This window comes from Hyphomicrobiales bacterium (assembly GCA_039989895.1).
Classification (GTDB): domain Bacteria; phylum Pseudomonadota; class Alphaproteobacteria; order Rhizobiales; family JACESI01; genus JACESI01.
The window spans coordinates 1-115,343 of record JBDXGY010000002.1 but is presented as its reverse complement, the minus strand read 5'-3'; the positions used below and the strand labels follow the sequence as shown (position 1 = coordinate 115,343).

The following is a 115,343-nucleotide window of genomic DNA, read 5'->3' as shown; positions in this document are numbered from 1 at the left end:
AACTGGAAAATCCAACAAGGTTGATGGAATTATCAAAAAGGCCGGTAAAGAAGCTATAAGGACAGTCTTCCATCCAGACCTTCAAAATAGTGACTTTTTTGGTTGCCTTAAACCTCATATGGATGGGGACAATGTTCTTTATGAATTCGCCCCTGGTCCTTTCATGGAAGCATTGGCCGAAGCCTATCAAACTCCAAGCGAACCCGCCTATCTTGTCATCGAAGAACTAAACCGCGCGACAGCGGCGGCTGTTTTTGGAGATTTATTTCTACTATTGGACCGAGATGAAAATGGAATTGGCGATTATACTGTTAGCTTTCCTTCACCGGAAAGTCGCAATTGGTTCGGAACGAAGATAAATAACGTGCATGAGCATATCAGTCTCCCTTCCAATCTTTTCATTTACGCAACAATGAACAGTGCCGACCAAGGTGTCTTCCCGATTGATACGGCATTTAGAAGAAGGTGGCGGCAAGAATACCTGCCGTTAGATTATACGTCTGGTCCCGAAGGCAATATCGCTTATGTTGATGCTGCTGATAAAAAACAAACCCTTGAATGGCGAATATTTGTCAAGGTTTTGAATAATCACCTAATCAGTAATCACGCCTTAGCGATCTCAGAAGATCGCTTGTTGGGACAATGGTTCGTTAAAAAAAATGAACTGGATGGGGCCACTATTCCTGAAAAGGTCCTGCTTTATCTTTGGGATGACTTATTGCGACACGAAGGTAGAGACAGAATTTTCGATACTAATAGAATCAAAACATATGGGGCTTTGGCCAAGATAACCGCAGATGGAAGCAGGTTCTTGTCGGACAGTTTTCTCAACACATTGAATGTCGCCTCGATAGAGGTTTCTGACGAAGCAGGCACCGATAAAAATGTCGGAAACTAATTTACCACTTTTCCTTTCAGATCGCGACCCTATTGCTGCACTCGATAAACAAGCCCGCCCAGTAATTGAGGCGATGCGCGACTGGCGCTTAGGCCGTTTAGACGAAAAGGATACTGTCCATTTTTGCGGATTAGTCCATCACCCTGAAAATGGGGCGGTTGTTTTCCTACCGAGAGAAGCACGAACAGGCGTTTTAGGTGAAGACCTGCAGACAGCTTCAATGACCATGCGCGCGCTCGCAAGATTCGGCAACGAAACCTCAAAACGTGAATTTGATGATGATGGTGAAGCTGGGAATCCAAGCGCACTATCTGTTATCAAGCGGCTAGCAGATGACTTTCGAGATCACGGACTGTTTTCAGAACGGACACGCCAGCACACCAAAAACTCAGGTAAACCAGATTGGGTCAGAACGATTAAGCGTGAGATTGCCATGCCAAACCGCAAGGATCAGCCAATCTTTACAGAAATCTGTTCCAGCCGAGCCACCAACACTTCAAAAACGCTTCTTGCCCAAATACAAGCAGCTGTGCTTCGAGAAATTCTCGCAACTCATGGGTGGTGGCTACTGGGAATAAAAGCTAAGAAAAATGAGCTGATATCATGCCAAACCCCTTCTTTTCCTAAATCCATTTGGGTGCGAAAACTGGATGCATTACTTCCCTCTTTATATTCATCTCGATCCGTTTTTCTGGCAGAATATTTAAGGTTTTATTTGAGTGAAACGCGCTCTTCAACGAATGGTTCTTTTGTTTTTGGGGTAAGCGACTTTCATACAGTTTGGGAAACGATTCTCCAAAAAGTCATTGTCCGTTCCTCCCATGACCAACGACGTAATTGGAACAGTGAGCTGCCTAAACCCGTTTATATACATAAAAATGATGGTGCACACGACGCACGCAGCCGAGGCATGCAGACGGATTTAATTCTTGAAGACCCCTCCGGTTATACAATAGTTGACGCTAAATACTATGCAGCAAAGAATGCCAGCTCAGCACCTGGTTGGCCTGACATTTCAAAGCAATTATTTTATGAAAAGGCCCTTAGAATTCTTGTAGATACAGATGCTAATTCTCCAACTAAAATTAGAAACGTATTTGCTTTTCCAGGGGAAAAAAGCGCCGGACCACTTCATCGCGTTGAGATGCAAACTTCAACCGGTAGCTCTACAAAAATTTCTGATTTTCAGCGGATCGATTGTGTCTATATTTCTATGCGAGATGCCTTGCACCAATATGCCACTATGACGCAAAAAATAATTATACCTAATTCTGATTTATGAGCCAGTACTGAGTTTTCTAGGCTGCGTTAGGATAACAATATGATCCTAGTTCAACTGCAATCCGGCAAACTTTGTGCGACGAGACTTGCGACCTAATTGAACTATGTGTTGCGACCGCTAAACAAAACTGGGCGCTGGCTGGCTTACCCATGCACCGCCCCTTGGAAGACCACATAAACGAAAGCCCCCTTCTTTGCCTTGGTCGAGTTTCACTTATGTACAGCCAAGCGAGCCGTTCAGTATTTAATTGAGATCTCAGGAGACGATAGAACGCCCAGCATTGCTCACGCCATCCAAGGTTATGGGATTAACGCCGCGATGGTTTGGGAGATTAATTGATGCGGCTTAGGTTAGGAAAAACTTCAGCTAAGGGGGGATTGCGGACATTGGCGGCAGTACAAAAGTTTACCTTGTAATGTTCCATAGCTGACATTCAAAGTTCTCGTCTGCAAGGTGGCTACAATTTCTGCTTAGAGCCCTAAGTTAAAATTTGGCTTAAGAACACTAACGGCAGCTGTGTGCCAGATGCAGACATATTGAGGTGAATGAACTATGTGTTATAGGTTATAAAAAATTACAGGGTTGTAATAGTATGTCCTTTCCGTTGACAATTGCAATATGCACCGTTGTGGTGGTCATTGTTTGGTTTTGGATGGCGGTTCGCAAAAAAGCACAACGTCAAATGTATATTTCAGAAATGTATGCAAATTCAAGCCCCGAAGATTGTTACAATGAATTCAAGAGATATCGCGAAATCGCGATTGATCAGCTTTCTTCAACAAAAATGAATACCCAGAACGGCAAAGATTTCGATGAACCGATTGAACGATGTGTCATTTTGGCAGACCGCATGGCGATGTTGAAGGGTCATGAGCATGGCCCGGAACATCGTGTTAAACTTAGATTTCACTTATTGAATAAATTCAAATCAGAAGCCGATTCCAATCTTCGCAGTGTTGAGGAAACAATACTTGAGAGAAAAAAGCCGCCTCCCAAATCTAAAAAATCCCAGAAATTCACTAAAGAACTCGAACAGGTAACTGAGTTAACCAAACGAATTGGCTGCACATTAACCCCATATGGTGCTGGTGTTGCGCTTCTTAGCTTACAAAGCGATTACAGCCCAGCAGAAACAACTTCACTGATTGCGGTCGTAACGATTGCGCACGCTGCACAAAATAATGATGTAGAGGATTTGGTGGAGCTTGCGACTAAAGGATACTCGGTCTTGGAACATCTAAAAGAGTGGAAAGACAAGGGGCTAATGCGCAAAGACATTTGGAAGAATGATTCCACAGCTATCGGCAAGATTATTTTTGTAAACTCTGACACCCAAGAATGGATAGATAGGGTTTTGAGTGATCCAATAAATACAGAAGATGATTTGGCTATCATGTGACCAGAACGCTGACAAAAATAGACACACAAACTTCCGCTATGGGTCAGGTGCAGCCATTTGGCGTTTATTCAGCTTCAGTTGCTAAGTCCGCATAGCTGAAGTTTGGTGTCGTTGTCTATTCATGAAAGCAAATGGCAGCTTTTGAGAAATCCCACCGCAACAACTGATCTAAGTTCGAACGTCTGCAATGGGCCGATTGCCGCATACTAGATTGCTTCCATCTTTTCCGATTGCCAATCATTCACCCCATCATTCCTATTCCTGCACCCCCATCAGGAATAATTTCCTTGACTCAGTAATCCATATGTTCTTTTTTTGTTCTCTTTTATATTGAGAGCAATTCTGCATGCGTAAACCTGATACAATTGAACGCCTATACTTAGACTTTGATGGTTTTTTTGCATCCGTTGAACAGCAAGCCCAGCCTGCCTTGCGTGGAAGGCCGATTGGCATTGTTCCTTTTGATGGCACGCACCACACATGCGTTATAGCTTGTTCCAAGGAGGCTAAAAGACGCGGTTGTAGCAATGTCATGAGTGTGCAGGATGCAAAGGCTAGATGCCCTGAACTCTTGCTTGTTCCCCAAAAGCCAGACCTTTATCGCCGAGCACACAATACGCTTATTGCAGAGATAAACGCGGTTATTCCCGTGGAGGCTGTTAAGTCTATTGATGAACTCACATGCACTTTATCCAGCAATGACATTTGCAACCCAGAAAGCTTGTCCCAGAAAATTAAAACCCGTATCCGAGACAATGTTGGTGCTTATATAACCTGCTCTATTGGTTTTGCCGCAAACAGACAGCTTGCCAAGATTGCGGGAAAAATCAACAAGCCAGATGGCACCACAATTTGGCATCCGCATATGTTGCCGGACCCCCTGTTTAATGTTCCGTTTTCCGATATTCCCGGTATTGGCAAACGAATGGAGCGCCGATTAATCCATGCTGGTATTTATGATATGCGCGATTATTGGCACAGCCATCCAAAACATATGCGCAAACTATGGCACAGCGTTACTGGAGAAAAACTCTGGTATGCTCTGCATGGTTATGACGTTCAGGCCCTTAAAACCCAGCGTGGGATGATTGGACATGGCCGTGTTTTGCCGCCAGACCTACGTAGTCTTGAAAAAGCACGTGCTGTGGCGCGCTTACTCTTGGTGAAAGCTGCAAGACGATTGCGACGCGCGGGATATTATGCATCCCGCTTAGCTGTATGGCTGAGCACAAATCACGATAGCTGGTCACGTGGCATTCCCATGCCCATCATCAATGATGATCAGGCCTGTTTGTCCGCACTCAATCTCATCTGGAGCATGGCCACAGAAGAACTACCAAGACGAACGACCGTTTTTCGTGTTGGCGTCACCCTTATGGAGATATCCCCTGCCACGCATAGACAACTCGACTTCCTTTTAAATGATGATACAGGGCGCCAAAAATGGGAACGGATTAGTACTGCAATTGATAGTCTCAATACTCGTTACGGGCGCACATTGGTCAGCATGGGAGAATGGTCCCCACCTGCTGGAGGGAATGTCGGCGGAAAGATTTCTTATACACGGATACCTAAAGCGGAGGACTTTTGGTGAGTTGGTTGAGCGATATTCAATTGCGAGATTTAGACGCGGAACAACGCCTTGAAGTCACATGTCGCAAATGTGGTCTAACACGATACGAAAACCCGCATGAGCTTCTCTTGTCAGAGATTATGCAGTTTGCCTATCTGGATGAAGTTCAAGACGCCCTCACATGTAAAGCATGGGGGTGCAATGGTAGTATGCGCTTGGCATTGTCCAGTGAAGTTGAAACAGAAGGCTTTGTAGGCGGACTGGCTTAATCAGATGCTTTTCCCTAGTTAGAGGCAAGAAGTCTTCTTTTCAGGCTTTCTAAAAATACCAAATCCATCGCAAGAAATACAGCACAGACGAAGCCATACACTCCATCGCGCCCACGCAAAAAACATGCCTTTCATAGGCATCAATTCATTGATCGCTGGCAAATAAATAACGGGGCCTATTGGCTAATCAGTGTTTTTTTATGGTATTGCTAAATAGGGCGTAATCAGCTTGATGAATTTATTCGCCGTATAATTTCGGTGGGTTATGATCGGTCACTATAATAACGATAATATAATTCTCTTATTTAACATACAAATAAGTCATAGGCATTAACAATGATAGAAGCAGAAAATAAAAAAGAAGGTTGGCTATCCAGAACAATAAGACACCCCTTCACTCTGTCTTTATATTATTTTTCCATTGTTGGCTTTGCGGTAGTAGCTGACAGGTATTCCGACTTAGTATCTCGTGAAGCAATCCTATTTTCAGCCGCAGCAGCACTTATTCTTTTTGTATTAGTTTTCAGCCTAACCGCATTATCGTTTAGGTTTGTAAGAGCAGAAGAGATTAATGATCGCGTCAATGATTTAAAGACATTTTTTGCCGCACAACAAATGGGATGGATCGTAAATGATAAGTACATACGAGTTATGGAACTCGGAAGCCCCGAAACTTGGGTCTTTAGCCGCACTTTAATCAACGACTTAGATGATACAGGCGAAATTTTTCAATCTGTTAAAGCTAATTTGGAAGAAAACCATAAATACACGTATTTTATACCTGACACTCCAACCTCATATCAAGCTGTAAGCAAATACTTTAAACTTCATACTTTCTCAAAAAAACAAGTCCAGTTCTACCTGATACCAGAAGAAAATTTCTTATTTTACACTGAGATTGTTGCATATAATGTTCACTCTGAATCACAATCCGCAATAGAATGGCTCCCTCTTACACAAGAAAGTGGAAATGCCTCACAATTTTATATAAAAATGGACACATCCCATTCTAACTATGTGGTAGGTATTGGTGAGATGTACAAACAAAAATACTCCCCTTCTTCGGTGGGACGATAGATGCTTTCTAATGCAATTGGTCTATTGGGTGTTGTTTTAGTTTTAGTGGCTTATTTTTTACTACAAACCTCGCGGCTTAGCTTTGATGATAGATCATACCTCGCGCTCAATGCGCTTGGGTCATCTTTAATTCTAGTTTCATTATTCGTCGATTTTAATCTTCCATCACTTGTTATTGAGTCCGCATGGGTGCTCATCAGTCTGGCCGGATTAGTTAAATCATATAGGCGATAAACTTCCCTCCCTTTAATTAAATAGCCCCATCTCAGCCATCTGCCTTTTCATATCTTTCAAAACCTCCCTCTTCTCCTCTTTGGGTGAAAGAAGCCCATCAATATCGAGCCTGCCTTCATCAATATATTCAAGCAGCTTAGAGACCATGGGATTGGGCTTCCTAGAACTCACACCGTTCAATTGTTCAAACTGTTGAATATTGCGAACCGACACCCCCGCAATAAACGCCAAACGTTCTTGGGTAAGGTCATTTTTAAGTCTCAGCTCTTTAAATCGTTCCGGCGTCATTATCAGCCTGCCCTCTTGGATGGCTCTTACAATCCATCTTGAATTTAAAAATATGCGTCCATATAGGGTGTCATTTGCCACCTTATTCACCACACCATCACAGCAAGAAAAAACTTATTTATATATAATATAAATAACATCCTCACCACACAAAACACCCTTGCCAAGGCCACCCCTTAAAACACGAACATTCGCTTTTAATAATTGTATAAAAAGTACAACAACCATAATGGCTTACGAAATAAACTTAATCAGCCATCCAAGGGTTAAATTACGATATTTAGCCGCTCAGCGTGGCAAGACCCGCACACAATACCCTAAATACCCATTTAAACGCCCTCAGAGAGTCATACAGCGGCATTCTCCACCCATCCAAGGGCAATACACCACAATGATAAGTTTGCCGCTGTATGACTCTTATTTCGCTTCTTCCGAACTAAACACACCACCATGGGGGGCTGCGCCATACACAATATTTTTTGGCAACTGATCGGACGCTGTTTTAAACACAACTGTACAACCCTGTGTGTAAGCGAACCCCTGATCAGGCACATCGGTAAAACTACCAGCAGCTGTTGTTATTGAAACAACATCCGGTGGATCCAAAGAAGCTAAAAATTCATTTGCTTTGTTCTCATTCTCACACGCTTGGCTCATAGCCCCACCGAAAAGTTTTACATGTAAAACTTCACTCATAAAAATTCTCCGTAAATATCTCTGCCCTACAAAAAAATGAAATCAAAACGGGCAGAATAAATTTTGATTTCAATCTTAAATCTCAATCCATCTCAACTTGCGCCACTTAATTATTGCGCCAATTAAATCTTCACCTATATTCCCCGCCCCACAAACGTGCTCCACTTGCTCCACTACCCTACCCCCCTAAAGGGGGGTTTAGGGAATGGAGCTCAAGTAGCGCAGATGTTTGCTTTGTGTGCTGCTCCACTGCGCAACTCTGCTCCGCTCCACTTGTTTTGAGTGGCGCAACCCAAATAATTCATCCTTCACAAAGCTCTCCCACACGAACAAATTTGGTGGGTTTTCGGCCATCCGTTTGACCTTCTTCAATTACAAACGCACCGTTCTTAATCCATGCGTTAAGACAGCCTGAAACCTTTTTGCGGCCATGAATTTGAGTAGTCGTCATTTGGTCTTTCTTGAGACCTTTACCCGTCTCAATTCCCAAAGCTTCGCCAATCGCGTAACCCACCCAATCTTTGGATTGAATGCTTTCTCGATAGTCACCATCGCCAACTACGATTTGCGCTTTCTTGAGGTCTTGAACTATCATGTCATCAAATGGTTTGGGCTGCTTCCAAGGGACGACAACACCAACGTCTTCACCATTAGGTAAAATCACGCTCTCGATTTTGTACCAATCACCCCCACTGGAGGGCGGTGCATTGTTGCCCTTGTCAGAATGAACGCGGAAATAAGAACGATGGTTTTCAACGCCATATCTATCCCCCTCGTCCTTTGTCATCTTATTAAAAACCCGAGTATCACGCGAGGCGTCGACCAATGCTTTTGCGCCACGACTACTATCTGCAGTCAGCGCCTCATGAGGTGTCCCTTTGCGGGAATGATGCACCAAATGAATTGCGCAGCTGCCCTCCCCAGCAATCTTGCCCCACATCTTCGCCACAGCATCAATTGCATTGTTGTCATTTTCAGAAACCGAATGAGACGAAACAAAAGGGTCAATGACTAAGACATCAATTTTATCTGCTTTAATTTTAGCGATGATGTTATCGACAACAGGCTTATATATTTTCGTGCCCGTTCTTTCCGTAACTGCCATGCATAAGCTCTGATCACGGCCACTATTGACAAATAGCCGCCCACCAAGGTCTGTAGGCTCAATTCCATAATGTTGGCAGGTAGCTTGAATGCGGAGCTGCAATTCTTCCATTGGGTCTTCCAGATTGATGTACCAAACCCGCAGCCTCCCCCTAACAAACTTATTGAGCAATTGCCGACCAGTTACCATCGCAAGAGTTTGCGCAATAACCTCCGTCGACTTTCCAACACCACCTGGCGCAACCGTAACACTCAGATACTTGCGGATTAAACTTCTGCCATAAAGCCACGCCCGCCTTGGGAGGTTTTCTGGCTCCACCCATTGATAGGGTACGGGGGAAATCTCCCCACCATTTTCTACAATCGCAGCAGACGCAGCTTTAGCAGCAATATTGCCCTGCTCTGCTTCATTTGCACAAAGCCCCGCCCCACCAGCATTAGCCATCAAATTAGCCGAAATCTCAGCAGACAGCGCTGCTTCCTCATTACTGGCACCACCAACATCATTGTGTTTGAGTGCAATCGCTTGGAGGTCCGCACCATAGTCACGAGCAATGGCGGCAAGCGAACTCGAATTAATGCCGGTCCCTTTGAACGAAGCCCACTTCTTTCGTAGAGCTTGCGAACCATCATACTTCTTGCCACCGCCAGCCGACCACTGATCAACCAGATTAAAGCCAGCCTCAGAGCCGCCAGTGGCAGCGTGGACGGCCATCAAGCACTTATACCACTCATCATAGCCGCAGTCTGGTGGAACGTGGTTTAAAAGTTCTTCAGCCTCGCCAAGACCCGCACCATCCAATTGCTCGTCACCTGAAATGATAGGCACTGGCTGGCTTTCTACCGCACTGGCTGGCTCAGGCATATCAACAGCCTTGCTTGCCGTGATAATTGACCAAAGCCAATCAGGGACAACAGGTGCTTTTTGAATATCGCCTGCCAGTTCGTAGTCGCGATCATCTGCCATAATAGTCTCAGGCGCAATCACATAGCCACCAGACCCGCGCACATCTATTCCAGCAGGCAGGTCGCCAGTTGCGTTACCGTGGTCTTTGCCGTCAGGCAGTTTGAAATAATAATGAAGCCCATCGTTTGGCGTTGCGACAATTGGGCAATCATCTGGATTAAAGCCATGCTCATCCATCAAGTCGCCAAAAGCTCTTACACCATCTGTCTCATTATCATGGCGGTCACAGTCAATAACCAGCAAGCGAGACTTGCTAAGATCAAGACCGATAGCTGCCTTTGTTGATTTCGACCACCAGTCTTTAATTTTTTCAAAGTCAGTAGTTGAGGCTTCACGCCACTTAATACCACCGCAAGGAGATTTCGCCTTTCCACCTTTGCCGTCTCTGCTTCGACACGGGAAGACGTGAAAGCCTTGGTTGGCGAGTTTAAGCGCAACTTGCTTATTATGGCCTGCTTGCTTTTCATCAGGCGAATGACTAGGATCGGTCATGAAAATACCTTGCCCCATTGCGTTCTAGCGCGTGGGGCTTTTCTTTGCCTATCGGCCCTTGCCCTATGAGAGCGAAGGCGCAATGGGACTATTAAAAATTTGGAGTGTTTGAAATGTGATCCGCATTGGGAGCGGTATCGCTGTTGCTGATCGTTTCTAAATTAGCCAACCAATTTTGGGCATCAACCATCGCGATCAAAGTTCGCTTACCAACCTTGCGGATGGGGATGCGCCCATTGTTTACTTCTTTATAAAATGTTGTTCTGGATATACGCGCCCATTCAAGAAAATCCCGAACAGTCATTGCGCCTCTTTTTTGGGCTTGCATCACTATCGTCCTTTGTTATTTGCGATAGCTAATCGTTGCCCTTTCTTGCCCCTAGTTATCTAGGGAATAAATAAGGGCCTATTTATTCCCCAACCGTTCCAAATGACTTTAGTCAATATCTAGAGAGGGTTATCTTCTATTCTATTCACTATTAAACATGCTGTTAATTTCTTGAACTTTCTCGTAATCCAGCCGCATTCGTTTAACTGTTGACTGATCATCCTTATCTCCAGCACCAAATTCATCAGCTAAAATCTTATCGATCTCACCAGGCCTCTTACCTTCTGAACTTAACTGATCAGCGCGGAGACCTAATTCAACTATACAGATTGAGCTCCCTTTCGGACCAGGCTTAGGAAATGCATAATCTTCGATTAATTCTGCAATTGCTTCGCGCAAGTCCTTACCTACAGGCCTATCATCTCTTAAATATTCAATAGCCCAGCCTAGCTTTTTTTTCAGTTCCTTTTTTCGGGCTTTAGGATTTCCAATATTTTCATGATCACGATAAGTGAGATTAAGATGTCTTATATCAAACAATATCCAATCCTTTCAGGTTTAGAATCTCAACTGCCCACCACTCTGCCATTTTTACCCGCTCATCCCAATAGGTAGCGCGATGGTAGGCTTTGCGGACTTCATCGGCTCCAACGTGCGCTAACTCTGCTTCAATAGCATCTGGGTTCCATTTTCCCGATTCATTCAAGAGTGACGATGCTGACGCTCTAAAGCCGTGGGCTGTCACTTGGGTTTTGTCGTATCCCATGCGGCGTAAGGCATGGTTGAGGGTGTTTTCACTCATGGGGCGACGTGGGGATTGGTAGGATGGGAAAACTAGATCGCGATGGCCTGTTAGTGTGTGAAGCTCTTGCAACACCTCCACCGCTGCATCTGGCAAAGGCTTTTTATGAGGTCTACGCATTTTCATACGCTCCACTGGGATGCTCCACGTTTTGGCCTCTAAGTCGAATTCTTTCCATTCGGCTTGGCGCAATTCGCCGGGGCGCGGATAGAGGTAAGCCATTAGCTTTAAGCCTGCGATGGTTTCGGGCATGCCTTCGTATTGCCAGACTGATTTTAATAAGCTTGCAAAGTCGCCTCGTTCCGTGAAAGCGGCGCGTTGGGATACAACTGGGGTTATCAGTGCGCCACGCAAGCCGAAAGTCGGATCATTTTCAGCACGGGCGGTTGCGATGGCATAACGGAAGACTTGACCAATCTCAGCACGTAACCTGCGAGCGCTTTCGTAATTGCCTTTAGCTTCCACCTCACGAAGCGGAACAAGAATTTCAGCGGCTGTAATTTCTGCAACAGGGCGATGGAATAAACTGCTTTGAACTTGACCTAATAACCATCGCTTCTTTTTGAGCGTTTTCTCAGATTTTCCTTCGTTCGAACATTTTGCCAGAAATTCATCAGCGATAGCCCCAAAGGTATTTTCTGCTTTCAGTCGTCTTTGAACTTTAGCCTTGCGAATATCATCGGATGGATCAATATCGTTTGCCAATTTTCGTTTAGCAGCTTCACGCCTCAAACGAGCGTCTGATAAGCTGATAGCCGGATAAGCACCAATATAGAGCGTTTTTTGTTTGCCAGCATATCGATACGCCATGCGCCAAAGCTTTGCACCCTTCTTAGTGACTTCCAGATATAGCCCGCCGCCATCGCTATATTTCATCGCTTTGTCTGCAGGCTTCAAATTGCGAATTTTCGTGTCTGTCAGTGGCATTTGTTGATATCCTTTTCAAAACCACCAACAACCTATGTTGGTTTTTTTGAAAAAGCCAACACAACCACCAACAAAAATTATCGGCTGGAGGCGAACGAGAAAAGACGATAAAACACGAAGAAAGACGCTATATCACTGTAATTACAATGATATTTCGGACTATAGCGAACAATAAAGGATTGTGGAAAACGTCCAAATGGTGCCCCCCGCCGGAATCGAACCGGCACTCCTTGCGGAACGGGATTTTGAATCCCGCGCGTCTACCAATTCCGCCAGGGGGGCGTGCAAGTCAAAGGATCGAGAAGAGATCGTGGACCTATTGGAAGTCGCGCGATAATAGGTTTTCCCGCTGTCGCGTCAAGATACTTTCTCACACTAATTTCAATAAACTCATGCAATCCTCATCTCAAGCCCTTAAACTTTGCTCTTGAGTCTGATACGCAGCTCAATATCATTGCAAATATCAGTAGGCCAGCAGATGACGACCAACAATACAGATCCGGTTTTAGAGACCAACAAACCAACCTTACTGCGTCGGCTCTATGACTGGCTGCTCGCACTCGCTGGCACCAAGCACGCAACGCCAACCCTTGCCGGTGTGTCCTTTATTGAAAGCTCTTTTTTTCCAATCCCGCCTGATGTCCTGCTCATCCCTATGGTCTTAGCCAAAAAACATCGTTGGGCGTTTTTTGCTTTCATTTGTACGATCGCCTCGGTCTTTGGTGCTTTTCTTGGCTATGCCATTGGGGCGTTTTTATATGATGTGATCGCTGAGCCGATTTTAAATTTCTACGGCAAGGCTGATAAATTTGATCAAGTCAGCAGCTGGTACAATGAATATGGCGGTTGGGGCGTCTTTTTTGCGGCTGTCACCCCCTTCCCTTATAAGGTTTTGACAATTTTCTCTGGCGCAACCGGTCTTGATTTTCTCACCTTCACGATTGTAAGCATCATTGGTCGAGGCTTGCGGTTTTTTCTGGTGGCCGGCCTTGTGCGAAAGTTTGGCCCACCCATACAAGCTTTCATCGAAAAGCGCCTAGGTCTTGCTCTCACGGTGTCAATGGTGCTGTTGATCGGCGGCTTTGCGCTCATTAAACTGATCTGATTGAGAAACCCCATGACACAACGTCTTTATGCAGCTCTAATTTTTTTGGTCGCTTTAAGTGTCATATCAAGCGCTTGGGCGTTTGAACTAATCGGCGGCTTCCAACCTTGTGGTCTGTGCCTACAGCAACGCATTCCCTATTATATCGGTGTACCGGTTGCAGCCATCGCTCTTTTCTTTGCGGTCAAACCCATGCCACAAAAATGGACGAGCATGGCGCTTTGGTTATTAGCGCTTATATTTGCTGTCAGTGTTTTTCTAGCCATTCGTCACGCGGGCGTGGAATGGCAATGGTGGCTTGGTCCAGCAAATTGCGCTGCTGGCGACCTAAGCAATTTTGGCAATGGTGGCTCACTCTTAGACGCCTTAAAAGACGTGAAGATCGCTTATTGTGATGAAGCTGCGGCGCGATTCCTTGGGCTTTCATTTGCAGGCTGGAATGCCATCGCATCCCTCATCCTCACACTGCTCGCCCTCAAAGGCGCGCTGGCTAAGTCCTAGGCCAAGCTCTAGGATCAGCCGTCGGCATAAGTTTCAAAGACAAGATCCGGTTCCGCTCTTTCTTTAAGACAAGAAACCGCAAGCCGTGAAATGTGAATTGCTGGCTCTGGTCCGGTATGGCCCGCGCTTCATGGATAACAAGACCTGCAATCGTGGTCGCCTCGTCATCAGGCAAAGACCACTCCATCGCACGATTAATATCGCGGATCGGTACGCCACCATCAACAATCAATGATCCGTCCGGTTGCGGTTCAACGCCTTTAAGGTCGATATCATGCTCATCGGCAATATCGCCAACGATCTCCTCCAAAATATCTTCCAAAGTCACAATTCCTTCCAATTCACCATACTCATCCACCACGATGGCAAGATGCGATTGACGGCGCAAAAATTGGTTCAGCTGGACCTGAAGAGATGTTGTATCTGGAACAAACCATGCATTTTGAGCAACGGTCTTGAAATCAATTTTTTCAAGATCATTCTCTACATCGACCAAAGCCCGGAAAAGTGATTTTACGTGTAGTATGCCTACAATGTTGTCGGGTTCATCCTCATAGAGAGGATGACGCGTGAAGGGGCTGGATAATATTTCCGGCACGAGGTCAACGGCAGGTTTATTAATATCAAAACTCACCATCTCGGTTCGATGCACCATGACATCGGCAACTTCTAGTTCGTGCAAATCAAGAACACCGCCCACGCGGTCGCGGTCTGACTTCACCACGGCGCCTTCTTCGTGCATCAAATCAAGCGTACCACGCAACTCGTCAGCAGCAGATAAAACGCTTTGGTCTTCCATAATATTAACGCCAAATCGCGCCAGCAGCCAGCGCACAAAAGCAGCTATGACGCGCGTAATGGGCGCAAAAATAGCAACAATAAACCGAACGGCAGGCGCCACCGCAAGGGCAAACCGTTCAGGGTTGGATATAGCCCAAGTCTTTGGAAGAACTTCAGCAAAAATGACAACAACAAGCGTCATCACCACGGTTGCAATGGCAACTCCTGCTTCGCCGAAAATACTCAAGAATAAGCTTGTCGCTAAGGCGGAAGCTAAAATATTGACAAGATTATTGCCCAAAAGAAGAGCGCCGATGAGCCGCTCTTTCGCACGGATCAAGGTGCCAACAATGCCTGCTTTTGCCGCTTGTGCTTCTTTCGATTTTTCAAGCTGAAACATCCGCGCGCGCGAGGTCGCTGTCAGTGCGGTTTCTGAACCGGAAAAAAAGCCAGAAATAATAATCAGCACCAAAATTGCAAGGATATGTAGCCATTGATCAACACTCAGACTTGTCACAGCTCAGCCTCCTGACTTTCATTAAGAAAGCTATGCACCTCTGCTGGAGGTACATCATTGGCGATAAATGCTTTGCCGATGCCGTGCGTCAAAATGAACGTGAGCGCACCGCGTGTCACTTTCTTATCTTGAGCTATATGTTCCATAAGCTCATCTACATTCAATGGATCACCTGGAATATCAGAAAGCTCCGTCGGCAAACCAACGTCTTTAAAATGCGCTTCCACGCGCTTTGCATCATCTTGTGAGGCCAAATTCATCCGAGTTGAAAAACGGTGTGCCATCACCATACCAATCGAAATTGCTTCTCCATGCACAAGACGCTTGCGATAGCCGGTTGCGCGTTCAAGTGCATGCCCGAATGTATGCCCAAGATTTAACAGCGCGCGCTCGCCCGCTTCTTTTTCATCAGCAGCAACCACCGCCGCTTTCGCTCGACAAGAGGTCGCAACAGCATGCATACGTTCCTTGCCACCTTTCATAATACCTTGCCAGTTTTCTTCCAACCACTTGAAAAAATCCTCATCATTGATGAGACCATATTTGGCCACTTCAGCATAACCTGCCCGCATATGGCGTCCGCTCAATGTGTCGAGAGCAGCCGTATCCGCAATCACAAGACCGGGTTGATGGAATGCTCCAATCAGGTTTTTGCCTTGAGGGGCGTTGATACCAGTTTTCCCGCCAACAGACGAATCCACCTGTGCCAATAGGCTTGTGGGAATTTGCACGAAAGGCATACCCCGACGAACAATGCTCGCAGAAAAACCCGCCAGATCACCAATAACACCACCCCCAAGCGCCACGACAATATCGCGTCGTTCAAGTTTGGCAGACAAAATCTTATTATTAACGTGTTCAAGAACTGGCCAGCTTTTAGAGCCTTCACCAGGTTCCACAATAACATCATTCGTCTCGATACCTACGCCATTGAGTGATTCTTTCAAGTTATCCAAGTGATGGAAACCAACCGTCTCATCGGTCACAATAGCCGCGCGAGCCTCACCAAACCGCGTTATAATAGCCGCGCCCGCCTCATTAATAAGCCCCTCACCAATCATTATCTCATAGGAGCGATCACCCAGAGAAACGGGCACAACTTCACGGCTTGAAGCGTCATATTTTTCTAATGTCGGATCCTGCACGGATATTTTTCCTGAAGTTCAGCTAAATGTCAGCGAACTTTATTCAAGATCAATCGATTTCGCCAGTGCTGGTTTGTCACAATTACGAGTTTAGTAAAGCCTTTCTCGCATGGCAGCCATTTAACAAGACTAATTATGGCGATTGAAAGATAATTTGTCAGCGCTTATGTTCTCGCGCAAATGATGATAAGAGCAAACTCAAATAAAAATTGGTCAAAACCTTTTTTAGAAGTGGGTAAAGATGCAAATTGAAACAATAAAGACAACCCCGTTTGACGACCAATTGCCGGGCACATCTGGTTTGCGAAAAAAGACCAAGATTTTTATGGGCTCCGGTTATCTAGAAAATTTTGTGCAGTCGATTTTCAGCGCAATTGGTGGCGCCAAGGGAAAAAGCTTCATTGTCGGGGGCGATGGGCGCTATTTCAACCAGCAAGCCATACAGATCATTTTGAAAATCGCCGTAGCCAACGGTGCCGCCAAGGTTATTGTCGGCCGTGATGGATTGCTCTCCACACCTGCCGCATCACATCTCATCCGAAACTTTAAAGCAGACGGGGGCTTGATCCTTTCTGCTAGCCATAATCCCGGGGGCTTGGACGAAGATTTCGGGTTAAAATTTAATATATCAAATGGCGGGCCAGCGCCTGAAAAAGTAACCGCCGCTATGTATGAGGCAACGAAATCTATTTCGCAGTATTTGATTGCAAAAACCGATGACCTTGATCTTTCTAAATCAGGGAAAATTCACATGGGAGAGATGGAGGTCGAGATTATTGACCCTGTGGCCCATTACGCCGAATTGATGCAAACGCTCTTTGACTTTGATAAGATCCGTCGCTTGTTTGCATCAGGATTTACGATGCGATTTGATGCCATGCACGCGGTAACCGGCCCCTATGCCACAACCCTTTTAGAAGATATCCTTGGCGCACCAAAAGGTACGGTTGTGAACGGCACACCGCTTGAAGACTTCGGCAAGGGCCACCCTGATCCTAATCCGGTCTGGGCGAAGCCACTCTATGATTTGATGATGTCCGCTGATGCCCCCGATTTTGGCGCAGCCTCTGATGGAGACGGCGACCGCAATATGATTGTCGGCAAAGGCATCTATGTGACACCCTCCGATAGTTTAGCCGTGCTCGCTGCCAATGCGCACTTAGCACCAGGTTATAAAGACGGCATTAAAGGTATTGCACGCTCCATGCCAACAAGTGCGGCCAGTGACCGAGTGGCTGAAAAACTCGGCATTGCCTCCTATGAAACCCCGACAGGCTGGAAATTTTTCGGCAATCTCTTGGATGATGGCAAGGTCAGTATATGCGGTGAAGAAAGTGCCGGAACAGGATCAGACCATGTGCGCGAAAAGGACGGCTTATGGGCTGTCTTGCTATGGCTAAATATTCTAGCTGAACGGCAGCAAACCATAGCTGATATTCTCGCAGACCATTGGAGAACTTTTGGACGCAACTATTATTCACGCCATGATTATGAAGCCGTTGAAAGCGATAAGGCTAATGCGCTGATGGAGGCATTGCGCAAAAAAATAGACACGCTTTCAGGAAAGACCTTCGCCAATCTTGTTGTTACATCAGCCGATGAATTCTCTTACCATGATCCAGTAGATGGTTCACTCAGCAAAAACCAAGGCTTGAGGATAAATTTTGCAGGCGGCGGTCGGGGTGTGTTGCGTCTTTCTGGAACAGGGACACAAGGCGCAACGCTCAGAATTTATCTCGAACAATATGTCGCTTCTGAAGCTGGCAACGAAGACGCGCTTTTCCAAGAGACTCACACGACAATTACAGGTGTTGAAAATGCCGTGAAAGAAATTGCCAATATCGCAATGGTGGGTCGTGAGAGACCAGACATGATAACTTAAATAAGGTCAGGCTATGGATTTTATTTTCGGATAACTGTCACAAAACGCCTGATATGACTCGTCAAACAAGGGCGCCATCTCCTTCACTGGCTCTATAGTGTCACCCACATCAGGTTCAAACATAAATGTCTCCGGAGCCGCGCCACTGGTTGCGGCAATCCCCAGTCGAGCGGCACCAAGGGCCGCACCAAATTCGCCGCCTTTTGGTAGATGCAAAGGGGTGCCGAGAACTGTCGCAATCAATTCAATCCAATAGCGTGAACCGGTTCCTCCTCCAATCGCGATGAGACGATCAAAATGAGCGCCCGTTGATGTGAGTGCTTCCTTTGAGTCGCGTAAACCAAAAGCAACACCTTCCAGCACTGCTCGGGTTAAATCATCACGCGTGGTATCAATTGATATGCCAGTGAAGCACCCTCTTATATCAGCGTCATTATGAGGTGTGCGCTCGCCTGACAAATATGGCAAAAACCTCACCCGCCCCGGCACTTGTAGGTCCACCCCTATTGATTTTGTGAGTTGTGATGGTGATGATCCCGTCACCCCCGCCAACCAGTTGAGGCTATCGGTTGCCGCAAGCATGACGCCCATTTGATACCAACGATCAGGGATGGCATGGCAAAATGTATGGACAGCAGTTTCCGGTGCGGGCGCATAGCCCTCCCGCGCCGCTAGCAACACACCTGAGGTGCCCAACGACACAAAGCCTTGCCCTTTGTTTAAAGCGCCAATACCGCAAGCCGCCGCCGCATTATCACCGGCACCACCCGCGACCATAACCGGCTTTGAAAGTCCCCATTTCTTTGCCAAGTCTGTGCGCAATTGCCCCGCTATATCGCTTCCCTCGACAAGTCTTGGCATTTGATCACGCCGCATATCCCCTATTTCAAGTAAAACGTCGGACCAGTCGCGTGCGCCCGTATCAAACCAAGACGTGCCAGCGCTATCGGACATGTCCGCCACAAAGTCGCCAGTCAAATAATAATTTATAAACGCCGCAGGCAGTAGAACCTTATCCACCTTGTCAAAAGTTTCCGGTTCATTGTTTTTGACCCATGTAAGCTTTGGAGCCGTGAAGCCAGGGAAAACAATATTACCTGATAAGTCGCGCACCCGCTCTATTTGGTCCAGTATCGCAGCCTCTTCATGTGAGCGCGTATCGTTCCATAGGATACAAGGGCGCAACACACAGCCCGCAGCATCCAACAATGTAGCGCCGTGCATGTGCCCCGCAACGCCTATGCCTTTCAGGTCCGTAAATTGCGAAAACTTTTCACGCAGCTCAACAAGCGCGCCCTCAAGCGCAGTGATCCAATCGCTCGGGTCTTGCTCAGACCATCCTGAGTGCGGGTGGGATATTTCATAATGTCGTTCAGCAGCACCAATTGGCACCCCATGGTCATCAACGAGCAACGCCCGTAAGCCCGATGTACCAAGATCAATACCCAGATAACTCATATTTTATGAGCCTTCTACATACACTTTAAGTGCCGCTTCCATACCCTCACTCCAAATCAGCGAGAGCCACTTTTCAAATGCTTCAGCAAAAGGCGCAGCGTCTTTCAGGTCACCATAGATATTCGTCATTTCCAACCATGCGAGAGGTCGCTCTCGTGCCTGTTTTGCGTGAACGTTTAAATCATCCCAAAAAGGATCATTGGGCTCAATAATTGTTCCATCTTCGCGCGTACCAGCACACATGCGTGCCCATGCCGCTTCCGCCAATGCCAAACCACTAACTGACTGCTTTGAGCTTATCCCGTCACGAATCGATGGCAAAACAAAGCCTGTATGCCGCGATGATCCATCAAAAGCCACACGGCGTGTTGTGTCTATTATCCTGAAATTAGAAAACCGCTCAATGATGAGCTTTAAATATAACTCCGGCGTCATATCGCCCACTGGCATGACATGAGGAGCGATTTCTTCGCCCACAACCTTGCTCAAAAAATGACTTATAGGCTCATGGGCTATTGCATCTGAAATGGTTTGAATACCCAATATTTCAGCCGCATTCGCAATCAACTGATGCCCTCCGTTGAGGAGGCGAAGTTTCATTTTTTCATGATCATGCACATCATCGGTAAAGGTAGCGCCAACCTTGTCCCAATCAGGCCGGCCCGCACAAAAATCATCTTCAATCACCCATTGACGAAAATTTTCATGACTAACAGGCACCAAATCTTCAATGCCAAGTTCTTTGGCTAATTCCAATTCGTGTTCGCCTGTGGCAGGTACAATACAATCCACCATAGAGTTCGGGAAAGTGGAATGCGTTTCAATCCACTTTGCTAGATCAGGATCGCTTAATTCAGCCAGACAGACGACCGCTTGTTTTAAAATTGCCCCATTGCCTTGCAAATTATCACAGCTAAGACATGTAAATGGCAAAGCGCCAGACTCACGACGTATCTTTAAGGCCGCCACAATGGCACCAAAGGCTGTGCATGGCTTATCAGGATATTCCACGTCGTGACGAATATCCGCATGGCACTCATCAAAACCTTTTGTTACTGGGTTGAGATAATAGCCGCCCTCGGTAACAGTCATTGCAACAATACGAATTGCAGGATCTGCCATCTGTGCGATCAATGATGTATTACCTTCGGTGATTGGGACATAATCAATCATAGAACCAATAACTTCAGCTGATGTTTTATCTGGGTCCAGCTCAAGCAATGTCGTCAAATAATCTTGTTGCTTCAGTTTTAATCGTTGCTTTTCATCATAGGGGCGCACACCAGCGCCCACAATTGCCCAGTCCAAAGCTTCACCTTCTTGCATAAGGCGGTGCAAATACCACGCCTGATGGGCACGGTGGAAATTCCCTAACCCTATATGCACAATACCAGGCTTCAGCTTTGACCGCTCATAAGATGGGCTGAGAACAAATGCTGGCAATTCAGGCAATGTGGCGTTTGATAGTCTAATCATATTATATGCTTTCCGGCTGTCATCTTGAGAAAACTACGTGCACTACGTTTGCGCCGCCAGCTAAGTCACAAGTAAAACAGTGGGCTCGATAATTTTAATATTGCTTGCATTTGTAACAAAAAACAAACAGTTGCAATACTAAAATTTCTACCTTCTATTTTATGGATAATTTGAATTTGAATTGATAAAATCAATGCACCTTTATTTGGCTTTGTATCGATCAAAAGGTCTTGCTTCAAGATTTTTCTTTGCTCATTAAGACCGAAAATACATGGTGTGCATTAGCCCACCCACAATACGTAGGAACAACCAGACCATGTAGATCAAAAACCCTATCGCCTCCTGTGGATATCTTGTAATTAATTATATTAAAATAAATCAAAATCGAACCCTATGTTTAAGCCGTCATAAACTGGCTTAAAATGTGTCACGCCGTGAAAAGGAAAATAAAATGATCGTTTGTATTGGGGAAGCACTCGTGGATATGATCCCTAGAACACTGCCAAGTGGTGACGAAAGCTATCTTCCCATTTCTGGCGGCGCCGTTTTCAATACATCCATTGCTTTAAGTCGGCTTGGCAGCAAAGCGGCCCTTCTGACAGGATTATCGAATGATCTATTTGGACAACAAATCCGCGCATCTTTGCTTCAATCCGGTGTCGAGACCGATTTAATCGTCACCTCAGACCGCCCAACAACTTTGGCATTTGTAAAACTAATCAATGGATCAGCTCAATATTCTTTCTTCGACGAGAATTCTGCCATGCGCATGCTGGCGCTATCTGATCTGGGAGTCTTTCCCAAGAGCGCCAAAGCACTCTTCATGGGTGGAATTAGTCTCGCAATCGAACCATTCGGTGTGGCCTGTAAGGAATATCTAGGCACCCTCAATGATGACATTCCAGTGATGGTGGACCCAAACATCAGACCTACTTTCATCTCCGATGAGAAAGCCTATCGCGAAAGATTGCAAACAATCATCGCCCGCAGCGACATCATCAAAGTATCTGATGAAGATCTTGAATTGATGGAGCCAGGGTCAAACTTCGAGGAAATAGCAAAAGACTGGATTGAACAAGGTGCTTCTCTTGTGCTGCGAACCCTTGGCGGCGATGGAGCCGAGGCCGTAACGGCAACGCAGACAATCAAGGTCGATGGAGTATCGGTCAAAGTGGTCGACACTGTTGGTGCGGGTGACACATTCAATGCAGGACTTCTTCATAGTTTAGATACAGCTGGAAAGCTCAACCGCAGTAGCTTGAAAAATCTTGATGACCAGGATATTTCAACAGCACTTTCTTTCGCTTGTCGGTGCGCTGCCCATACAGTGGGACAAGCAGGCGCAAATCCTCCTTGGCAAAAAGATTTATGATTGATGCACCAAAATAACTAAAGTGATTATCTAGCTAAACACCATAGCCCGCAAATAGACGAATTGCATCGTTGATTTGTTCTTCTGTTAGCAGAACAGGCTCACCTAGTTGTAATGCCAATTGATATTGACGGGCGAGCGTTTCAAGTTCCACTGCTCGCCACATTGCCTGCTCCAGCCCCTTACCTGTTGCGACCATGCCATGGTTCGCCATTATACAGGCCGTTCTGCCTTCCAATGCTGTCATCACATTTTCTGCAAGTTCAGGTGTCCCAAAAGTTGCATAGTCAGCACAGCGAACATCCATGCCGCCAAAAGCTGCGACCATATAGTGACAGGCAGGTATCGTCTTATGCAGCATCGAAAGAGCCGTGCAATATGTCGCATGCGTATGCACCACAGCCGTAATGTCATCTCGACGCTTCATGCAAAGCCAATGAAAGCGCCACTCAGTTGATGGCTTACATGGACCATCCCATGATGTCGGCATATCGCCCGTATAATCCCCCGTCAAATCTATTGACGCGATCATGTCAGGCGTAAGCTTTTTATAGGGAACAGCCGACGGCGAGATCAACATCCGGTCTTCATATTGCACTGAAATATTGCCTGATGTGCCTTGATTCAGGCCACTCGCATTCATCTCAAGACATGCATCAATAATATCTCTACGGGCATCGACTTCGCTCGCCATTTCAATTCTTCTCCACCATAGGCATCACAAGCACCATTTATGCTCAACACCAGAACATAAACTGATCTGGTTTTACAGTGAAGGCTTAGCTTGCTAGCGCAACCGCTTCGCGGGCCAATTTTTCAATTCCGTCCCAATCACCATTATCGATCATTGCTTTAGGCGCCATCCAGCTGCCACCAGCACAAACCACATTTGGAAGGGCCAAATAATCTTTGGCGTTAGCTGTATTCACCCCACCTGTGGGACAAAAACTTGCACTTGGCAAAGGTGAGGCAAGAGACTTCAATGCGCTCACACCACCATTGGCTTCTGCTGGGAAAAACTTCAGCATATCAAAACCCGCTTCCAACAAAGACATCACTTCACTTGCAGTCGACGCGCCCGGAAGCAAGGGCATTTTTACGCTCTTAGCCACATCAATAAGTGTATCCGTTATACCAGGGGATACGCCAAATTGGGCGCCAGCTTCTTTGGCAGCATGAAAATCTTCAGGAGATAACAAGGTGCCTGCGCCAACGATTGCACCCTCGCAGGCCGCCATTTCACGAATGACGTCAAGAGCAGCATCTGTACGAAGAGTAACCTCAAGAACCGGCAAACCACCAGCAATCAATGCTTTGGCAAGTGGCACGGCATCGGCAGCATTTTCAACAACAAGCACCGGTATAATTGGCGCTTTCAGGCAAATCTGCCGCGCCGCTTTACTAATATCTAAAATCAATGTTCATCACTCCAAAAAACACTCGCGCCGCTATCAGCCGAGGTAACATGTCGCCGGAAAGGGGCGAATAAATCGCGACCTCCGCCTTTTTCATTGGCACTTAAATCAATCACAGCAGCTTGTCTGTCGACCACACCATCAGTCAAAATTATGAGGTCGCCTGTTACAGCATCAACCCGCACGCGATCGCCATCCTCAAGTTTAGCAATATTGCCACCATCGAGAGCTTCTGGCGAAACGTGAATAGCGGCCGGCACCTTACCTGATGCGCCCGACATACGCCCGTCGGTCACCAATGCCACTTTGATACCCTTGCTTTGCAGACCCGATAGAATTGGCGTGAGAGAATGGAGCTCAGGCATACCATTGGCTTTTGGCCCTTGGAAACGAACAACAACCACAACGTCTTCAGTGAGCTTTCCAGCTTTGAAAGCTTCCTTGACTTCTTCTTGGTCATTGAACACCTGAACCGGCGCTTCTACCACACGGTGCTCTTCAGCCACGGCAGAAACTTTCATCACGGCAGTGCCGAGATTGCCACTAAGCCGCTTTATACCACCTGTTTTTTGGAAAGGGTCCGCAACGGTTTTAATGATCTTATCGTTGATGCCGTGTACCTCATCCCCTTGCCAAGAAATTTCACCATCAATAAGTTTCGGCTCTTTTGTATAATGCTCCATACCCTCACCCATGATCGTACTCACATCAGGATGCAGGAGTTGATTTTTCAAGAGATCACCAATGACTGCGGCAAGGCCGCCTGCTGCATGGAAATGGTTCACATCAGCAAGACCATTTGGATAAACACGAGTCACAAGTGGCACTATTTCCGAGATTTCCTCGAAATCTTGCCAATCGAGTATAATCCCACCAGCGCGCGCCATAGCAATCAAATGGATCAAATGATTGGTCGACCCGCCGGTTGCATTAAGACCAACAATCCCATTAACATAGGCGCGCTCATCTAAAATGGTGCACACAGGTGTGTAGTGGTTACCCAAAGCGCTTAATTGTAGCGCACGCTGCGCACCCGCTTTTGTCAAAGCATCGCGCAAAGGCGTATTGGGATTTACAAAGCTAGAACCCGGCAAATGCATACCCATAAATTCCATCAGCATTTGATTGGTATTTGCAGTGCCATAAAAAGTGCATGTACCTGGACCATGATAGGATGCAATTTCTGCAGCCATAAGTTCATCTCGCCCAACTTCACCTGCCGCAAATTGCTGGCGGACTTTTGCTTTTTCATCATTGGGCAAGCCAGAGGTCATGGGACCGGCTGGCAGAAAAACAGTGGGAACATGGCCAAAACTCTGCGCCGCAATAACCAGGCCTGGAACGATCTTGTCACATACGCCTAAATAAACAGCGGCATCAAATGTATTGTGGCTCATGGCCACATTAGCAGCCAGCGCTATCACATCGCGAGAAAATAGACTGAGCTCCATGCCCGCTGTTCCTTGCGTGACGCCATCACACATCGCAGGCACACCGCCGGCAACTTGAGCCGTGCCGCCAATTTCGCGGGCAGCCTCACGAAGAAGTTCTGGGTAGCGTTCAAAGGGCTGGTGGGCCGACAGCATGTCATTGTAAGCCGTCACAATTCCTAGATTACCAGCATCGCGCTTTAAAAGGCTCTCTTGGTCTTCGCCAGCCCCAGCAAAAGCATGAGCCTGATTACTGCATGTGTGATGGGAACGCGCAGGCCCATCTGGCTTTGCTGTCGCCATATCAGATAAATAGATGGACCGCGTTTTAGAGCTGCGCTCAATAATCCGGTCAGTCACTCGTGCAATACGATCATCAATAGCCATCATTAAACTACCTTTTCTGCGTAATGTATCTGAAGCATTTTATGCATTAGAACCGATTTCACTGGTGCTTTGATAATAGATTGTATTGTTTCAGACTGGTTCAAGGCATCAAGTTTATCTGACCCAACGATCAAAATATGAAGATTTTTCGCATTCATTAAAACGGGTAATGTCAATGTCAGGCGTACTTCGTCTGCAGTTGGTGGCGTCATCGGTAAAACCAGATGAGGACAATCTGCAGATATTGCCTCTTCTAGACCTGGGGTATCAGGAAATAAACTGGCAATATGCATATCCGCACCCATACCAAGCACGCAAACATCCACAGGCAATAACTTACCTATCTTCGATGAAGCATCTTTGGCACAAAGATCTGGTGTTGCCTCGCCATCGCAAAGCGCGAGAAAGGTGGCCTCAGCCGCTTCATTAATCAAAAGATTTTCTGCCACCAAACGCGCATTAGAACGCGGGGAGTCTTTTGGCACAAAGCGTTCATCTGTCGTTGTGATAACCACTTTAGTCCAGTCCAGCTGGCAGCGCGATAGATGCTCGAAAAACATGGCAGGCGTTTGCCCACCAGCAACCGCAAGAATTGCGCTATCTTTTGACTCGATTGTCTCTATCAGTTGAGATGCAACACTTATGGCCAGCGCTTCTGCTTGTTGAATTGGGGAAGCATACTTAGAAATATTATTCAACATAATCACACACTACGCCAACGTCGTCCGTCCTGATGCATCATAATCATTGCTTCTTCTGGTCCCGAACCACCACTATCATAAGCAAGAGGTTTATCTTGTGCCTCTTCCCACTGCTTCATAATTGGGTCGATCCATTCCCATGCCGCCTCAACCTCATCATCCCTCATAAAGAGCGTTTGGTCCCCGCGCACGACATCCATAATCAGGCGTTCATAAGCATCTGGCGCCTGATCTACCTGACCCAAAGTTTCAGCAAAGGTCATATCCATAGGCACCTCAGCAAGGCGCATTCCACCAGGCCCAGGCTCTTTGATCGTCATCTTTAAAGTAATGCCTTCATCCGGCTGCAAACGAATGATCAAATCATTGCCTTGCAGGTCTTTCTTTTGATCAAAGATTGAATGAGGGGGATTACGAAAGACGACCGCTATTTCGGATTTGCGATTCCTCATTTTTTTACCTGTTCGCAGATAAAACGGTGTGCCCGCCCAGCGCCAATTGGAAATATGCGCCTTGATGGCAATAAAACACTCAGTGCGACTTTCAGGATTTTCCGAGTGCTCCAAGTAGCCTATGCCTGTATCTGAATCACGGTATTGCCCACGAACAACGTTCTCTGGTTGCACCGGGTCAAGTGCCCTAATGATTTTTAGTTTTTCATCCCGCACCGCATCTGATTCAAATTTCGAAGGCGGCTCCATCGCGATCAAACACAATAACTGCATCAGGTGATTTTGAACCATATCTCGCATTGCGCCAGATTGATCATAATAACCACCGCGACCTTCAACACCAAGATCCTCAGCAACTGTAATTTGTACGTGATCGATGTTTGTTGAATTCCAAGAGCGTTCAAACAAGGCATTTGCAAATCGCAGCGCCATCAGATTTTGCACAGTCTCTTTCCCGAGATAGTGATCAATCCGGTATATTTGTTTTTCTTCAAAATAGTTGCGAAGCTCTTGATTAAGTTCCCGCGCCGTTGGCAAGCTGTTACCAAATGGCTTTTCTGCGACAATCCTCGAATCAGGTGTAGAAATACCGCTATCATGAAGTTGTTTGGCTATTGGTTTGTAGAGTGAGGGCGCTACCGACAAATAAAACACTCTGATCACATCATCACGCAGCGTTTTTTTAAGGGCGCTCATGCCATCACCAGAAACAGCATCAACTTTTACGTATGACAGAAGGTCCAAAAACGCATCAACAACATCTTTGTCTTTGCAACAATCGGCACAAAATTCTACCAAGGCGTCTTTCATATATTTGCGAAATACTTTCGCATTCATCTCGCTGCGTGCTGCACCAATAACACGAGATTCATTTGTCATTTGTCCCGCAACAAAACGACGAAAGAGGCTTGGAAATATTTTGCGTTTAGCAAGATCACCCGTTGCTCCAAATATAATCAGATCAAACGAATTCACAGGTATTACTTTCGAGACCATATACTTATTTCTTTCTAATAAATGAGGTCACAAAAACTCTGACTTTAATGTGCCGTCAGTCATTACATTTATGGAAAAATGAGATCACGTCTTATACGTAAGACGTAAATCGACATACTCAGAAATCATTATCACGCTTATCTATCCCCCATAAATGGTATGCCCTTACGGGAGATAGTTTAAAATCTGCCTGTTTCATTAACATTCAAAAAGGCGCCAATGAAGCAAACCGTAATATTAAGACCACTTAAATTCTATAGCGACGAGTCCAGAACCTTCAAGGTTTGCTCTTTATAAATATCGTTCGAAATGAGGCCTTGATCCCGCAATTTTTTTAATTTCGCCAAGCGTTGTTCGACCGATAATTGCGAACGGGCTGGCGCGGCTTGTTGAACTTGCCCGCCACCACTACGTTGCTGTTGCGCTTGTGAGCTCACTGACCTAGCAATTTCTGAAAGAGATACCACTTGAACCCAGTCTTCACGCTTCTTGCCGTTAAAAGTAGAAAGCGCAATGCCATTGCCCGTTGCAATATCAACACCGAGTCTGGATTCTGTACGTCGCGAACCTGGAGTTGCTTGCTCAAAGATCTTACCGCCTATCAAGCCAAATCGCCGCGCGTCCCTATCAAGCGCGCCAGTTTTGAGAGCTGCATCATTCAAAGCTGTACCAAAAATAATATTAAGCCTGTTTCCAGCAAAAAACACTCGGCCTGATGTAACAACGTCAGCTGATGACAAAAGGGCGCCACCAATATTACCGCGTGACTGTCTTAAAGAAAAAGAGACGTCCTGGTTGCTATTTGCTTGTCTGAAGCCTTCTAAAATATGTGTCGTTAAAGTTCTTGCTTCGCTATCAGTAAACAAAGAAGCCGTCCTATTATTGTTGCCAACTCTGCGAGCTTTTTCCAAAACACCTAGGGTCAAACCACTCAATACGCCGCTTTTTTTGCGGACTTTTATTGCGCGCAAAGCAAAATATATATCACGTGGACCAAAGACTTTAGGGTGCTGATTCACGGCGCCCTTATCCGTCTTAATAAGGATAACCGCTCCATTTTTCGTGCGCCAAATATCTTTCGCCTCGGCAATGTCAGTAGAGACGCTCGTCATAATAAAAACCATGAAGACCATCACAATTGCTGACAATAGTGAAGGCTTGATAAGTGTTGGGTGCTTTTCGGTTCGGTTAGACATCACTGCGTTAATCCATCCAATTTTGTTGCTCAATAAAAAAGTAAGGGTGAGGCGGTTACCCGCCTCACCCTCAATTATACACGGTTTTATAAGAACCGAAAGACTAGAAGCGTACTGAAAGCTCAGAAACGATACCGTCAAAACCACCGGTCTGACCAGCAGAGTTTGCATCTTCGTCTTGGTTTACATATTCAACTTTGAAAAGCGTACGCTCATCAATGAAGTAACCTGCACCAATTTGGAAACGCTCTAGTGAATCTTCAGAACCTGCGTCCTGATTACCAGCTACAGCAAAGTTGGTGTCATCACTTGTGTTGATAACTTGTGTGTAACGACCAGCTACGTAGAACTTGTCTTTAACCAAGAACTGCTGAATGCCAACACCAAAGAAGCTAATGCTACTTTCCTGCTCAACAACACCGATTGCTGTACCGTTTTCACCAACTGTTTGCTGACCAGCTGCGTCAACGAAACTGAAGTCAGACTGAGCGAAACCACCCCAAGCACGAAGCAATGTGCCAGGACCGAAGTCAGCGCGGTATGATGCGTTGAACTGAAGGATCCAGCCGTCAAAGCCTGGAAGCAAGTTCTGGTGGAAGATCCGTGAAGAACGGCCATCACCATTATCGCCATTAGCGCCAAAACGGTTGTTTGAAGCTAGGAAGTAGTTGTCGCCGTCACCAGCAAACAAGCCATCGCCCTGAACACCATCAAGCGTGTAAAGCGTTTCATTTGTGTTGTTAAGGTCGCCATCATCATTCACAACGCCGCCTGCTGCGATAGCGTTAGAACTACCACCTTCGTTTGCGTTACCCAGCTGATCACCACCTTGACCGATGAAGAAGCGAGTAGACAAACCAATGCCGTTATTTGTGTTGATGCCAAGACCGAAGAGACCGTTGAAGTCTTTACCTGGGTTGGAATCGCCACCAAATGTTGGAACAGTAATAGCAGCATCAAAGCTGTATGACTTAATGAAACCGTCTAGGTTGTCAGAAATGATGATTTGAGCACCAGATTGAGCAGTACCAAAACTTGTTGGTGCGTTACCAATAAGTTCGTTACCTTGTACAGAACCACCATCAGAAAACGCATGGTTGCCATCAAATGTACCAACACCGATGTTACCAGTTTTCAAGTGAACTTCAGGACCTTCAGTAATTCCTGCTAGACCAGTTAGGTTCAAGTCGATGTGACCGAAATCCTGGTTAAGAGAGAATGGGTCAAGACCTTGGAAGTCGTTTGGCTCTTCAGCAATATCAACAAAACCGAAAACATTATCAGTAATGTGGAATGTTAGCTCAAGGTTGAAACGAAGACGCTGGAAGCTTGCATCTGTTTCTTCGTCAATCTGGAAGAACGCACCACTATCAGCTTGAAGAGCGTTAAAGTGTTGCGCAGCAAGCAAACCAATCTGCAAACGTCCGCAGAAAAGGTGGTTATGCTTGTTTTCACATTCGTCAACTACTGGAACTGGGTCCAGATCAGCTGCATATGAGTTAGTTGCACCAAGTGAGAAAACAACAGCCGTTGAGGCAAGCAAGCCTACAAGGGTGCCCATTTTCTTCTTGGGAGTGTTATTTTGTGGATACATTAAAGTTCCTCCGGAGTTATTAATTTAGGCGTTCTGACAACAGGTTGCCCGCATTGTCATAATTGCGTCACACACTACTAATTATTTTCAATCGCACGCAAACGTCAATAATTTTTATCAGGCAATGAATTAAATACCCTCACGAAATCAAACATTATGGCGATTTTTAAGCTATTATGCCGCTTTTGACCCCTATTTTCGCAAAATAAGGCGTCCCTTAACTACTAATACTATTGGCCTATCGAGAATTACTATAATTGTTTAAAATCAATCATTTGTGCATCTTGATCCACCACTAATTATCGAGAAAGTATCAGGATATTTTATCTGTCCGACGCTGAGAGTCACATAAATGCAACGATGTTGAATTAAGTTGCAGTTTTGCCGTAGTTGTGGAGTATTTGCGCCATGATTTAATCAACTGAAGAAATTTTTGACTAAAAATCGGGCAATTCAGAGCCTGGCCTTGCTCATGATTCTTTCATTGAATGACATCTCTCACCCTATAATTAAGCCACATTTGGATTGCGAGCATCGCAGCTCAAGGCTATGTTGGCTCTCCCAAAATCTATCGTGACAACGACCATCGCCAATGTTACGTCATTGTTCGAAAACATCTAATGGAATCACGCATATGCACTTCGTATTTTATGGCAAAGATAAAGCAGATAGCCTTCAACTGCGCCTCGACAATCGTGCGGCCCATATAGAATGGCTCAAATCAAACCCGATTCCAATTGCCGGGCCACTGCTCGATGAGAATGGTGACATGGTTGGCTCCATGGTGGTTTGCGAGGCAAAAGATCATGCAGCCGCAAGTACAATGTTTGCAAATGACCCTTACGCCAAAGCCGGCCTCTTTGCTTCTAGCGAAATAACACCATGGAAATGGATCATTGGCGCATCTGAATAGACGTATATTATAAGGAGAGAAAGAGTAATGGCATATTGGTTATTCAAGTCCGAGCCTTTTAAGTGGTCATGGGACATGCAGAAAGCCAAAGGTGATGCTGGTGAAGAGTGGGACGGAATCCGTAATTATCAAGCCCGCAACTTCATGCGCACCATGAAAATCGGCGATAAAGCCTTCTTCTATCACTCTAATGAAGGCCTAGAAATCGTAGGTATTGCAGAGGTTTGCGCTGAAATACACCCCGATTCCACGACCGATGATGAGCGCTGGGAATGCGTTGATATAAAAGCCATTTGCGACATGCCAACACCCGTTACATTAAAACAGGTGAAAGCAACTGAAAGCCTCGCAGATATGTCACTGGTCACTTCAATGCGCTTATCTGTCCAGCCCGTAAAACCAGAAGAATGGGCGATTGTGTGCAAAATGGGTGGTCTAGACCCTGATAGCCTCAAGCCGCTCTAGCGATTAGCGGCATTATGCTATCATCCACTAAATAAACCGCTGAAAGCTCTCGACCACTTTTTGATAAACATCCCGCTTAAACGGTACCACAAGGTCTGGAGCCTCTTCTAAAGCAGCCCATCGCCACTGTGAAAACTCTGCCGAATGTTCTCCGCCGCCCGGCGTTACAACATTAATCTCGCTATCATCGCCTTCAAAACGAAAAGCAAACCAGCGCTGAGTCTGTCCGCGGTATTTACCTTTCAGGCCAATACCAAGCATTTCTTTTTGCAAATCGTAACTTAACCAGTCTGGCACATCCCCAAGCAACGAAATGGATGAAACATTTGTCTCTTCAAATAGTTCACGTTTCGCGGCCTCAAGCGGATCTTCGCCCTCATCGATGCCACCTTGAGGCCATTGCCATTGGTGCTCATCATCGCGATGCTCCGGTACATGCGACCATTGTCGCTTACCCAGCCAAACTTGTCCGGCCTTATTAAACAACACCACACCAACGCAAGGTCGATATGGCAAATCGTCGTGAGTGAGGGTCTTCGTCATTTTTGAGAATATTACCTAAAAACTAGACTTATTCAGTGTCGCAGAAATTGGAATGAGTTTAATGCCACGCCGTTCAGCACCTTCTGCCCAGCGCTTCAAACGCTTGACGGTAATAGGGAAAGCTGAGGCGACACCAATAGCAATACCTTTTTCACGCGCAAGGCTTTCAAGCTCGAGAAGCTGAGCATCAATATCCTCAGCGGTGAGCAATGTATCCAGCACGAGCGAACTTTGCGCAAATGGAACGTTTAACTCATCCGCCACTTCAGACGAACGACTGAGTGGTGTTGAGCCATCATCAACATAAAGCAAACCACGCGAACGAAGTTCATTAAACAGAGGCCTCAAAGCCTCTGGCGAGGCTGAGTATCTGGCACCCAAATAATTCACAACACCCACATAATTGGTCATCCGGCTCAAAAGCCAGTGCAGGCGATCAACATTGGCATCCCAAATATCATCTACCAATAAAGTTTTAGGGCCCGGATCATTGTTTGGATAATCAAACGGCTCCAAGGGTAATTGAATTAAAAGTTCATGCCCACGCCCGCGCGCCTGTGCCATCCAGTCAAACAAGCCATTAGCATAGGGGGCAAAAGCAAGCGTTGTCTCAGCTGGCAAATCAGTCAGCACGCTTTGCGTGGTTGTTTCATTAAGCCCCAGCCCGCCTATAATAATAGCAATTTGATTTTTACGCCCGCTCACAATCCCCGCAGGTCGGCTATAGGCCCTAACAGATTTCTCACCGTTAACACCTATTTTTGGAAGAAACCCGTATCGGGATTTCTCAATCAGGTTGTTCTCAGCCACGGTTGAAAGACTGATCCGCCCAGTAGATTTAGGCGCCGCAGTGGGATCATAGATCAATATCTCATTAGGATCGATCGCTGTTGGTTGTTCATCAGCAACCAATTCGCTCAATTGAGCTTGATCTTCTATATCCAAAGCCTCTAGCACAGGCCCATTTTGGACGGCAACAATACCAACATCACGGTCTTTACTGTCGAATTTTGGTTCAAGTATGCGTGCATTCACAATAGGCTCGCCGCCTTTAGGGTCATCAACAGCGGCAACCCAAATAATCATGCCCAACAAGACTGCTGACACGATTCCCACAGACATACCAAAAAAGGGTATATTACCCCACAAGGAGCTAATCCCGCCCTTAATTTCAAAGGGTGCTTTCTTGCCATGAACACCGAGAGGTTTCGTGAGGTTTTTCAATGCGTCTCCTGCCTTCACAAAATCCGAATCACATAACAAGGAGTATACAATTAAATTCTCTTAATCATTTCTTACCAAAAGAGAAAGAAACGTCCTTTACGGGAGAAATTCGACGATTGTTGGTTCAAAATGATACGTAAAAATAAAATTACCTCACGGGCGCGCGCCAACCGTTCTCTATCTAATTATATTTAAAAGTATGCATCACACAGATCAGCCTTATACTCGATCCCTCAATACGCTAAACGCCCAAGCAGTAACTATCCATTAAAAAACCCCGCCATCAGCGGGGTTTTAATAAGCTACTCTTAATTGGGTACACCGCTTGCTGGGTCCGGCGGGAACATTGCATGTTTCTGTTTACCTCTTAAAAGATCAAGAGCATAAGCTAATTGCTTATCGTCCTTTGGATCACGTGGGAAATAAGCAGAAGAACCCTTTTCCTCCTCTTCCTCTTCACCATTTTGTAGGTGACGCGGAAGTGACGCTTCGCTACGCGTTACATCTTCGCTTTTAAGTTCGTCTGGCAAAGGTTGTTCTACATTAATGTCGGGCAACACACCTTTTGCCTGAATAGAACGGCCAGATGGCGTGTAATAACGCGCTGTCGTCAAGCGCACAGCGCCATTTGTACCAAGCGGGATTATCGTTTGAACCGATCCCTTACCAAAAGACCGTGATCCAATCACTGTTGCACGACGGTGATCTTGAAGCGCCCCTGATACAATTTCGGATGCAGAAGCTGATCCGCCATTGATAATCACGACAATCGGCTTGCCTTTGGTGAGGTCGCCCGAACGCGCGCTAAACTTTTGTGTTTCCTCAGCGTGGCGTCCACGAGTTGATACAATTTCACCTTTATCAAGGAAAACGTCAGACACAGCGATTGACTGATCCAAAAGGCCGCCAGGATTGTTACGCAAATCCAAAACATAGCCTTTCAGCTTATCGCCGATTTTTTCGCTTTGCTTTTCGATCTCAGCTTTAACGCCGTCAAATGTTTGCTCATTAAACTGTGTGATACGAATATACGCGACATCGTCTTCGACGCGTCCGCGCACAGAGCGAATTTTGATTACATCACGAACAACCGTAATTTTGACCGGATCTTTCTTACCTTCGCGAACGATTGTAAGCTCAAGTGGAACTTTCACTTTACCGCGCATCTCTTCGACTGCTTCACTCAGCGTTTTACCGCGAACAGCCTTGCCATCAAGATGACTGATAAGGTCACCAGCTTGAACGCCAGCTTGATCAGCAGGCGTATCAGCAATTGGCGTGACCACTTTCACATATCCGGTTTTTTCATCGAGGGTTACCTCAATACCAAGGCCACCAAATTCACCACGGGTCTGAACCTGCATGTCACGAAATGTCTTCGGTGATAGATAGCTGGAATGCGGGTCGAGGCCAGCAAGCATGCCGTTGATAGCAGATTCAATGAGTTTTTCTTCTTCCGGCTCCTCAACATAATCTGAACGAATACGCTCAAAAACATCACCGAATAAATGAAGTTGGCGATAAGTGCTGCGACTCGCTGCTTCAGCAGGAGTGCCTGAAAAAAAACCGCTTTCAGAAAGTATCGAAACGCCGAAGCCTCCAACAACAATACCGACCATTAAAAAAGAAATTTTACGGAACACGATGCGTGCCTCTTTCTACAAATTGGCCCACCAGGGCGATGAATTAATTGACTTACTGTTTTTCCTAAACTCAACATATAGTACAGGCTGCGTTTGGCTACTGGAAAAATCATTATCCAGTGCTGAGACTATATCTACAGGCAATCCTGCAAGACGGGCAAGTCTTTTGCCGCCCATGATAGCGACGGGCTGTCCCGCCTTAACGTAATCTCCAATATTGACATTAATTTTCCCCATACCTGCCAATACAATATGATAACCATCACCAACATCTATAATCAAGAGCCGTTCATAACCTGGGAATGGGCCAGCAAAGACAACGCGCCCCGGTGCGGGGGCTGTAACAGGAGTTTTTGGACGAGTGGCAAGCGTTATTCCTTTTGAAATTCCTCCCAAGCCATCTGAACCACCAAATGTTGTCAATTCTGTGCCGCGCGCTGGGAATCGAAGCAATCCCTTCAGTTTAGCGAAAGTAACAGACGCATTCCGCGCCTCATTATCTTTGAGAATATCTGAATAATCTACAACACGTTGCGGCAGGCTGGTTCTGGTTGCTCCAAGAGGACCCCCCTCTTGAGCAGCCGTCTCCCTATTGCGTGAGGACAACGTATCACCACCATCATTAGAGGCCTCAGGGCGCAAGCTGCTCAAAACCTCAACGTCGCGTTGTTGCTGCGCTTCATGCGCTGCACGACGCGCATCAGCCTCACGTCTTGCCGCCACTTCAGCGCTTGTCACTTCTTGAGTAACACTCGAAATTTCCGACGTTATTCGGCTAACCAGATCACGTAAATTTGTAGCATCACGCGCAAGAGCCCTTACCTTTTCGCGCTCTTGGAGTCGTTTTTCATCCGATATCACTCGTAAATTTTGATTCTCTTTTATGAGCAAATCCAGCCGCAACTGCTCTTCACTCAATTGTCGTTCTTGATCAATCAATTCCTTTCGTTCCACTTGTACAGCCAGCTTCACATCACTGAGCGCTTTCAAATCTTTGTTGAGCGCTTCTGCTTCAGATTTCAACTCAGGCAAAACAGACCCAAGCAAAATAGCACTGCGCACAGATTGAAGCGCATCACTGGCATTGACCACAATAGCAGGCGGCGGATTTTGCCCCATGCGCTGTAAAGCAGCCAACACCTCAGCTAAAATGGCTCGCCGTTCCACAAGTGATAGTTGAATACGTTTTTCTTCATCAACAAGATTGAGGAGCTTCTGCTCCGTGTCGGTCAATGCATCTTCCAGATTTTGTATAGACCTAGCTGTTGCAATTAATTGATCAACGAGAGCTTCACGGTCTGTATCAAGTGCTGCAACACTTTGGGCGAGTTCTGCCTGCCGCTCAGTGGACACGATCATAGCGTCATTGAGGCGTCGCAATGCCTCTTCATTCTCCGCTTTTCTACGCTGGGCCGCCGATAAAGCTTCAGTATAAGATGGGTCCAGTGCTCGTGGCTCAAAGGCGGGTGGCTCAGCACTTTCAAATGTAATTTCACCCTCAAGATTAGGTAAGAGCGCATCTTGTGAATAAGCCGTCACAGAAACCAGAGCAAGCACGCACACGCCAAGCAGGGCCTTCACAGAAGCCTTTGCTGGATTGCCCTTCATCGCTGCACTCATCCGTTCCATTTTACCTGTATTCTCATTTTACAATGGTCACAAAATACATAGCACATATAACCAAATATCTTGGTTAACTTAGAATTAAAAGGCAAGAAATACGAAGGCTGATTCAAATCTTATGATAGGGGTGGCCTGCCAAAATTGAGAATGAACGATAAATCTGCTCAGCAACCATGATGCGCACAAGCTGATGCGGCCAAGTCATTGCCCCAAAGCTAAGTAATTGATTCGCACGCGCCCTCACCGTCTCATCGAGACCATCTGCGCCGCCAATAACAAAAACCATCTCACCTTGCCCATCATCGCGCCTTTGGCGCACCATTTTTGCAAAATCAGGGCTGGCCTTTGTTTTCCCGCGCTCGTCAAGCGCAATGACATAGGCTTTGTCATCAAGGGCTTTCAAAATATTAGCGCCCTCTTGCGCCATGCGTTCACGCGAACGCCCAGCTTTGCTTTCATTCAACTCACGCACCAAAAGAGAAGTAATGCCCTGAGCCTTGCCAACGGAAATCGAACGTTTCCAATATCGCTCAAAAAGCTCCTTTTCAGGACCGTTTTTCATGCGCCCAACAACATGGAGGGAAAGCTTCATCTAATTCCTCCCATATCCATGCATACTCTTAAAGGCGGCAAAAGCCATCAAGCGTTGGCGGTCACCGGCTCAGCATCAACGTCCGCTGACCACATTTTTTCAAGGTTATAGAATTCACGCACTTCGGGTCGGAAAATATGGATGACCAAATCGCCAGTATCGATCAAAACCCAATCACAATGCGGCAATCCTTCCACGGCAGCCGTGCCATAGCCAGCCGCTTTCATATCGCGCAGCAGATGATCTGCGATCGCGCCCACATGACGGTTTGAGCGTCCTGATGCTACAATCATAGCATCGCCAATGCTCGATTTTTCACTAATATTGATGGTTATAATTTCTTCAGCTTTAGCATTTTCCAAAGAGGTAATGGCGGCTTCATATGCGCCGACGATAGAGGACGGTAGACTACCGATGATTTCAGTATGGGAATGCGCAGGTGCTATTCCCTCATTACGCGAGGTGTTCAGAACTTTTTCCTTTCCTGAAAAAACTGATCGTCATGACAAATTCAATACTTCTTTATACTGCTCTTTTTCCGTGTCAATTTCAAGACATTCTCGCGTATCAACCACGCGGCTGATTATCAAAACAAAAGCATGCTTTTAAATTCCATAAAGAATTTTCAAAATTACTGCAAAATTAATGATAGTTGTTATCCAAATCAATGATGACCCTTCATAAAAAGCCAACCAAAACATGCCCCGTATTTATAATACAATAATCATAGGTGCTGGCGCAGCTGGTATGATGTGCGCAGCCCACACAGGTGGCCAAACGCTGGTCATAGATCATGCAAAAAATCCTGGAGAGAAAATTCGCATTTCAGGTGGCGGGCGCTGCAATTTCACGAACATCCATACAGAAGCCAGCAACTTCATTTCCCAAAACCCACATTTCGCTAAATCTGCCTTAAAGAGCTATACTCAGCACGATTTTATCGCTCATGTTGAACGCCACAATATTGCCTATCATGAGAAAACCCTCGGCCAGCTTTTCTGCGATAATTCAGCGAAACAAATAATTCAGCTTCTGCAAAAAGATATGCAAAATGCCGACGCCCATCTTCAGCTTGAAACCCGCATCACCGAAATTTCCAAAACAGAAAGCGGTTTTCAACTTACGCTCGAAAAACACGGGAAAAATGAAATCCTCACCTGCCGCAATGTTGTTGTTGCTTGCGGTGGCAAATCAATTCCCAAAATGGGGGCTACTGGCTTTGGTTATCAAATCGCAGAACAATTTGGTCACACACTAACCGACATCCGGCCAGCTCTTGTGCCTCTAACCTTCGATGGCGACATTTTAGAGACGGCTAAAACACTCGCCGGTGTTGCTATAGACGCTAAAGTGACAACGGACAAAACATCGTTCAATGAAGCACTCCTATTCACCCATCGCGGACTCTCAGGCCCCGCAATCTTGCAGATTTCATCCTACTGGCGAGAAAAACAACCCATCGAAGTCGCCCTTTTACCAAGTCATGATTGTCTTGACCTCTTGCGCCGCGAACGCACCCGCTCAGGCAAGCGGGCCATCCATAAAGTGCTGGCTGAATTTTTACCCAAAAGCATTGCCGCACAAATTGCTAAGCGAACCCAATTAACAGGCAATCTTGCGGATCAATCTGACGCTAAACTTCAAAGACTAGCGGCAGCAATCAATCACTGGGAGCTTTATCCCATCGGCACAGAGGGTTATCGCACAGCAGAAGTAACCCTTGGCGGCGTAGACACCGACGGGCTTTTGTCCAAAACCATGCAGTCAAAGTTCGTGCCGGGCCTTTATTTTATCGGCGAAGTGGTGGATGTTACAGGCTGGTTGGGTGGTTATAATTTCCAATGGGCATGGTCATCTGGTTATGCCGCAGGCACTGCCATTGCTTCTGACATCACTACTGCACCTAGATAAAACGGGAAATTTTCGTGGATCAAGAAACAATCAATACCATCGCACGCAAAGTTTTTACAGCGCAGCAAAACCGCGATCGGTTCCAGCCGCTGCGCGGACACGATGATCCCGGCAGTCTTGATAACGCCTATGAGGTGCAAGACGCGCTTTATCGGCTAATGCAAGATGAGGGTGAGAGCGGACCGTTCGGCGGTCATAAAATCGCACTCACATCGCCAGATATCCAAAAAATGTGCGGCGTTGATCAGCCCGCCTATGGCCGTATTTTTAGTGCTAAAATTCATCACACATCCCACACAGCCAAAATCTCAGACTTTGTACGCATCGGCATTGAATTCGAAGTCGCCTTTGAAATCGGTGAGGATGCTCCTCTCGATCAAGCACCATTCGATCAAAACAGCATCGCGCCATATGTGAAATCAGCAATGCCCGCCCTTGAACTGATAGACGACCGTGATGCGGATTATAGTAATCTGGATGCAAAATCGATCCTGACAGACAAATGCTGGTGCGGCGGTATTGTGTTGGGAAAACCAATTGAAGATTGGCAAAAAATTGACCTTGGCAATCTTGAAAGCATCGTGACGTGGAACGGAAAAGACAACGACCACGGCAACACGGGCAACGCCCTCGGCCACCCGCTCAATGGTCTTGCATGGATTGCTAATCATCTGACAAAGCGCGGTGGCGCGTTAAAAGCTGGTGACGTGATTATGACCGGTAGCGCCCTTAAAACCCAATTTCCAAAAACCGGCGACAGCTGCACCTATACAATCAATGGCTTAGGCGATGTTTCCGTCAAAACAGTGTCTTAAGAATTTCTATTCCATCCAATTGCGCCGATCGCTGCAATGAAAAGAAAAACCATGAGAGGTTGTGGCATCAGCCATACGCAATAAAACATGGCGGCACACATTGCCATTGATCAATCTCTAATATCTATATTATCGATAATATTACCTCGTAAACTGCGTAGCATAGATCACATTGACATTCCCTTCGTTTTTCCTCTATAACCAGCGCAATTCTTGGAAATGATGTTCATTTCTGGCTGACTGGGGCATGATCCCAGAAGTTACCACCCGACAGCGCGATGCGCCCTCGGGTGTAAAACTGCTTTGTGGTCTGCTTTTAGGGCTGGCTTTATTGAGGAAACGCGATGTTTGAAAGTTTATCAGATCGTCTTGGATCCATTTTTGATGGACTGACAGGCCGTGGTGCGCTGTCTGACAAAGATGTGTCTGCCGCATTGCGCGAAATTCGCCGCGCCTTGATTGAAGCCGACGTAGCGCTTGATGTGGTGCGTTCCTTCACCGACCGCGTACGCAACAAAGCCGTTGGCGCAGACGTTATCAAATCCATCAAACCCGGCCAGATGGTTGTCAAAATCGTCCATGACGAATTGGTCGCCATGCTGGGTTCTGATGCAGAACCAATTGACCTTGCCTCAACCCCGCCCGTCGCCATCATGATGGTGGGCCTGCAAGGCTCTGGTAAGACCACAACATCAGCAAAAATCGCAAGACGACTGCAAACACGGGACAAGAAAAAAGTCCTGATGGCCTCGCTTGATGTGCGCCGTCCGGCAGCACAAAAGCAGCTGGCCGTTTTGGGCGAACAAAATGACGTGGCAACTCTGCCAATCGTTGAGGGTCAATTGCCCGTCCAAATCGCAGAGCGCGCGCAAACCGCAGCCAAGCTTGGTGGCTATGATGTTGTGATCCTTGATACAGCTGGTCGCCTCGCGATCGACGAGCCTTTGATGCAGGAAATGGCCGATATCAAACGCGCCACCAACCCGCATGAAGTCTTACTGGTTGCCGATAGCCTCACGGGTCAAGACGCCGTTAATCTTGCCAAGTCTTTTAATGAGCGCGTTGATATCACCGGCATTGTTCTCACCCGTGTTGATGGTGACGGACGCGGTGGCGCCGCTCTTTCCATGCGCGCGGTCACAGGCAAACCGATTAAGCTTATCGGTATTGGTGAAAAAGCCGAAGATCTAGAAGATTTCCACCCCTCCCGCATTGCTGACCGCATTTTGGGCATGGGTGATATTGTCAGCCTTGTTGAAAAAGCATCTGAGAATATCGACCAAGAAAAAGCAGCCGCTATGGCTGCCAAAATGCAGAAAGGTCAATTTGATCTCAACGATCTGCATGACCAATTAGAACAGATGAAAAGCCTCGGCGGCATGGGCGGTATAATGTCGATGATGCCAGGTGTCGGCAAAATGAAAAAACAACTCGATGCTGCCGGCATGGACGACAGCATCTTTAAGCGCCAACAAGCGATCATCACCTCGATGACCAAAAAAGAACGTGCAGCGCCAAAACTCTTGAACGCCAACCGCAAAAAACGCATCGCCAAAGGATCTGGCACCGAAGTGTCAGACATCAACAAGCTTTTAAAAATGCACCGACAAATGGCCGATATGATGAAAGCCATGGGCGGCAAGGGTAAGAAAAAAGGCATTATGGGCGCACTTGGCGGCATGATGGGCGGCGGCATGGGTGGAATGGGCGGCGGCATGCCTCCCGGTATGCCTGATCCCGCCAGCATGGACCCCAAAGAACTGGAGCGCCTTGCCAAACAAATGGGTGGGGCCGGTGGTCTTCCCGGTGGCTTGGGCGGCGACATGCCAAAGCTTCCTGGTCTCGGTGGCGGCGGTTTTCCCGGCCTGCCTAAAGGACCAAAGAAATAATAAATTTAAAACACAAACAAACACTTCACTTAAAGGAAAAATACAATGGCTGTTAAAATTCGTCTTGCCCGTGGTGGCTCAAAAAAACGTCCTGTTTACCGCATCGTCGTAGCAGACGTTCGCGCCCCGCGTGATGGTCGCTTCATCGAGAAATTAGGATCCTATAACCCGCTTTTGGCAAAAGACTCAGAAGAACGTGTTGTCCTCAACGAAGAACGTATTAAACATTGGCTAGACCAAGGCGCTCTACCAACAGACCGCGTTGCCCGCTTCCTTGATGCCGCAGGCATGATGAAACGTGAAGACCGCAACAACCCGAAAAAAGCACTTCTTGGCAAAAAAGCTCAAGAGCGCCTTGATGAAGCCAAACAAGCGGAAGAAGACGCAAAAGAAGCTGCGGCTGAAGCTGAAGCTGCGGCTAAAGCAGAAGCTGAAGCTCCTGCAGAAGAAGCACCGGCAGAAGAAGCTGCTGCAGAGTAAATTTAAACGCGTCATTGCCGGGCTTGCCCCGGCAATCCGTGATTGCGGATATACAAATGAACGCATCTGACATTAAACGCATATGCCTTGGCCAAATTGGTGCTGCAAATGGCATCAAAGGGCATGTGCGTGTCAAACCATTCACGGGTGAACCGGAAGCTTTTGGTGACTATGGCAGCCTTGAAGATGAGAGCGGCAAAAACCGCTTCAAAATAGCTGCCTTACGCCCCATCAAAGGCGGCATGTTGGTGGTTAAGTTCAAAGGTATCAATGACCGTAATCAGGCCGAAGCACTAACCGGAATCAAGCTTTATATCGACCGCGATCATCTGCCTGATCTTGATGAAGACGACGATTTTTACATCGAAGATCTTATTGGTCTTCAAACCGTTGATACCGAGGGCAACTCACTCGGTGAGGTCACGCTGATCCATAACTTTGGCGCTGGTGACCTTTTGGAAATCAAACCAGATCATGCACCCACCGTGCTCGTTCCTTTTACGAAAGCAGCTGTACCCACTGTTTCATTGAGCGAAAAGAAAATTGTCATCAGCCTTGCAGAAGCTGGCCTTGATGGCGATGACGATGAGCCGGATCATGCATCATGAGTACAACCGACAAATCATGCTGGCGCGCCAGCGTTCTCACCCTTTATCCAGAAATGTTCCCCGGCCCCTTGGGACACTCCTTATCAGGCCGAGCCATGGAGGCCGGTATATGGTCATGTGATGCTGTCAATATTCGTGATTTTGGCGCGGGCAAACACAAGAATGTTGATGATACGCCGTCTGGAGGTGGAGCAGGTATGGTTTTCCGCGCCGATGTTTTGGCTCAAGCAATCGACGCGAGCGCTGATGAGCGGCCCAAACTGCTTATGTCACCACGAGGAAAACCGCTCACACAAGAGCGGGTTCGCGCCCTCACTAAAGGCCCCGGCGCACTTATTATTTGTGGTCGATTTGAAGGCATTGATCAGCGCGTCATTGACGCCCGCGAATTAGAAGAAGTCTCCATTGGTGACTATGTTTTATCAGGCGGGGAAATCGCAGCCCTGGCCTTAATCGATGCCTGTGTTCGGCTTTTGCCCGGTGTCATGGGCGCACAAGCTTCCGGCGAAGACGAAAGCTTTGAGAACGATCTGCTTGAATATCCGCATTATACCCGCCCGCCCGAATGGGAAGGCCACACCATTCCTGACGTCTTAACATCAGGCAACCACAAGAAAGTTGATGAATGGCGGCGAGCTGAAGCAGAGAAAATTACAAAAGAACGACGCCCAGATCTTTGGGCGAAACGATCCAAATAATAATCAATTTCCTTCTGATTCTTGTATCTCGTTAATTTCTGCCTCAGTGAGCGGCGAAGAATTTACCGACACACCCAATACATATAATTTGCCACGGCTACCAAACTCCAAAGGAAGCAATGCCTTTTTTTCTCTCTCTCGTTGCTCAAGCAACTCCAGCAATTCTATGCGTTCTTGAAGTTCTACGGTTTGCTTAGATTTTGAGTGCCCAGCAATGGCTGGTGATAGACCTAAACTAGACACAACCGACATCACAAACACACTGAATACAAAAGAGCGAACTGGCGACATGAGATATCCTGACAATGATGAAGCAAAATGCTTTTTCATTTTAATACACTTTTGCAATTATTAAAAACCTAATAGATAAATATAATGTTAGAGGGAATAGGCCCTAGAAATAACCGAAAGCGCGAGTGGACTCATGGTATCCAGACATGAAGAAGAAGCAAAACGGGCTGAACGGGCGCGGCGCGACCTTAATCGTGTTGCCGCTGAATCCGACACCATCGGCACTTCAGCCGCGGCTCGCATGGCAACCAAAATAGAAAACCGCTTCAAAGCCTCCGACGTTGACCCCAATGATCCAATAGAAGTGTGGGGGACACGAATTGGTCGCGGGATGGGTCTCATTTTTGCAATCGCTTTAGCCTTCTATCTATTCTATACCTATGTTTTGAACTAATCCCCCATCATCAACACAGATTCCCCTTGGCTAAAGCCTTTCGCTGGGTTAGATAAGCCCAACAAAATATGAGGCCATATCATGGAAAAATTTGATAAATTAACGGGCGTTGCTGCTCCCCTGCCGATCATCAATGTCGATACCGACATGATTATCCCAAAACAATATCTCAAAACCATTCAGCGCACCGGCCTTGGAACCGGTCTGTTTTCTGAAATGCGTTACAATGAAGACGGCAGCACAAACGAAGACTTTGTCTTAAACAAAGAGGCCTATAAGGGCGCTTCTATTCTTGTTGCGGGCGATAACTTCGGCTGCGGCTCATCGCGCGAACATGCCCCATGGGCATTGGTTGATTTCGGCATTCGCTGCATTATCTCAACAAGCTTTGCAGATATCTTTTATAATAATTGCTTCAAAAATGGCGTTTTGCCGATTGTCGTCTCTCAGGAAGATCTCGACAAATTAATGGATGATGCAAGCCGTGGTGCCAATGCGACCCTCAGCATTGATTTGGTCGCGCAGGAAATCAAAGGCCCAGACGGCGGCACCATCGTTTTCGACATTGACCCACACAAAAAACATTGCATGCTCAACGGCCTTGATGACATTGGCCTGACCATGGAAAAGGTCGAGCACATCAATGGGTTTGAAGAAAAATTATCTGAAGACCGTCCTTGGGTTTAAGGTCGATTTTAAAGCTTCAAATACTCATAAATTGAAATTAGAAATGGCGAAAGGATAAAGCCATGGCAACTCATAAAATTCTTCTCCTGCCCGGTGATGGTATTGGACCTGAGGTCTGCGAAGAAGTCTCCTCCGTTATCAGTTGGATGAATGGCGCCGGCGTTTTAGGTGGCGACACATTCGAGATTGAAACGGACCTTGTGGGTGGTTCTGCCTATGACGCCCACAAAAGTGCCATCTCAGAAGGCGCTATGAAACTTGCCATGGATGCTGATGCCGTATTGTTTGGTGCCGTTGGAGGCCCGAAATGGGATGACGTCCCCTATGACCAGCGCCCTGAAGCAGGCCTTTTGCGGCTGCGCAAAGACCTTGCACTCTTCGCCAATCTGCGTCCTGCCATTTGTTATCCAGCGCTCGCTGACAGTTCATCCCTACGCCGTGACGTGATTGAGGGTCTCGATATTTTGATCGTGCGCGAGCTTACAGGCGGCGTTTACTTCGGCGAACCAAAAGAAATCATCGAGCTTGGCAATGGTCAAAAGCGCGCCATCGACACACAAGTCTATGACACCTATGAGATCGAACGTATTGCAGAAGTAGCCTTCGATCTTGCCCGCACCAGAGACAATAAAGTCTGCTCTATGGAAAAACGCAATGTCATGAAATCTGGCCTTTTCTGGAATGAAGTGGTGACGAATACGCATAAGAAAAAATTCTCCGATGTCGAGCTTTCCCATATGCTGGCCGATGCTGGTGGAATGCAGCTCGTGCGCTGGCCAAAACAGTTTGACGTGATCGTCACGGACAATCTGTTCGGTGACATGCTATCTGATGTGGCAGCAATGCTCACAGGCTCTCTCGGTATGTTACCATCGGCTTCCCTTGGCGCCCCAGACGCGGCAACAGGAAAGCGCAAAGCCATGTATGAACCGGTCCACGGCTCTGCGCCGGATATTGCGGGCACAGGCGAAGCAAACCCAATTGCGATGATTGCGTCCCTCGCTATGGCACTGCGTTACTCATTCGGCATGGTTGATCTTGCCAATTGCGTAGAAAAATCCATTGCATCCGTTTTGGATCAAGGCCTGCGCACAGGTGATATCATGTCAGATGGAATGACAAAAGTTGGAACCAATGGCATGGGCGCCGCAATTTTGGCTGAAATCCAAAAGGATTACGACAAATAATACGCTCGATCACAGTCTCGCGTTCAGCTCATCTTTTAAGCCGTTCTTGATTGACTTTTGACGCTTTGCAGGCCATAGAAGCCGCACAATTTTATAGTGAGAGTTCCGCGATGTTTTTCGCACCAGCCACCGCAACCATCCAAAAGACGTCTAATAAGACGACGATGACGCATGGCCTCACGACAAAGACCACCAAAACAACCTGACACCCGCTTTTGATCCGCACTCTCCCCGGTGATAAAGCCGGGGAATGAAGCGCATCACTAAGAGTAAAGCGCGTGTCGGGAGAGGTGAAAAAAAGGAATACATAATGGGTTTTAAAGTTGCTATCGCAGGCGCTACCGGCAATGTCGGACGCGAAATGCTTGATATTCTGTTTGAGCGTGGTTTTCCAGCCGATGAAGTGGTGCCACTCGCATCAAGCCGCAGTGTGGGAACCGAAGTTTCCTATGGCGATCAAACGCTCAAAGTGAAAGCGCTAGAAAATTATGACTTCGCTGACACCGACATTTGTTTGATGTCTGCTGGTGGTTCTATTTCAAAGGAATGGGCACCAAAAATCGGCAAGCAGGGATGTGTCGTGATCGATAATTCATCTGCCTTCAGATATGACCCTGATGTGCCGTTGATTGTACCTGAAGTAAACGCAGACGCTGCAGCAGGTTTCACAAAACGCAACATCATTGCCAATCCCAATTGTTCGACCGCACAACTTGTGGTGGCCTTAAAACCATTGCACGAAAAAGCAAAAATCAAGCGGGTTGTTGTCTCCACCTATCAGTCTGTTTCAGGTGCCGGCAAGGAGGCATCCGATGAATTGTTCACCCAGACCCGTGCGGTCTTTGTGTCTGATCCCATTGAGAACAATAAATTTCCAAAACGTATCGCGTTCAACGTAATACCGCATATTGACGTTTTCCTTGATGATGGCTTCACCAAAGAAGAATGGAAAATGGTGGCTGAGACCAAAAAAATGCTCGACCCTAAAATCAAGCTCACCGCCACATGCGTGCGGGTGCCTGTTTTTGTTGGTCATGCGGAAGCCGTGAACATCGAATTTGAAGATGAGATCACCGCGGATGAAGCGCGCGATATCCTGCGTGAAGCCCCTGGCTGTCTGGTCGTCGACAAGCGCGAAGATGGTGGCTATATCACGCCTTATGAAGCAACCGGTGAAGATGCCACCTATATCTCCCGTATCCGCGAAGATTCAACCGTGGAAAATGGTTTGGCCCTTTGGGTCGTCTCCGATAATCTACGCAAGGGTGCTGCGCTAAATACGGTTCAAATTGCAGAAGTACTTGTAAATCGCGGCTTGATAACGCCTAAAGCAGAAGCTGCTTAAAAAACAAAAAGGCTCTGAAGAAATTCAGAGCCTTTTATTCTAATCGAGAACTATTTCCCATTAAAAGCCTGTGCATTTATCCCCTTTACCGGCTTGGGAAACGCCTGTGATTTTCGTATCATAAACGCCAACTGCCTCAGCCGCCAGCAGCTCGCTTTCAACAAAGCGATAACAAACCAAAACGTTATATCCGCCCTCATAAGCATCAGTAATTTTATACTCGATCGTGCCGCCAGAAATCGCGCCCAACCACTCATCCATTGACGCGATAAACTCTTTGCGGTTTTGAGTCACCTCAAAATCTTTGATCTCATATTGAAATGGCACGAAGTCTTCAGGCGCCATCAAAGCCTCAAGCGCTATCACGTCAGGCTTTTGCAAAGCCGCATACCATGCGGTTAAGCTTTCATCGGTTTTCGGTAATTCTTGCGCAAAAACGGTGGTCGCCGTCAAAACCAATCCGGCTGCTATGCTCAAAACTATTTTCATAATGACTTTCTTTCCAAAGTTGGCTCGGTCGGCGGCACATGAAGAATTGAAATGATTATTCAACCGACCCAAACACACCTGTCTCGCGGTCCATTGTAAACAGTTCACCCGAGGATATGTCAAACCAAGCCCCATGAAGCTTCATTTTACCGCTCTCGACCAGAGTTTTAATGAATGGAAATGTCATCAGATTCTCAATAGAATGACGAATACCCGCCTCTTCAAGCGCGCGCCGGCGAGCAGCAGGATCAGCATCATCTGCACATATCATCTTATCGATTGCTGGCTCAAGAATGCTTATCCAATTACCGATAAAATCACCGGCCGACAAAGGCTCTATTCCCGACTCCGCCTCATGTTGGCTGAGACAAGCATTAACACCGCCGCAGCGGCCATGACCCATGATAACAATATTTTCCACCTTCAACCCTTGAACAGCAAATTCCAAAGCCGCCGATGTGCCGTGCAATCCATCATCGGTTTCATAGGGTGGCACGAGATTGGCCACATTACGCACAACAAAAAGTTCGCCGGGAGCCGCATTAAAAATCGTCTCCGGTGCCGCACGACTATCACAACATGAAATTAACATGGTTGTCGGTTTCTGACCTAATTCGGCCAAAGCCTCATAACGCTCACGTTCATCGCGCAATCGCCCATCGCGAAAAGCACGGTACCCATCAGATAAAAAAGCAGGAAAAGCATTAGACGTATCAGGCATTTTAATCCTAAAAATTTATTTCAAACGGCTGGGTTATCTCAAAAGAATGCCCAATATGCAATCTGATTTATACGACAATTCAAAATTTTATAGACCTATTATAAAGCGTATGATTTTTTCAAGTAAGAGGCGTGGGCTTGGCAACAACACCTTTTCGCGTCGCAACTGGCGCGCCAATTCGGCGCAGATTGACCATCGCCATCGGGCGCTCCAATCGACTTTGTTCCTCAATGAGGACCAATTCATCACCTCCCGCCTTCATCGTCTGAGCCACGATCTCAAAAACACCCGCCGTTGCCACTTGCAGCGCTTTTTCAGGTGCCATTTCCTGCATCAAACGTGCAACCAATAACCCAGCAAACAAATCCCCCGGCCCATTAAGCGCGCTATCAAATGAGCGATGCTCGGCGAGAATTGCGTTATCGCTTACCCTATCATAGAGCAATGTTCCTTGTGATTTTTTCATCATGGCAAAGGCGGATGTAACCGCAATACGCTCATGGGCCAGTGCCTTTGCCGTCTCGACAATATCTTCATTGCTCGTGTGCACTTTGCCTGTCAGCCAATTAAACTCAAACCTGTTTGGCGTAATAAGATTTGCCAATGGAAGCAATTCGTCGCGGATCGCCTCTGCAGTCTCTTCTGGCACATATAGCCCCTGCTCATCCCCGATCACTGGATCACAACAATAAAGAAGATCTGGGTTTTTAGTCCGTATTGTCTCAATCAATGACGATATAGAACCGGCCTGATGCGACGCTCCAAGATAACCGGTGATCACGGCGCCCAGTTCAGACAACCACGGCGCACGTTTTAAATCATCAAGAAGCGCTGCAAAATCATCGCTTTCAGCCACAATGCGAGAACTTTTGCCGTGCCCAGGATGCCAAGGCAGGGTAATTGTTGGCACAAACCACGCAGGATGCCCCAGCCGTTCAAGCGCAAACACACAAGCCCGCGCGCCAATGCGTCCACGGACTACCTGACTTGTAATAACGAGAACGGCTTTCATTGTCAGATCCCTGTATTATACGCGAGTTACGCGTCATTTTAGATATTTGTTATTCAATAATTGTCAGAATTGACCTATGCTAGATAGGAGAAAATTTAATATATCCGGAAAAGCATGAAACTTTATCGTCTTCTCACCGGCACTGATGATAGCGCCTTTTGTCATAAAGTAACCGCCGCCCTTAACAGCGGCTGGGAGCTAAAGGGGCCTGCATCAGTGGCAACAAAACCTGATGGCTCAGTTGTTTGCGCCCAAGCTGTCGTGAAAAAAGTAAACGGTGTTGATTATAAGCCAGATATGAAACTATCGGATTATTGAGTCTTACTTATTAGATAACATCAAATTGTTACTACAGACACTTTGACGTGAATGAAACACTACGATAAGAGGTTGTTATCGCTGATAACAGCTAAAACGATTGAAAGGATATTTTGCGGCTAGATTAGCTTGAATGGCAAAAGATAATCAAAGCGTGGTATTTATTAGTAACTACAATCGCAAAATATATTGAGGACTAGAAGAACACGCGCCATTATCGTGTTATCAACCAGCAAGGCATAAAATGAAAAGCGCTGACGCTAAGGCAAATCGCCCACTATCACCTCATTTGCAGATTTATAAACCCATCCCCACGATGGTCATGTCGATCATGCATCGCATTACAGGTGCAGCCTTATATTTTGGAACATTGCTCCTTGCATGGTGGTTGATAGCTGCTGCAAGTGGCGAGGCCTATTACGATTTTGTAAATAGCTTTTTCTCAAGCTTTTTAGGTCGCCTTATCCTATTTGGCTACACATGGGCACTGCTACACCATGCGCTCGGCGGCATTCGCCATTTCATGTGGGACCTTGGCTATGGATTTGAAAAACATTTTTCAACAAAAGTCGCCTATGTCACCGCAATCGCATCCATTACCTTGACGGTCCTGCTTTGGATCATCGCTTATTCAGTAAGCTGAGGAGAGATATCATGAGCATGAATACACCCCTCAGCAAAGTACGCGGTCTAGGATCTGCCAAAGACGGCACCGATCATTTCTGGAAACAGCGCGTGTCAGCCGTATCGACATTGATTCTCGCAATTATTTTTATTTTTGTTCTGCTTTGTGTAATCGGCAAACCCTATACCGATGTTGTGGAGACATTGTCCTCTCCTCTTGTCGCGGTTTTCTTCTTGCTGTTCATCCTAAGCGGCATCATTCACATGCGCCTTGGTATGCAGGTAATCATCGAAGATTACATTCCAAATGAAACTGCAAAAATTCTCGCCCTCATGGGCAACACCTTTTTTGCCATTCTCGTTGGCGGACTAAGCGTGTTTTCAATTCTGAAGCTCGCGCTTTAGACTACATTTAATTCGGCTCAATCCGGGAACAACACATGACTGAAAATGCAGCAAAAGCCAGCGTCAACATCAATGGACGGGCTTACACTTTCATTGATCACACTTTTGACGTGGTGGTTGTCGGCGCAGGTGGCGCAGGTCTTCGAGCCGCATTGGGTGCTGCCAAAACTGGTTTGAAAACCGCCTGTATCTCAAAAGTATTTCCAACCCGCTCCCACACGGTAGCAGCTCAAGGCGGCATTTCCGCATCCCTTGGCAACATGGGTGAAGATAACTGGCAATGGCATATGTATGACACGGTCAAAGGCTCCGACTGGCTCGGAGACCAAGACGCCATCGAATATCTGTGCCGTGAAGCGCCCCAGGCCGTTTATGAACTTGAACACTTTGGTGTGCCTTTCTCGCGAACAGAAGAAGGTAAAATTTACCAGCGTCCGTTTGGTGGCATGACAACAAAATTCGGCGAAGGCCCCGCAGCGCAGCGTACCTGTGCCGCCGCAGACCGCACAGGCCACGCCATCTTGCATACCCTTTATGGCCAGTCGCTACGCTATGACACCGAATTCTTCATTGAGCATTTTGCCATTGATCTCATCATGGAAGACGGCGCCTGTCGTGGTTGCGTTTCCCTCGACATGGAAACAGGTGAAATTCACCGCTTCCGTGCTCAAAAAGTTATTCTTGCAACCGGCGGTTATGGCCGCGCCTATTTCTCTGCAACATCAGCACACACCTGTACGGGTGATGGAAACGCCATGGTCTTGCGTGCAGGTTTGCCACTTCAAGATATGGAATTCGTACAATTCCACCCAACCGGCATTTATGGCGCAGGCTGCCTGATTACCGAAGGGTCACGCGGCGAAGGTGGTTATTTGACCAATTCTGAAGGCGAGCGCTTTATGGAGCGCTATGCACCAAGTGCAAAAGATCTGGCCTCCCGCGATGTGGTCTCACGTTCCATGACTATGGAAATCCGTGAAGGCCGTGGTGTTGGCGCTAAAGACGACCATATCCATCTGCACCTTGATCACCTTGACCCCGATCTTCTGGCAGAACGCTTGCCGGGCATTTCTGAATCAGCCCGCATTTTCGCAGGCGTCGACGTCACAAAAGATCCGATCCCCGTAATCCCAACCGTTCACTATAATATGGGCGGTATTCCAACAAATTATCATGGTGAAGTGCTTACAAAAATAGGTGGTGATCCCGATTGTGTGGTGCCAGGCTTGATGGCCATTGGCGAGGCGGCCTGTGTGTCTGTTCACGGCGCGAACCGCCTTGGTTCTAACTCACTCATCGATCTTGTTGTCTTTGGTCGTGCAGCTGGTCTGCGCTGTGCCGAAACCGTGACTGCAGGCGAAAAACAAGCCTTACTTCCAAAAGGCGCAGGTGAAAATTCACTCGCACGCCTTGATCACTTCCGTTATGCGGATGGCTCTACATCAACTGCAGAATTGCGCGCCTCCATGCAAGACACCATGCAGAACAATTGTGCCGTTTTCCGAACAACAGAAATTCTTGATGAAGGCCACGATAAAATCCATCAGGTTTGGAACTCAAGTGATGACATCAAAGTCACAGATCGATCGCTGATTTGGAATTCCGACCTTATTGAGACAATGGAATATGATAACCTGATTGCGCAAGCTGTTGTGACCATGGATTCGGCGCAAAACCGCAAGGAAAGCCGTGGCGCTCACGCGCACGAAGATTTCCCTGATCGCGACGATAAAAAATGGATGCACCATTCGCTCTCATTCGTTGATCTGGATAAGAAAAAAGTGAAATTAGAAAAACGTCCAGTGCACACTTACACGATGTCGAATGAGATCGCCTATATTAAGCCAAAAGCCCGTGTCTACTAGGGTAAACCCAGCAGACAAACCCTTATAAAAACGATTAAGAGATCATCATGGTTCAACTGACGCTTCCTAAGAACTCAACAATGTCACCGGGCAAAACATGGCCTAAACCTGAGGGCGCGAGCAAGCTTACAGAGTATCGCATTTACCGTTGGAGCCCGGATGATGACGCCAATCCAACAATCGACACTTATTATGTTGATCGCAATGATTGCGGACCTATGGTTCTTGACGGATTGATCTGGATTAAAAATAAAGTCGATCCAACCCTGACATTCCGCCGGTCTTGCCGCGAGGGTATTTGTGGCTCTTGCGCCATGAATATTGATGGAACAAACAATCTGGCCTGCCTAAAAGGCATGGATGAAGTGGCCGGTGATGTTGTCAAAATTTACCCGCTACCGCATCTACCTGTAGTTAAAGACTTGGTGCCTGATCTAACTAATTTTTATGCCCAGCACCGCTCTATCGAGCCTTGGCTACAAACATCAACAACCCAGCCTGAAAAAGAATGGGGCCAAAGCCACGAAGATCGCGAAAAGCTTGATGGGCTTTATGAGTGTATTTTGTGCGCGTGCTGTTCCACATCCTGCCCATCATACTGGTGGAACTCTGACCGTTATCTTGGGCCTGCCGTTCTTCTTCAGGCCTACCGCTGGTTAATTGATAGCCGCGATGAAGCAACTGGAGAACGTCTTGATAATCTTGAAGATCCGTTCCGTCTTTACCGTTGCCATACAATCATGAACTGCGCACAAACTTGCCCTAAAGGATTGAACCCAGCAAAAGCAATTGCTGAAGTTAAAAAAATGATGGTCGAGCGGCGCATCTAATTTTAGCCGTTTTTAAGTATGAATAATTAACTACGCCTATCAGCTTATTAGTTTCAAACGATTGTAAGGGCACAAAATATAAGCCTATTATTTATCGCAAAACACAAACAACAATGGAGAATATAATGCGTTACCTTTGCTTTTTCTTCACTTTCATTTTCTTTGCAGGAGCCGCTATGGCAGACGACATGATCACTAAAACAAGCCCGCACTCAGTCGAAAAAACCGTTGCCCAATTCACTGCAGCTGTTGAAGGCGCAGGCGCAAAAGTATTCGCAGTTATCGACCATGCCGCAGGAGCGAAATCAGTTGATGCTGAACTTGCACCGGCAACATTGGTTGTTTTTGGCAACCCAAAAATTGGCACGCCAGTTATGCAGGCCAACATACGCGCCGGACTTGATTTACCTCTCCGTGTTCTTGTTTTTGAAGAAGCAGGCAAAACGACAATCGCATATCTCGACCCAGCAAAAATGAAAGCGCGTTATGATATTTCAGGCGCTGATGAAGTATTTGCTAAAATAACCGGAGCACTTAACAAACTAACGGATGCCGCTGCAAAATAAGGTTCGACTTCGCCAGTATGGGAAAACGTCCTAAGGATTTATTTTCAACGTAAAGTTGATGGCCATGCACGGCAAAGTGTTGTATACAGCCTTATACAACCTGTGGTCGATTTCAACTAAGAGCTATCTTATGAAGAAAATACATAGCCAATCAACACTTCTAGCCATTAGTATTGGCGTTGCGGCCTGCGCGCCGCAACAGCGGCTGCAACAGCCAATTACCCCAACTGCCCTGACCCCTGCACCTGTTGCGCCCGTCACATCGAACGCCTTACCAACAGCCAATACAACAGTTCCAAGCGCGCCAAGTGGCTATACACCACCAAAAATCGAGACTGCCTCCGCTGGCGGCGATCTACAAGCTATTCCTCAATTGCCAAAGCAGACGAATACAGGTGTTTCATTAAGTGATAATATCACCGTTGGGCCCGACATCGATTTTGGCCGCAATGCGGTTTTGGGGGCGTGGAATGTATCTGCGAAAGCTGATACCTGCGCATTGAACCTTAGCTTGACCACATGGACCGCTGGCTTTCGTGCCTCAACTCGCAAATGCAGCGACAGTACTCTCGTGAGTATTGGCTCATGGAAGCTGACAGGCAAACAATTAACATTATCAAATGCCCAAGGTGCAACTATTGCCCGCCTCATTGCATCAGGTCCCAACCGCTTTGATGGCAGTACAGAATCTGGTGGCAAAGCTATTAGCGTCTTCCGCTAAAACCGAGTCATATAGCTCTCATTGAGCTAACCCATATAATAAAAATACCCCACGTTAAGACAATATAAACCATGCTAGCGAACCATTGTTGGTAGCCGGAAGCTAAAAACCGGCTCGATACACTTGAGATGATAAAGAAGGTAGCAAGCACGCTTTTATAAGTTTTAAGATCAAGTCAGGGTAAGCAAACGTGCGCGACCGACGGCATCTCGTTAATGAGATAAGGAGCCAGTCATGCCTGTACGCCTAACCCAAGCACTAAAGACCAGCGCTATCCTCTTGTTTGCGCTTAGCACAACACCCTCAATCACCCCAGCAAATGCCCTCACAGCAGCTTCACGATGCGGCGCCCACGCAACCATCGTTGAAACACTCACTAAAAAATATGGCGAGACCGAACATGGCATTGGCCTTGTATCCGACCAAGGAGTGATGCAGGTTTTCGTCTCACAAGAAAACGGGACATGGACTATTTTGATGACCAATGCGCAAGGTAAAGCTTGCATGATGGCGGCGGGTAGAGGTTGGGAAGATATAAAGAAACAAGTAAAAGACGAAAACGCCTGATAGCCGCAAGTTCTCAATCCCAAACGAACCAACATCGGTATCGTAACTTGTTTTAAACTTGAATACGTTCTAACGATTCAAACGTATTCCAGTTATAATTGCTTTTGGTTGACCAAATATAACAATGACACGCCCTACCACCCCCCTAGTAAGACACCAAGATAATGTTCTTAATCGCTATCTTCAAATGATAGAAAATGGTGTTTTAGAAAGAGACCCAGCACAACTTGCTGTCGTCAAAAGCCTCGACTCCCTCAATGCCATACTGGGTGAACGCAAACTCGCAAATAAGAAAAGCTCTCTTGGCTGGCTATTTAGTGCTCGCACATCTGTGTGGAGCACCGTGCTTGGACTTTATATTTGGGGGGGTGTGGGTCGCGGCAAAACGATGTTGATGGATATTTTTTTCGAAGAAACGCCCATCAAGCGCAAGAAACGGGTACATTTCCACGAGTTCATGATTGATGTTCACAACCGCATCCATCTACACCGACAAGCCTTAAAGCGCGGCGAAACAAAACAAGACGATCCCATTATACCTGTGGCCGATGCCATTGCCGACGAAGTAAGGCTATTGTGTTTCGATGAATTCACAGTGCGTGACATCACCGATGCCATGATAATGCGTAGACTGTTCACCCATCTTTTCTCTCGCAATGTCGTGATCGTCGCAACATCAAATGTCGATCCAGATGATCTTTATCAAGACGGCCTTCAACGGGAAGACTTTTTACCCTTTATAGATATGCTCAAAGAGCGCGTCACCATCACACAACTCGACGCCCGCACTGATTTCAGGCTAGAAAAACTCGGCAATCAACCCGTTTATTCTTATCCTTTGGGAGGCACATCTCGCTCGAAAATTGATGCCGCCTGGCAAGCCCTTGTCGGCAATCAACAAGCGAACCCGATGGCCCTCACCGTAAAAGGGCGTACAATAGAAGTGCCACGCGCCGCACTTGGTGCAGCGAGGTTCACTTTTTCAAATCTTTGTGAAAAGCCATTGGGTGCCGCAGATTATTTAAAAATCGCGCAAACATTCCACACACTTTTTATCGACGACATTCCTTTGTTCATCGGCGAAAAGCGCAATGAAGCAAAAAGGTTTATTAATCTCATCGACGCGCTTTATGATTCCCGCGTTAAACTTGTCGCCACGGCCGCTAAACCGCCGCATGAGTTAAATGTCAGTTTAAACAATGTCGAAGCATTTGAATTTGATCGCACTGTATCACGACTCATTGAAATGCAATCAGACAGCTATCTTGCCGAACCACACGCCGCGAAGCACGAGTAAAGGCAATCATATTCAGCCCATGGATTACGTTAACGTAAGAAATGATTATTTTCTAAAGTCAAAAGAAAACAATTAACATATGACGGGTTGCACTACTGCAACAATGAGGGTAGCAACAAGTAACTAAATTGAACAACCTTACCCAAAGGGAACCTTACATATGGCACGCAGTAAAATTGCTCTAATCGGTTCAGGCCAAATCGGCGGAACATTAGCCCACCTGATTGGTTTAAAAGAACTGGGAGATGTTGTCCTTTTTGATATCGTGGACGGCATACCACAAGGTAAAGCCCTCGACATCGCAGAATCATCACCTGTAGACGGTTTCGATGCCAGCCTCAAAGGCGCTTCTTCTTATGAGGCCATCGCTGATGCGGACGTTTGTATCGTTACAGCAGGCGTCCCCCGCAAACCAGGTATGAGCCGCGACGATCTTATCGGCATCAACCTGAATGTGATGAAGTCTGTTGGCGAAGGCATTGCAGCCAATGCACCAAACGCTTTTGTGATCTGCATCACCAACCCGCTTGATGCGATGGTTTGGGCATTGCAGAAATTTTCTGGCTTACCAAAGAACAAAGTTGTCGGCATGGCAGGCGTTCTTGACTCAGCGCGCTTCCGCTACTTTCTGTCTGAAGAATTCAATGTATCAGTGAAAGACGTAACGGCCTTTGTTCTTGGTGGCCATGGTGATACAATGGTGCCACTACCGCGCTATTCGACTGTTGCGGGCATCCCTTTGCCAGATCTTGTTAAAATGGGCTGGACGACACAAGAAAAACTCGACAACATTATTCAGCGCACCCGTGATGGCGGCGCAGAAATCGTTGGCCTTTTAAAAACCGGCTCCGCTTTCTATGCACCGGCAGCCTCTGGCGTGCAAATGGCCGAAAGCTATTTGAAAGACCAAAAGCGTCTGCTTCCTTGTGCCGCAGCCCTTGATGGTCAATATGGCCAGTCTGATGTGTATGTTGGCGTGCCAACAATAATCGGCAAAGACGGCATTGAGCGCGTTGTTGAAATTGAATTAAGCGCCGATGAGCAGGCTATGTTCGACAAGTCAGTTGGCGCTGTATCAGGGTTGATAGAAACCTGTAAGGGCCTTGTTCCTGAACTTGGCTAAGAAAACATGGGCGTCGATAAAATCGACGCCTTTTTATTAAGGTAGTGTGGTGTAAGTTTTACTTTAGACATAATGAGTAAATAAATTTAAACCAACCGGATTTCATTTTTCAGCAGAGCGGCAACCATGAACATTCACGAATATCAAGCCAAAGCACTCCTCAAAACATTCGGCGCACCGGTATCTCTCGGCGTTCCCATCTTAAATGCAGGCGATATCAATGCTGCACTCGATGCGCTGCCTGGACCCGTTTATGTTGTTAAAAGCCAGATACACGCTGGCGGACGCGGTAAAGGTACATTTAACGAGCTCCCGCAAGGCTCAAAAGGCGGTGTACGCGTTGCTTTTTCAAAAGAAGAAGCAAAAGCGCATGTCTCAGAAATGCTTGGCAACACACTTGTCACAAAGCAGACAGGCCCCGCAGGCAAACAAGTCAACCGCCTTTATATTGAAGATGGTGCTGATATTGAAAATGAGCTTTACCTCTCAATTTTGGTTAATCGGGAAACAGGCAAAGTTTCTTTCGTCGCATCAACAGAAGGCGGCATGGATATTGAGGCTGTTGCTGAGGCAACTCCAGAAAAAATTCATACTATTGATGTTGAGCCATCAACGGGCGCTAATGATGCTATTGCCTCTGCCGTATGTGACGCTTTCCAACTTAAAGGCGACGCCCGCGCTGACGGCATGACACTCTTCCCCACGCTTTATAAGGCCTTTACCGAGACCGACATGAGCTTGCTCGAAATCAATCCATTGGTCATTTTAAAAGACGGCCATTTGCGCGTCCTTGATGCCAAAGTCTCTTTCGATGGCAACGCAGAATTTCGTCAGTCCCAGTTGCAAGAATTACGCGACCTGACAGAAGAAGACGCCAAAGAAATCGAAGCCGCAAAATATGACCTTTCTTATGTCGCTCTTGATGGCAGCATTGGCTGCATGGTCAACGGCGCTGGTCTTGCTATGGCAACCATGGACATTATCAAACTTTATGGCCAGGAACCTGCTAACTTCCTTGATGTGGGTGGTGGCGCAACAACAGAAAAAGTAACGGCTGCCTTCAAAATCATTACTGCCGACCCGAATGTTAAAGGCATTTTGGTCAATATTTTCGGCGGTATCATGCAATGTGATGTGATTGCTCAAGGTGTGCTAATGGCCGTGAAAGAAGTCGGCCTAGAAGTTCCACTTGTCGTCCGCCTTGAGGGAACCAACGTTGATAAAGGCAAAGCCATTATCAACGAAAGCGATCTCAATGTGATCCCTGCTGATGACCTAGATGATGCAGCACAGAAAATTGTAGCAGCTGTTAACGCGTAACCCGACTAAGGATACCGCATTGGCTTTTTTGAAGAAAAACCGGTTACACAGCGCAGTAGGGCTTTTGGCTCTATCGATCGCATTGGCTGGTTGCGGTGGCGGTCCTCTTGGTGGTGTTTTTGACAAGTTACCAGACGCAGACTCAAAAGCCAAAACCAAGACCACCAAAGCCAGTGGCGAGGTTTATGATGGCCAAGCAGAAGTTTTGGCAGAGCTTCAGGCATTGCGAGCAGAGCTGCAAAAACGTTCCGGCGCTCTCAAACAAGATTTGAGCGCTGCGAAACAAGAACTTGCCCGCAGACAAGGTGCCGGCGAAATAGACCAAGCAAAAGTCAATCTCTCGCCATCTGAAATTCGCGACAGCCAGTTGTCTGAACTAGAGAAACTAAAAGCTGAACTTGAGCGACGCAAATCTGGCAAAGAAGCCAAAGAGCGTGCAATTTCGACTTCTCTTGTAGAAAATGAAGCTATCTACAGAAATGTTGATGCTTGTTTGAAACGTGCATCTGGAGATTTTAGAAATACATTTGATGGTCGTAGCGATCTTACAAAAATTGTCAGTGAAAAGAAAAGCCAAGTTTATCAAAATTCAGACCGGAGTCTGCTCATTCTGACAACAGATAAGAACTGTGACATCAGCTTCACCGGCACAAGCATTGATGATTACACGACGGGACTTGTCCATATTTTGGAAACACAAGGCGGCGTTGTTGAAAACAAGAAAGTTGCCGGAATTAATGTTATCTCAGTTGCGCATCCACGCGGCAATTTCCGCTTGGCAAGTGGCAAGAAAGTCATCGGCCAAGGCGGCAGCACAAACCTATACACAACCATTAAAGCACTTTAGCCCAATCAAAGAAGAAAGAGCCTCTTAGTATGTCCATTCTTGTCAATAAAGAAACGAAAGTGATTTGCCAGGGAATGACTGGCAAAACTGGTACATTTCATACCAATGGTGCAATGGCCTATGGCACAAAAATGGTTGGCGGTGTAACGCCAGGCAAAGGCGGGCAGACATGGGAAGGCGAACACGGCAATCTGCCAATATTCAATTCCGTTGCCGAGGCTCGCGATAAGACCGGTGCGAATGCAACCGTTATTTACGTTCCACCAAAATTCACAGCCGCCTCTATTGTTGAAGCCATTGATGTCGAAATTCCACTGATCGTATGTATAACGGAAGGCGTCCCCGTTCTTGATATGGTGAAAGTCAAAGAAAAACTCGACAAATCATCATCCCGCCTCATTGGGCCAAACTGCCCAGGCGTCTTAACACCGGAAGAATGCAAAATCGGCATCATGCCAGGCAACATCTTCAAAAAAGGCAATGTCGGCATTCTTTCCCGCTCTGGAACGCTAACCTATGAAGCCGTTTTCCAGACAACCAATGAAGGCCTTGGTCAAACAACGGCTGTTGGTATTGGCGGGGACCCTGTTAAAGGAACTGAATTCATCGACGTCTTGGAAATGTTCTTGGCCGATGATGCAACAGAATCCATCATCATGATTGGTGAAATTGGCGGCTCAGCTGAAGAAGAGGCGGCTCAATTCCTTGCTGATGAAGCGAAAAAGGGCCGCAAGAAACCAACAGTTGGGTTCATTGCTGGGCGCACAGCCCCTCCAGGGCGCACCATGGGTCATGCTGGCGCCGTCATCTCAGGCGGCAAAGGCGGCGCAGACGATAAAATTGAAGCCATGCAAGCTGCTGGCATTCGAGTTTCTCCCTCACCTGCGAAGCTGGGGAAAACTTTGGTTGAACTTTTAAAAAGCTAAAGCAAGAGTACACTTCTTGTCCGAGGAATCAGAAGAGCCCTTTGGATAAATTAAAAATTAGGGTGATGGTAATTTTATAAAATTCTTTCACCATAGAGAAGATAAAGACGGGTAATGCGTGCGGCGACATCTGTCACCGTTCGTCCTCGCTGGGAGGCCCGCAAGTGAAGAGAGCACGAGGGATGTGGCCTCGTGAGAGAAAATGGCACGCGAAGAAGCGAACGACGCTTTTGCACAAACATCATTTTTATATGGTGCAAATGCAGCCTATATCGAAGACCTATACGCCCAATTTCAAAATGATCGAGATTCGGTAAGTCCAGAATGGCAAGAATTCTTTGGCAGTATGCCCGAGGATACCCCAGTTGATGTGATAAAAAATGCAGCCGGCGCATCATGGAAGAAGGCCCATTGGCCTATTCCTGAAAATGGTGAGCTTATCTCGGCCATGGACGGCAATTGGGGCCCCGTTGGTGATGAGCCGTTGGATAGCGGCGCGCTTAGTAAAAAGATTAAATCAACCGCTACAGGCGCATCATTATCAAACTCTGATATTCAAGAAGCTGCTAAAGATTCCATCCACGCCATCATGATGATTCGTGCATACCGTGCTCGTGGACATCTTCACGCCAACTTAGACCCGCTTGGGCTTACGGGGGAAAAAGACGATCATAATGAATTGCATCCATCAAACTACGGCTTTGATGAATCAGACTACGATCGACCTATTTTTATCGACTATTATCTTGGATTGGAAACCGCGACCATCAGGCAAATGGTTGAAATTCTAAAACGGACTTATTGTTCGACACTTGGTGTTGAATTTATGCATATCTCCGACCCAGGTGCCAAAAGCTGGATTCAGCAACGTATTGAAGGGCCGGACAAAGAAATCGCTTTTACTGAGAACGGCAAGAAAGCCATTCTTAACAAGCTTGTTGAGTCAGAAGGCTTTGAGAAATTTATCGACGTCAGATACACCGGCACGAAACGCTTTGGTCTTGATGGTGGGGAAGCGCTTGTTCCTGCTTTAGAGCAAATCATCAAACGCGGCGGCCAATTGGGCGTTGAAGATATTGTTCTGGGCATGGCACACCGTGGTAGATTGAATATTCTATCGCAAGTAATGGGCAAACCACATAAGGCCATTTTCCATGAATTCAAAGGCGGCTCTTACGCACCAGATGAAGTTGAAGGCTCAGGGGATGTGAAATATCATCTTGGCGCCTCTTCAGACCGCGAATTTGACGGCAACACTGTACATCTATCCTTGATGCCAAATCCATCGCATCTGGAAATTGTAAACCCCGTCGTTTTAGGCAAAGCCCGCGCTAAACAAGATCAGACAAACAAACAAAACGACCGTGGATCGCGCGATCGCCGCAATGTTTTGCCGCTTCTGCTGCATGGTGATGCAGCTTTTGCAGGCCAAGGCGTGGTCGCAGAATGTTTTGGCCTTTCTGGCCTTAAAGGGCATCGCACCGGTGGCTCAATCCACTTTGTCATCAACAACCAAATCGGTTTCACAACCAACCCACAATGGTCACGCTCATCACCTTACCCAACGGATGTGGCAAAGCTGATTGAAGCTCCTATTCTCCATGTTAATGGTGACGATCCTGAAGCTGTTGTTTATGCCGCTAAAATCGCAATTGAATTCCGTCAAGAATTTGCACGGCCCGTCGTGATCGACATGTTCTGCTACCGCAGATATGGACACAATGAAGGGGATGAACCGGCCTTTACACAACCAAAAATGTACAAAAAAATTCGCTCTCATCCAACGACGCTTGAAATTTATTCGCAAAAACTCATGAAAGATGGTGTAATTACTGAAGCTGACCTTGAGGGTCAGCGCACAGCATGGCGCGAAAAAATGGATGCCGATTACGAGGCAGGCCAAAACTATAAACCGAATAAAGCTGACTGGTTAGATGGAACATGGTCAGGCCTTAAAATCGCAGACAGAGAAGACGATGCGCGCAGAGGTTTAACCGGTTATGATCTCACAGATCTAAAACGTATTGGCGAGGCCATTACTAAGGTCCCGGAAGATTTCAAGGCGCACAAGACAATTCTGCGCTTCATGAAAAATCGAGCAAAAATGATCGAAACCGGCAAGGGCATCGACTGGGCAACCGGCGAAGCTCTGGCATTTGGCAGCTTTTGTGATCAAGGCCACCTTATTCGCCTGTCTGGCCAAGATTGCGAACGCGGCACCTTTTCCCAGCGCCATTCCGTTCTTTACGATCAAGAAACCGAAAATCGTTACATCCCGCTTAACAACATATCCGACACACAAGCCGAATATAGCGTCATCAACTCGATGTTGTCAGAAGAAGCGGTGCTTGGCTATGAATATGGCTATTCATTGCAAGAGCCAAACGGTCTGATTTTATGGGAAGCGCAATTTGGTGATTTTGCCAATGGTGCCCAGGTTCTTTTCGATCAATTCATCTCGTCCTCTGAACGCAAATGGCTGCGCATGTCAGGCCTCGTATGCCTGCTGCCACACGGTTATGAAGGGCAAGGACCAGAACACTCATCTGCACGACTAGAGCGTTTTCTCCAGCTTTGCGCTGAAGATAATATGCAAGTGGCACACTGCACAACACCAGCCAGTTATTACCATATTCTTCGTCGTCAATTATGCCGTGACTTTAGAAAACCACTTATTTTGATGACGCCAAAATCACTACTTCGTCACAAATTATGCAAATCAACTATTGACGAATTTGGTCCTGAATCCTCATTCCATCGCGTGTTGTGGGACGATGCCCAACTTGACCATACAGAAGAGAAAATCGTTGCTGATGACAAAATCCGCAAAGTCGTGATGTGCTCAGGCAAAGTTTATTTCGATCTTTATGAGGCTCGAAATAAAGCGGGCCTTGATGACGTTTACATCATGCGCCTTGAGCAACTTTATCCATTCCCGGCGCGCGCGCTGATTGAAGAATTATCCCGCTTTAAAAAGGCTGAAATGGTATGGTGCCAAGAAGAGCCAAAAAATATGGGCGCATGGTCCTTTGCTGAACCATATTTGGAGTGGGTCCTTAATCATATTAAAGCCAAACACACCCGTCCGGTTTATGCAGGCCGTCCTGCCTCTGCGGCAACAGCAACCGGTTTAATGTCTACTCATCTAACACAGCTTGAAGCCTTTATTGCAGAAGCGTTTACGTAAGAGCCCAAGCTTCTGGCAAGAGAATAATGGAAGTGAAATAAAGAATGGCGAATGAAATTCGCGTCCCAACTTTAGGTGAATCCGTCACGGAAGCCACCATCGGGCAATGGTATAAAAAGCCCGGCGATGCAGTGGCAAAAGATGAGCCAATTGTCGAACTGGAAACTGACAAAGTAACTTTGGAAGTTCCAGCGCCCATGTCTGGCATACTTGCTGATATTTTGATTGCCGAAGGTGAGACAGTCGAAGTGGGCACCCTATTAGGGATCATAAACGAAGGTACAGGCAAACAAACTTCGCCCGTATCAAAATCAACAACTCAGCCGACAGCACCTGCAGTAGCAGAGGCAAAATCGGGCAACATGAATTCTGGAGGCGCAATGATCGATATCGTAGCACCAACCGCAGGTGAATCAGTCACCGAGGCGGATGTCGGCACTCTTTTTGTAAAAGTGGGCGATGTAGTGAAAGCGGATGATCCGCTTTTTGAATTAGAAACCGATAAAGCGGCACTCGAAGTCGTGGCGCCAAGCGCTGGCACTATTACAGAGATACTGCACGAAGAAGGCGCAACCATTGCGCCCGGCGATGTTGTAGTGCGCATGAGCGAAGGCGGTGCCAATGCCGCCCCAACTCCTGCAGCCAAAAAAGCAGCCCCCGCTCCCGCTGCTGCATCGACCACTGAAATGCCGCCAGCCCCTTCAGCTGGCAAGATGATGGCAGAAAATAATGTCGATTCTGCCTCTATTACTGGTTCTGGCAAGCGCGGTCAGGTTTTAAAAGGCGATGTGATCGACGCGATGGCGAAAGGCACAAGTCCTGCCCCAGCCGCAGCGACTGCACCACGTGCGGCATCACCAGCCGATGATGAGGTTCGCGAAGAACGTGTGAAAATGACGCGCCTGCGCCAGACCATCGCACGCCGCCTCAAAGACGCACAAAACACAGCTGCCATGCTCACCACCTATAATGAGGTGGACATGAAACCGGTGATGGACCTGCGCAAACAATACAAAGAACTGTTTGAGAAAAAACACGGCGTGAAGCTTGGCTTCATGGGTTTCTTCGCAAAAGCAGTTTGCCACGCGCTAAAAGAAATTCCTGCCGTCAACGCAGAAATCGATGGCAAAGACCTCATCTACAAAAACTACGCTCACATCGGCGTCGCCGTTGGCACACCAAAAGGTCTTGTGGTGCCGGTTGTGCGTGATGCAGATGAAATGTCGATTGCTGAAATTGAGAAAGAAATTGGTCGCCTTGGTGCTGCTGGTCGTGATGGAAAACTTGGCATGGATGACATGCAAGGCGGCACGTTCACCATCTCCAATGGTGGCGTCTACGGCTCACTCATGTCCTCCCCAATCCTCAATGCGCCTCAGTCTGGTATTTTGGGTATGCATAAAATCCAAGAACGTCCAGTTGTCGTTGGCGGTGAAATTGTCATTCGTCCGATGATGTATCTGGCCCTATCTTATGACCACCGCATCGTGGACGGCAAAGAAGCCGTGACCTTCCTTGTGCGCGTCAAAGAAAGCCTAGAAGATCCGCAGCGTTTGGTGCTTGATCTTTAACAAAGGCGTGCATTTAAAGTGACAGGTAATGTGCCACAAGTTGCTATCATAACAGGAGGCAGTCGCGGCATCGGGGCTGCCTGTGCGCTTATACTTGGTCAGGCGGGCTATTCGGTTGTTGTGAATTACGCGAACAATCAAAAAGCTGCCAACGATATTGTAAAAACTATTACCGCTAGCGGTGGCACAGCAATGGCGATCAAAGGTGACGTTGGGAGTGAGGCAGATATTCTCAATCTCTTTAACGAAACAGATGCCGCCTTCGGCCAAGTCACAGCACTGGTCAATAACGCAGGAATCGTGGATATTACGACCAATGTTGCAGACATGACCGCAGTACGACTTGAGCGCATGATGCGCATCAATGTAACAGGCAGCATCTTATGCGCCCGCGAAGCCGTGCGCCGTATGGCATTCAGTCGGGGTGGAAAAGGCGGCGCGATTGTGAACATTTCCTCAGTCGCAGCATCACTCGGTTCACCCGGGCAATATGTGGACTATGCCGCCAGCAAAGGAGCCATAGACACCTTTACTATTGGCCTGGCCAAGGAAGTCGCCACCGACGGCATTCGTGTCAATGGTGTGCGCCCTGGCATCATCAATACAGATATTCATGCCTCTGGTGGCATACCAGATCGTGCAGAAAAACTTAAAAATCAAATCCCCATGAAGCGCCCAGGCACCGCAGAAGAAGTTGCAAATGCTGTTGTTTACCTATTGTCTCATAAAGCGTCATATTCAACGGGCGCACTATTGGATGTCGGTGGTGGTCGCTAACAAAAAAGGAACTTTCTCATGTCCTATGATCTTATCGTAATCGGTACTGGCCCAGGCGGTTATGTTTGCGCCATTAAAGCCGCTCAACTGGGCTTGAAGGTGGCTGTTGTAGAAAAGCAACCAACCTTTGGTGGCACCTGTTTGAATGTCGGCTGTATTCCATCAAAAGCCATGCTTCATGCCTCAGAAATGTTTGAAGAAGCTGGACATAACTTCAAAGCGCTTGGCATCGATATACCCACCCCGAAGCTAGACCTGAAACAAATGATGGCTCACAAAGACAGTGTGGTGGACGCGAATGTTTCTGGTGTTGCTTACCTCTTCAAGAAAAACAAAATCGATACCTTTATCGGCACTGGCAAAATTGCAGGCGCTGGCAAGGTTGAGGTGAGCGCTAAGGGCGGCGACACACAAACTTTAGACACCAAGAATATTGTCATTGCAACCGGTTCCGATGTCGCTGGCATTCCAGGTCTTGATATCGATATTGATGAAAAAACCATTGTTTCCTCCACCGGCGCGTTAGAGCTTGGCAAAGTGCCTGCGAAAATTATCGTTGTGGGTGGCGGTGTTATCGGGCTTGAGCTTGGCTCTGTTTGGAACCGCCTTGGCGCCGATGTCACCGTCATCGAATATATGGACAAAATCCTCGGCCCAATGGATGGCAAAGTTTCGAAAAAATTCCTCACCATGCTGAAAAAACAAGGCATGAAGTTTGAGCTTTCAGCCAAAGTGACCGATGTTCAAAAATCAAAATCTGGGGCAACCGTGACCTATGAACCAGTTGCTGGCGGCGACGCACAAACAGCGAATGCAAACATTGTGCTCATCTCCACCGGACGTCTGCCTTATACCGCAGGTCTGGGTCTAGAAGATGCAGGCATTGCCATGGAGCGAGGCCGCGTGGTCATCGACAGTCATTTCAAAACCAACGTCGATGGCATCTATGCCATCGGCGATGTGGTGGCCGGTCCGATGCTTGCCCATAAAGCAGAAGACGAAGGCATGGCTGTGGCTGAAATTCTTGCAGGCCAAGCTGGCCATGTGAATTATGATGTTATCCCAAGCGTCGTCTACACAATGCCGGAAATCGCCTCTGTTGGAAAAACAGAAGAAGAATTGAAAGCCGAAGGCATCGATTATAAGGCTGGGGAATTCCCCTTCACCGCCAATGGCCGTGCGCGCGCCATGCAGGCAACTGATGGATTTGTGAAAATGCTGGCCGATGCAAAAACCGACCGCGTCTTGGGTGTTCATATTGTTGGATTTGGCGCAGGCGACATGATCCATGAAGCAGCAGTCTTGATGGAATTTGGTGGCTCCTCAGAAGATCTTGCACGCACCTGCCACGCACACCCAACATTATCAGAAGCTGTGCGAGAAGCGGCATTGGCTACATTCTCAAAACCAATTCACATTTGATGAGAACCGCCTTCGGTGCAAACCGAAGGCAAATTAATCCGCTGAGCGAACCAGAAGATGCGATACTTTCAAATCCTCGCGACTTTCAGTGATATAATCAGTTTCTACAATCACCCTTAGCCTCAAACCCTGCTTGGAAGCCGTGACACGCCTAACGGCGATGAAAGTTTTGAATTCCGCAAACAAATGGTCACCATTAATGAAGGCCGTGGTCCACCCCCATGAACAATCCCGTGGATGGCACAATTCCTTAGCGCGTATTTTCACCGCGCCAAAAGAGCTATTCTCATCACAAGTATCAACCACTTCCAATGATGCTAATATATGCGTCTCACCACGAATGTTTTTCCAGTTACCCGAAAACTCAGAAGGTGCACAATTCTGTGCTTGAACAGGCTCTGGATGATAAAACATCATAAAAGCAGCTATCAAAAAAAGCATTCCACGCATAACAACACCTCCTTATTTATGAGTTTATGAACGAGGGTGAGCTTTATCATAAATTTCTGCCAGCCGGTCCATATCGACACCCGTATAGATCTGCGTCGTTGATAGACTAGCGTGACCCAGCAATTCTTGAATGGTACGCAAATCACCCCCTCGACTTAAAAGATGGGTCGCAAAAGAATGGCGAAGCGCATGCGGTGTAGCGCTCTCAGGTAAACCAAGCGCAGACCTCAGTCTTTCCATTGCTTTTTGTACCATACGCGGGTTAAGCGCACCCCCGCGGGCACCACGAAACAAAGGCTCCTGAGCTCCTAAAGCATAGGGACACAACTTAATATAAGCTGCAATCGTTTCTGAAATTACCGGGAGCAATGGCACCACCCGTTCTTTCCCACCCTTACCAATAATCCGCATCGCTTGAGCCCTTGCATCTGGCGCATTGGCATATGTGAGCGATAAGGCCTCAGAAATTCGCAAACCTGCTGCATAACAAAGTGTCAATACGGCAGCATCGCGCGCGGCTATCCATGGCTCTTCAGCAAGCTGTTCTTCCGCCTCAACCACGCGCATTGATTGCTCCACACTCAACGGTTTAGGCAAACTTTGTGGCCGCTTGGGGCTTCTGATTGCACCAAAGGCAGATGCATCGATGAGACCATCACGCTCCAAAAACCGTGCGAGCGAACGGATGCCTGAAAGAGACCGCCCAACACTGCGCGCGCCCGCGCCATTTGCTCGCCTGCGCGCCAAAAAACTGCGAAGATCAGCAGGCCGAAGTGCATTTAAATCTTTAATTGAGGGTGATCCCCCTAAATGTTCTGTGAGAAAAGACAAAAACTGCTCAACATCTCGATCATAAGCCTCCAACGTATTTTCAGCCAGCCGGCGCTCTGATACAAGCGACATACGCCAGCGCTGACAAGCTTTTGCAAGATCAGGAGCGGCAATAATGAGTGGACTTGAATCATTCAACATCAGATAAGTGTGCCTTAGCGACATTAAAGCTCGGTAAAGCTTCACGAATACGGCTTTAGATCACGAGAAAGCAGTGATAATGTGGTCATATGGACCCCCTAACCGGATACCTATTATGTATAAAGCCATAACGAAAAGCATCAAAGTCGCCGTCGAACCTCTGTATTTGGAAGACGAATCAGATCCCACACGCCACCATTATTTCTGGGCTTACCGCATAGAAATTGAAAACCAAAGCACCGACACTGTACAATTGCGTGACCGGTTTTGGAAAATATCGGATCAAAACGGCAAAGTTGAAGAAGTGGCGGGCCCTGGTGTGGTCGGCGAACAGCCAATCTTACAACCGGGCGAAATATTTGAATATACAAGCGGCTGCCCTCTAGCCACGCCCTCCGGTATCATGATGGGAAGCTACACAATGGTGACACAAGAAGGCGAAGCCTTCGACGTGGAAATTCCAGCTTTCTCCCTCGACATTCCCGACAATCGGCCGTCAATTAACTAGGAGCGGTTTTGATCGATCTTCGTCCAATCATTCTTGTCGTTGGCGTTTTATCGTCATTTCTTGGCGTGGCTATGTTTATTCCGGCCATTTTTGATCTAGTGGCTGGGAATGACGAGTGGCGTATATTTGTGACAGCAGGCCTGATTACAATTTTGATTGGGAGTGGGCTCTATGCCTCGGCGCGCGGTGATAGGCCTGGCCTGAGCCTACGACAGGCATTCTTAATGTCCGTTATTACATGGATAGTATTGGGTGCCTTCGGTGCCTTGCCGTTTTATTGGTCCAATCTCATTGATGGCTATACAAATGCATTTTTTGAGTCAATTTCGGCACTAACAACAACCGGCGCAACAATCATGACAGGCCTTGACGATGCGCCACCAGGCATTTTGTTGTGGCGCGCAATCCTGCAATGGATAGGCGGCCTCGGCATCATCGTTATGGCTGTCTCTGTGCTACCAATGCTGCAAGTTGGCGGCATGCAGGTATTTAAAGCAGAGGCTTTTGACACCGCAGAAAAAATTCTCCCAAGCGCCACGCAAATTTCAGGCATTATGACGGCAGTTTATTCTACGCTCACACTTACCTGTGCGATTTCTTATTCCTTCGCCGGTATGTCCCCATTCGATGCCCTTGTCCATGCAATGACGACAGTAGCAACCGGCGGGTTTTCGACACGTGATGCCTCAATAGGTGCCTTTGAAAATCCCATGATCGACATGGTTGCCGTGGTTTTCATGATCCTCGGTTCACTCCCTTTCCTACTTTACATTAAAGTCATGCAAGGACACGGCAGCGCGTTGTTCAAGGACAGTCAAGTACGCACTTTCCTCCTCACGCTTTTAGGCTTTATTGCCATCATTACGGCTTTACAGATTACGGGTGAATTACATTTTGGGTTTGATGCCCTGCGCCATGCCGCCTTCAATGTAGTCTCCATTATGACCGGCACCGGATACGCAACAAAGGACTATGTCGCATGGGGGCCATTTTCAACAGCCGTATTCTTTCTTTTAATGTTTGTTGGTGGTTGCGCAGGCTCCACCTCATGCGGCATAAAAATATTCCGCTGGCAGGTATTATTCGAAGATATAAAACAGCACATCAACAGCACAGTCTTCCCAAACGGCGTCTTCGTGAAACGTTTTAACGGTCAAATTTTGCCCGATAGTGTTTCAATCGCGGTCATGGGCTTCTTCTTCCTATACATGCTGTGTTTCGCGATTCTTGCCGCTCTCTTAAGCTTGACTGGCCTAGATACGATAACAGCCCTTTCAGGTGCTGCATCTGCAATATCAAATGTCGGGCCAGGATTGGGCCTCATTATCGGACCAGATGGACATTACGGTTCATTAAGCGATACCGCCAAATGGCTCTTGGGCGCAGGCATGCTTCTGGGCCGACTAGAACTTTTTACTGTTTTGGTCCTTTTATCACCGGCGTTTTGGCGGGTGTAATCAGATCCATACTTTTTTTTGCAATCTGCAGCTTTGCTCGCTGAATATCATCATCGCGACCATAAAATACCGAGCGCAAGAACCAGCCTATATCGCTGCCTATGCCAATCAAAGCAGGCACCATGAACAGCACAAGTAATGTTGCATAAGCCAAACCAAAGACAATGGTGATTACCATCGGCAACAAGAATTGCGCCTGTCGGCTTGTTTCAAACATCAAAGGTGTGAGGCCGCCAATCGTTGAAAGCGAGGTCAGCAAAACCGCCCGCAATCTATCGCGACTGGCACCGGTTGCCGCCTCAAACAAATCATCACCTTCTGCACGACGTTCTTGAAACCTACTGACCAAAATCAGCGAGTCATTCACCAAAATACCAGATAGGCCAAGCATCCCGACGAAAGATAAAATCGTCAATTTAAAGCCAAGAAGATAGTGTCCGACAACCGCACCCACCACACCAAATGGTATGATCATCATCACAGCCAGCGGCATGATATAAGAGCCAAACATCCACGCCAGAATGATATAAATAAATACCAAGGCAACAACGACACCAATCCGCAAATCAGCAAAGGCATCGGCCCGTTCTTTATCTTTGCCATCATATTTATATGTGATCCCATAGCGTGACGTTATCGCCTGCACGCTCTGGTTTCCTTCCAGCTCTTCGATCACGTCCTGCGTGCTTGTCACATTGTCATTAATGTCAGCTGTCACAGAAACTGTAAGCTTGCCATCTTTGCGCTGAAGCGCTGAAAAGCCCTGACTTTGATCTATGGCAACCACTTCGCCAAGCGGCACAAAATTTCCTGTTGGACTACGCAAAAGGAAATTACGTAATCCAGCCGTACCTTGTTCTGGAGCAATCTGTTTCACCCGCAAGGTTATCTCATCGTCACCCTCTGCCATCCGCCGGGGGATAGCACCTTCAAAGGCACTGCGTACTTGACGACCAACGGAATCAATCGAAAATCCTAATGTGCGCCCGCGATCATTAAGCCTCAATATAATTTCAGGTTTACCAAACGGTAGATTATCCGCGACACCTGACACACCAGGAATAACCGAGATCAGTTGCACCACTTCACTCGCGGCGCTCTTTAAGACATCAGGCGTGCCCCCTTGCAACTGAATATCAATATCTCTACCTGGTGAACCGCCTCGACGCTGTGATATGGAAAAGCTCTTCAATCCAGCAACATCAGGAACCGTCGAGCGCCATGTTTTCACAATAAGCGGTGTGCGTGTGTTGCGGTTTTCAGAAACGGTCAAATCAACTCTAATCTCGGCAACATTCTGTCCACGGTTCACGCCTGACTGACCATAGGTAATCAACACGCTTTCAATAAATTCCTCACCATTGCCAATTTTATTTTCAATATTATGCGCGGATTGCTCAAGGTCGCTTAAAATTTCAAGCGCTTTTGATCTTGGAATACCAGCATTAAAAACCACATGAGCTGTCATTGATTCTGCTTCAGGAGACGGGAAAAAACTGAACCCAATTTTTCCGCTACGCACCACGCCAATGGCACAAACCAACATTGAACCAACACAAAGCGCCAACGTCACATAACGCCAACGGAAGGATAACTTCAAAATTCTCGCAAATGGATAATCCCTAAATCCTTGAAAGCCTGCATCAAAGATTCGACGGACAATATTCTCGCGACCTGCGGGCCGGCGCGCGGCATTCAGTGACAAGAGATAAAAGATACATTCAATCAAAGTGCCTACAGCAAAACCCAGCAATCCCAGTGCCACAGGAATAAAAAATACAGGCACACTGGACGCGACCGCATTCACTGCTGGAATAGCAACCGCCAAAAATGCAGCCACACCTTGCAGAAAACCACCAAAGATAATGACCGCACAGGTAGCAATCCATGAGAAGACAACCTGAACAACGGTAAAGACAGGCGCGAGAATAAATTTCAACGCATCGAAAAGTTGAGTAATCATCCAACCGATAGCCCCGCCATCAGATATATAAGAAACCCAACTCTCCTGATTGTGCCAACCATTAAAAACATCTGAAACGCTTACAAATGCTGGGGTCGCAGTCATTGTTGTTCGCACCAGTTCCGCCATATCAGGTCCGTTGGCGCCTTGTGCAACAATCGCAACGGCGGCAATCAACAACGAAACAATAAATTGACGCCAAGGCGACCAATGCCGCTTTTTCTTTTCTGCAAGAGAATGAGCCAAATGGCCCGGCAAAATAAAGAAGCATTCAATAAGACTAGCAATCAAAGTGCACACCACCACGATCGGGATAGCCCCCAGAATTTGGCCAACCACATCACCAATGAGCAACATGGGAGCAAAGGCTGCAGCTGTTGTGAGGCTTGCCGCTGTAACAGGCATAATCATACGTCCAGCGCCACGTTCTGCCGCAAGTTTAGAAGGGTCACCTAACGCAAATCTGGTCGCCGTGTGTTCGCCAACAACAATGGCATCATCCACAATGATGCCAAGCATCATCAAGAGAGCAAATAGTGACACCATATTGATCGATTGCCCAATCAAAAGCATAACGCCCAAGGTGGCGGCAATCGCAACAGGAATACCGGCTGTAACCCAAAAGGCCACACGGCCATTGAGAAAAATGAACAACACGATCACCACAAGGGCAAGGCCGCCAATACCATTTTTTACGAGAAGCTGAATGCGCGCTCTTAAAGCATCCGAACGCCCAGAATCCGCATCAATTTGCAAAGAACGCGGAAAAGTTTGGCGAGCCTCTTTAAGATAATCATCAACGATCTGCGTCTTAGTAAGAGCATCGCTGTTGGCTGCTCGGTCCAACTGCATAGAAATCGCAGGATTTCCATTAATCAGCGCTCGTGATTGATCTTCATCATAGGATCGGCGAACAACACCAATATCACCGATGGTCAATCGTTCGCCCGTCTCAAAGGCTTGAACTTCAACCTCACGAAGCCGCTTCACATCTGCAGTTTCACCAATCGTGCGCAACTGTCTGTCAACAGAACCTTGAAGGTCTCCTGAAGGTAAATCCTGTGTGTTATCACGCAAAACTGTAGACACATCATCTATGGTCAGACCAAGTTGGCGCAAAATATTTTGTTCAATATCAATATGAACTTCTTCGTCACGCAATCCTGTAAACTGCACCTGATCAATACCGCGCGCTAAAAGGTCATCGCGAATTCTCTTAGCAAAAACACGAATGGCCGATTCTGGAAAAGGACCATGAATAGTCAAAGTCGAAATGCGGTCAAAAAAACGACCTACTATGATTTCTGGATCTTCTGAATCTTCCGGTAACGTGGTGATGCTATCAAGGGCTGTTTCAATGTCAGCTTCAGCTTCTTTGAGGTCAGTGCCCTCATCATATTCCAGCGTTATTGCCGCACCCCCTTCACGGCCCACAGAATCAATCGTCTTCACATCATCCAGAAATCGCAATTGCGGCTCGACAGCGGCAAGAATATTAGCCTCAACATCTTCCGCGCTGGCACCGGGCCAATTGATATTGACTGTTATGCGATCAATAATGAAATTTGGGAAAAACTGTGTGTTGAGTTTTTGAGTCGCAAATACACCAACGATCAGCAAGAGCGCCATCAACAAATTGGCGGCATTTGGGTGGCCCACAAAAAGACTGATAAGGCCGCCTGTTTTTTGAGCCGCCATGCCAGCCGATTGATCGTCTTGTTCTAAACTCATACAATCAATCCTCTAGCTTCGTGGTTTAGTGCTCGATGATGCTGACGGTTTCTCTTGAGAAACTGTTTCCTTACCACTCTTTTCACCCGCATGACGAACCAAAAGCCCCTCACCAACTTCAGCTATTTGAGTAACAAGAACATCATCGCCTTCACGCAGACCGCCGGATACAATCACATAGGCCCCATCATAAACCGCAATCTTAACTGGTCGCGCTTCCAATCTATTTTCAGCACCCACGATATAGGCCACATTCCCTTCAAAAATCGCAGTTTCCGGCAATCGAAATGTTTTATCAAAAGTTTGATCGGGTACATCCACCTCGACAAAGGCTCCTGGGCGCAACCCATCATTTGTTGCATTTTTTTCAATCCTAGCAAAAACGGTAATGCCGCCACGATTTGCCGCAATCTGCGCCCCCACACGATCTATCGAGGCTTCATAGGAATTTTGGGACACACCCACATTCCAGTTCACCTTTATTTTTCGCCCTTCAAGGCGTTGCCCACTATTGATCAAACGGCCATATTGCGCATCTGACAACACAAAGCGCGCATCAAGCGTATCAGCCTCAAATAGTGTAATAAGAGAAAGAGCCGTGGTAATTGTTTGACCCACCTCCACATTCATAGCCTGAACAATCGCGTCAAATGGCGCCTTAAGCGTCGTATTGATGAGTTCTTGTTCCGCATTTTTTATCGTTACTTCAAGGCGCTGTACAACCGCTTCACGGGCCCCAATTTGTGCTTTTTGAATAGCGATATTCGCACCACTCGATTGAAAAGCAGCTTTGCGTTGACTGACGACCAATTCGCGCTCTTCCACAGCACGCCGTGTGAGTGTGCCGGATCGCACCAAGCGCTTTGCCCGCTCAAGATCGGCTTCAGCAAGCTCAAGCTGTTCCTTTGAGCGTTTTAGGCCTGTCTCTTCCATCAACAAGCGCGCACGCGCTTCAATTAGGGATGCTTTGGCTTCTTGAAGATTAGCTTTGGCTTCATCGCGGGCAATTTCAAATCCAAATTTATTGATCACCACCAGTGGATCACCCTTTGAAACTCTACCACCCACTCTCAACGCCGTGTTCATTTCCACAACTTCGCCTGGAACGAGCGCCGTAATGTTCAATGTCCGACCGGCAACCACATCACCAAAAGCCGAGATCTTGGGTTGATGAGCCTGCGGCATCGCCCGCACAGTTTCAATTGTATAAACTGCCTCTTTTTGTGCCCGCTTAGGTCGCTCTTTGCGCGATTCCTGTAGCTCATTCATTAAAAAAGCAGCGCCAACAAGCACCACAGCCATGATGATAAATTGCAAAGTGCCCCGCGCAGCTAACACAGCAGCACGATAAGCAAAACCATCACTGGCATCAGCTCGCATGACTTCATTCATTGAAGCATCCACATCAGTGGATATTTCAGATGTGCCTCCACCCACGATAAGGTCCTTCGAAGAAGATGTCTTTTTCATCTCATTGCTTTCATGCGATCCAAGGTCAATGTTTTAGCGCCATCTTTGACCATCTATCAGTATATAGGGCGCTTTTCTCATGTAAAAATACAAAACCGAAGTAATATTAATATGATGACGATAATGAGCTGCCATTCCGTGATCTCTCATTCATAATTGCTTTAACTCTCAATCAACATCCATTACAGATTTTATGGCGCATCTATTTTTGCATTTCACTTATAAGGAATTTAAGCGTCACTTTCAGTCCTTTTTTCTCTCTGTTTTCTAGATGCAAATCCCCACCTTGTTCACGCAAGATCCCTCTCGCAATCGCCAAACCAAGACCCGAACCACCAGTTTCTCGATTTCGGGATGTTTCAAGTCTGACAAAACCATCCATGACCCGCTCAATATCTGGCTCAGGAATTCCCGGCCCTTCATCTTCAACAACGACCAAAGCTTCATTGGATGAAGTGCTCACACTTACATGAGCACGGGTACCGTATTTAATCGCGTTTTCAATAATATTTCGAACAGCACGCCGCGTAGGCGCGGGCCGCAGATTCACCAAAATCCGATCGGATGGTGCAATAGTTACATCTTCACCAAGATCCACTAAATCTAGTGCAACAGCATCCACAAGAGCAACAAGGTCAATATCCACTGAAGGGTCACTTGGGCGACCAATGCGCGCAAGCGACAAGATGTCTTCAAGTGTACAATTCATTTCATCAATACTATCAATCGCCTTTTGCCGCTCTCCAGCATCTGTAATAGCCTCAACACGTAACCGCAGTGACGCAAGTGGCGTACGAAGATCATGGCCCACAGCACCAAGCATGCGATCTTTCTCGCCAAGCATATCGCTTATGCGCAACTGCATCTTATTGAACGCTTCAATAAGCTGGCGAATATCTGACGGACCCGCCACTAGAACCGGGCCTTCATTTGTCGCTCCACCAAACCGCGTTGCCGTTTGTGTGAGCGCTTTCAATGGACGAGTCGCACGATTGCCAATCCATAAAACAGCGATCAATAGCACAATAAAAATAACGAATGTTTGGATCAAAAGGCGTACGATAAGTTTAGGGCCTTCAGCGCGATAGGAGGCACGAACATTGAGCCAATTGTTGGTGGGAAGTTGCACCGAAATGATGAGTAGCGACCTTGGAGGCCCGTCAGGGGCAGCACCAGGATAGGCGCTTGGTCGAGGTCTGCTGTTTTTGATCACACGTGCCCGCACATCCAACACGTTTAATTCTAACTCTTGGAATCTCATTTTAACGTGACGCTCAATAGCATCCGCACGGGAATCATCGACCTCAATCAGGCTGTCATCAGATGCGAAGGCGGCACGACGACCGGCACGGCCTTGCCTTTGAAACAAGGGTTGGCCATTTTCGACCCGTTCAACAGCATCAACGAGACGTGCGATTGCCGGACTAATCACCTGATTTTCTCTTGCTTGCCAGCGCTCCGCGAATAAAAATCCAAAATTAATCAGTTGCGCAATCAACAAAGCAACCCCCACCAATAGGGCCATTTGTCCAGCGAGTTTTTTGGGCCATAGTTTCATAACTGAGTCACATCCGATATAAATGTATAACCCCCACCCCATACAGTCTTGAGGAGTTTGGGTTGTTTCGGATCTTCTTCGATTTTTTTACGAAGACGCAAAACCTGATTATCAATCGCGCGATCAAAAGCTTCGGCCTCGCGGCCTTGCGTCAAATCAAGCAGCTGATCACGGGTCATCACCTGTCTTGGGTGTGTAACCAAAACAAGCAGCAAATTATATTCACCTGTTGATAGGGGAACCATCACACCATCGCGATCGACTAAAGCACGTTCACTGGTTTTCAAAACCCAACCCTCAAAAGCATAGCTATCCACATCCTTTGAGGTGACAGAATGCCCTCCGCCACTGGTGCGCCGCATAACAGCCTTTATGCGCGCAAGAAGTTCGCGCGGATTAAAAGGTTTGGTCAAATAATCATCCGCCCCCATTTCAAGGCCGATAATGCGCTCTGTCTCTTCTGCCTTAGCTGTTAGAAAAATAATCGGGAGTTCTCTCATTTCACGCATATGACGACACAAACTTAAACCATCTTCACCCGGCATCATGATATCGAGAATAGCCAAATCAATCGCATAGGCCGCAAATGCCATGCGTGCTTCTTCTGCACTTTGTGACTGGGTGACACGATAGCCATTTTTTTCAAGATAGGCTGCCAAAGGCTCTCTAATCGAGGCCTCATCTTCCACTAGCAACAAATGAGGTTTGTTATTGCTCATCAATTTCTCCAAAGCAAAACGGCACCTTGACCAGTTAAGTCGCGATGCCGTCTTTACACAATAGACCCGCGCCGCTTATTCCGGTTTTGCTTTAGGGCCATGCTTTTTGTGTTTAGCATATGCAGCTTGGCGCTCTTGTGCACTCACCACATCATCATTGTTTGTATCGATGCGATCAAAGCGCTTAAAAGCACGCGCTTCAAATTCTGCTTTATCGATCACACCATCTTGATTGGCATCCAACTTAGCGTGGCGTCCATGATGCTTGCCACCCTTTTTGCCGCCCTTACCATGATATTTATCAGTTTGAACTTGAAACTCTTCAGGAGAAAGAGAGCCGTTGCCATCTGTATCTAATTTAGCAAAGCGTTCTGCTCTCCTGTCAGCACGCGCTGCTTTTCTTTCTTCTTTGGTAATGCTGCCATCACCATCTTTATCAAGCTTCGCAAAACGTTTGCCGACATGAGCCGACAGCTCCGCGCGGGTAAGATTGCCATCTTTATTAGTATCAGCCGCTTTCATGCCGTGAGACTGGGCAAAAGCAATGCTTGATGCCACAAAAGATATCAAAGCTGTTGTGAGAATAAGTGTCTTTTTCATTGGGAGTATCCTTTCAGAGGTGAGCAGTTTTTCCAACTGCCATGCCACACTATTTAAAGTGTAGATGTCGCCCAAATATGTCATATCAATAAAAAATTGTCGTAATTTGTCGCAACCACACCATCGCAACCATTACTACTAAACAATTGTGAAGCGCACACAATATTCAAAGCAAGAATAAACCCGCCGCCATTATTTTGGTGACGGTAATTCATCCGGTGCAATTGAGTAATCCGTGCCGCAAAATTCACATTTCACCTGAATTTTTCCGTTCTCAGCCGCCTCATCAAGCTCAGCTTTTGACATCGCCCGCAATACAGACCAAATCTTCTCACTAGAGCATGAGCATTTATCAAAAACCATTTGTGGGGGGAAAAGACGCAAACTCTGTTCATGAAAAAGACGGAAAAGAAGCCGCTCCGAGCTTATATCCGGATCAATCAGCTCATCATCTTTAATGGTCGCAAAAAGACTTTGAGCCTCTATCCATGCGTTATCATCTTCGACCACCGTCTGGCCTTCATCACCATCCCCGCCATGTAGGTCACGCTGCTTGATGCGATCCTCAGATTCGGGCAAAAATTGCACAAGCGCACCGCCCGCCCTCCAACTGCGGCGGGCCTCACCATCCACATTACTCACAAGTTCGGCAACACTCAGCCGTACACGAGTTGGAATTTGCTCTGACTGGATGAAATAAGCATGGGCCACCCCTTCAAGGCTGTCACCCTCAAGCGCCACCATACCTTGATAGCGATTCATAAACTCGCCCTGATCAATGGTCATAGCCAGCACACCTTTGCCGAGCAATTGCTCAGGGGCGATTTCGTCTTTTTCAATGGCAAGTGCCAAGGCCGCGTCGTCAAACCGCGCATGAGCACGAATATCGCCGGGCGCTTTAAAATCAACCACCAGCAAAGCAACTGGACCATCGGTCTGGGCTTGCATAATCAATTGACCGTCAAATTTCATAGCCGTGCCAAGGAGCGCAGTAAGAACAATCATCTCACCTAAAAGGCGTGCAACAGGTGCGGGATAATCATGGCGTGTAACAATCGCATCAAAGGCGGCGCCCATTTGCACGGCGCGTCCACGCGCATCCAAATTTTCAATCGCAAAAGGCACAACCGCATCATCACCTGCAAAGGTGATGGTATTGATATCAAGCGCCGTGTCTTGTGAAAGCTTCATAAGCCTCTCATCGCTATTCGCTACCGCTCATACACCAAGCAAGAATACTTTTTTGCGCATGAAGTCTATTTTCGGCTTCATCAAAAACAACAGATTGCGGACCATCCATAACAGACGTCGTCACTTCTTCTTCGCGGTGAGCCGGCAGACAATGCATAAAAATCGCAGATGATTTTGCCTCTGCCATCAAACGGTCATTAACCTGATAAGGCATCAAAAGATTATGACGTTTCGCTTGCTCGTCATCACCCATTGAAACAAACGTATCGGTTATGACACAATCAGCACCTGCCACGGCTTCATAGGGATCATCAGTGAGCGAAAAGCGAACGCTTTCCGCCTCCGCCCAATCCATCACTTCATCAGTAGGGTTAAGCTCGGGTGGCGTTGCAGCAGCAAGTTCAAAATCAAACCGCCCAGCTGCATGAACCAAAGATGTCAAAACATTATTGCCATCCCCTGTCCATGCCAGTTTCTTGCCCTTGATGGCGCCAAGATGTTCCTCAAAGGTCATCACATCAGCCATAATCTGACAGGGGTGGCTATCATCAGTGAGGCCGTTCACAACCGGCACTGTCGCTGCCTCAGCCAATTCAATCAGGCGAGCGTGGTCGGTTGTGCGGATCATAATAGCATCAACATAGCGCGAGAGAACCCGAGCGGTATCACCGATCGTTTCACCTCGACCCATCTGCATCTCAGAGCCAGAAAGATAAATCGTCTCGCCGCCCAACTCCCGCATTCCCACATCAAAAGAAACACGGGTACGCGTGGATGGTTTATCAAAAATCATCGCAAGCATTTTGCCTTTAAGCGGCTGATAACCCATGCGTCCACCCACAAGCCTATCCGCTTTCATAGTACGGCCATGATCAATTATATAGCGAAGCGTTTGTGCATCGTGATTTTTTAAATCTAGGAAATGCCGAGGCTTACTCATCATGATTCTCGTCTTTTTTAATCAATAGGGGCAATAATATGGGATTAAGTATTTTTGGCACGAACAGTGGCACAAGCCATTTCAAGACGATCAATCGCTGCCTCAAAATCTTCATCCGTTGCATTAAGGGGCGGCAGAATACGCATGATATCCGTTCCAGCAGGAACACTCAATAATTTTGCTTCGCGCGCAGCCACAATAAAATCCATATTAAGCCCACGGGTTTTCAAACCAAGCAGCAAACCTTCACCGCGTACTTCTTCTAAAATATCAGAGTTGGTATCCACCAGACCAGCAAGCTTCTGCTTAAACATAAGCCCTTTGCGTTTCACCTCATCCATAAAACCATCAGCCAAAACCACATCCAAGACGGCGCAGCCTACAGCCATAGCAAGCGGATTGCCGCCATAAGTTGTTCCATGAATACCCGGTGTAATGCCCGTTGATGCTTCTTCATTGGCAAGACAAGCACCAACTGGAAAACCACCACCAATACCTTTGGCAACAGCCATCAAATCTGGCGCAACACCCGCCGCCTCATGAGCGAAAAAATGTCCCGTGCGGCCAACGCCACATTGCACTTCATCAAGAATCAAAAGAAGACCATGCTCATCGCATAATGCACGCAAACCCCGCAAGCATTCCGGCGGCACCGAGCGAATGCCGCCCTCGCCTTGAATTGGCTCTACAAGAATGGCCGCTGTTTTATCGCTGATGGCCGCTTTCAGCGCCTCATGGTCATTAAAAGGTACTTGGTCGAACCCATCCATATGAGGACCAAAGCCTTCAAGATATTTATCCTTGCCGCCTGCGGCTATTGTTGCCAGCGTACGGCCATGAAAAGCGCCTTCAAAAGTAATAATCCGATTACGCTCCGCATCACCCTTGCGCCAATGATAACGCCGCGCTGTTTTGATTGCCGTTTCCATTGCCTCTGCACCGGAATTTACAAAAAAGGCGCGGTCAGCAAAGGTTGCCGCGATCAAGCGATCAGCAAGCTCATTTTGTTCTGCAACATCATAAAGGTTTGATAGGTGCCAAATACCTTCAGCCTGTTTTTTAAGTGCTTCAACCAGATGTGGATGACCATGGCCCAATGAATTCACAGCAATGCCTGCCCCAAAATCCAGATAGCGCTCGCCCGTATCTGTGGTCAGCCATGCCCCATCGCCTGATGCGAATGTCAGCGGTATACGATTGTATGCATTATAGAGTGCGGGCGAGACCATGATTTTACTGCCGTTAATTGATTATTGAACGTATAAAAAATAAAAAAAGCCGCCCTGAAGCAGGCGGCTTCCTAATTTACATTAATTTAGCACATTCCAAGACTGTTTTGTCAAGATTAACAAGCAGCTCTTGGCAATCACCACTCAAGACTCGCATAAGTTGTAGCCGACGGAAAAGACTCGTTTTACATAGTTGCACTATCCCTTGAATTGGGGACAAATTAAACAATCGTTAACTTTTGACGCCTTCACGTTTGCGGTGGTGTCGAACGATATAGTAGCGTTAAAGTTGAAACGAAGCACACTTTGCGGCGCGGCAGTCCTAAAAAGTACACACACCAATATGGCTTATCAAAAATGATCGGCCGTACACGGTGAAGGATTCTGCCCAGTGAAAAAGACTTGGAGAGGATATCAGTATGTCAACTTGGACAGATGACCGGGTAGAAATTCTTAAAAAACTTTGGGCTGAAGGTTTAAGTGCCAGTCAAATAGCCAGAGAGCTTGGTGGCGTCACACGTAATGCTGTGATTGGTAAAGTTCACCGCCTCAAATTATCAGGTCGCGGCAAGACATCAAATGTTTCAAGCCGTCCTCGCCAACCACGCTCATCATCGAATACATCCAAGTCAAGACAACAAAGTGGTGGCACTGTTGGAAATGCAGCTTTGAAAATAAACCCCGAAGCACGTCCTGATGCCGCACCCGCCCCACGCGTCTCCCAATATGAAGAACTGGTTATTCCTTTTGGGGAACGCGCTAATATCACAGATTTAACAGAACATACCTGCCGCTGGCCAATTGGTGATCCACAATCATCCGAATTTCATTACTGCGGTCGCAAATCAGACGAAGACACCCCTTACTGCAGCTACCACAGCCGCATAGCTTACCAGCCAAGCTCAGAAAGACGTCAGAAAAGAGCGTAAAGTCTAACGCCTAAAAAGACGCCTTAACATAAGAATCAAGCAGTAAATTCTTTCGAAAAATTATCATCAAAGGCATAACCCGATCCTCGCACCGTGCGGATCGGGTCTTTCATGCGCGACTTATTAATCGATTTGCGCAACCGGCCAATATGAACATCGACAGTACGCTCATCCACATAGATATCCCGACCCCATACGCCGTCAAGCAATTGCTGACGGGAAAACACACGCCCTGGCCTGTGCATTAAAAATTCTAAAAGTCTAAATTCAGTCGGCCCCAGATGAATTTCACGCCCGCCGCGATAAATCCGATGAATCTCACGATCTAATTCGATATCACCGGATTTAAGCGTTGAAGCGACGACTTCTGGCTTCGCCCGTCGCAACATAGCGCTCACCCGTGCCATCAATTCTGGCACCGAAAAAGGCTTGACGACGTAATCATCAGCCCCTTCTTCAAAACCACGCAGCCGCTCGGTCTCTTCGCCGCGCGCGGTCAACATAATAATAGGCAGTGTGCGCGTTTCATCGCGCATTCGTAACCGTCGACAAAGCTCGATGCCGGAAACACCCGGCAACATCCAATCCAATATTAAAAGATCTGGAACCACCTCTTGTAAATAAAGCTCCGCCTCATCACCACGACTGACAACATCCACATCATAATCAAGTGCTTCAAGATTATACCGCAGCAATAGACTTAAAGGTTCTTCATCTTCAACGATCAGAACTTTAGGCGTCATGGTCAGGCATCCCCATTCATAACCGGCGCCATCTTCTCATAGACCTTCTTGCGCGGATCCGTCATGGTTTGGCCTGTTTCAAGATAAACAACTGTTTCAGCAATATTGGTTGCATGGTCTCCAATCCGCTCAATATTTTTAGCGCAAAATAAGAGATGGGTGCAAAAAGTAATATTACGCGGATCTTCCATCATATAGGTCAAAAGTTCGCGAAACACAGAGGTATAAAATTCATCAAGCTGTTCATCGCGAAGCCACACCGCATTAGCCATATCAACGTCACGCGCTGCAAAAGCATCCAACACATCTTTTAACTGGGCAAGACCAAGGTTCGTTAAATTCTCAATACCATGAATGAGCTTGGTTTTCATGCCCTGCCCATCAAGATCGATTACACGGCGCGCAATATTTTTTGCCATATCACCAACCCGCTCAAGATCATTAGAAATACGAATGCAAGAGATGATGATGCGCAAATCCTGCGCCATTGGTTGACGCTTCGCTATTGTTAAAATAGCCGCCTCATCAACCTCGCGCTGGATTGTATCAATAGCGCGGTCTTGCTCGATAATACGACGTGCCGCGTCGATATCCATACGCGCGAGAGCTTCCACGCTTTCGCCCACCATACGTTCCACCTTACCACCCATTTCAGAAATACGAGAGGTGAGGTGCATCAACTCATTATCGAATGCGCTTACTATATGATCAGACATAATTTGTGCCTTCTTTTCTCAATTTAGCCAATACGACCTGTAATATAATCTTGCGTTCTTGGATCATTTGGACTGGTAAAAATATCATCCGTCATGCCCTCTTCCACAAGATTACCCAAGTGAAAAAATGCCGTACGCTGTGACACGCGCGCCGCCTGCTGCATAGAGTGTGTGACGATCACAATCGTATAATTTTGACGAAGTTCATCTATCAATTCTTCGACTTTGGCTGTCGCAATCGGATCAAGCGCTGAACAAGGTTCATCCATCAAAATAACTTCAGGGCTGACAGCAATAGCGCGCGCAATACAAAGGCGCTGCTGCTGACCACCAGAAAGGCCAGTACCCGCTGAATCAAGACGATCTTTGACCTCTTCCCATAGGCCTGCTTTTTTCAAACTGGTCTCAACAATTTCTTCTAATTCAGCTTTGTTTTTCACAAACCCATGAATGCGCGGGCCATAGGCTACATTTTCAAAAATAGACTTGGGAAAAGGGTTCGGCTTTTGAAACACCATACCCACACGGGCACGCAGCTCCACCACATCCACATTCTTATCATAAACATCTTTGCCATCAAGCGTGATATCACCGCTAACACGGCAAATATCTATCGTATCATTCATCCGGTTTAAGCACCGCAAGAATGTAGACTTGCCGCACCCTGAGGGGCCAATAAGAGCGGTTACCTGACAATCTCTGACATCAATATTCACGTCGAAAAGCGCCTGTTTTTGTCCATAAAAGACAGAGACTTTATCGCCGCGCATTTTAATTTTTGGATCAGACATTGTTGCCTCTACTTTTGTCATTGCGACCTTGCTTAATTTACCAATTTGGCTTGCTTCTATATTCATTTGCATTACCCCGCTACCAGCGTCGCTCAAATCGTTTGCGCAAGATAACAGCAAGCGCATTCATCGTGATGAGAAATGCTAACAGCACAAGAATGGCTGCCGAGGTTTTTTGTTGGAATGCCGGTTCTGGAAAATCAGCCCACATGAAAATTTGCACTGGCAAGACCGTTGCTGGATCTAGCGGGCCGCCCGGAATATCAACAATAAAGGCCACCATGCCGATCATCAAAAGCGGCGCCGTCTCGCCAAGCGCCTGCGCCATGCCGATAATCGTACCCGTCAAAATACCCGGCATCGCTAGGGGAAGAACGTGATGCGTTACCGTTTGCAGTTTAGAAGCACCAACGCCAAGCGCTGCCTCTCGTATAGAAGGCGGCACCGAACGCAGGGCAGCGCGCGAGGCAATAATAATGGTTGGCAAGGTCATTAAAGCCAGTACCATGCCACCAACAAGAGGGGCTGATCGCGGCAACCCGAACACATTCAAGAACATGGCAAGACCAAGCAAACCAAACACAATCGAAGGCACCGCCGCCAGATTGTTGATATTGACTTCAATAATCTGGGTGAGTTTGTTTTTTGGAGCAAATTCTTCAAGATAAATTGCAGCTGCCACACCAATCGGAAAGGATAGAAGCAAGGTCACAATCATCGTATATAACGATCCCATGATCGCACCCAAAATACCCGCTTGTTCTGGTTCGCGACTGGCGCCTGATGTAAAGAACACCGAATTGAACTTCGATTCAATCAGCCCTTGTTCCCTCATATAATCCAACCATACGATTTCTTTATCTGAGAGCTTTCGGTTGTCTTCTGGCTTTTCCATAACCTCCAAAGACCAAGCCCCCTTTGCCGCAGCTTCATTGGTTTTCAAAGGCACCAAAACATCACCGGTGACGCCAGTGCTGGAAATATTTGTCACCTTCACCACGCCACTATTAATACGGATAATAAATGACGGAACTTGCGACGTAAGTGGCTCGCTGTCACCTGTGGCCTTAATCCGCGCTTCCAGCGCTTCAGCCTTTTTCGTGTCCGCCTCAATTAAAGAGATCGCGTTTTGAAGATCATTCTTCAGGCCATCAAACCGTGATTGCAAAACTTCCCGCTCTTTACCGCTGGCAGCATTGAGCCGATCTTGCATCGCCGTAATCTGACCCTCAAGTCTGATTTGTGAACGTCCCTTAGCATTAATTTTGACGCGAAGTTTTTCCAATTCGAAGACAAGGTTATCCTTGATCACTCGATTGACTGCATCAAAATCATTCGTCGTTGAAAGAATTTTAATCGATCCCTCAACCCCTGTTGGAGTGGCAATGCCTGTGGTTGACAATGTTTTGCGCTTTGTCACTTGGTCTTTAAAATAAAGATCACCAACATCATCGAGTTGAACTGGAATTATCGCATTACTGCCGATAAGTAAGGGGTCACTCAATACTGCTTCACGTATTTGAATCCCCGCATCAGAAGTCAGCAGGCGATTGCGCGCCCGCCGATCTTTTCGCCCTTTTGCAAAAGGCACAACGGCCTTCATAGCATCACGCGCAATGACGCCATAATTTGCCTGACCGATAATCACCGCATCACCCGTTTGGTCAGGATCAATGGCGGATTGTTCAAGTGAAACTGGCAAATTCATATAGTGATAGGTGAAAGCCAAATAGGCATTTCCAACAATGGTCCAAAGCAAAAGCACAAGAAACAAAACGGCAAGCAGAACCGCACTCATGCCCGCATATTTGAACTTTGCCTCACTGCGGTACCGCGCTTTGAGGCGCTCATGTGCCGCCTTTGAGGTATGCAGGTCAGGCGCCTGCGCTTTGGAGGACGATTGATCAGTCATATTGCTCACGGTATTTTTGGACTACCCGAAGGGCGACTATATTGAGCGCAAGCGTAACGCAAAAGAGCATCAAGCCAAGCGCGAAGGCGGCTAGTGTTTTAGCGGAATCAAACTCCTGATCCCCCACAAGAAGAGTTACAATCTGAACCGTCACAGTTGTCACAGCTTCAAGCGGGTTGATGGTCAAATTGGCGGCAAGGCCTGCTGCCATCACCACAATCATCGTCTCGCCAATTGCCCGCGAAATCGCAAGAATGAGTGCAGACACAATACCCGGAAGAGCCGCTGGCAGCACAACCCTGCGAATAGTTTCAGATTTCGTCGCCCCAAGCCCCGCAGATCCATCACGCAAGGCCTGCGGCACCGCATTGATCACATCATCCGACAAGGAGGAGATAAAGGGAATAATCATGATCCCCATAACAACACCCGCTGCCAAAGCACTTTCGGAAGACGCTGGAATAACAAAACCAAACCAGCTATCCGTATATATACTCAGCCAGTCAAAAAAATTCCTAATAAAAGGCGCAACCGTCAAAGCGGCGAAAAAGCCATAGACCACGGTTGGGATACCGGCCAAAACTTCCAATATAGGTTTAGCCATGGAGCGCACACGCGTGCTCGCATAATCAGAGAGATAAATCGCAGCCAAAAGACCAACAGGAGCGGCCACCGAAATAGCAATCACTGTGATCAGTAATGTTCCGGCAAGAAGAGGAATTGCACCAAATACTTCGCCATTTCGCTTTGCAGCTTCAGCCAATTCTGCAGGTGATGCCCCAGCAGCCTCATAGGCGCTTTGCGGACTCCAGTGAATACCAAACAGAAAATCAAGAAAAGGCACTTTTTGAAAGAAAAGATAAGACTCAAACACCAACGACAAAACAATGCCCAAAGTCGTTAAAACGGCAACACCAGAGGCCGCAATAAGCGCCACCATACTGACACGCTCAACCACATGGCGCGTTCTTTTATGAGCTGTAATTTGCGCATAGCCATAGTAAAAACCGCCAGCAACAAGCAAGACAACAAGCCCGCGCAACAACCAGTTTGCGCCCGCCATCAGTGATGAAACATATGCCCCAGCCGCAACACGCACCTCATCACCATTACTGGCGATCCCACCTATTGCCAGCGCCTTCGCATCACGCAAAAAGGCTTCCTTTTGTGGCAATGAAAGAGAGGCAAGCTTATCAGCAAATTGATGACTGATAGCGCCATCAATATAATGAGGCAGGCCAAGTGACCAAGCAATCAAAAGAGCTAAAGAGGGCAAAACAGCCCAAAGGCCGAGATAAGAACCATGATAACCTGGAAGAGAATGGAGAGAACGCGAATTTCCCTCAACCACGCTCAAAGCGCGCCTGCAGCCAATGAAATAGCCCGCCACAAAAACAACAACGAGCCAAAATAAAATAGAAGAGAAAAGAGCGCTAGCAATCTGACTAATCAACACCATAGATGGCAGCCCTTACACTTAATTTCAAAAACTAATTTCAAAAATCACACCGCCGATCATGAGAGAATGATGACCGGCGGCGCAGGTTAAATACTCATCGCGCCCTAGAGTGCAAGCGGGGTCAAATTTTTAGCAGATTCAGCGATTGCAGCACGATCAGCTTCGGGAAGTGGGATCAAGCCTTTATCAGAAAGATAGCCCTCATCGCCCCATGTGCCTGCATTGGTGAACTCAGCCACAAACTCAGCAATACCGGATATCACACCAACATGTTCTTTTTTCACATAGAAAAAGAGTGATCGTGAAATAGGATAATCACCGGCTGCGATTAACTCAAATTCGGGCTCCACACCACCGACACTTGCCCCTTTGAGCTTATCAGCATTTTGATCCAAAAATGAGAAACCAAAAATACCGAGAGCAGCTGGATTAGCTTCAAGCTTTTGAACGATTAGATTATCGTTTTCACCCGCCTCAATAAACGCTCCATCTTCGCGAATGTTTTTAGCGATTGCTTGGAATGCTTTTTTGTCTTCTTTACGAAGGGCGGCAAGTGTATCAAATTTCTTAGCTCCACCGCGCATTGCAATTTCAACGAAAGCATCACGCGTGCCTGATGTTGGAGGCGGCCCAAGAACTTCAATTTTCAACGAAGGCAATGATGCGTCAATATCTGACCATTTTTTGTAAGGGTTTGGGACCATTTTGCCGTCGACAGGCACATTTTTAGCAAGCGCTTGGAAGATAAGCTTACGAGTCAATGAAAACGTTTCACCCGATTTTGCATTGGCAAGAACAATGCCGTCGAAGCCGATTTTAACTTCGACTGGTGTCACGCCGTTTTCAACGCATTTTGTAAATTCTTTGTCTTTAATACGACGCGATGCATTTGTGATGTCTGGCGACCCTTCGCCAACACCTGAACAAAAGAGTTTCATGCCGCCACCTGAACCGGTTGCTTCAACAACCGGTGTTGTGAACGATGTTTTCTTACCAAATTGCTCAGCAACCGCAGTCGAAAATGGGAAAACGGTTGAAGAACCAACAATAGAAATTTTGTCGCGCGCCTGTGCAGCACCTGAAACAAGCAAAGCACCAAGAGCTACACTGAGAATAGCTGTTTTTTTCATTTTACATCTCCCTGTGAGTGATTTGAAAGGCCGCACCGCTTGGTTAAGAGAAGAGTAGCAGCGCCAGCCATACGACTTTCATCCTCTGATTTTCAGATTTTGAAAACACGCATAATCTAAAACCTCTAGAATGCCTTTTTGTGACATTAACATGACAGTTAGATGACAGTATTAGTTATTGTTTTTACTTATATATTTTGATTATCAGATGTATGTTCCAGCTTTAAAAAATAGATCTTAAAACTTGTGCCTTCGCCCTTGGTGCTAATAATCTTCAAATACGCCTGATGACGGGCCAGTATATGTTTAACCACAGCAAGACCAAGGCCAGTCCCCATCTTTGCTTTGCTTTCTTCTGCATCCACCCGATAAAACCGCTCAGTCAATCGCGGTATATGCACGCTATCAATCCCTTTGCCGTAGTCTTGAACATCTATCATATAGCACTCACGGCCTTTTTTATCGAATTCAACAGGGGCTGGTACCTCTAAAACGCTGACATCGACGCTTTTCCCATCGCCGCCATATTTGATGGCATTTTCAAGTAAATTTCCCACTGCCTGAACCAATTCATCTTGATCGCCGCGCACCATGAAAAGGCCATCGTTCATTTTAATATTGACCTTAAGCTGCGCTTCTTTGGCAAGCGGGGCCATGGCATCAGTGACATGATTGACAATCGCCGCCAGATTGACCTCATTTGTGGGTCGCAAATGGCTACGCATTTCAATTCTACTGAGAGATAGTAAATCACCGACAAGCCGTCCCATGCGTTGAGATTGCTCAAGCATAATTTTCAAAAACCTCTCACGGCTCACCTCGTCATCCTTTGCGGGGCCAAGTAAAGTTTCAATAAAACCTGTCAGTGAGGCAATCGGCGTGCGCAGCTCATGGCTTACATTGGCGATAAATTCACTACGAAATTCCTCAAGCCGATAACGCTCAGTTTGCTCCAACATCACCACACAAATAAAATCCGGACCCGGTGCTGCCTCATGATAGCTAGATAAGACTATAGGTGACATATGGATCAGATAATGCCGTTCTGTCGGGAACCGCTCTCGATAGGGAATCGATACAGACAGACCGTTTGCTTTAACGTCACTGAGGGCGCTTGCTACATCAGGATTGCGAAATTTCTGCGTCAGCAATTCACCTTTTGTGATCGTGCCGAAGGCATCCCGCATTGGAGTATTTGTATGTCGAACCATCCCCTCCCCATCAAGCACAACGCAGGGTTCGGGAATAGCATTCACAAACATTTTCACCTGTGTCGCAGGCCAAATAGATCGCTGCTTCTTCTCTGCTGTTATCCCAAGCGCCTTAACCTCTTTCGTCTTTCGCCATGAAAACGCAATGACACCGCACAACAACACATAAGCCAAAATTAACATGCGCTCACTGTCCGGCCAGCGGCTGGAAAAAAACAGAAACACCACGGCAAGAGCAATCAAAAGCCAACGGGCCTCCAATAGCCGCCCTATCAGCAAAGAGCGCGTGGAAGTATTCTCATTATCGCTCACAGGATGGTCCACCATAATCGTTTTCAGCTTCTAGCGCATTAATTATATGATTTACAAGAACCCTTCCCTTACGGAAGTTATCCATCACGAAAAATTTACAATATTCCTTCCCTTACGGAAGTTAATTATCATAACCAACAAGCAAATCATTATTTTATAAGAGATATTATATTTATCATTAAAGTAATTATGCTCTTAAATTATATTTATTATTAGACAAGCCCAAATTTTTTTATAGTATTTCTATTTAGGAGTATGCATTGCTTAATTAAATGGGCATATTTGAAAAATTCTAGGAGGGTTTAATGTCGAAGGTTTTCTTTTTCTCAGGAACTATTGGGCTGGCAATGGTAGCAAGTACGGCCGCGATATCTGGTGGGTTTTCACGCGGGGGTGTTGATTTCAGCCTACTTTATTCCGACAAAAAGATTGAAAGCGAAGCCGGCTTTCGATTTGTTGCCCCACAAAGAACCATCGATTCAGCGACACGCCTTGTAAATACCAGTAACTTATTTGGCACCACAACAGCACCTATTACCACAACAGATAATGACGTAACTGGCGGGTTTTTTGTGCCTAAAGCGGCTTTTAAAGTTGGCATTGGTGATCATGGTGATTGTGTTGGCACATTTTCCACACCTTTTGGCGCGGATGTAGAAAATGGCCTCAACACGGCGCTCTCTGGAAATATAGTCGAATTTGAAATTGATACCAAAGATTATGGCCTCACCTGTTCTGCCAAGTTCAATGTTGGCACAACACCCCTTGGTGAAGGGCGTCTACGAGTGATTGGGGGTGGGTCGTTTCTTCAGTTTGAAGGCTTCTTAAGCCGCCAGAGTCTCGTTGATTTTGTAGGCATTCCAGGAGCTGCTCTACCAGCCTTTGTTACCGGGCTGGACGCGCAAGGTGTGGGTTTATTCGAGCTTGAAGACAACGCTTTTGGTTGGCGCGCGGGTCTTGCTTATGAAATTCCGAAAAGCGCTGTTCGCGTGTCTGCTGTTTATTCTTCATCTTATGATATTGATGCCAGTGGAACGGTGGATATTAGCGACTTCAACACACCAGTAGCTCTTGCAAACCCAACTTCGCCAATTTCTTTAAGCACCGTACTTCCACAGCAGATCGACGTTAACATCCAGTCTGGCATCAATGAAAAGACATTGGCATTTGCACGCTTCAACTGGACCGATTGGAGCGAGCTTGGTTCAATTCCTGTGGAAGGCGTACTCAGTGCTGTTAGCGGCGCTCCCCTGCCAACCTCGTTTGATCCGCTCTTTCAAGATGGCTACACGATAACGGGCGGGCTGGGGCGCACCATTACCGAAAATCTGTCTGGTCAGTTGGCGATTACATGGGACCGCGGCACGTCAAGCACACGTGGTTCGCAGTCCGATACATGGCTTTTATCAACAGGCCTCAACTACAAGGTAGGCGATAACATCTCAGCGCAATTAGGCGGTGCGGTCGGTGTTTTGACATCCGGCTCCACACCCGGCCTTGGTGGTGACCCAACTACAGCAACGGCACAAACCTTCGGCAATGACTTCATTGGCGCATTCACAGCAAATGCAAAAATCAGCTTCTAATGATAATAACGCGCAGGCCATAGACCTGCGCGTCACGCATCTTCTGATCCAACAAACATAAGCAATGAACACCGTCTGCAGCCCTCTCAATAAAGCCCAGTAGAAATTATTACTTCAATAGTTTTTACTCAGAAAACCAATCTTCATCATCTTTTCCATCAAAACTTGTTCTTGATGCTCGCAGCGTTAAAATATGCACAAAGCAATGAGCATGAGTGGCAAAATCAAGGTAACGATGACGATGACAAAAAAACAAAGCAATGACCCTCTTAAATTTTTTGATCTTGAAAACCCTGATCTCGCTAAGGAAATCAAGGAGGCGGCCTTTGAATCAGGTGGATACCCTTATTCTAAAAAACTAAAGCGCAAAGATTATGAAAAGCAGTTAGCGCCTTTACAAGTTGAACTCGTGAAACTGCAAAAATGGGTGCGCGAGACAGGCGAACGCATTGTCATTGTTTTTGAAGGGCGCGATGCCGCTGGCAAGGGCGGCACCATTCACGCCATCAAAGAGTTCCAAAACCCCCGCACCACCCGTGTCATCGCTCTATCCAAACCAACCGAGCGCGAACAGGGTGAGATTTATTATCAACGCTACATGCGCCACATGCCATCATCTGGCGAAATCGTCCTGTTTGATCGCTCTTGGTATAATCGCGGGGGCGTAGAGCCAGTGATGGGATTTTGCACCCCAAAGCAGCACGAGCACTTTTTAAAAGAAACTCCACGTTTTGAAGACGTGCTGGTGGATGACGGCATCAAACTTTTCAAAATCTGGCTCAATGTAGGGCAGGAAATGCAACTGCAGCGCTTTCATGACCGTCGCCATAACCCTCTGAAAGTTTGGAAGCTTTCACCCATAGATATCAAAGCACTTGATAAATGGGACGATTACACCAAAGCCCGTGACATTATGCTGACAAAGACACACTCCAAACACGCGCCATGGACCATCATCCGCTCAAACGACAAAAAACGCGCAAGGCTCAATGCCATACGTCACTTATTACTCTCGATCGATTATGAAGGAAAAAATCTCGATGTCATCGGCAGCTTAGACCCAAATATTATCGGCTTTGGGCCTGATTTTCTTCATGTTGGAGATGAGTAAACCAACCAACTAAACACTTGATTTAATTGTAAATTGCTATTTAGAATAATTCTAAGTTATTGAAATTACTAATTTTTTTATAATTAGAATCTTGACTCATTGAGTCATAATTATTACTTGAATAGTACATACAATAGCTCAGATACAAGCTTATGATCATTTGTCATTGCAATTATATTTCTAGTGAAGAAATTGAACGCACGATTATCGAATTTCTCGATCAAGATGCGTGGCAACTTATTGTGCCTTTAAAAGTCTATCATGCCCTAGAAAAACGCGGCCGCTGCTGCGGATGCTTTCCTAACGTTATTGATATAATTGTGCGTACCGTCAAATCCTATCACGAGGCAAAGGCAACACCACAGGCTGAGATTATTACACTTGTCGATAGGATACAGGAAAAACATCAAGCCTGTGTCACAGCTCAACGCTTAATGCGTAAGCGACAGAAAAACGTTGCTTAAACCTATTTTAGAATAATTCTAAACTGGGCTTTACTTTAGAATCATTCTAATTATATACTAAGCCATCAGCACAAGTGAACAATTCAAAAAGGATACTATCATGAAGGGTAGCGACGCAGTTATCGAACGCCTCAACGAAGCACTGCATTTGGAACTTGGCGCAATCAATCAATACTGGCTTCACTATCGTCTGCTTGATGATTGGGGCTATGGCAAGCTTGCCAAAAAAGAAAAAGAAGAGTCCATGGAAGAGATGGTCCATGCCGATAAAATAATCGAGCGCATCATTTTTCTTGAAGGACACCCAAATCTCCAAACAGTCGCACCTTTGCAGATTGGCCGCACGGTCAAAGAAGTGCTAGAGGCTGATCTCGTAGGAGAGATGGAAGCGCTGGCTTCTTATAGAAAATCCCGTGAAGTCTGCCGCGAAGAAGGCGATTATGTCACAATGGGTATTTTTGAGGAGCTCCTCACAGATGAGGAAGGGCACGCTGATTATCTGGAAACTCAACTTGAGCTATTAGAAAAAATTGGCGACGAACGCTACGGCATGTTGAATGCCCTACCGGCAGATGAAGCCTGATAGACAATTTAAACAAGCCTCAGTTACCCCATCAAGATTCCAATACCGCCCACTCATTGAATTAACAAGAACGGCGGTATTGGGTCATTCGTAGGCTTTAATGCCAGTTGATATTTTACTCATAAATTAAAATGCAGTCTGAGGCGAAGCTCAAGAGCCTTCAGGTAATTTTGCCAGCCAGTCCAAACCATGCCCTACCCATTCGGCTGGAATAGAATGGCCGCGCTCATGTAGGCAAAGCTCCAAAACCCTTTTGCTTTTGCTCTCATCCCATCGCTCGCATATCAGACGTTGATCGCCAGATGCGACTTTTCGGCCCTTACCAGTGGCACCGTTCACTTTGGCAAGAATATCAAGTCCTTCTGGTATCGGCATCGAATTATAAATCCCCACCTCATCAAAGGCGACAACGCGATCAGCCAGCCCATGGATATGGCGCAGATTAACCGGTCCACTCGGGCAGGTCTCAGGGTTTACCCGCCAAAAACCTCCAGCGATCGGCGCGTAAGCACGGAACAGATCGCCAGTATAACAAGCCACATTCCAAACCATCGACGCGCCACGTGAAAAACCAGAAGCCATTGTTTGATCCTCATCAATAGGCCAGCGTTTTTTAACATCTTTCATCACCGCACGAATATAAGCCGCCTCATCGCGCCCACGCTCCGCCCTGCCCTCGCCAATCTGCCGCCAATAGCCGGTCTGCGCAAAGGGCGCCACAAAAAGAGCACCTCGGCTCGTTGCGCCATTCACCATTGTCTGGTTGCGAAAAGTACCTTCTGGAGAGCCATTCCAGCCGTGGAAATAAACCACCAAACGCAGTGGTGTCTTCCCGTCCCAATCGTCTGGGGTTGCTGCAAGGTAGTATCCATCGCTCACTTCACAACGGGTCTCAGATCCACAGGCCATCGCCGAAACAGGAACCATAAGGAAAGCGAGAAGAAAAAAGATCACATGCATAAGAAGCCCTCGTTTTATCAATGAAACGATAGTTTGCATCCCAGCCAACAATTGCAAATAACATATTCGTGGTGCACAGCGTACATCTTGTGCACCACAAGCCAGTATCTCAGACCCGAAAATGCTTAGAAAGCTTCAAGCCTTGGCCTTGATAATTCGATGTTGAAATTTCACCGTAAAGCGTTTTAGGGCGCTCTAACATTTGCTCATAAACAAGACGTCCAATTGTTTGCCCGTGCTCCAAAATGAATGGCACTTCATGGCTGCGCACCTCTAAAACCGCGCGGCTACCAGTGCCACCAGCGCCCGAATGCCCAAAACCTGGATCAAAGAAACCAGCATAATGCACCCGAAACTCACCGACCAAAGGGTCAAACGGCACCATTTCAGCCGCATAATCCGGCGGTACATGAACCGCTTCATTGGAGACCAAAATATAAAACTGGTCGGGATCAAGCACGATTGAGCCAGCTTCCGGCCCTGACCCATGGGTATAAATCGGCTCCCAAAAATTGCGCACATCATGCTGCGCTTTTTTATCCATATCAATTACGCCCGTATGGCGTTTACCGCGATAACCAACCAGTCCGTCTTTATCGCCTTCAAGATTGATCGAAAGAGAAATGCCGTTTGCTATATAGGGATCAGCCGAGGCTACCAGCGTCTGGTTTCTATCAAGATCGGCCAAGGCCTCATCACTCAGCAGCGTATTACCAAGACGAAATCTAATCTGGCTTAACCGTGAACCAGTACGCACAACAACCGGAAATGTCCGTGGACTGACCTCAAGGTAAAGTGGTCCTTCATAGCCATCCGGCACCTGATCAAATTCGCGCGCACGGTCAGTGATCACCCGTGTAAAAACATCCAGTCTGCCAGTTGAACTTTTAGGGTTAGCAGAGGCGGACAAACCCTTTGGCAAGCGAAGGCTTTCGAGTAGAGGAATAATATAGACACAACCCACTTCAAGTACCGCACCTGGCACAAGATCAATTTCATGCAGCTTCACGCTGTTCAGGCGGTCTGAAACTAGACGTTCAGGGCCAGGCAAAAAGCTCGCCCGCACTCGATAGGCAGTTTCACCCAATCGCAAGTCAAGGCTCGCAGGCTGTATCTGATCTTCATCCAACGGGCGCGCGATACGAATAACATCTTCATCCACCAAATCGGCAATATGATGAGCGGCCAAAATACCCTGTGCACCATCCGTCTTAAGCGCGTTCATAACCACAAGCTCCGCATCCCGTCATATTTTGATATATTGTCAAAAACACACAGGTCTCCAACATTTTATTATTCTTTTATCACTAAACAACACGTGAATTGACGCCAAGATCAAATGGGCGTATCACCGTGCTTATCCCGTGGTGATTTGAGCGACCAGCTTGCGGCCACGTAAAATAAACAGCTAAACGGTTGGAACGGGACAGCCCGGCCAGCTTTGGTCGGGTTTTTTGTTGAGGATTTAAAAATGACCACTTCAGGTTCAAAGAATAAAACAGAATTCGATATCGCCACTAATCTCGTCCACGGCGGCACAGTACGCTCAAGCTTTGGTGAGATGAGTGAAGCGCTCTATCTAACACAGGGCTTTGCATACGATAATGCAGAAGCAGCCGAGGCGCGCTTTAGTGGCGAAGACGATGGTTTTGTTTATTCTCGTTATGCCAATCCAACAGTTGCCATGTTTGAAGATCGTATGAAACTACTCGAAGGCACGCCCGCCGCCATGGCCACGGCCAGCGGGATGGCCGCCGTACATTCATCGCTGATGAGCTTCCTGAAAGCTGGAGATCACATTGTTGCTGCAAAAGCCTTATTCGGCTCCTGCCGCTATATCGTTGAAGAGCTGGCACCCCGTTTCGGGATTGAGACAACTCTCATCGACGGCACCAAGAACGAACAATGGGAAGCCGCGATAACACCCAATACAAAGGCTTGTTTTTTCGAATCCCCCACCAATCCAACCCTTGATATCATAGATATTGAAACCGTTTCAAAGCTGGCCCATGCAGTGGGTGCAAAAGTGATTATTGATAATGTATTTGCCACCCCTTTATGGCAGCGCCCGACTGATTTCGGTGCCGATGTAGTAATCTATTCTGCCACCAAACACATTGATGGCCAGGGCCGTTGTCTTGGCGGTATTATACTAGGCGAAGAAGATTATATTGAAGAAGTCTTTGCCTATAACAAACACACTGGACCGAGCATGAGCCCTTTCAACGCATGGGTATTGCTAAAAGGTCTTGAGACCCTGCCTCTTCGGGTTGAACGCCAGACGGAAACAGCGGGTAAACTCTATGATGTGTTAAGCGATCACAAAGCCTTAAAAAACCTAATTTACCCAGGTTCGGACACACACCCGCAACGCGAACTGATTAAAAAACAAATGAAAGCCGGCTCCACTATGCTGGCACTTGAATTGCTCGGCGGCAAAGACGCGGCATTTGCCTTTTGCAACACGCTTGAAGTTATCAAAATCTCAAATAACCTTGGCGATTCTAAAAGTCTTGTTACTCATCCCGCAACAACAACCCACCAACGCCTGAGCGACGAAGACAAAGCAGAGCTTGGCATCACTGATGGGCTGATCCGTTTTTCTGTCGGGCTGGAATCATGTGAGGATCTGGCGCGTGATTTAACCCGCGCACTGGATGCCGCACAAAACGCATAAGCTTGAATTTATGCGATTGATTGTCCGGTTTTAGCCCAATCAGCCATGAATGCCTCAAGGCCTTTATCAGTCAGTGGATGTTTTACCAAAGCTTTTAATGTTGCTGGCGGGACAGTTGAAACATCCGCACCTGCAAGAGCTGCTTCTTTAACATGATTGACGGTGCGAATGCTGGCTGCCAGAATTTCAGTCTTGAAACCATAGTTGTCATAGATGGTGCGGATATCTTCAATCAGCTCCATGCCATCAATCGCCATATCATCAAGCCGCCCAATGAACGGTGATATAAAAGTTGCACCAGCTTTGGCAGCCAGAAGCGCCTGATTAGCCGAAAAACAAAGCGTGACATTTGTTTTATAGCCATCATCAGTCAATGACTTACAGGCTTTTAGGCCTTCCATTGTCAAGGGCAATTTGATGCAAATATTATCAGCAATCTCAGCCAGAAGTTTGCCTTCTTTTATCATTGCATCCGCTTCCATCGCCACCACTTCGCCCGAAACCGGACCATCAACAGCCGCACAGATTTCAGCAAGCACTTCCTTGATATCGCGACCAGATTTCAGAATAAGAGATGGATTGGTTGTCACGCCGTCAATGAGGCCCGTTGACTCCAATTCTTTGATCTCAGCCACATCAGCAGTATCTACGAAAAACTTCATAATTTAGCCTCTTAGTTGATTGGGTTTCCATTTTGGCGCATGGATAGCTGATTAAGCAAGAAAATGCACGGCGCTTTTGCTACAGTCGCGCAAAAGAATCGAAACGCACACAAAAAATGACTTCTTCAACACCAAAAACAGGTTTATCAGACGGTCTTCTCGGTTTTTTCGAGGATGAAAGCGCTCAATCGCTTGCACCTGAAATCACAAAGAATGATCCAGAAGATCATTCTCATCTTCCAAAAATTGCTGGTGCCATCGTTCCTGTGCTTGTGCCTGTGCCAACAAGCCGCCCCTATTCTTATATAGTCGGAGAGGGTGATCAAGTGATGCCGGGCTCGATTGTGCGTGTTCCGCTTGGCTCGCGCTCTGTCATCGGTATCGTGTGGGACGGTGAAAGTGATGAGGATATAAACCCAGAAAAACTACGCGCCATCCAACAAGTTTATGACGGCCCACCCATCAACCACGATATCCGCCGCTTTATCGACTGGGTTGCCCGCTACACGATGACAAGCCCCGGCCTCATTGCCCGTATGGTGACACCAGTTGCAAGTGTCATGGAGCCAGAAAAACCAGTGACCGGCGTTCGTACAACCGGGCAGCCCTTAGAACGCATCACCTCTGCACGCACCAAGGTGCTTGACGTAGCTGAAGATGCAGCCGGCTGGTCCAAATCAGAGCTGGCAAAAGCGGCTGGCGTGACAACAAGCGTGATTGACGGGCTTATTAAGTCGGGCGCCCTGGAGCGTATCACTTTACCGCCGCGCTCTATCGCTGATCCTCTTGACCCTGATCATCATCCAGTTGCCCTTTTTGAGGGTCAAGCGAAAGCCGCCGCATTTTTACGCACAGCCGTAGAAGCAGACAAATATTCCGTTAATTTAATTGATGGCGTCACTGGTTCAGGCAAAACAGAAGTCTATTTCGAAGCCATTGCCGAAACGCTACGTGCTGGAAAACAAGCGCTCATCCTTGTACCTGAAATCTCCCTCACCGCCGCCTTCCTTGATCGCTTTGCATCGCGCTTTGGAGCCCGACCGACAGAATGGCATTCAGACATAACCTCAAAGCGACGCGAGCGGGTTTGGCGCGGCGTTGCATCAGGCGATGTTAAAGTGATCATTGGCGCACGTTCATCGTTGTTTTTGCCTTATCAAAATCTCGGCCTCATCGTCGTCGATGAAGAACATGACATGGCTTATAAACAGGAAGATCGCGCTATTTATAATGCCCGTGATATGGCGGTGGTGCGTGGTCATCTTGGTAATTTCCCTGTTCTTCTCGCTTCTGCCACGCCTTCTCTTGAAAGTTTCATCAACGCAGTTGAAGGTCGCTATAACCGCGTCACCTTGCCCGGCCGCATTGCTGATGCACAGCTGCCTGATCTCAAAGCCATCGACATGCGTGCAAACGGCCCTGAAAAGGGCTCGTGGCTTGCCCCTGATCTAATAGCCGCCATGCGTGATACGCTCGATCAAAAGCGCCAATCACTATTATTCTTAAATCGTCGTGGCTATGCACCGCTGACATTGTGTCGCCAATGCGGGTTTCGGTTTCAATGCCCCGATTGCTCGAGTTGGCTTGTGGAACATCGCGCCAGACAAACAATTGAATGCCATCACTGTGGGTATTACAGACGCACGCCAAAAAAATGCCCAAACTGCGACGGTGAAGACACACTGGTTGCCTGTGGCCCTGGCGTGGAACGTATCCATGAAGAGGTCATGGAGCTTTTTCCTGATGCACGTGCGATCGTTCTCTCGTCAGATATGTTCTCAAGCACCAAGTTATTAAAACAAGAGCTTGCGGCGATTGAACGCGGTGAGGCAGATATCATTATAGGCACGCAATTGGTCGCCAAGGGGCATAATTTTCCAAAGCTTTCACTCATCGGCGTGGTCGATGCAGATCTCGGCCTTTCCCATGGCGACATGCGAGCAGCGGAACGCACCTTTCAAATGCTCTCTCAGGTAACGGGTCGTGCAGGGCGAGCAGGCGGCAAATCAGAGGCTTTCTTACAAACCTACGCCCCAGATCATGTGGTGATAAAGGCTATACTCGCTGGAGATCGTGATGCTTTTTATCGGACAGAAGCCGAGCAAAGAAAACAAGCAGGCTTACCTCCCTATGGGCGACTGGTCTCTTTTATTATTTCCGCAAACGACAAAGCCACAGCCGTAAAATACGGGCAACATCTTCGCGCCAATGCCCCAAGCGATCCGCGCATAATGGTACTTGGCCCCTCAGAAGCACCTCTTGCTGTCGTTCGCGGCCGCCATCGTGTACGCCTATTAATACAGGCTCCTAAAACGCTTGATATTCAGGCCTATATTCAAAATTGGCTAGCCATCACACAACCAAAACGCGGCAGCATTCAATTGCAAATTGATGTGGACCCTCAAAGCTTTTGGTAAGAACTATTTCTTCACTGCCGCAATCAACTCTTCAACCTTCGGCAAAATTCGATCAACAATCACATCAACGCCTGCTGCTGTTGGATGAATCCCGTCAGCCTGATTCAGGCCCGCACTACCTGCTACGCCATCGAGAAAGAAGGGGTAAAGCAGCATGTCATATTGAGTTGCAAGGTCCCGATAGATCGCATTAAATGCCTTGACATACTCTTTGCCCAAGTTTGGTGCAGCTTGCATGCCGGCAATCAAAACGGGTATATTACGCGCCTCAAGCGCCTTCACAATCGCGTCAAGATTACCGCGAACAGCATCAGCCTTAATGCCGCGCAACATATCATTTGCACCCAACTCCAAAATAACTGCATCCGTATCCGGCCCAACTGACCAGTCTAGTCGTGAACGACCACTGCTTGTGGTGTCACCGGAAACCCCGGCATTCACAATCAACACCTCATGGCCCCTCTCTTGAAGGGTTGTTTGAAGCTTCACTGTAAAGCCATCTTGTGGAGACAAACCAAAGCCTGCCATCAAGCTATCCCCAAATGCCACAATTTTGATCGGCTCAGCCATTGCAGACGTAACCGAATAGGGTGAAACCATCATTAGAATCAAAATGAAAATTTGGCGAAGAGCCTGTAAACGCATGCGACTTATCCCATATAGGGTGAAACAATATGATGTTCTGCTTATATAGGTTGAATGTCATCCATTCATAGAGGAATTATCTTTGCCCGATACGACATCTCCCATTATCCAGCTCGATAATGTCCATCTTTCCCTTGGTGAGGGCGCGGGGCGTGTTCATATTTTAAAAGGCATCGGCCTTGAAATTGAACGTGGCTCTGCTGTTGGTCTTGTTGGGCCATCCGGTTCTGGAAAATCAACACTTCTTATGGTGATGAGCGGCTTAGAAAAGGCTGATTCTGGCACCGTGAATGTGGTCGGTCACAATCTCACAGCATTGGCTGAGGACGATCTTGCTCGCTTTCGTGGCCGCCATGTTGGTATTGTCTTCCAATCATTTCATCTCATTGCCAATATGACAGCACTCGAAAATGTCGCCGTTCCACTAGAGCTTGCAGGCGTTACAAATGCTTTTGAGCGCGCTCGCGAAGAGCTGATCACCGTCGGGCTTGGCGAGCGCCTCACCCATTATCCAGGTGAATTATCTGGTGGTGAACAACAGCGCGTTGCCATCGCCCGCGCCTTGATCGCAAAACCTGATGTGCTGATTGCAGACGAGCCAACCGGCAATCTGGATGAAGGCACAGGCGAAGATATCACCAATCTACTCTTCAAATTACAAGAAGAGCGCAGCATGACCTTGCTGCTTGTTACCCATGACCTGAAGCTTGCGAGCCGGTGTAATGTGGCAATTGAAATCAGGAGCGGCGAGATTAAGGCCACCAATGATGGCACGCCTTCGCTTCTCAACAGAATAGCAAAACCTGCGAGTGCAACTGAATGAGCACTCTTGCAGCTATCAATCCCTCATCAACCTTAAAGCATAAACCAAAGGCACTTTATTTCGCTCGCCTTGCCTTCACCTTTGCACTTCGTGAAATGCGTGCGGGTGTACGCGGATTTATGATTTTCCTTGCCTGCCTGTCGCTTGGTGTTGCCGCCATTGCTGGTGTCAATGCGCTCTCAGCCTCTCTTGTTTCAAGCATCTCGTCAGAAGGACAAAGCATCTTAGGTGGAGACTTACGCTTTTCCCTGATTCACCGAGAAGCCGACGAAAAAGAACGCGCCTATCTTGAAAGCCTCGGCCCCCTCACCGTCAATGCCACCATGCGAGCCATGGCTCGCCTACCTGATGGGTCAGATCAAACCCTGGCTGAATTAAAAGGTGTTGATAATGCTTATCCACTTTATGGCGAGATGAAGCTACAAAGCGGCGGGTCCCTGCAAGATGCATTGAAACCAAAAGCTGATAAAACCTATGGCGGCGTAGGCGAACTCGGCCTTCTCGCTCGACTTAATTTGAAAGTGGGCGATACAGTCAATTTGGGCAATATCAATCTCATCATAACCGATGTGATTGAAAGCGAACCGGACAGACTTGCAGGCAGTGTTGGCTTTGGCCCGCGCCTGATCGTGTCACAAGCCGCTCTTCGCGCCTCCAATCTTGTGCAGCCAGGAAGCCTTGTTCGCTGGCATTATAAAATAAAGCTAGGTGAAACAATTTCACGCGAGGAAGTAGAAAATGTCCGCATTGCAACACAAAAAGCCTTCCCAAAGGCGGGCTGGCGCGTACGCTCCCGCGACAACGCATCCCCTGGACTGTCACGTAACATCGAGCGGTTTGCACAATTTTTGACACTGGTCGGTTTAACCGCGCTCATTGTTGGCGGTGTTGGTGTTGCCAATGCTGTTACGGCCTATCTCGACAGCAAAAGAGAAGTAATCGCAACCTTCAAAAGCATTGGCGCCACGGGCGAATTCGTCTTTGCCATCTACATCATTCAAATTTTGATAATTGCCTCCATCGCGATTGCAATCGGTGTGGTGCTTGGCTCATTCATCCCAACCATTGCCGCTTACTATTTACGCGAAACATTGCCCGTTGATATTGACACAACCGTGCAACCAGCAGCCCTCGCATTGGCCGCGCTCTATGGCTATTTAATGGCCCTTGTTTTTGCGCTTTGGCCCCTTGCCCGCGCACGCGACATTCCACCAACGGCACTATTTCGCGATCATGAAGCAGGTGGACGCAGATTACCGCGCCCCATTTATCTGGCAATGCTTTTAAGTTGCATCGCAATCCTCTTCATTCTCGCTATTGGCCTTTCAGATAATCGGCAAATTGCAATCTATTTCTCTGTCGGCACCGCCGTGTCCTTCGGGCTTTTACGTCTAATTGCAATTGGCATCATGAGCATTGCCAAACGGCTCCCACACGCCAAATCAACCGAATGGCGGCTAGCCATCGGCAATATCCATCGCCCCGGCTCCATCACCCCTTCGGTTGTTTTATCCCTTGGACTCGGCCTGACCTTGCTTGTTTCCATCGCCTTAATCGATGGAAATTTGCGAAACCAACTCACCTCATCGCTTGCAGATGAAGCGCCGAGCTTCTTCTTTGTCGATGTTCAAAACCACGAAGTTGGTCAATTCGAAACATTGCTACGCGACAATGCTAAAGGAGCAAAGCTGGAGCGCGTCCCTATGCTGCGCGGGTTTTTCGTTGAGATTGACGGCAAAAAACCATCAGACATGGTAGTGCCCAGTGAAAGCCAATGGGCGCTGCGCGGTGATCGCGGCATAACTTATTCAGCGACGATACCAGAAAACTCAATCCTGCATGAAGGGAAATGGTGGGCCGAAGATCATGAGGGACCATCACTTGTTTCTTTTGATGAGGAGGTCGCCCGCCACTTTGGCTTAAAGATAGGCGATCAAATTACCATCAATGTTTTAGGCCGAGAAATAACATCAACTCTTGCAAGCACCCGAAAAGTTGAATGGCAGTCGCTTGGTATCAATTTCGTGATGGTGTTCTCTCCCAACACTTTTGCCAATGCCCCTCACTCCCATTTGGCAACGCTCACTTATGAAGACGGCGGAACCGTTGAAAAAGAATTCAACTTAATGAAAACTGTGGCTGCCCAGTTCCCTACCATCACCATGGTGCGAGTAAAAGATGCATTAGAGCGCGTGGCCGATGTTGTGGGTCAAATGGCCTGGGCTATCAGAGGCGCCTCCGGTGTTACTCTTTTATCTTCCATCTTAGTGCTAGCAGGCGCTTTGGCAGCTGGTCACCGCACACAAATCTATGATGCGGTTATTCTAAAAACACTGGGTGCGACGCGGGCACAACTCATCAAAGCCTATCTCATCCAATACACTCTATTGGGTACAATCACAGCCACTTTTGGCATATTGTCCGGTACATTGGCGTCATGGTTCGTCGTTGAAAATATCATGGACGGAGATTTTATTTTTCTTCCATCAGCAGCTTTTTCTGCAGCGCTGACTGCGTTGACACTGTGTATTTCTCTCGGGTTGATCGGCACATGGCGCATTTTGGGCCAAAAAGCAGCTCCTTTGTTAAGGAACTTGTAAAGTTATTGCCACAAACAGGGCTTACCACTAAACTGAAGGCAGAATATCATGTTTTATGACTTGAGTATTTGCTCTCAAGTCACCATATTCACATTAAAGCAAGGTCTAGCTAAAAACTGAACCTTGTTATCGTTAGTATAAATATCTCAAAGGGTGTTTTCGATGGATGATTTACAAAGACGCGCACAATATAGAAACAGTGCGCAAACAGATGCTGATATAGATCAGGGTCTGCGCTCCTATATGCTGTCCGTGTATAACTACATGGCAATAGCCGTTGCTCTAACAGGCTTGGCAGCTTACGGCATGTCCAGCTGGATGACAAGCAACCCACAGATTGCTCAAACTTTGTTCCAAAGCCCGCTTAAATGGGTCATCATGCTAGCGCCGCTCGGTTTTGTTCTGGTGCTCTCTTTTGGTATTCACAAAATGAAAACCAGCACAGCACAATTGGTGTTTTGGACCTATGCGGCTGTAACCGGTGTTTCAATCTCATGGATTTTGCTTGTCTTTACCGGTGAAAGCGTTGCCCGCACCTTCTTCATTACATCTGCGGCCTTCGCTTCATTGAGCCTTTATGGGTACACAACAAAACGCAGCCTTTCAGGCATGGGTTCCTTCTTGATGATGGGCCTCTTCGGTATCATCATTGCCTCTGTTGTGAACATTTTCCTTGGTTCAAGCGCTCTACAATTTGCAATCTCAGTAATTGGTCTGCTCGTGTTTGCCGGTCTTACCGCATACGACACACAGCAAATCAAAGAAATGTATTTTGCAGGCGACGATTCAGAAACTCAAGGTCGCAAAGCGATCATGGGTGCACTGCGTCTTTATCTCGACTTCATCAATATGTTCATGTTCCTTCTGCAGTTCCTTGGCAACCGCGAATAGAAATAGTGATCATAATTTATGCAAAAGGCGGTTTTTTGAGCCGCCTTTTTCTTTGCCTATCACAAAACCGCACGTTATTTATAAGCAATGAACCTCATAATACGCCCAGCCATAGATAGTGATATTCCTGCCATTGCAGCGATCTATGGCGACCACGTCACCCATGGCCTTGCCTCGTTTGAATATGAGGCACCGTCAGAAGACGAAATGCGAAAGCGCTATCAAGCCATCACAAAAGGCGGTTATCCTTATCTAGTAGTTTGTGAAGACAACGTCGTCATCGGCTATTCTTATGCAGGCAGTTTTCACAGCCGCAAAGCCTATGAAAAGACCGTTGAAAATGCCATTTATCTCAAACCTACAGCGCATGGAAAAGGCATCGGCAAGACACTTCTCAAAGCCCTTATAGAAGAATGCAGCCACCGTGGCTTTCATGAAATGATTGCGGTCATCACAAAATTAGACCCGCCCGTTTCAATTATTTTACATGAACGAACAGGATTTAGTCACGCTGGGACTCTGTCAAAGGTCGGTTACAAACATGGCCAATGGTTAGATGTTGTCTATATGCAAAAGACCTTGAAGCCTGCGCTTTAGTCCACCACGCGCAAGTGTTTACGTGATTCCAAAACTTTTAAAACCTGGCGTAACTCATGGCCCCGCTTCAAAATCATACCGCTGGCATTCACAACAGCATAAGCCCCTTGCTTGCGAGCAAGCTTAGGGTTTTTCTCAACCCGAAAAACCGGCATTTCGCTCGCGCGTTTGAAAATCGAAAAGACAGCGCGGTCCTTTTGAAAGTCCATCGCATAATCGCGCCACTCGCCCTGTGAAACTCTATAACCGTAGACTCTGAGAATTTCAGACAATTCACGCCGGTCAAACGTTACCTGCGTGAACCCTTTAGAGTTTGTTATTTTACGACTATCTGAGGCATTATTCTTTGCAGATCGAGATATTGGCAGGCGAATCACATCACCACCCATTTGAGACCGATGACCGCCACGATCACTTAAAAAGTTCTCATTATCCAAATGCATCTCCCTTTTTCATAATCATGATTGACCAGCAAACATCATTTGGCAAGCCTTAAAAGCTTGTATTTCCTTGGGAAAAAAGAAGATGCTCAAGTTATCAATCCTCAATCTGGCCTATAGATAGGATTTTTCATTCAATCGAAAAAACCTTGTTTTTGCCGCATTTCAGCCAATCAAAAACCTGAAACAAAGCTCATCTTGTCATCACTACCCAAGACGGCTCAGCGTAAAGAGATTGGTTCTTTTCAGCCCCCCAGCCCCCCAATTGATTTATGCTGAGCCGGCTTATACTATTAAAATATGATGTTCATCCCCATTGAGCATCCATCTTATAGGTCGGCTTTGCCGGCCTTTTTTTTATGTCGCACATTACACTTTGAAATTTGCGCCAAGAACACTTATGTCTTGCCTTGAAATAAATAATCTTGAAACTTGGGGGAAGCCAAAAGATGGCCTCTAAAAAAGCTGAAACCAAAAATGAACACGTATTTGAAGCCGAGGTTGCCCAGCTTTTAAAGCTGATGGTGCATTCAGTTTATTCAAACAAAGACATCTTCCTGCGCGAACTCATATCAAACGCGGCTGATGCTTGTGAGAAGCTGCGTTATCTTGCCATAGACACACCAGATCTCAACAAAAACGATCCCGATTTCAAAATCGTTCTCGCACTGGATGAAAAAGAAAATATTCTCTCAATTTCCGATAATGGCATTGGCATGTCGAACGATGAATTGATTTCCAATCTTGGCACAATCGCCCGCTCAGGCACAAAGGCCTTTATGGAAAGCTTATCAGAAAAATCCGACGGCTCTTCTCTCATCGGACAATTCGGTGTCGGCTTTTATTCTGCCTTCATGGTCGCCGATAAGGTTGAGGTTTATTCATGCAAAGCTGGAACAACTGAGACCCATGTGTGGACATCTGATGGTGAGGGCACCTTTACAATAGACGCCGTGGATATGCCGAAAGCCAAACACGGCACGATGGTTCGTCTACATCTGTCAAAAGATGGAAAAGACTATGCCTCCATCCCCAAGATTGAGGAAATCGTACGATCCTATTCCTCCCATGTACCCGTGCCGATCCATATTACAGGCAAGGAAACGGTCAAAGGCGACGATGACAAGGAAACAGAACAGTCCTTCGATCGCATTTTAAGCGATGGTGGTGCACTTTGGACAAAGCCAAAGTCAGAGATCACAGAAGAAGAATACAAAGAATTCTATGGTCACGTTTCCGGGCAATTTGATGATCCAGCCAGCACAATCCATTATCGCGCAGAAGGCCGACACGAATATACGGTGCTGGCCTTTCTACCAAGCATGAAACCTTTCGATCTGTTCAATCCTGACCGCAAAGGTCGCATGAAGCTATATGTGCGCCGTGTGTTTATTTCAGATGACATTGACCTACTTCCACCATGGCTTCGCTTCGTGCGAGGAATTGTTGATTCTGAAGATTTGCCGCTGAATATTTCCCGGGAGCTTTTACAGGACAATCCTCTGCTCGAAGCTATAAAAATGGGTGTGACCAAACGCATTTTATCTGAAATCAAAAAGCTCGCCGATAAAAAACCAAAAGACTTTGAAAACATTTGGGAAGCCTTCGGCCCTGTCATCAAGGAGGGGCTTTATGAAGACATTGCTCGTCGTGATGATATCTATGAGATCATTCGATTTAAATCCAGCACATCAGATGGCAAATGGCGCTCTCTCGCCTCATATGTCGAAGACATGAAGGAAAACCAGACGGCGGTATATTATGCGCTTGGTGACAATGAAGACGCGATCAAAGCAAGCCCTCATCTGGAAGGTTATCGCGCCCGCGAGGTTGAGGTTCTCTATCTTGCCGATCCTGTTGACGCCTTTTGGGTGCGCACCGCCCTTGGCTATCAAGGCAAACCGTTTAAATCGGTCACTCAAGGGTCAGACGATCTTGAAACGATCAAACCCGCGAATGCTGACGATGATAAAAAAGATGAGGAAACGCCTGAACTCGCCAACCTGTATCTATTCTTAAAAGAAACACTAGGCGATGATGTCTCAGAGGTTCGAGCTTCCTCACGCCTTGCAGAAAGCCCCGTCTGTTTGGTCGCCTCTGAAGGCGCTATGGATATGCAGCTGCAAAAAATCCTAAAAGATCAACCAGACGCCGCCATGAACCCGGCCCCCGTACTCGAAGTGAATGCATCCCACACAATGATCAAAAAGCTGGCAACTTATGTTGAAAATGAGAAGGATAAAGACCAAGCAAAACAGATCGCAACGCTCTTGCATGGTCAAGCGCGGATTTTGGATGGTGAACAGCCAACTGATCCTGCAAAATTCGCCTCTGCACTTAATCATTTTTATGATGCTATTTTAGCTTAATGTAAAAAGCGCTCTAAAACCAAAAAGCCGGATCAATGATCCGGCTTTTTTATTTCGTGATCAAACACAATTTTCTAAGTACCATCCCAAATGGCAGCGCCCAAAATATTAGATGGATGACCTTTATGTTTTGTTTGTAACAATATAGCGAAACTATCAACCTCACCTTTCATCAGATCACTCTTAGACAATTTAACAGCCATAGGGTCACCATTCCATTCTCCTAGAGGGCGCATTTCTCTAACAATATTCGTGTAAGTGATTTTACGATTCCTGTTTTCCCCGCGGCCAATGGCAACAGTGCCTTCTTTTTTCAAAAGCGCCACCCAAATAGTAGCGGCGCTATAAGAAGAAAGCCCATCAACCTTGATAATCACACTTTCGCCTGCCGACTTAATATCGACATCAACAGGTAAGGATCCGCTAGATAAAAGAGTGTTAATTTCTGATGCATTGCTACCAACCGCATGGTCGTATCCATTCACAACGACTTGCGGCGTATAAACAGAACGATCCCCGCGCAAACCCGCATAGCTATATTGGCGATTGGTGAATTCTTTATGGGCGAATGTATCTTTCCAGCCGAGATAATCCCAATAAGTAACCGGCAGCGTTAAAACCACCAGATCAGGGTTTTTTGAATACTCATGCGCCAACTTATCTGCAGGAGGGCAAGAAGAGCAGCCTTGACTTGTATAGAGCTCGACAACACCCTTTGCACCTGCAAAAGCAGCAGGCGCAGCAACCATTGAGACGCCAAAAGCGCTAGCACTCAATAAAATTCCAGACGATTTCATTGCTAAAAAAAATGATGGCAGCAGTTTCTTCATCGAAGTCAAAAGATGCATCAAAACGAATACTCCGGATAATTTGGATCATAAAAGAACAACATCACATCTAAATACTAAAGCTTATCATCATATGCGAGTCACGAGTGCTTGATCGTCGCTACTTAAGCCTCCTCACCGACCAAATTGCACAAGCACGCCATGCAAAATACTCCTATGTCGATAATATTCAAGTTCATCTTACGTATCAGTAAGAACAAGGAATTCGATCTCTTTTTTCAATCTATCCGCAAAGGGGATAACCGCCATTGTCGTCAACCGTAATTTTAGGTCATTAAAGCCTGTGATCGATACTTACTCTATCAACCATTCAGCACACATCTTGAAATCGTAATATATTTAAAGACGCGGCCTAATCAGCCGGTTGATTTTCCTGCTCATCATCCTCCTCAGGCAGAGCATATTTAGTGACAATACCCATCTGCACAATTGCAAAGACCATCGTAATTGGCATTGTTCCCCAAACCTTGAAGGCAACCCAGAAATCTGTCGAGTAATTCCGCCAAACCACCTCATTCAAGATGGCGAGAAAAAAGAAAAACATGCCCCATCGCTTGGTCAGTATTTCCCAACCTTCTTCTTTGAGTTTGAAAGCCGCTCCAAAAACATATTTCAAAACCAATTTTCCATAAAAAAGGCCTATAAACAAAGCGCTACCGAATATAACATTCACGATAGTCGGCTTCATTTTGATAAAAATCTCGTCTTGTAAATAAAGCGTAAGACCACCGAAAATCAAAACAACAACAAGGGTCACAAGCGGCATGATAGGAACGGTTTTCGTCAAGATCAAAGAGACCGTCAGGGAAATCACCATCGCAACCATGAACAAACCTGTTGCCATGAAGATCGGCTCACCAAATCGCGCTAAAATAGGAAAACTCTCGGCAAGCTTTTCGCCGCGCGAATTCACAAAAAAGAACACAAGCAATGGCCCCAACTCGAGGGCAAACTTCAAAATAGGATTTACTTCAGGTTTTTTCATATTTGTTGCTTGGTTTTTCACGAATGTTCTCTATGTTTTATACATTGATAGTCCTCATATGGATCGGATAGGGGCATCTGTCCAGTCAAGTTAAATCAGGATTTCAATACTAAGGACGTTATCTGCGGCTGCGATGCCTTTAGTTACCTTTAACAGATCTAAACATCTTGTTAAGGTTTAGCGGGTCTACTTTAGTCAATAAGAAAAGTCATCAGGGAGATACAACCGCTAACTTGTGAGGTTCACATGAAGTATCTTTCTTTGATTTTCTCCAAAAAGTTCTTCGGTAAAAAGTGCGTTTTTTCTACCCTCACAGCTTTTCTAGTGAGTTTTTTTGTTTTCGCAGCTCCACAAAATGCTGAGGCTTGTGAATTTCTTATCCCTGATAAAAATGGCAATGCGATAAAGGGACCGTCTTTCGATGCAATGACTGATGGCTTCACATCGGGTCTTCTTGAATGCGGCAATGAAACACATCGCCTTATGGTCATAACAATTGATGTAGATACAAGCCAAGAACACATTGGTGTCCGTGACGACCCCTTATTTTCAACGGATGTCACAGGAGAATTGGAAGCGCTGAGAGACGTTGCTGTTTCTGATACATCCAATGTTCACATCATGAGCCGCGTGAACCAGTCGCCCTTCATTGGCGTTCATCGTGGATATGTTCATTTTGCCACCCTTTGTGACATACAAAACGAGGCAACCCCGCTCAATTGTTCTTGGGGTGAATCACGCATAAAATTCCGTAGCACAATACTGGATACAGACCTCGATCAGGTCGTCGATCGCTCCTATCATGAATTAAGCGTCTATAGCGGTGATGGCCGATTATATATGATTTCCTTTTGGACACCACATCGCTCCAAAATCAGCAGCACAACCGCCGACTGGATCAGCGCGCTTCAAGCCTTTGGACTGGATATAACAAAAGCCGGCTAAGCTCTATGACTGGACCTTAAGCAAGACCCGCAATCGCTTTGGCAAATTCATCCGCCTCAAACGGCTCAAGATCATCAATTCCTTCGCCAACGCCGACAAAATAGACCGGCAGTTTATGCTTGGCGGAAATAGCAACCAAAATACCGCCGCGCGCTGTACCATCCAGCTTGGTCATCACCAAGCCATTCACACCAGCTTTTTCCTTGAAAATTTCTACTTGTTGTAATGCATTTTGACCCGTTGTCGCATCAAGGGTCAGTAAAACCGTATGAGGCGCAGTTTCATCTTGTTTTTTGATGACACGGATTATTTTCTCAAGCTCCTCCATTAACTCAACACGGTTTTGGAGTCGGCCAGCCGTATCAATCATCAAGACATCACTGCCTGCTGCTTTCGCTTCTTTTATCGCATCAAAGGCAAGGCCTGAGGCATCAGCACCTATGTCACGAGATATAACCGGCGCTCCAGTGCGCTCACCCCAGATTTTGAGCTGCTCCACAGCCGCTGCTCGGAATGTATCACCCGCCGCCAACATCACATTGGCTCCTTCACGGGTCAGTTTCGCTGTTAATTTGCCAATGGTCGTAGTCTTGCCGGTACCATTCACCCCAACCACCAAAATGATGTGCGGTTTATGCTCAAGATTAAGCTCTAGTGGCACGGCAACTGGAGATAATACTTTCTCCACTTCTTCAGCCAAAACACCGCGTATCTCTTGTTCTTCAATATTTTTACCATATCGATTAGTAGACAAAGCATCTGTGATAGCCACTGCTGTTTCAAGACCAAGGTCGGCTTGTATAAGCACGTCTTCCAATTCTTGTATGGTGTCATCGTCGAGTTTGCGCTGTGTAAAAATAGCCGTGATGTTGCCCGTCAGCGCGGAAGAAGATTTAGATAGGCCCGAGCGCAAGCGCTGAAACCATGACTTTTTGTCAGGCTCTTCATCGGAAGAAGCAGGTTGGTCTTCCGCCGGCTCTGGCTCTGGCTCTGGCTCTGGCTCTGGCTCTGGCTCTGGCTCTGGCTCTGGCTCTGGCTCTGGCTCTGGCTCTGGCTCTGGCTCTGGCTCTGGCTCTGGCTCTGGCTCTGGCTCTGGCTCTGGCTCTGGCT

At 47.0% G+C, this 115,343-nt stretch carries 105 protein-coding genes, 1 tRNA gene, 2 pseudogenes and 1 riboswitch (1 of these 109 running past the window's edge); of the genes and pseudogenes, 54 read left to right on the top strand and 54 right to left on the bottom strand.

What is annotated here, in order from left to right; genetic code table 11:
- The 6 genes from ABJ081_01295 to ABJ081_01270 all read left to right on the top strand — a co-directional run.
- A protein-coding gene (locus ABJ081_01295; protein ID MEP6355299.1) for an AAA family ATPase crosses the window boundary here: on the top strand, positions 1-898 show its end. It extends 1,070 nt beyond the left edge of the window; only the last 898 of its 1,968 coding nucleotides appear in the window; its start codon lies beyond the left edge, outside the window; it ends in the stop codon at positions 896-898.
- 73 nt (positions 899-971) lie between these two features.
- Positions 972-2,180 (top strand): LlaJI family restriction endonuclease, encoded by a 1,209-nt coding sequence (locus ABJ081_01290; protein MEP6355298.1) that lies wholly within the window; start codon positions 972-974, stop codon positions 2,178-2,180.
- 592 nt (positions 2,181-2,772) lie between these two features.
- Positions 2,773-3,579: a hypothetical protein gene (locus ABJ081_01285; protein MEP6355297.1), complete on the top strand. Its 807-nt coding sequence runs from the start codon at positions 2,773-2,775 to the stop codon at positions 3,577-3,579.
- 346 nt (positions 3,580-3,925) lie between these two features.
- Positions 3,926-5,173: a type VI secretion protein ImpB gene (locus tag ABJ081_01280; GenBank protein ID MEP6355296.1), complete on the top strand. Its 1,248-nt coding sequence runs from the start codon at positions 3,926-3,928 to the stop codon at positions 5,171-5,173.
- A gap of 5 nt (positions 5,174-5,178) precedes the next feature.
- Complete coding sequence (locus ABJ081_01275; protein ID MEP6355295.1) at positions 5,179-5,421, top strand: hypothetical protein; 243 nt, start codon at positions 5,179-5,181, stop codon at positions 5,419-5,421.
- A 336-nt stretch (positions 5,422-5,757) separates the two neighbouring features.
- Complete coding sequence (locus tag ABJ081_01270) at positions 5,758-6,498, top strand: hypothetical protein (protein ID MEP6355294.1); 741 nt, start codon at positions 5,758-5,760, stop codon at positions 6,496-6,498.
- 246 nt (positions 6,499-6,744) lie between these two features.
- Here the strand turns inward: ABJ081_01270 and ABJ081_01265 are convergent, their stop codons facing one another.
- The 7 genes from ABJ081_01265 to ABJ081_01235 all read right to left on the bottom strand — a co-directional run bounded on the left by ABJ081_01265 (position 6,745) and on the right by ABJ081_01235 (position 12,618).
- Positions 6,745-7,101, bottom strand: coding sequence for a hypothetical protein (locus ABJ081_01265; protein MEP6355293.1), 357 nt, complete (start codon positions 7,099-7,101; stop codon positions 6,745-6,747).
- Between the two features lie 336 nt (positions 7,102-7,437).
- A complete protein-coding gene (locus tag ABJ081_01260; protein ID MEP6355292.1) occupies positions 7,438-7,716 on the bottom strand; it encodes a hypothetical protein in 279 nt (92 codons plus the stop codon).
- A gap of 301 nt (positions 7,717-8,017) precedes the next feature.
- Positions 8,018-10,279 carry an AAA family ATPase gene (locus ABJ081_01255; GenBank protein ID MEP6355291.1) on the bottom strand — a complete coding sequence of 754 codons (2,262 nt, stop codon included), beginning with the start codon at positions 10,277-10,279 and terminating at the stop codon, positions 8,018-8,020.
- A gap of 91 nt (positions 10,280-10,370) precedes the next feature.
- On the bottom strand, positions 10,371-10,583 hold the full coding sequence (locus tag ABJ081_01250; GenBank protein ID MEP6355290.1) for a helix-turn-helix domain-containing protein: 213 nt from the start codon (positions 10,581-10,583) through the stop codon (positions 10,371-10,373).
- A 165-nt stretch (positions 10,584-10,748) separates the two neighbouring features.
- Positions 10,749-11,147 carry a hypothetical protein gene (locus ABJ081_01245; protein MEP6355289.1) on the bottom strand — a complete coding sequence of 133 codons (399 nt, stop codon included), beginning with the start codon at positions 11,145-11,147 and terminating at the stop codon, positions 10,749-10,751.
- On the bottom strand, positions 11,140-12,336 hold the full coding sequence (locus ABJ081_01240; GenBank protein MEP6355288.1) for an integrase arm-type DNA-binding domain-containing protein: 1,197 nt from the start codon (positions 12,334-12,336) through the stop codon (positions 11,140-11,142). The genes ABJ081_01245 and ABJ081_01240 overlap by 8 nt, the downstream gene beginning before the upstream one ends.
- 197 nt (positions 12,337-12,533) lie before the next feature.
- Positions 12,534-12,618 (bottom strand) — tRNA-Leu (locus ABJ081_01235).
- Positions 12,619-12,814: 196 nt separating this feature from the next.
- Here ABJ081_01235 and ABJ081_01230 point away from each other — a divergent pair.
- Both ABJ081_01230 and ABJ081_01225 read left to right on the top strand, forming a co-directional pair.
- Positions 12,815-13,441, top strand: coding sequence for a YqaA family protein (locus ABJ081_01230; GenBank protein ID MEP6355287.1), 627 nt, complete (start codon positions 12,815-12,817; stop codon positions 13,439-13,441).
- 12 nt (positions 13,442-13,453) lie between these two features.
- Positions 13,454-13,942: a disulfide bond formation protein B gene (locus tag ABJ081_01225; protein ID MEP6355286.1), complete on the top strand. Its 489-nt coding sequence runs from the start codon at positions 13,454-13,456 to the stop codon at positions 13,940-13,942.
- On the opposite strand, the gene ABJ081_01220 is transcribed toward ABJ081_01225, so the two are convergent.
- Positions 13,932-15,239 (bottom strand): HlyC/CorC family transporter, encoded by a 1,308-nt coding sequence (locus ABJ081_01220; protein MEP6355285.1) that lies wholly within the window; start codon positions 15,237-15,239, stop codon positions 13,932-13,934. The two genes, ABJ081_01225 and ABJ081_01220, sit on opposite strands and share 11 nt — an antisense overlap.
- A complete protein-coding gene (aroB, locus tag ABJ081_01215; GenBank protein ID MEP6355284.1) occupies positions 15,236-16,384 on the bottom strand; it encodes a 3-dehydroquinate synthase in 1,149 nt (382 codons plus the stop codon). The genes ABJ081_01220 and aroB overlap by 4 nt, the downstream gene beginning before the upstream one ends.
- Positions 16,385-16,625: 241 nt before the next feature.
- Here aroB and ABJ081_01210 point away from each other — a divergent pair, with 241 nt between their 5' ends.
- Positions 16,626-18,266, top strand: a complete 1,641-nt coding sequence (locus ABJ081_01210; protein MEP6355283.1) for an alpha-D-glucose phosphate-specific phosphoglucomutase — start codon at positions 16,626-16,628, stop codon at positions 18,264-18,266.
- A 6-nt stretch (positions 18,267-18,272) separates the two neighbouring features.
- Here ABJ081_01210 and xylB read toward each other — a convergent pair whose 3' ends face one another.
- Both xylB and ABJ081_01200 read right to left on the bottom strand, forming a co-directional pair.
- Positions 18,273-19,724, bottom strand: coding sequence for a xylulokinase (gene xylB / locus ABJ081_01205; protein ID MEP6355282.1), 1,452 nt, complete (start codon positions 19,722-19,724; stop codon positions 18,273-18,275).
- A 3-nt stretch (positions 19,725-19,727) separates the two neighbouring features.
- On the bottom strand, positions 19,728-21,200 hold the full coding sequence (locus tag ABJ081_01200; GenBank protein MEP6355281.1) for a mannitol dehydrogenase family protein: 1,473 nt from the start codon (positions 21,198-21,200) through the stop codon (positions 19,728-19,730).
- Positions 21,201-21,651: 451 nt separating this feature from the next.
- On the opposite strand from ABJ081_01200, the gene ABJ081_01195 reads away from it, so the two are divergent.
- Complete coding sequence (locus tag ABJ081_01195; protein ID MEP6355280.1) at positions 21,652-22,572, top strand: carbohydrate kinase; 921 nt, start codon at positions 21,652-21,654, stop codon at positions 22,570-22,572.
- A gap of 34 nt (positions 22,573-22,606) precedes the next feature.
- Here ABJ081_01195 and ABJ081_01190 read toward each other — a convergent pair whose 3' ends face one another.
- The 7 genes from ABJ081_01190 to ABJ081_01160 form a co-directional block, all read right to left on the bottom strand.
- Complete coding sequence (locus ABJ081_01190) at positions 22,607-23,266, bottom strand: class II aldolase/adducin family protein (protein ID MEP6355279.1); 660 nt, start codon at positions 23,264-23,266, stop codon at positions 22,607-22,609.
- An 85-nt stretch (positions 23,267-23,351) separates the two neighbouring features.
- The gene (locus ABJ081_01185; GenBank protein MEP6355278.1) at positions 23,352-23,987 is read right to left on the bottom strand and encodes a bifunctional 4-hydroxy-2-oxoglutarate aldolase/2-dehydro-3-deoxy-phosphogluconate aldolase; all 636 of its coding nucleotides are present in this window, start codon (positions 23,985-23,987) and stop codon (positions 23,352-23,354) included.
- Complete coding sequence (edd, locus tag ABJ081_01180; protein MEP6355277.1) at positions 23,987-25,804, bottom strand: phosphogluconate dehydratase; 1,818 nt, start codon at positions 25,802-25,804, stop codon at positions 23,987-23,989. The genes ABJ081_01185 and edd overlap by 1 nt, the downstream gene beginning before the upstream one ends.
- A 2-nt stretch (positions 25,805-25,806) precedes the next feature.
- Positions 25,807-26,505 (bottom strand): 6-phosphogluconolactonase, encoded by a 699-nt coding sequence (gene pgl, locus ABJ081_01175; GenBank protein MEP6355276.1) that lies wholly within the window; start codon positions 26,503-26,505, stop codon positions 25,807-25,809.
- Between the two features lie 2 nt (positions 26,506-26,507).
- Positions 26,508-27,953 carry a glucose-6-phosphate dehydrogenase gene (gene zwf, locus ABJ081_01170; GenBank protein MEP6355275.1) on the bottom strand — a complete coding sequence of 482 codons (1,446 nt, stop codon included), beginning with the start codon at positions 27,951-27,953 and terminating at the stop codon, positions 26,508-26,510.
- A gap of 254 nt (positions 27,954-28,207) precedes the next feature.
- Complete coding sequence (locus tag ABJ081_01165; GenBank protein MEP6355274.1) at positions 28,208-29,149, bottom strand: hypothetical protein; 942 nt, start codon at positions 29,147-29,149, stop codon at positions 28,208-28,210.
- 103 nt (positions 29,150-29,252) lie between these two features.
- The gene (locus ABJ081_01160; protein MEP6355273.1) at positions 29,253-30,743 is read right to left on the bottom strand and encodes a hypothetical protein; all 1,491 of its coding nucleotides are present in this window, start codon (positions 30,741-30,743) and stop codon (positions 29,253-29,255) included.
- 634 nt (positions 30,744-31,377) lie between these two features.
- Between ABJ081_01160 and ABJ081_01155 the strand changes: the two genes are divergently transcribed.
- Positions 31,378-31,656 carry a YciI family protein gene (locus ABJ081_01155; protein ID MEP6355272.1) on the top strand — a complete coding sequence of 93 codons (279 nt, stop codon included), beginning with the start codon at positions 31,378-31,380 and terminating at the stop codon, positions 31,654-31,656.
- Positions 31,657-31,683: 27 nt separating this feature from the next.
- The gene (locus ABJ081_01150) at positions 31,684-32,121 is read left to right on the top strand and encodes an EVE domain-containing protein (GenBank protein MEP6355271.1); all 438 of its coding nucleotides are present in this window, start codon (positions 31,684-31,686) and stop codon (positions 32,119-32,121) included.
- Between the two features lie 27 nt (positions 32,122-32,148).
- On the opposite strand, the gene ABJ081_01145 is transcribed toward ABJ081_01150, so the two are convergent.
- From ABJ081_01145 to rsfS, 6 genes are all read right to left on the bottom strand, one after another.
- Positions 32,149-32,664, bottom strand: a complete 516-nt coding sequence (locus ABJ081_01145) for an RNA pyrophosphohydrolase (protein MEP6355270.1) — start codon at positions 32,662-32,664, stop codon at positions 32,149-32,151.
- Between the two features lie 15 nt (positions 32,665-32,679).
- Positions 32,680-33,888: a divergent polysaccharide deacetylase family protein gene (locus ABJ081_01140; GenBank protein ID MEP6355269.1), complete on the bottom strand. Its 1,209-nt coding sequence runs from the start codon at positions 33,886-33,888 to the stop codon at positions 32,680-32,682.
- Between the two features lie 308 nt (positions 33,889-34,196).
- On the bottom strand, positions 34,197-35,531 hold the full coding sequence (locus ABJ081_01135) for a S41 family peptidase (GenBank protein MEP6355268.1): 1,335 nt from the start codon (positions 35,529-35,531) through the stop codon (positions 34,197-34,199).
- 15 nt (positions 35,532-35,546) lie between these two features.
- A complete protein-coding gene (locus tag ABJ081_01130; protein ID MEP6355267.1) occupies positions 35,547-37,160 on the bottom strand; it encodes a peptidoglycan DD-metalloendopeptidase family protein in 1,614 nt (537 codons plus the stop codon).
- A 103-nt stretch (positions 37,161-37,263) separates the two neighbouring features.
- Positions 37,264-37,746, bottom strand: a complete 483-nt coding sequence (gene rlmH, locus ABJ081_01125) for a 23S rRNA (pseudouridine(1915)-N(3))-methyltransferase RlmH (protein ID MEP6355266.1) — start codon at positions 37,744-37,746, stop codon at positions 37,264-37,266.
- A gap of 47 nt (positions 37,747-37,793) precedes the next feature.
- On the bottom strand, positions 37,794-38,165 hold the full coding sequence (gene rsfS, locus ABJ081_01120) for a ribosome silencing factor (GenBank protein MEP6355265.1): 372 nt from the start codon (positions 38,163-38,165) through the stop codon (positions 37,794-37,796).
- A gap of 280 nt (positions 38,166-38,445) precedes the next feature.
- Here rsfS and ABJ081_01115 point away from each other — a divergent pair, with 280 nt between their 5' ends.
- From ABJ081_01115 to trmD, 6 genes are all read left to right on the top strand, one after another.
- Entirely contained in the window at positions 38,446-39,657 is a 1,212-nt protein-coding gene (locus tag ABJ081_01115; GenBank protein MEP6355264.1) for an NAD(P)/FAD-dependent oxidoreductase, read from the top strand.
- Positions 39,658-39,671: 14 nt separating this feature from the next.
- Positions 39,672-40,472 carry a fumarylacetoacetate hydrolase family protein gene (locus ABJ081_01110; GenBank protein MEP6355263.1) on the top strand — a complete coding sequence of 267 codons (801 nt, stop codon included), beginning with the start codon at positions 39,672-39,674 and terminating at the stop codon, positions 40,470-40,472.
- 344 nt (positions 40,473-40,816) lie between these two features.
- A complete protein-coding gene (ffh, locus tag ABJ081_01105; protein ID MEP6355262.1) occupies positions 40,817-42,361 on the top strand; it encodes a signal recognition particle protein in 1,545 nt (514 codons plus the stop codon).
- Positions 42,362-42,406: 45 nt separating this feature from the next.
- Entirely contained in the window at positions 42,407-42,841 is a 435-nt protein-coding gene (gene rpsP / locus ABJ081_01100) for a 30S ribosomal protein S16 (GenBank protein ID MEP6355261.1), read from the top strand.
- A gap of 56 nt (positions 42,842-42,897) precedes the next feature.
- Positions 42,898-43,449, top strand: coding sequence for a ribosome maturation factor RimM (gene rimM / locus ABJ081_01095; protein ID MEP6355260.1), 552 nt, complete (start codon positions 42,898-42,900; stop codon positions 43,447-43,449).
- On the top strand, positions 43,446-44,147 hold the full coding sequence (gene trmD, locus ABJ081_01090) for a tRNA (guanosine(37)-N1)-methyltransferase TrmD (GenBank protein MEP6355259.1): 702 nt from the start codon (positions 43,446-43,448) through the stop codon (positions 44,145-44,147). Before rimM ends, trmD begins: the two co-directional genes overlap by 4 nt.
- A 3-nt stretch (positions 44,148-44,150) precedes the next feature.
- Here the strand turns inward: trmD and ABJ081_01085 are convergent, their stop codons facing one another.
- Positions 44,151-44,477 carry a hypothetical protein gene (locus ABJ081_01085; protein ID MEP6355258.1) on the bottom strand — a complete coding sequence of 109 codons (327 nt, stop codon included), beginning with the start codon at positions 44,475-44,477 and terminating at the stop codon, positions 44,151-44,153.
- Positions 44,478-44,571: 94 nt separating this feature from the next.
- On the opposite strand from ABJ081_01085, the gene ABJ081_01080 reads away from it, so the two are divergent.
- The 4 genes from ABJ081_01080 (at position 44,572) to ABJ081_01065 (ending at position 48,051) form a co-directional block, all read left to right on the top strand.
- Complete coding sequence (locus ABJ081_01080) at positions 44,572-44,832, top strand: hypothetical protein (GenBank protein MEP6355257.1); 261 nt, start codon at positions 44,572-44,574, stop codon at positions 44,830-44,832.
- An 81-nt stretch (positions 44,833-44,913) separates the two neighbouring features.
- A complete protein-coding gene (gene leuD, locus ABJ081_01075; GenBank protein MEP6355256.1) occupies positions 44,914-45,519 on the top strand; it encodes a 3-isopropylmalate dehydratase small subunit in 606 nt (201 codons plus the stop codon).
- 62 nt (positions 45,520-45,581) lie between these two features.
- Positions 45,582-46,706, top strand: coding sequence for a 3-isopropylmalate dehydrogenase (gene leuB / locus ABJ081_01070; GenBank protein ID MEP6355255.1), 1,125 nt, complete (start codon positions 45,582-45,584; stop codon positions 46,704-46,706).
- 310 nt (positions 46,707-47,016) lie between these two features.
- A complete protein-coding gene (locus tag ABJ081_01065) occupies positions 47,017-48,051 on the top strand; it encodes an aspartate-semialdehyde dehydrogenase (protein ID MEP6355254.1) in 1,035 nt (344 codons plus the stop codon).
- A 60-nt stretch (positions 48,052-48,111) separates the two neighbouring features.
- On the opposite strand, the gene ABJ081_01060 is transcribed toward ABJ081_01065, so the two are convergent.
- The 3 genes from ABJ081_01060 to pdxY form a co-directional block, all read right to left on the bottom strand.
- Positions 48,112-48,540 (bottom strand): hypothetical protein, encoded by a 429-nt coding sequence (locus ABJ081_01060; GenBank protein MEP6355253.1) that lies wholly within the window; start codon positions 48,538-48,540, stop codon positions 48,112-48,114.
- 55 nt (positions 48,541-48,595) lie between these two features.
- Entirely contained in the window at positions 48,596-49,261 is a 666-nt protein-coding gene (locus ABJ081_01055) for a carbonic anhydrase (GenBank protein MEP6355252.1), read from the bottom strand.
- A 118-nt stretch (positions 49,262-49,379) separates the two neighbouring features.
- Positions 49,380-50,273, bottom strand: a complete 894-nt coding sequence (pdxY, locus tag ABJ081_01050) for a pyridoxal kinase (GenBank protein MEP6355251.1) — start codon at positions 50,271-50,273, stop codon at positions 49,380-49,382.
- A gap of 114 nt (positions 50,274-50,387) precedes the next feature.
- Between pdxY and ABJ081_01045 the strand changes: the two genes are divergently transcribed.
- From ABJ081_01045 to lpdA, 17 genes are all read left to right on the top strand, one after another.
- Positions 50,388-50,591 (top strand): DUF1737 domain-containing protein, encoded by a 204-nt coding sequence (locus tag ABJ081_01045; GenBank protein MEP6355250.1) that lies wholly within the window; start codon positions 50,388-50,390, stop codon positions 50,589-50,591.
- A 244-nt stretch (positions 50,592-50,835) separates the two neighbouring features.
- Positions 50,836-51,234 carry a succinate dehydrogenase, cytochrome b556 subunit gene (gene sdhC / locus ABJ081_01040; protein ID MEP6355249.1) on the top strand — a complete coding sequence of 133 codons (399 nt, stop codon included), beginning with the start codon at positions 50,836-50,838 and terminating at the stop codon, positions 51,232-51,234.
- Positions 51,235-51,245: 11 nt separating this feature from the next.
- The gene (sdhD, locus tag ABJ081_01035) at positions 51,246-51,620 is read left to right on the top strand and encodes a succinate dehydrogenase, hydrophobic membrane anchor protein (GenBank protein MEP6355248.1); all 375 of its coding nucleotides are present in this window, start codon (positions 51,246-51,248) and stop codon (positions 51,618-51,620) included.
- Between the two features lie 35 nt (positions 51,621-51,655).
- Positions 51,656-53,485: a succinate dehydrogenase flavoprotein subunit gene (gene sdhA, locus ABJ081_01030; GenBank protein ID MEP6355247.1), complete on the top strand. Its 1,830-nt coding sequence runs from the start codon at positions 51,656-51,658 to the stop codon at positions 53,483-53,485.
- Between the two features lie 47 nt (positions 53,486-53,532).
- On the top strand, positions 53,533-54,315 hold the full coding sequence (locus ABJ081_01025) for a succinate dehydrogenase iron-sulfur subunit (GenBank protein ID MEP6355246.1): 783 nt from the start codon (positions 53,533-53,535) through the stop codon (positions 54,313-54,315).
- Between the two features lie 176 nt (positions 54,316-54,491).
- Positions 54,492-54,881, top strand: coding sequence for a DUF302 domain-containing protein (locus ABJ081_01020; GenBank protein MEP6355245.1), 390 nt, complete (start codon positions 54,492-54,494; stop codon positions 54,879-54,881).
- A 130-nt stretch (positions 54,882-55,011) separates the two neighbouring features.
- The gene (locus ABJ081_01015) at positions 55,012-55,602 is read left to right on the top strand and encodes an AprI/Inh family metalloprotease inhibitor (GenBank protein MEP6355244.1); all 591 of its coding nucleotides are present in this window, start codon (positions 55,012-55,014) and stop codon (positions 55,600-55,602) included.
- A 234-nt stretch (positions 55,603-55,836) separates the two neighbouring features.
- Positions 55,837-56,169 carry a hypothetical protein gene (locus tag ABJ081_01010; protein MEP6355243.1) on the top strand — a complete coding sequence of 111 codons (333 nt, stop codon included), beginning with the start codon at positions 55,837-55,839 and terminating at the stop codon, positions 56,167-56,169.
- 124 nt (positions 56,170-56,293) lie between these two features.
- A complete protein-coding gene (zapE, locus tag ABJ081_01005; protein MEP6355242.1) occupies positions 56,294-57,466 on the top strand; it encodes a cell division protein ZapE in 1,173 nt (390 codons plus the stop codon).
- Between the two features lie 160 nt (positions 57,467-57,626).
- Positions 57,627-58,589 carry a malate dehydrogenase gene (gene mdh, locus ABJ081_01000; GenBank protein ID MEP6355241.1) on the top strand — a complete coding sequence of 321 codons (963 nt, stop codon included), beginning with the start codon at positions 57,627-57,629 and terminating at the stop codon, positions 58,587-58,589.
- 126 nt (positions 58,590-58,715) lie between these two features.
- Positions 58,716-59,909, top strand: coding sequence for an ADP-forming succinate--CoA ligase subunit beta (gene sucC, locus ABJ081_00995; GenBank protein ID MEP6355240.1), 1,194 nt, complete (start codon positions 58,716-58,718; stop codon positions 59,907-59,909).
- Positions 59,910-59,928: 19 nt separating this feature from the next.
- A complete protein-coding gene (locus ABJ081_00990; GenBank protein MEP6355239.1) occupies positions 59,929-60,756 on the top strand; it encodes a hypothetical protein in 828 nt (275 codons plus the stop codon).
- 29 nt (positions 60,757-60,785) lie between these two features.
- Positions 60,786-61,682 (top strand): succinate--CoA ligase subunit alpha, encoded by an 897-nt coding sequence (sucD, locus tag ABJ081_00985; protein MEP6355238.1) that lies wholly within the window; start codon positions 60,786-60,788, stop codon positions 61,680-61,682.
- A gap of 202 nt (positions 61,683-61,884) precedes the next feature.
- Entirely contained in the window at positions 61,885-64,869 is a 2,985-nt protein-coding gene (locus tag ABJ081_00980; protein MEP6355237.1) for a 2-oxoglutarate dehydrogenase E1 component, read from the top strand.
- Between the two features lie 44 nt (positions 64,870-64,913).
- Positions 64,914-66,440 carry a 2-oxoglutarate dehydrogenase complex dihydrolipoyllysine-residue succinyltransferase gene (gene odhB / locus ABJ081_00975; GenBank protein ID MEP6355236.1) on the top strand — a complete coding sequence of 509 codons (1,527 nt, stop codon included), beginning with the start codon at positions 64,914-64,916 and terminating at the stop codon, positions 66,438-66,440.
- Between the two features lie 18 nt (positions 66,441-66,458).
- Positions 66,459-67,217, top strand: coding sequence for an SDR family oxidoreductase (locus ABJ081_00970; protein MEP6355235.1), 759 nt, complete (start codon positions 66,459-66,461; stop codon positions 67,215-67,217).
- Positions 67,218-67,235: 18 nt separating this feature from the next.
- Positions 67,236-68,639 (top strand): dihydrolipoyl dehydrogenase, encoded by a 1,404-nt coding sequence (gene lpdA, locus ABJ081_00965; protein ID MEP6355234.1) that lies wholly within the window; start codon positions 67,236-67,238, stop codon positions 68,637-68,639.
- A 33-nt stretch (positions 68,640-68,672) separates the two neighbouring features.
- Here lpdA and ABJ081_00960 read toward each other — a convergent pair whose 3' ends face one another.
- Positions 68,673-69,089 carry a hypothetical protein gene (locus ABJ081_00960; protein MEP6355233.1) on the bottom strand — a complete coding sequence of 139 codons (417 nt, stop codon included), beginning with the start codon at positions 69,087-69,089 and terminating at the stop codon, positions 68,673-68,675.
- A gap of 24 nt (positions 69,090-69,113) precedes the next feature.
- On the bottom strand, positions 69,114-70,061 hold the full coding sequence (locus ABJ081_00955) for a tyrosine recombinase XerC (protein ID MEP6355232.1): 948 nt from the start codon (positions 70,059-70,061) through the stop codon (positions 69,114-69,116).
- A gap of 115 nt (positions 70,062-70,176) precedes the next feature.
- Between ABJ081_00955 and apaG the strand changes: the two genes are divergently transcribed.
- Positions 70,177-70,569 (top strand): Co2+/Mg2+ efflux protein ApaG, encoded by a 393-nt coding sequence (apaG, locus tag ABJ081_00950; GenBank protein ID MEP6355231.1) that lies wholly within the window; start codon positions 70,177-70,179, stop codon positions 70,567-70,569.
- A gap of 8 nt (positions 70,570-70,577) precedes the next feature.
- On the top strand, positions 70,578-72,026 hold the full coding sequence (locus ABJ081_00945; GenBank protein MEP6355230.1) for a TrkH family potassium uptake protein: 1,449 nt from the start codon (positions 70,578-70,580) through the stop codon (positions 72,024-72,026).
- Here ABJ081_00945 and ABJ081_00940 read toward each other — a convergent pair.
- From ABJ081_00940 to ABJ081_00905, 8 genes are all read right to left on the bottom strand, one after another.
- Positions 71,983-75,720, bottom strand: a complete 3,738-nt coding sequence (locus tag ABJ081_00940; protein ID MEP6355229.1) for an efflux RND transporter permease subunit — start codon at positions 75,718-75,720, stop codon at positions 71,983-71,985. The genes ABJ081_00945 and ABJ081_00940 overlap by 44 nt on opposite strands.
- Before the next feature lie 12 nt (positions 75,721-75,732).
- A complete protein-coding gene (locus tag ABJ081_00935; protein MEP6355228.1) occupies positions 75,733-77,190 on the bottom strand; it encodes an efflux RND transporter periplasmic adaptor subunit in 1,458 nt (485 codons plus the stop codon).
- A 202-nt stretch (positions 77,191-77,392) separates the two neighbouring features.
- Positions 77,393-78,748, bottom strand: a complete 1,356-nt coding sequence (locus tag ABJ081_00930; GenBank protein MEP6355227.1) for a HAMP domain-containing sensor histidine kinase — start codon at positions 78,746-78,748, stop codon at positions 77,393-77,395.
- Positions 78,745-79,467 carry a response regulator gene (locus ABJ081_00925; protein MEP6355226.1) on the bottom strand — a complete coding sequence of 241 codons (723 nt, stop codon included), beginning with the start codon at positions 79,465-79,467 and terminating at the stop codon, positions 78,745-78,747. Before ABJ081_00925 ends, ABJ081_00930 begins: the two co-directional genes overlap by 4 nt.
- A gap of 75 nt (positions 79,468-79,542) precedes the next feature.
- Positions 79,543-80,067, bottom strand: coding sequence for a hypothetical protein (locus ABJ081_00920; GenBank protein MEP6355225.1), 525 nt, complete (start codon positions 80,065-80,067; stop codon positions 79,543-79,545).
- A gap of 192 nt (positions 80,068-80,259) precedes the next feature.
- Positions 80,260-81,258, bottom strand: a complete 999-nt coding sequence (locus ABJ081_00915) for an Hsp33 family molecular chaperone (GenBank protein MEP6355224.1) — start codon at positions 81,256-81,258, stop codon at positions 80,260-80,262.
- A 13-nt stretch (positions 81,259-81,271) separates the two neighbouring features.
- Positions 81,272-82,198 (bottom strand): ornithine carbamoyltransferase, encoded by a 927-nt coding sequence (gene argF, locus ABJ081_00910; protein MEP6355223.1) that lies wholly within the window; start codon positions 82,196-82,198, stop codon positions 81,272-81,274.
- A 44-nt stretch (positions 82,199-82,242) separates the two neighbouring features.
- Positions 82,243-83,427: an aspartate aminotransferase family protein gene (locus ABJ081_00905; GenBank protein ID MEP6355222.1), complete on the bottom strand. Its 1,185-nt coding sequence runs from the start codon at positions 83,425-83,427 to the stop codon at positions 82,243-82,245.
- 419 nt (positions 83,428-83,846) lie between these two features.
- Here ABJ081_00905 and ABJ081_00900 point away from each other — a divergent pair, with 419 nt between their 5' ends.
- On the top strand, positions 83,847-84,356 hold the full coding sequence (locus ABJ081_00900; protein ID MEP6355221.1) for a GcrA family cell cycle regulator: 510 nt from the start codon (positions 83,847-83,849) through the stop codon (positions 84,354-84,356).
- Between the two features lie 35 nt (positions 84,357-84,391).
- On the opposite strand, the gene phoB is transcribed toward ABJ081_00900, so the two are convergent.
- The 8 genes and pseudogenes from phoB to ABJ081_00860 form a co-directional block, all read right to left on the bottom strand.
- Positions 84,392-85,099 (bottom strand): phosphate regulon transcriptional regulator PhoB, encoded by a 708-nt coding sequence (gene phoB, locus ABJ081_00895; protein MEP6355220.1) that lies wholly within the window; start codon positions 85,097-85,099, stop codon positions 84,392-84,394.
- A gap of 2 nt (positions 85,100-85,101) precedes the next feature.
- Positions 85,102-85,818 (bottom strand): phosphate signaling complex protein PhoU, encoded by a 717-nt coding sequence (gene phoU, locus ABJ081_00890; GenBank protein ID MEP6355219.1) that lies wholly within the window; start codon positions 85,816-85,818, stop codon positions 85,102-85,104.
- A gap of 20 nt (positions 85,819-85,838) precedes the next feature.
- Complete coding sequence (gene pstB / locus ABJ081_00885; protein ID MEP6355218.1) at positions 85,839-86,627, bottom strand: phosphate ABC transporter ATP-binding protein PstB; 789 nt, start codon at positions 86,625-86,627, stop codon at positions 85,839-85,841.
- Between the two features lie 58 nt (positions 86,628-86,685).
- Positions 86,686-87,480 (bottom strand): annotated as a pseudogene (gene pstA / locus ABJ081_00880) (phosphate ABC transporter permease PstA).
- 546 nt (positions 87,481-88,026) lie between these two features.
- Positions 88,027-88,518 (bottom strand): annotated as a pseudogene (locus ABJ081_00875) (DUF3333 domain-containing protein).
- Complete coding sequence (gene pstC, locus ABJ081_00870) at positions 88,511-89,977, bottom strand: phosphate ABC transporter permease subunit PstC (GenBank protein MEP6355217.1); 1,467 nt, start codon at positions 89,975-89,977, stop codon at positions 88,511-88,513. The pseudogene ABJ081_00875 and the gene pstC overlap by 8 nt, the downstream one beginning before the upstream one ends.
- Before the next feature lie 104 nt (positions 89,978-90,081).
- Positions 90,082-91,107 (bottom strand): substrate-binding domain-containing protein, encoded by a 1,026-nt coding sequence (locus tag ABJ081_00865; protein MEP6355216.1) that lies wholly within the window; start codon positions 91,105-91,107, stop codon positions 90,082-90,084.
- Between the two features lie 188 nt (positions 91,108-91,295).
- On the bottom strand, positions 91,296-92,630 hold the full coding sequence (locus tag ABJ081_00860) for an ATP-binding protein (protein ID MEP6355215.1): 1,335 nt from the start codon (positions 92,628-92,630) through the stop codon (positions 91,296-91,298).
- Between the two features lie 305 nt (positions 92,631-92,935).
- Between ABJ081_00860 and ABJ081_00855 the strand changes: the two genes are divergently transcribed.
- The 4 genes from ABJ081_00855 to bfr all read left to right on the top strand — a co-directional run bounded on the left by ABJ081_00855 (position 92,936) and on the right by bfr (position 96,374).
- A complete protein-coding gene (locus tag ABJ081_00855; GenBank protein ID MEP6355214.1) occupies positions 92,936-94,216 on the top strand; it encodes an outer membrane protein transport protein in 1,281 nt (426 codons plus the stop codon).
- Between the two features lie 211 nt (positions 94,217-94,427).
- Entirely contained in the window at positions 94,428-95,327 is a 900-nt protein-coding gene (gene ppk2 / locus ABJ081_00850) for a polyphosphate kinase 2 (GenBank protein MEP6355213.1), read from the top strand.
- A gap of 152 nt (positions 95,328-95,479) precedes the next feature.
- A complete protein-coding gene (locus ABJ081_00845; GenBank protein MEP6355212.1) occupies positions 95,480-95,791 on the top strand; it encodes a (2Fe-2S)-binding protein in 312 nt (103 codons plus the stop codon).
- 100 nt (positions 95,792-95,891) lie between these two features.
- A complete protein-coding gene (gene bfr / locus ABJ081_00840; GenBank protein ID MEP6355211.1) occupies positions 95,892-96,374 on the top strand; it encodes a bacterioferritin in 483 nt (160 codons plus the stop codon).
- Positions 96,375-96,524: 150 nt separating this feature from the next.
- Here the strand turns inward: bfr and ABJ081_00835 are convergent, their stop codons facing one another.
- Positions 96,525-97,373, bottom strand: coding sequence for a hypothetical protein (locus ABJ081_00835; GenBank protein ID MEP6355210.1), 849 nt, complete (start codon positions 97,371-97,373; stop codon positions 96,525-96,527).
- A 70-nt stretch (positions 97,374-97,443) separates the two neighbouring features.
- Positions 97,444-98,559 (bottom strand): 2'-deoxycytidine 5'-triphosphate deaminase, encoded by a 1,116-nt coding sequence (locus ABJ081_00830; protein ID MEP6355209.1) that lies wholly within the window; start codon positions 98,557-98,559, stop codon positions 97,444-97,446.
- Positions 98,560-98,688: 129 nt separating this feature from the next.
- A riboswitch (SAM riboswitch) is annotated at positions 98,689-98,766 on the top strand.
- Between the two features lie 39 nt (positions 98,767-98,805).
- On the opposite strand from ABJ081_00830, the gene metZ reads away from it, so the two are divergent.
- Complete coding sequence (gene metZ / locus ABJ081_00825; protein MEP6355208.1) at positions 98,806-100,011, top strand: O-succinylhomoserine sulfhydrylase; 1,206 nt, start codon at positions 98,806-98,808, stop codon at positions 100,009-100,011.
- Positions 100,012-100,019: 8 nt separating this feature from the next.
- On the opposite strand, the gene fsa is transcribed toward metZ, so the two are convergent.
- Complete coding sequence (gene fsa / locus ABJ081_00820) at positions 100,020-100,673, bottom strand: fructose-6-phosphate aldolase (GenBank protein ID MEP6355207.1); 654 nt, start codon at positions 100,671-100,673, stop codon at positions 100,020-100,022.
- 116 nt (positions 100,674-100,789) lie between these two features.
- Between fsa and ABJ081_00815 the strand changes: the two genes are divergently transcribed.
- Positions 100,790-103,090 carry a primosomal protein N' gene (locus ABJ081_00815; protein MEP6355206.1) on the top strand — a complete coding sequence of 767 codons (2,301 nt, stop codon included), beginning with the start codon at positions 100,790-100,792 and terminating at the stop codon, positions 103,088-103,090.
- A 3-nt stretch (positions 103,091-103,093) separates the two neighbouring features.
- On the opposite strand, the gene ABJ081_00810 is transcribed toward ABJ081_00815, so the two are convergent.
- Complete coding sequence (locus ABJ081_00810) at positions 103,094-103,693, bottom strand: arylesterase (protein ID MEP6355205.1); 600 nt, start codon at positions 103,691-103,693, stop codon at positions 103,094-103,096.
- Between the two features lie 124 nt (positions 103,694-103,817).
- Here ABJ081_00810 and ABJ081_00805 point away from each other — a divergent pair, with 124 nt between their 5' ends.
- The 4 genes from ABJ081_00805 (at position 103,818) to ABJ081_00790 (ending at position 108,646) form a co-directional block, all read left to right on the top strand.
- A complete protein-coding gene (locus ABJ081_00805) occupies positions 103,818-104,558 on the top strand; it encodes an ABC transporter ATP-binding protein (GenBank protein ID MEP6355204.1) in 741 nt (246 codons plus the stop codon).
- Positions 104,555-107,158, top strand: a complete 2,604-nt coding sequence (locus tag ABJ081_00800; GenBank protein ID MEP6355203.1) for an ABC transporter permease — start codon at positions 104,555-104,557, stop codon at positions 107,156-107,158. Before ABJ081_00805 ends, ABJ081_00800 begins: the two co-directional genes overlap by 4 nt.
- A gap of 162 nt (positions 107,159-107,320) precedes the next feature.
- A complete protein-coding gene (locus ABJ081_00795; protein ID MEP6355202.1) occupies positions 107,321-108,049 on the top strand; it encodes a Bax inhibitor-1/YccA family protein in 729 nt (242 codons plus the stop codon).
- Positions 108,050-108,136: 87 nt separating this feature from the next.
- Entirely contained in the window at positions 108,137-108,646 is a 510-nt protein-coding gene (locus ABJ081_00790; protein ID MEP6355201.1) for an N-acetyltransferase family protein, read from the top strand.
- Here ABJ081_00790 and ABJ081_00785 read toward each other — a convergent pair.
- Positions 108,643-109,083: a DUF2794 domain-containing protein gene (locus ABJ081_00785; protein ID MEP6355200.1), complete on the bottom strand. Its 441-nt coding sequence runs from the start codon at positions 109,081-109,083 to the stop codon at positions 108,643-108,645. The two genes, ABJ081_00790 and ABJ081_00785, sit on opposite strands and share 4 nt — an antisense overlap.
- Before the next feature lie 452 nt (positions 109,084-109,535).
- On the opposite strand from ABJ081_00785, the gene htpG reads away from it, so the two are divergent.
- Entirely contained in the window at positions 109,536-111,455 is a 1,920-nt protein-coding gene (gene htpG / locus ABJ081_00780) for a molecular chaperone HtpG (protein ID MEP6355199.1), read from the top strand.
- A 74-nt stretch (positions 111,456-111,529) separates the two neighbouring features.
- On the opposite strand, the gene ABJ081_00775 is transcribed toward htpG, so the two are convergent.
- The gene (locus ABJ081_00775) at positions 111,530-112,303 is read right to left on the bottom strand and encodes a DUF1223 domain-containing protein (protein MEP6355198.1); all 774 of its coding nucleotides are present in this window, start codon (positions 112,301-112,303) and stop codon (positions 111,530-111,532) included.
- Between the two features lie 352 nt (positions 112,304-112,655).
- Positions 112,656-113,288: a septation protein A gene (locus tag ABJ081_00770; GenBank protein MEP6355197.1), complete on the bottom strand. Its 633-nt coding sequence runs from the start codon at positions 113,286-113,288 to the stop codon at positions 112,656-112,658.
- Positions 113,289-113,534: 246 nt separating this feature from the next.
- Here ABJ081_00770 and ABJ081_00765 point away from each other — a divergent pair, with 246 nt between their 5' ends.
- The gene (locus tag ABJ081_00765; protein ID MEP6355196.1) at positions 113,535-114,233 is read left to right on the top strand and encodes a hypothetical protein; all 699 of its coding nucleotides are present in this window, start codon (positions 113,535-113,537) and stop codon (positions 114,231-114,233) included.
- A gap of 16 nt (positions 114,234-114,249) precedes the next feature.
- Here ABJ081_00765 and ftsY read toward each other — a convergent pair.
- On the bottom strand, positions 114,250-115,343 hold a 1,094-nt coding region (gene ftsY / locus ABJ081_00760; GenBank protein MEP6355195.1), incomplete at its 5' end, for a signal recognition particle-docking protein FtsY.

Excerpts from the sequence above, each read along its gene's own strand:
- ABJ081_00930 (MEP6355227.1), bottom strand. The coding sequence starts at position 78,748 with ATGAAACTATGGCCCAAAAAACTCGCTGGACAAATGGCCCTATTGGTG.
- fsa (MEP6355207.1), bottom strand. The coding sequence starts at position 100,673 with ATGAAGTTTTTCGTAGATACTGCTGATGTGGCTGAGATCAAAGAATTG.
- ABJ081_01045 (MEP6355250.1), top strand. The coding sequence starts at position 50,388 with ATGAAACTTTATCGTCTTCTCACCGGCACTGATGATAGCGCCTTTTGT.
- ABJ081_01010 (MEP6355243.1), top strand. The coding sequence starts at position 55,837 with ATGCCTGTACGCCTAACCCAAGCACTAAAGACCAGCGCTATCCTCTTG.
- ABJ081_01290 (MEP6355298.1), top strand. The coding sequence starts at position 972 with ATGCGCGACTGGCGCTTAGGCCGTTTAGACGAAAAGGATACTGTCCAT.
- rimM (MEP6355260.1), top strand. The coding sequence starts at position 42,898 with ATGAACGCATCTGACATTAAACGCATATGCCTTGGCCAAATTGGTGCT.
- ffh (MEP6355262.1), top strand. The coding sequence starts at position 40,817 with ATGTTTGAAAGTTTATCAGATCGTCTTGGATCCATTTTTGATGGACTG.
- pgl (MEP6355276.1), bottom strand. The coding sequence starts at position 26,505 with ATGTTGAATAATATTTCTAAGTATGCTTCCCCAATTCAACAAGCAGAA.
- pdxY (MEP6355251.1), bottom strand. The coding sequence starts at position 50,273 with ATGAAAGCCGTTCTCGTTATTACAAGTCAGGTAGTCCGTGGACGCATT.
- ABJ081_00790 (MEP6355201.1), top strand. The coding sequence starts at position 108,137 with ATGAACCTCATAATACGCCCAGCCATAGATAGTGATATTCCTGCCATT.
- ABJ081_00810 (MEP6355205.1), bottom strand. The coding sequence starts at position 103,693 with ATGATGGTTTCACCCTATTCGGTTACGTCTGCAATGGCTGAGCCGATC.
- ABJ081_01065 (MEP6355254.1), top strand. The coding sequence starts at position 47,017 with ATGGGTTTTAAAGTTGCTATCGCAGGCGCTACCGGCAATGTCGGACGC.
- ABJ081_00920 (MEP6355225.1), bottom strand. The coding sequence starts at position 80,067 with ATGAAAAAGACACTTATTCTCACAACAGCTTTGATATCTTTTGTGGCA.
- bfr (MEP6355211.1), top strand. The coding sequence starts at position 95,892 with ATGAAGGGTAGCGACGCAGTTATCGAACGCCTCAACGAAGCACTGCAT.
- ABJ081_01250 (MEP6355290.1), bottom strand. The coding sequence starts at position 10,583 with ATGACTGTTCGGGATTTTCTTGAATGGGCGCGTATATCCAGAACAACA.
- ABJ081_00960 (MEP6355233.1), bottom strand. The coding sequence starts at position 69,089 with ATGCGTGGAATGCTTTTTTTGATAGCTGCTTTTATGATGTTTTATCAT.
- ABJ081_01280 (MEP6355296.1), top strand. The coding sequence starts at position 3,926 with ATGCGTAAACCTGATACAATTGAACGCCTATACTTAGACTTTGATGGT.
- ABJ081_00905 (MEP6355222.1), bottom strand. The coding sequence starts at position 83,427 with ATGGTCTCGCCCGCACTCTATAATGCATACAATCGTATACCGCTGACA.
- ABJ081_01195 (MEP6355280.1), top strand. The coding sequence starts at position 21,652 with ATGATCGTTTGTATTGGGGAAGCACTCGTGGATATGATCCCTAGAACA.
- sdhC (MEP6355249.1), top strand. The coding sequence starts at position 50,836 with ATGAAAAGCGCTGACGCTAAGGCAAATCGCCCACTATCACCTCATTTG.
- ABJ081_01200 (MEP6355281.1), bottom strand. The coding sequence starts at position 21,200 with ATGATTAGACTATCAAACGCCACATTGCCTGAATTGCCAGCATTTGTT.
- ABJ081_01285 (MEP6355297.1), top strand. The coding sequence starts at position 2,773 with ATGTCCTTTCCGTTGACAATTGCAATATGCACCGTTGTGGTGGTCATT.
- rpsP (MEP6355261.1), top strand. The coding sequence starts at position 42,407 with ATGGCTGTTAAAATTCGTCTTGCCCGTGGTGGCTCAAAAAAACGTCCT.
- ABJ081_01225 (MEP6355286.1), top strand. The coding sequence starts at position 13,454 with ATGACACAACGTCTTTATGCAGCTCTAATTTTTTTGGTCGCTTTAAGT.
- ABJ081_00830 (MEP6355209.1), bottom strand. The coding sequence starts at position 98,559 with ATGAACGCGCTTAAGACGGATGGTGCACAGGGTATTTTGGCCGCTCAT.
- ABJ081_00815 (MEP6355206.1), top strand. The coding sequence starts at position 100,790 with ATGACTTCTTCAACACCAAAAACAGGTTTATCAGACGGTCTTCTCGGT.
- ABJ081_00915 (MEP6355224.1), bottom strand. The coding sequence starts at position 81,258 with ATGAAGCTTTCACAAGACACGGCGCTTGATATCAATACCATCACCTTT.
- ABJ081_00845 (MEP6355212.1), top strand. The coding sequence starts at position 95,480 with ATGATCATTTGTCATTGCAATTATATTTCTAGTGAAGAAATTGAACGC.
- ABJ081_00835 (MEP6355210.1), bottom strand. The coding sequence starts at position 97,373 with ATGCAAACTATCGTTTCATTGATAAAACGAGGGCTTCTTATGCATGTG.
- sucD (MEP6355238.1), top strand. The coding sequence starts at position 60,786 with ATGTCCATTCTTGTCAATAAAGAAACGAAAGTGATTTGCCAGGGAATG.
- ABJ081_00865 (MEP6355216.1), bottom strand. The coding sequence starts at position 91,107 with ATGAAAAAAACAGCTATTCTCAGTGTAGCTCTTGGTGCTTTGCTTGTT.
- lpdA (MEP6355234.1), top strand. The coding sequence starts at position 67,236 with ATGTCCTATGATCTTATCGTAATCGGTACTGGCCCAGGCGGTTATGTT.
- ABJ081_01015 (MEP6355244.1), top strand. The coding sequence starts at position 55,012 with ATGAAGAAAATACATAGCCAATCAACACTTCTAGCCATTAGTATTGGC.
- ABJ081_00955 (MEP6355232.1), bottom strand. The coding sequence starts at position 70,061 with ATGTTGAATGATTCAAGTCCACTCATTATTGCCGCTCCTGATCTTGCA.
- ABJ081_01255 (MEP6355291.1), bottom strand. The coding sequence starts at position 10,279 with ATGACCGATCCTAGTCATTCGCCTGATGAAAAGCAAGCAGGCCATAAT.
- ABJ081_01020 (MEP6355245.1), top strand. The coding sequence starts at position 54,492 with ATGGCAGACGACATGATCACTAAAACAAGCCCGCACTCAGTCGAAAAA.
- ABJ081_01080 (MEP6355257.1), top strand. The coding sequence starts at position 44,572 with ATGGTATCCAGACATGAAGAAGAAGCAAAACGGGCTGAACGGGCGCGG.
- sdhD (MEP6355248.1), top strand. The coding sequence starts at position 51,246 with ATGAGCATGAATACACCCCTCAGCAAAGTACGCGGTCTAGGATCTGCC.
- ABJ081_01260 (MEP6355292.1), bottom strand. The coding sequence starts at position 7,716 with ATGAGTGAAGTTTTACATGTAAAACTTTTCGGTGGGGCTATGAGCCAA.
- ABJ081_00935 (MEP6355228.1), bottom strand. The coding sequence starts at position 77,190 with ATGAAAAAGACATCTTCTTCGAAGGACCTTATCGTGGGTGGAGGCACA.
- zapE (MEP6355242.1), top strand. The coding sequence starts at position 56,294 with ATGACACGCCCTACCACCCCCCTAGTAAGACACCAAGATAATGTTCTT.
- metZ (MEP6355208.1), top strand. The coding sequence starts at position 98,806 with ATGACCACTTCAGGTTCAAAGAATAAAACAGAATTCGATATCGCCACT.
- argF (MEP6355223.1), bottom strand. The coding sequence starts at position 82,198 with ATGAGTAAGCCTCGGCATTTCCTAGATTTAAAAAATCACGATGCACAA.
- ABJ081_00795 (MEP6355202.1), top strand. The coding sequence starts at position 107,321 with ATGGATGATTTACAAAGACGCGCACAATATAGAAACAGTGCGCAAACA.
- ABJ081_01230 (MEP6355287.1), top strand. The coding sequence starts at position 12,815 with ATGACGACCAACAATACAGATCCGGTTTTAGAGACCAACAAACCAACC.
- phoB (MEP6355220.1), bottom strand. The coding sequence starts at position 85,099 with ATGACGCCTAAAGTTCTGATCGTTGAAGATGAAGAACCTTTAAGTCTA.
- ABJ081_00940 (MEP6355229.1), bottom strand. The coding sequence starts at position 75,720 with ATGAGTTTAGAACAAGACGATCAATCGGCTGGCATGGCGGCTCAAAAA.
- leuD (MEP6355256.1), top strand. The coding sequence starts at position 44,914 with ATGGAAAAATTTGATAAATTAACGGGCGTTGCTGCTCCCCTGCCGATC.
- sdhA (MEP6355247.1), top strand. The coding sequence starts at position 51,656 with ATGACTGAAAATGCAGCAAAAGCCAGCGTCAACATCAATGGACGGGCT.
- leuB (MEP6355255.1), top strand. The coding sequence starts at position 45,582 with ATGGCAACTCATAAAATTCTTCTCCTGCCCGGTGATGGTATTGGACCT.
- ABJ081_01155 (MEP6355272.1), top strand. The coding sequence starts at position 31,378 with ATGCACTTCGTATTTTATGGCAAAGATAAAGCAGATAGCCTTCAACTG.
- ABJ081_01025 (MEP6355246.1), top strand. The coding sequence starts at position 53,533 with ATGGTTCAACTGACGCTTCCTAAGAACTCAACAATGTCACCGGGCAAA.
- ABJ081_01150 (MEP6355271.1), top strand. The coding sequence starts at position 31,684 with ATGGCATATTGGTTATTCAAGTCCGAGCCTTTTAAGTGGTCATGGGAC.
- ABJ081_01115 (MEP6355264.1), top strand. The coding sequence starts at position 38,446 with ATGCCCCGTATTTATAATACAATAATCATAGGTGCTGGCGCAGCTGGT.
- ABJ081_01240 (MEP6355288.1), bottom strand. The coding sequence starts at position 12,336 with ATGCCACTGACAGACACGAAAATTCGCAATTTGAAGCCTGCAGACAAA.
- ABJ081_00770 (MEP6355197.1), bottom strand. The coding sequence starts at position 113,288 with ATGAAAAAACCTGAAGTAAATCCTATTTTGAAGTTTGCCCTCGAGTTG.
- ABJ081_01055 (MEP6355252.1), bottom strand. The coding sequence starts at position 49,261 with ATGCCTGATACGTCTAATGCTTTTCCTGCTTTTTTATCTGATGGGTAC.
- ABJ081_00765 (MEP6355196.1), top strand. The coding sequence starts at position 113,535 with ATGAAGTATCTTTCTTTGATTTTCTCCAAAAAGTTCTTCGGTAAAAAG.
- ABJ081_01270 (MEP6355294.1), top strand. The coding sequence starts at position 5,758 with ATGATAGAAGCAGAAAATAAAAAAGAAGGTTGGCTATCCAGAACAATA.
- ABJ081_00775 (MEP6355198.1), bottom strand. The coding sequence starts at position 112,303 with ATGCATCTTTTGACTTCGATGAAGAAACTGCTGCCATCATTTTTTTTA.
- ABJ081_00800 (MEP6355203.1), top strand. The coding sequence starts at position 104,555 with ATGAGCACTCTTGCAGCTATCAATCCCTCATCAACCTTAAAGCATAAA.
- ABJ081_01085 (MEP6355258.1), bottom strand. The coding sequence starts at position 44,477 with ATGAAAAAGCATTTTGCTTCATCATTGTCAGGATATCTCATGTCGCCA.
- xylB (MEP6355282.1), bottom strand. The coding sequence starts at position 19,724 with ATGAGTTATCTGGGTATTGATCTTGGTACATCGGGCTTACGGGCGTTG.
- ABJ081_01210 (MEP6355283.1), top strand. The coding sequence starts at position 16,626 with ATGCAAATTGAAACAATAAAGACAACCCCGTTTGACGACCAATTGCCG.
- pstB (MEP6355218.1), bottom strand. The coding sequence starts at position 86,627 with ATGACAAAAGTAGAGGCAACAATGTCTGATCCAAAAATTAAAATGCGC.
- ABJ081_00925 (MEP6355226.1), bottom strand. The coding sequence starts at position 79,467 with ATGAGCAATAACAAACCTCATTTGTTGCTAGTGGAAGATGAGGCCTCG.
- mdh (MEP6355241.1), top strand. The coding sequence starts at position 57,627 with ATGGCACGCAGTAAAATTGCTCTAATCGGTTCAGGCCAAATCGGCGGA.
- ABJ081_01060 (MEP6355253.1), bottom strand. The coding sequence starts at position 48,540 with ATGAAAATAGTTTTGAGCATAGCAGCCGGATTGGTTTTGACGGCGACC.
- ppk2 (MEP6355213.1), top strand. The coding sequence starts at position 94,428 with ATGAGTGGCAAAATCAAGGTAACGATGACGATGACAAAAAAACAAAGC.
- edd (MEP6355277.1), bottom strand. The coding sequence starts at position 25,804 with ATGGCTATTGATGATCGTATTGCACGAGTGACTGACCGGATTATTGAG.
- odhB (MEP6355236.1), top strand. The coding sequence starts at position 64,914 with ATGGCGAATGAAATTCGCGTCCCAACTTTAGGTGAATCCGTCACGGAA.
- ABJ081_01145 (MEP6355270.1), bottom strand. The coding sequence starts at position 32,664 with ATGACGAAGACCCTCACTCACGACGATTTGCCATATCGACCTTGCGTT.
- htpG (MEP6355199.1), top strand. The coding sequence starts at position 109,536 with ATGGCCTCTAAAAAAGCTGAAACCAAAAATGAACACGTATTTGAAGCC.
- ABJ081_00855 (MEP6355214.1), top strand. The coding sequence starts at position 92,936 with ATGTCGAAGGTTTTCTTTTTCTCAGGAACTATTGGGCTGGCAATGGTA.
- pstC (MEP6355217.1), bottom strand. The coding sequence starts at position 89,977 with ATGGTGTTGATTAGTCAGATTGCTAGCGCTCTTTTCTCTTCTATTTTA.
- apaG (MEP6355231.1), top strand. The coding sequence starts at position 70,177 with ATGTATAAAGCCATAACGAAAAGCATCAAAGTCGCCGTCGAACCTCTG.
- ABJ081_01130 (MEP6355267.1), bottom strand. The coding sequence starts at position 37,160 with ATGGAACGGATGAGTGCAGCGATGAAGGGCAATCCAGCAAAGGCTTCT.
- trmD (MEP6355259.1), top strand. The coding sequence starts at position 43,446 with ATGAGTACAACCGACAAATCATGCTGGCGCGCCAGCGTTCTCACCCTT.
- ABJ081_01190 (MEP6355279.1), bottom strand. The coding sequence starts at position 23,266 with ATGGCGAGCGAAGTCGATGCCCGTAGAGATATTATTGATGCATGTCTT.
- ABJ081_00980 (MEP6355237.1), top strand. The coding sequence starts at position 61,885 with ATGGCACGCGAAGAAGCGAACGACGCTTTTGCACAAACATCATTTTTA.
- sucC (MEP6355240.1), top strand. The coding sequence starts at position 58,716 with ATGAACATTCACGAATATCAAGCCAAAGCACTCCTCAAAACATTCGGC.
- zwf (MEP6355275.1), bottom strand. The coding sequence starts at position 27,953 with ATGGTCTCGAAAGTAATACCTGTGAATTCGTTTGATCTGATTATATTT.
- rlmH (MEP6355266.1), bottom strand. The coding sequence starts at position 37,746 with ATGAAGCTTTCCCTCCATGTTGTTGGGCGCATGAAAAACGGTCCTGAA.
- ABJ081_01165 (MEP6355274.1), bottom strand. The coding sequence starts at position 29,149 with ATGTCTAACCGAACCGAAAAGCACCCAACACTTATCAAGCCTTCACTA.
- ABJ081_01160 (MEP6355273.1), bottom strand. The coding sequence starts at position 30,743 with ATGTATCCACAAAATAACACTCCCAAGAAGAAAATGGGCACCCTTGTA.
- ABJ081_00900 (MEP6355221.1), top strand. The coding sequence starts at position 83,847 with ATGTCAACTTGGACAGATGACCGGGTAGAAATTCTTAAAAAACTTTGG.